Source organism: Acinetobacter sp. LipI_15, assembly GCF_058242865.1.
Window position 1 is genome coordinate 115,343 of sequence record NZ_JBZAYN010000001.1, and the last position, 115,343, is coordinate 230,685.

Below are 115,343 nucleotides of genomic sequence, written 5' to 3' on the forward strand. Positions count from 1 at the left end.
ATCATTTTGTGGTTTTCACGGCCAATACCTGATTTTTTATAGCCACCAAATGCTGCATGGGCTGGGTAAATGTGGTAGCAGTTAGTCCAAACACGGCCCGCCTGAATCGCACGGCCTGCACGATAAGAAGTATGCGCTGAACGTGACCAAACACCTGCACCTAGACCATAAATGGTGTCATTGGCAATTTTAATGGCATCATCAAAGTCTTTAAAGGTTGCTACTGAAAGCACAGGGCCGAAGATTTCTTCTTGGAAAATCTTCATGTCATTGGTGCCTTTGAAAATGGTTGGTTCAATATAGAAACCTGTACCGACTTCATTACGTGGATCACCACCAGTAATGAGCTGTGCGCCTTCATTTTTACCTGTAGCGATACAGCCTAAAATTTTGTCTTGCTGCTCTTGTGATGCCTGCGCACCAATCATGGTATCGGTATCGAGTGGATGACCCGTCTTAATACGTTTCACACGCTCTACTGCCATTTCCAAGAATCGATCTGCAATGCTTTCTTGTACTAATGCGCGTGATGGACATGTACAAATTTCACCTTGGTTAAGCGCAAACATGGCAAAACCTTCGAGTGTTTTATCTAAGAATTCATCGTCTTTGTCCATGATGTCTTCAAAGAAAATGTTCGGTGATTTACCACCGAGTTCCAATGTCACAGGAATGATATTTTCAGTGGCATATTGCATAATCATTTGTCCCACAGCGGTTGAACCGGTGAAAGCAATTTTGGCAATACGTGGATTAGTCGCCAATGGACGACCAACTTCTACACCATAACCATTGACGATGTTGAGTACGCCTGGTGGTAGAATATCTTGAATTAATTCAGCTAAAACTAAAATACTCACCGGTGTTTGTTCTGCAGGTTTCAATACAATACAGTTACCTGCAGCAAGAGCCGGTGCAAGTTTCCATGCAGCCATCAAGATAGGGAAGTTCCATGGAATGATTTGCCCAACCACACCCAACGGCTCGTGAAAATGGTAAGCAATGGTATTTTCATCAATTTCAGAAATACCACCTTCTTGTGCACGGATACAGCCTGCAAAATAACGGAAATGATCAATACACAGTGGAATATCTGCAGCTAGAGTTTCACGGATCGGTTTACCGTTGTCCCATGTTTCTGCCACTGCCAGAAGCTCAAGATTCTCTTCTAAACGATCAGCGATTTTTAACAAAATATTGGAACGCGTGGTTGGTGAAGATGCATTCCACTGCGCTTTTGCTTTGTGCGCAGCATCGAGAGCCAATTCAATGTCTTCAGCTGATGAACGTGGCACTTTGGTAAAGACTTTACCATCTACAGGGGAGATATTTTCAAAGTATTCGCCTTTGACAGGTGCGACCCATTCGCCACCAATCAGGTTTTCATACTGAGCTTTAAACTGAACTTTTGAACCGGGTTGATTAGGATCGACATAACGCATATGAATTTTCCTTTGCTTGTTTATTATGATCTGGTCTTGCTGCTTTACCTTAGCTGTCTACAGCTTTGGTATAAGGTACTTTTGTACATTATTTGATTAGCATAGCTTGTATAAGGTTGGAAAAAGGTTGGAGACAAGAAGGTTTACAATATTTTTTTCAGCCCTTAAAACAAAAGCCGTTAAAATGGATTTTCAGTCATGAATTGTTGTGAGAATAATGAATGATGATGCAGCAGGATTTATTAGAAAAACGACAGAATATTGAACGGTTAAGGCAGCGAACCAGTCTGTCTAAGCAGCAAAATTCGCAGCTCAATGAGAGTATTGCGAGCTCTTGGCAACGCTCTGCACAGGCGGAAATTCCTGAGCATCGTGTTGCTGCGCCTTTACTTCCAATTCCTTCAAATTCGCAACCAACGGCCTTACAGCATGCCTTACAGCATTGCGCTGATGAGTTGAAACATATTGCCCAGCAGTCTTCGATGGTGCTTGCAGTGGGTGATGTGGGCAGTACTATTATTTGGAGTGCTTCAAGCCGGCAAATGCAAAGTGCTGCGGAAAGTGTGCATTTTATTGCGGGTGGGCAATGGCGAGAAGAATTGGTCGGCACAAATGCGCTGGCATTGACACTTAAAACACAGCAATCGAGCTGCGTATTTTCCAATGAGCACTACATGCCTTCGGTACATGATTGGGTTTGTTATGCTGCCCCAATTATTGATCCGCATACCCGACAAATTTTGGGGGTCATTGACTTATCAACAGTGTGGAAAAACCATAATAGTCTGGGTTTATTGGCCGCAGAACGTTGTGCTTCGATTATTCAATCAGCGTTATTAGAGTTTCAAAAGCAGCATTTATATATACGAGCATTTTCAGTGCCGCAAGTGCTCTTTAATGGCAAGGTGATGGTACTGACGCCGCGTCAGATTGAAATACTCACGATTTTAGCGTTGTGCCCGCAAGGCATGACTTTGGATACATTGCATCAAGCTTTATATGGCGAACGCAAAGTCAGTATCGGTACTTTAAAGGCTGAAATGTCGCAGTTGCGCGATATTTTGGGTGGTATGTTAGGTTCACGACCATATCGCTTATTGGCGCAAGTGGAAGCTGATTTTTTGCAAGCTGAACAGGCACTCGATGCTGGTTATCTCGATTCGGCCTTAAAACTGTGTTCAGGGATCTTCTTGGCGAAAACTGAAAGCCCATTTTTATGTGCATGGCGAGATTGTTTGGAATCACGTCTGAGTCAGGCGATTTTTAATGCCAAAGAAACCGATGTGCTGTTAAAACATGTGGCACGTTTCCCTGAGGCGATTGATGCTGTTGAGCGTTTAATTGAGTTGATGCCTGGCAATCATCCTATTCATCAAACTTTATTAAAATTTAAACAGCACCCATAGCTTATTCATTTGTGAAACATCCGTTATTTAAGCGTTGATTGGTCTATAAACCTTTACTGTTCAGCCATTGGAATAAATTGTGATAAACCTGTTCGCGTGCTGATTTCTCAGAAAGGACTAAGTCATGTAAACCATTTTGGATACTTTGAATAGTTACATCGCCCTGAATTTTTTTGGCATATTTTTGGATATCTTTTACCCCTAAAATCACATCACTGCTTTGAGCCGATTTACCCCATTTTTTGGGATTTTTAGTTTGATGTGAATGCATCACTAATACCGGTACATCAATCGTCACACCTTGATGAATTTCCTTTTGAGCTTCATAAATACTGCGGACAAAACTGATATATACCATTGGGTAGCGAGTTTTTTTCCAGTCTAAATTAAAGTCCCACTCACCTTTTAAATCTTGATGTAGGCTCGCCGTATACCATTTATTCAGCTCACTTGGGAATTTTAAATTTGGAAAAGTCTTTGCCAATTTACTGAGCTGTGGAATCCCCAGCGCACGCTTAATCGGATTCATATTAAAGTCATAAAATGGGCTGTTACACCACAAGGCTTTAATTAGAGGATGATTGGGATGATGGGCCGCATATAAGGTCGTGGTGAGGCCACCTGTGGAATGACCGCAGAGCAGTAAAGCATCGTGCCCTTCAGCGGAGATAATCTCAAGGGCCTGGTCAATTTCAGCATCGTATTCGGAGAGGTTGTGCACATTATAATATTTTTGATGCGGGCGGATGGAGCGACCATATTTTCTTAAATCTAGTGCGTAAAAGTCGAAGCCATGCTGATTAAATTGTTCGGCCATTTCGGTTTGGAAAAAATAATCAATAAAGCCGTGAATATACAGAACTGCTTTAGATGCCGCTTGTGCGGCTTTTTTACGAACTAAAGTGGCAACAACAGCACCTTCGTAATCATCGGGAAAATGAAGTGTGGTTTGTTCATAGCCCGCGCCTAAAATATCGGATTGATAGTGCACTGCTGAATATGTCATTTTTATATTGATCCATGTTCTTGAATTTATACTTTATCCTTGATGAGACATGGCATTTTGTCAAATTAAATAATGAAGGTGGGGGAATTCAAAAAGAGAAAAAGAACAACCTGAGCATGAAAGTGACCAGTCCTTGGTCAGCCTTTCCTGAATGAATGTGAAATGGAGACTCAGTTGAGCCTGCAAAAGCTGAGATTTTGCAGGTACTCAGGTTGCTAGCATGAAGCAAGAAATATAGAACTTAAACAGCTGCTTTGAAGTCAACAACAGATGCACTTGGTTTTAATGCTGCTTTAAAGATATCGACCACTTGAGCATGAGTCGCTTTACGTGGGTTGGTCAGCATGCAGGCATCTTTTTGTGCATTTTCAGACATTACGCTTAAGTCTTGTTCTTTCACACCGAGTTCAGACAGACTTGATGGAATACCAATGGATGCTGAAAGTTCACGAATTGCTGCAATTGCTGCATAGGCTGCTTCAGTCACAGTAAGACCATCAGTTGGAACACCCATCAACTGTGCAATACGTGCATAACGATCAGGGCAAGCGATCAAGTTGAATTCACAAACGTGCGGTAATAGTACGGCATTACACACACCATGAGGTAGGTTGTAGAAGCCACCCAGTTGGTGTGCCATTGCGTGAACATAACCAAGAGACGCATTGTTAAATGCCATCCCTGCAAGATACTGTGCATAGCTCATCGCATCACGTGCTTCTAGGTTTTCACCATTGGCTACCGCAGGACTTAACCATTCGCTAATCATTGAAATAGCTTTTTCTGCGCACGCATCGGTAATTGGGTTTGCAGCAGTTGATACATAAGCTTCAACGGCATGCGTTAAGGCATCCATACCAGTTGCAGCAGTTAATGCCGCAGGTTTAGCAATCATGAGTTTTGGATCATCAATTGCGATGAGTGGTGTGCAACGCCAATCGACAATGGCCATTTTTACATGGGTGTCAGTATTGGTAATGATACAGAAACGGGTCATTTCTGATGCCGTACCTGCGGTGGTATTAATCGCAATGAGTGGAGTCATTGGGACTGTACTTTTATCGATGCCTTCATAGTCACGTATATGACCACCACCTGCAGTGACTAAGCCAATGCCTTTGGCACAGTCATGAGAAGAGCCACCACCGAGAGAGACAATAAAATCACAGCCATTGTCATTGTAGGCATCTACACCGCTATGTACGTTGGTGTCAGTTGGGTTGGGTTCTGCGCCTGGGAATATATGACTTTCTACGCCAGCTTCAGTTAAATATGCGGCAATGGTGTCTGCCACACCAAATTTGTATAGACCGGCATCGGTCACGATAAGCGCTTTCTTTGCGCCAAGATTTTGCGCCTTTGCACCAATTTCTTTAGCACAGCCGGGGCCAAAAAGTGAAACACAAGGGATGTAAAAACCGTTTGTTTGATCTGCAATATTTTTAAAAGCCATGGTGCGATTCCTTCTACCATCATTTTGAGTTGTTATGGGTGATACTCACCTGAAATGAGTATTGCGAGGGATGTTTTAAATTCACACCTACCAAAGACCTACCAAAATTAAGGCTTTGTTTTGAATTTATTTAATTGATTGAAATTTAATCATTAATTATTTTTGTTATTTTCTAAGATTCGCTAAAAGTCGTATACATTTAAGCCAAAATAGGCGTTGCGATGATTGGATGCATGATCGAGTTATCAGATTATAAAATCTAACTAAAACTACTATCAATTTACTAAATGCCCCAAAGCGCTCGAATCAGGATAGGCTATAACAAATAACGAGATAGTCACTTTTGTGCATTTCGCTTTTTGCAGTGCGAAACAAAAGATTAATTAAACGAGTTAAATAATGTCCAGTGAAAATTTGAAAACGAAACGACCTTTATATATTCCTTATGCCGGAAATACACTTTTAGAACTCCCACTTTTAAATAAAGGTTCTGCGTTTAATGAAGATGAACGTAAGAGCTTTAATTTGCACGGTTTAATTCCACACGTCACAGAAAGCATTGAAGAACAAAGTCAGCGTTCTTATCAACAATATTGTGCATTTAATAGTGATATCAATAAGCATATCTACCTGCGCAATATTCAAGACACCAATGAAACATTGTTCTATCACTTAATTGAAAATCACCTCAGTGAGATGATGCCGATCATCTATACACCAACAGTGGGTGAGGCTTGTCAGCGCTTCTCGGACATTTACCGTCGTCATCGTGGGATTTTTATTTCATATCCTGACCGTGATCATATCGATCAAATTATTCATAACGTGAATAAAAAGAATGTGAAAGTGATCGTGATTACGGACGGTGAACGTATTCTTGGTCTTGGTGACCAAGGCATTGGGGGGATGGGGATTCCGATTGGTAAGTTGTCGCTGTACACTGCGTGTGGTGGGATCAGTCCAGCCTATACTTTGCCGATTACTTTAGATGTCGGAACCAATAACCAACAGCTGTTGAATGACCCGATTTATATGGGATGGAGTCAGCCTCGTATCAGCGGTGAAGAATATTATCAATTTGTCGATGACGTGATTAAAGCCATTCAACAACGTTGGCCAAAAGCGCTGATTCAATTTGAAGACTTTGCACAAAAAAATGCGATGCCTTTACTGGAAAAATATCGCGATAAAATTTGCTGCTTCAATGATGATATTCAAGGAACAGCAGCGGTGTCTGTCGGAAGTTTAATTGCGGCATCACGTGCAGCAGGCAAGCAGCTCAAAGATCAAATCGTCACATTCTTAGGGGCAGGTTCAGCAGGTTGCGGGATTGCAGAACAGATCATCAAGCAAATGGTGGCGGAAGGTTTAACCGATGCTCAAGCGCGTGCGCGGGTGTTTATGGTCGATCGCTTTGGTTTAATTACTGAAAATCAGCCGAATCTTTTAGATTTCCAACGCAAACTTGCGCAATCTACAGACAATGTTGCACATTGGGCTGATGCCGAATCTATGATTTCACTGTTGGATGTGGTGAAAAATGCCAAACCTACGGTACTGATTGGTGTTTCGGGACAACCAGGGCTGTTTAGCCAAGAGGTCATTGAAACGATGGCTGCGAATTGTGAACAGCCTATTGTGTTGCCACTGTCTAATCCGACATCGCGTGTCGAAGCGGTGCCTGCAGATATTATTGAGTGGACCAAAGGTAAGGCTCTGATTGCGACTGGTAGCCCATTTGCACCAGTGAATTATCATGGCAAGATTCATCAGATTTCACAGTGTAATAACTCCTATATTTTCCCGGGGATTGGTCTCGGTGTGATTGCATCTGGGGCGAAACGTGTGACGGAAAATATGCTGATGGCATCTAGTACGGCGTTGGCAGACTGTTCACCAAAATTGGCAGATCCAAATGCCGATTTATTGCCAAGTTTGGATTATTTACAGGATATTTCGAAGAAAATCGCATTGAAAGTGGCATTAGCTGCGATTGCTGATGGTGTTGCGCCAAATGTCAGCATTGAAGTACTAGAACAGGCGATTGAAGAGAATTTCTGGAAACCTGAATATCGTGATTATGTCCGTGTGACTTATTAATTTGATCTAAAGATGCTGATTGAACAGAATTGATTTTGCATCTAATCGAAAAATACCCTAATCCAGATTAGGGTATTTTTTTATGTATAGAGGCATATTTTTTTAAGAAATACGAAAAATTATCGAGCGGGGCGCTTTAAATCTTTAAATTTTGCGTTTATCCAATTGGTTGGAAATGTGATCTCCACAGGCTTGAACCAGCATCACGATCGCGACCAAGACCACTATCACTGCCAGCATGATTTGCATATCAAAGCGTTGATAACCGTAACGGTAAGCAATATCCCCCAAACCACCTGCACCGATCGCCCCTGCAATGGCAGAAGAATTAATCATGGTCACCAAGGTCACAGTAAAGCCCGCTACGATGCCAGGAAGCGCTTCAGGGAGCAGCACATGCCAAATGATTTGTTTGCGATTACAGCCGATGGCTTGAGCGGCCTCAATCAGACCTTGATCGACTTCACGTAAACTCACTTCTGCAATGCGTGCAAAAAAAGGCGTGGCCGCAAGGGTTAAAGGCACGACGGCAGCCCAAACGCCATAACTGGTGCCCACAATAAAGCGCGTGAGCGGAATGAGCGCCACCATTAAAATAAGAAAAGGCACCGAACGGGTAATATTGACCAACCAACCTAGGGTGTGGTTTAGGCTTTTTGAAGGATAAATCCCGTGTTCAGCACTACACACCAATACGACTGCTAAAGGCAGGCCGATCAGAAAGGCCACAAAAGCTGAAACGCCGACCATCAGTAAAGTATCAATGGTTCCACTAATCAGTAAATCAATGAGTTGATCGTGCATAGCCAAGTACCTCAATCTGTGTGATATGGTGTTTAAGTTGTTCAGATAAGGCGTTGATCTCTAAATGGCTGTGGTCCACAGCAACAATCAACGAGCCAATTAAATGCCCTTGAATACTATCGATATGACTTTGATACAGATGTACTGGCGCCTGAAATTGATCAAAAATAAACTTTAAGTCAGGCGACTGTTGTAGTGTCGATTCATAGCGTAATTTTAAAATGATTTGATCATTTGAATCTGACGGTTGTGGCTGAATGTCGCTTGGTAAATCAAGTTGTTCAAGGTTGAGTAACTCTTGTGTGATCTGCTGCTGAGGCGTAGAAAACACTTTCCAAACCTGTCCTGCTTCTACAATTTCGCCTTGATCGATCACCACAACCTGATCGCAAATCTCGCGAATGACCTGCATTTCATGGGTAATCAACACAATGGTGATACCGAGCTTTTGATTAATTTCTTTAAGCAAAGACAGCACAACAGAAGTACTTTCTGGATCGAGTGCAGAAGTCGCTTCATCACAGAGTAAAATTTCTGGATGATGAACTAACGCTCGTGCAATCCCGACGCGCTGTTTCTGCCCACCTGAAAGTTGAGAAGGGTAGTGCGCCGCTTTATTTTCAAGACCTACTAACTTCAGCACTTCATTCACTCGCTGAGAAATATCGGCTTGACTGAAATTGGCGATTTTAAGGGGCAGTGCAATATTGTCATACACGGTTTTGGCAGACATCAAATTAAAATGCTGAAAAATCATGCCAATACGCTGACGTAGGGCTATCAACTCTGCGTGATTTAAGCTTGATAATTCCTGTTGATGGATGTGAATACTGCCCTCACTGATTTGTTCTAAGCCATTCAGCGTTCGAATCAGCGAAGATTTACCCGCGCCGCTTTTTCCAATAATGCCGAATATTTTGCCTTGTGGAATATTCAGATTGATATCTTTTAAGGCATGAACCTGCTGTCCTTGCACATCATAAAATTTATTTAAATTTTTGATTTGGATATGCGGGACGGCAAACTCAACCGATGAACCGAAACTCACCATGAGTGACTCCTTATTTCCAACCAGGGAACCACAGTTTTGCACCAAAATCTGCGTCCAATGCTTGTTTAACTTTAGGTGAGTTTTGATAAATATCGACAAATTTACGCAGTTTATCATCATGATCTACATAGTCATCACGTACGGCAAATAAGATGGCAAAACGCTTGTCAGTATTGGAGTCAAACAGTAAGGCATTTTCAGGATCGGCAGTTTTTGCTAGACGTAAATAATGTGGATAGCCAAAAGCCAGATCGACATCATCAATCGCACGTGCCGTTTGAGGGCCTTCCACCTCAATAAATTGAAGCTGTTTAGGATTCGCTGCAATGTCATTTAAAGTCGATAAAAAGTTATCTGGTTGTTTCAGTTCAATGAGCTTGGCTTGCTGTAGCAGTTGTAAGGCACGGCCCTGATTGACCGGATCATTCGGAATCACCACTTTGGCTTTATGGGGTAAATCAGCAAAGTTTTTATACTTTTTTGAATACAGTCCGACATGGGTTGCAGCACCGACATCAAAGGCTTTGATTTTAAAATCCGTTTCTTTTTTGGCATTGTCTAGAAACGGCTGATGTTGGAAAAAGTTTGCGTCAATATCGCCGTGGTTTAGGGTGATATTCGGGGTATTCCAGTCTGAAAATTCCACCAATTTGACGTTCAGTCCTTGCTGCTTGGCTTCATCTGCGGCGACTTGTAAGGGTTTAGCAAAAGATGGGCTAATCCCAATCACCAATTCACTTTGATGACTTTTCTTTTGTTGATTCCAAATGACTAAGCCAATCACCAAGATGGCTACGATCACACCAATCAGTGTGAATTTAGATTTTGCTGTTTGTGCCATGGCACACCTCTATATTTCGAAATAATTAAATTTTTTGTCTAAAATATTGTTTTTTAATTGCAGCTTATGCTGTCTCAACGTTTTTAAGTGCTGCCTGAGATGATGTGTCGGAAGTGCGACATCGGTAGCGATGAGCGGGATGTGTCGTCGCTAAATGGTCACCTTGTTGAAACAGTTTTTGCCTTAAACTGCCAGTGTCATACGCAGTTTTATAGCGACCACGTTGCTGTAATTCAGGAATGACCAAACGGATAAAATCTTGATGTGACTCAGGTGCAACGGTGCGAGTCAGATTAAATCCATCGATGCCAGTTTCATCCAAATAATCAATCAACTGTTCTGCAACGTTGGCGCCACTTCCGACAAAGAGCGGATATCGCCCACCTAGAACGTGCTGAGCACGCAAATCTTGGCGAGTAATTTTTTGCTCTTTAAATTTTTGATTGACCGATGCGATGCTATTGGTCTGCTGATACGGAATGGCTTCATCTTCTGCAAAGTTGGCGAGGTTCATCCCAATCGAGCTGGAAAAGTGTGCCAGTCCCGCTTCAGGGTTGGCATAGCGAATGTATTCAGCCAATTTCTCTTGGGCGAGCTCATCGGTCTCTGCAGTCACTACCGTAATGCCTACAAAGAGTTTGATGGCTTGTGGGTCACGACCTTGCGCTGCGGTTTGGCTGCGAATTTTTTGTACCTGATTTTTAACTTTTTCTGCGCTGTCTGCACCGATAAACATGCCTTCTGCATGTTGCGTAGCAAAAGCTAAACCACGTGGTGAAGCACCGGCCTGATACAACACAGGGGTGCGCTGAATCGATGGAGAAACTTGAAATACCCCTTGGCTTTGATAGAACTTCCCTTGGTGTTGAATGGCATGTACTTTTTTGGGGTCGCTAAAGGTGCGATGAGCTTTATCTTTTTGAACTGCATCATTTTCCCAAGAACCTTCCCAAAACTTATAGCAAAGCTGCAAAAACTCTTCAGCTTGTTCATAGCGTAGGTCATGATCTTTCAAGCCTTTTTGCCCAATGAGGCGTTCTGCACTGTCTAGATATCCAGTCACGATATTCCAACCGATTCGACCTTGGGTCAGGTGGTCTAGGCTGGCAAATCGACGTGCAAATTGATAAGGCGTTTCATAGCTCAAATTGACTGTTACACCAAAACCTAAGTTTTCAGTGACCGCAGCCATTGCAGAAATTAGGGTGCTGGGGTCATGGCTCGGCAGTTGGATCGATTCTTTAAGTGTGAGATCGATGTTACCTTCATAAACATCATAGACCCCTGTGATATCCGCAATAAATAGCCCGTCAAACAGCCCTTGCTCCAAGGTTTTGGCAAGATCCGTCCAATAGCTCAGTTCATTAAAGCGGTGCGATTCATCACGTGGATGAGTCCATAAGCCATGATTGATATGCCCGACACAGTTCATATCGAAGGCATTCAGTAAAATTTTCTTGGCTGGATGTGATTGGGTCTCTGCCGTTGTAATTTGGCTCATTACAAGGTCCCTCGACGTGGGGGCAATACGCCATTCAGGAGGTAATTGGCAATAAAGAAATATTTCCATCGCCCTGCATCATGCAAGGTATGAACACGTGCATTACGCCAAAAACGATCTAGACCATCTTCACGCTGACTGCCACGGCTGCCTGCAAGCTCAATCAATTTTGATGCAGCTTTAAGTGCAGTTTCGGTACTATGCGCACGTACTTTCGCAACATCTAATGAGGCTTTTGCAATGTTTTCGGCATTGGGCTGTGGGCGAGCAGCATCGATGGCACGAGCGGCTTGTTTCAGCAAGACCTCACTGGCGCGAACATCTGCGGCAATACGACCGAGTTCGTATTTGGTTAAAGGATCTTCGCTAGCAAGATCAAGACCGGAATCAATCCATGGTCGAGCTTGGTGTACGCGGCGCAAACTTTCTTCAAAGGCTGCACGGGCAATCCCGACTTCAATCGCAGCATGCATAATTTGCGCAAATGGCCCAACCAATGTGGGTTCCGTAAATGCACGATCAAAGGGAATGACATCTGTGGCAGGAACCGCAACTTGATGAAATTTTACAGAACCGCTGCCCGTGGTGCGTTGTCCAAACCCTGTCCAATCATCGATCAGCTCTAGACCTGCACTTTCACGTGCAATAAAGGCTAAATATTCACGACCATCGGGGTCTTTGACCAATGTAGGAATCCGATGTGCAAATAAACTGCCGGTGCAATAAAACTTTTCACCATTCACTACAAAACCATCGTCATGAGGGCGAATCGACGTTTGTTTTTGAGCAGCGGTTTTGGTTTTAAACTCGGCTAAGGCATTGCCAAAACGAGCGCCAGCAAGCACTTCGGCATAAAGCTTTTGCTTTTGTTCAGTTGTGCCGGTGTTTCGTAATACTTCCAATGCATAAAAATGGTTTTGTGGAATTTGCCCAATTGAGCCATCTACACCACTCATAAGCGCAATCACTTGCGCCACGGTATAACTTGAAACTTCGGCACCGCCAAATGCCTTGGGAACCGTGATTGCCCAGAGACCAGATTGACTATAGGCCTCGATTTCATCAAACGGCAGTATGCGTTCGGCATCACGTTGCACGGCATTTTTTCTAAATTGTTCGGCTAATTGTTTTGCAATTTCAAGTGCTTCTGCATCGGACTGAATAATATGCGCAGGTGTTGTTGATATGGCCTGTAGCGAATTAATATTTGGAAATGAGGTCATCAGAATTCTCCTTAAATCCACGCATGGCGTGCAGGTAATTTATGATTTAAGTAATAGTCGCCTAAGGTATGCAGCTTCCATCGCACAGGATCATGTAAGGTGTGTACTCGGGCATTGCGCCAGTGTTGATCAAGGTTATGGGCACTCAAACTTGCACGGCTGCCGCCTAATTCAAGGAGTTTTTCAGAGATCTGTAAGGCTGCATCATTGGCATAGATTTTGGCTTCAGCGACACGAATCGAAGCTAGAGCAGCTTGTTGTTCGCTCACCTGATCAAGCTGATCTAATTCATCGAGGTAATCTGCGGCTTCATCTAAAAGTAGAATCGCAGCATCCAATAAAACGGCAGATTTACCCACTTCCTGTAGGGTGTAAGGCTCAAAACTGGCTTTCTCGACTTGTGCATCTACAATTGGACGGGCTTTTTGTACCGCAGAAAGGGTGTCTGCAAAGGCAGCTTCCGCAATCCCCACATCGATCGCGACTTGCATCAATTGCGAAAAGGCACCGCGATACGTTGGCCCTGCAGAAAGCTTACGTTCATCAAAAATTAATAGGGGATCTACTGCCACATGATTCAGTTTGACAGTGCCACTAGACGTTGTGCGTTGGCCAAAACCATTCCAGTTATCAATCACTTCTACGCCTGTAGCGTGTCGATCAATGATGGTCAGGACAACATGACCTTCAGGGTGAACGGCTTTAATCGCCAACCAATCTGCAAAATTACTGCCGGTCGAATAGAACTTTTCACCATCGACCACATACGTTCCATTTTCAATGCGCAGCGTTGTATTTAAGGTTTTGGTGTCTTTGGTATTGCGCTCTGGGCCACCATTGGCTAAACGTTTTCCCTGTAAAATTTCATTAAAAATAAAGGCTTTTTGTTCATCCGTTCCCATGAGGTCAATCATATACAGCAAGGCAATTTGGTTTTGTGGAATTTGGCCCACGCTAGAATCTGCTTTATTGATAATGCGAAAAACCTGCGCCAGTGTCTTGTTGGACACGTAGGCACCGCCAAATTTTTTGGGAATACGAATGCCGCCTAAACCTTTCTGACTAAACAAGTCGATTTCTGCAAAAGGCAGTAGGCGGTTCTGATCACGTTCATTTCGACCTTCCAAAGCAAAATCTGCAACGTGATACGCTGCATGAATTGCTTCTAAGTCATTTTCAATAACATGAATATTTTCAGAGATTAAATGAGACATAATGACACCTTTAATAGATATCAAAACGCTACTCGTAAATGCGTGATTCTTTAAATGATGGATTATTCTTAACTTAGCAGAATGTCTTTTTAGCATTTAATCTGCATAAAAATTATGCAAATTTGATAAAATAAGTGTTTGATTTAAAACAATAGATGTAGAAATAACAACAAATGAATTTATTAGAAAATAAGGTATTAGCAACTTTGCAGATATTCAACCTTAAAAATAATATATCTAAGACAGTGGGTTAGATACTTCTATTTGAATGAAGTATAGCTTTGTTCAAGGCCTCATTTAACATTGTAGATTCGTCTGAATCGCTCCAAATTATCTCACTTTCTTTGTAGAAGACAAAAGCTTAGTAATATTACGATAGCTATAAAGAAAGTAGTGATAGGCTTCATCTAGCTATTGGCTCTAGAGCTTGATGTTTTAACATACATTAAATGGGATGAGTGGAAACCTCAGTCTGAATATCGTTGCCAATGCAGTTAAGAAATTGCTTCGAACAGGAATAAAGGATGAGATTCTAAATTACCAGTTCAATATTTCTTAAATTAATCAGATTCATGCATGTGTAATGGTTTGAAATCAATTGAACGAACGAGGCTGTTTTCACCCCTCAATGATGACTTAAATCTAAGTTGTTTAGGAGGGCTTAATTTTTTGAATCTTTGAATAAGCATGTCGATCAAAACACAATACTTGAAAAGGAGTATACTTCTACTACTAAAGTACAATCACAGTGTGTGATTGTACTCAATCTTCAAACTTCGTTACATAGGCAACTATTTGGTATCAATAGCCCAAATTATTTCCTTATCTGTAAGTATTTAAAACTGAATGCTAGCCATAACTTCAAGAATTGAATGAGTAGAATGTAATTAGATTTATACGATTTCAAATGCGTTTTGTTGGGCACCATGTATTTATAGCATACGATTTAAAAGACTTTACTTTATTCTAATTTTTTGACTATTTAACCAAGCCTATATTACCCAGAGGCAAGGTATGAACACAGAACAAACCTCTCCGCAAGAGCGTGTAGGGGCTAAAGTCTACCGATATTTTTTTATCGTACTGACTGCTCTGATCGCACTATATTTAATCATCCAAGGTTCTAAATTATTGAGTCTCGGTGGTTCAAGCTATTATCTCATTGCTGGTGTTGCGTATATCGTCATCGCTGTTTTATATGCAATGAAAAAAGCCGCTGGCTTTTGGTTGTCTATCATCACATTTATTGCAACTGTGATCTGGGCAATTGCTGAAGTGCAAGGTTTTGACTTTTGGCAATATATTCCACGTTTAGTGACCCCAACTGTTTTATTTGTTTTAAGCCTATGGGCAAGTCGTAGTCTGCCTGCACTGAGCCTCACAAAAGTTAAAATAGCCAATCAAGTTGGATTCGTTGGTTTAGCTGCCTGTGTGGTTGCGCTGATTGCCGCATTCTTCCCACATGGCAAAATTTTAAATCCAGTTGATCTCGTACAAGATCCAAGTTTAGCAAAACCAAATGCTGAAAACCCAGACAACTGGGAGTATTTTGGTCGTAATGGTAACGGTACACGTTTCGCTCCATATACTGACATTACCCCTGAAAATGTCAAAGATTTGAAAGTTGCTTGGACCTACCATACGGGTCGTGATTTGAAAGCAGGTGTAGACGAAAATACACCCATTCAAATTGGTAGCACACTGTATTCATGTACACCGACCAATATTATCACTGCCATTGATGGTGATAGTGGTAAAGCACTTTGGAAATATGATCCTAAAGCAAAAACTGCGGAACATATTACCTGTCGTGGTGTAGGCTACTACGATGCAACTAAAGATAAATCACTTACACCTGCCGATTTAGCATCTAACGGCATCAAAGCATGTCCACAACGTATTTTAACCTCTACTGTTGATGGTCGTTTAATTGCCTTGAATGCGAAAACAGGTGCTTTATGCCCTGAGTTTGGTATCAATGGTCAAGTCGATGTTTTACATGACATGGGGCCAACTGAACAAAGTAAACGCTACCACCCAACATCAACTCCTCTCATTGCAGGTCATGTTGCAATTTTAGGTGGCTGGGTCCGTGATATTGTGCACGGCGAGCCTTCTGGTGTCGTACGTGCCTATGATGTTCGTACAGGTAAATTGGCTTGGGCGTGGGATATTGGTAATCCTGAACTTGTTGGTGAGCCTAAAGATGGTAAAGGTTATACCCTTGAAACGCCAAACATGTGGACCATTCCAACCTATGACAAAGACTTAAATCTTGTTTATTTACCTACTGGTAATGGTCCTCCAGATTATTGGGGTGGTGACCGTAGTGGTGCTAAAGAGAAATTTGGTTCGGCTGTCGTTGCTGTCAATGCAACGACTGGTAAAACAGTGTGGTCGTATCAAATTGTGCATCATGACGTATGGGATTATGACTTACCGTCACAACCTGTGCTTTACACCATGACCAATGATCAAGGTGAAAAAGTTCCTGCATTGATTCAAACCACTAAAATGGGACAAATCTTTGTCTTAGACCGTCGTACGGGTAAACCTGTGTCTAAAGTGGTTGAAAAAGCCGTTCCAACCTCTGGTGCTGCTGAAGGTGAAAAACTTTCTCCAACTCAACCATATTCTGTCGATATGCCACAAATTGGGAATGACACTTTACGTGAAAAAGACATGTGGGGGATCTCTACCTTTGACCAATTAAACTGTCGTATTGATTATAAAGATTCTGTGTATCAAGGTCTTTATACCCCGCCGGGTGAAAAACCATATATAGAATGGCCAAGTCTTTTAGGTGGTATGAACTGGGGTGGTATTTCTATCGATGAATCAACAGGTTTGATGTTCGTCAACGATATGCGTATGCCACTTCGTATGTCTCTTGTACGTAAAGAAGACATGGGCAAGTACAAAATCTCAACGGATGAAGTTCCAGGATTCATGGGGACTGTACGTCCACAATTTGCAGGTCCATATGCAGGTGTAAAAATCGACATCATGCAGTCTGCATTGGGTGTACCATGTAACCGCCCTCCGTTCGGAACCATGACAGCGATTGATTTGAAATCTAAAAAAGTCGTTTGGGAAGTGCCAATGGGGACTGCTGAACAACTTGGACCTTTAGGTATTAAATCTCATATGCCAATGCCTCTTGGTATGCCTACTTTAGGTGGTCCAACGTCAACTGCTTCTGGTCTAGTATTCTTTGCAGGTACTCAAGATTACTACTTACGTGCTTTAGACTCTAAAACCGGTAAAGAAGTGTGGAAAGCTGAACTTCCTGTGGCTGCTGTTGCAGCACCATTGATTTATAAGTCACCAAAAACTGGAAAACAATATGTGGTTATTTCTGCAGGTGGTGCAAGCCACTCTAAAGATGTAGGTGATTACATCATTGCCTATGCTTTGCCTGATCAAAAATAATTGACATACAATTTACTAAAAAACCAAAGCTTAGGCTTTGGTTTTTTTTGAAAAAATAATGATCAATATCTAAAATTTTAATAAGTAATTAACTACACTAATCATAGTTTTTCACAAATTCTAAAACGTAGATCGCATTCAACTTTTAAAGTCCCTTTTTATGCTTAATTCGTCACCTTAATTATAGGGAGTAAGAGAGTCATGTAATTTATTTGATACACGGTGTTTCATCACATATTATCAAATCAAGGGATGTTATTTTGTCTCGTATATTTAAAGAATAATCCTAATTTTCGAGTAGCTAGTAGTAGGAGGTTTTCAAAAAATGAATAAAATTAGTCATAAAAAAAGCCCCCATCTTTCGATGAGGGCTTTTTGAATTTGGAGCGGGAAAGGAGACTCGAACTCCCGACCCCAACCTTGGCAAGGTTATGCTCTACCAACTGAGCTATTCCCGCGGAGTCTATCCTGTTTTTTTACTAAAAAACTGAATCGAAAAAAATTTGGAGCGGGAAAGGAGACTCGAACTCCCGACCCCAACCTTGGCAAGGTTATGCTCTACCAACTGAGCTATTCCCGCGGAGTCTATCCAATTTTTTAAATAAAAAACCGAATGAAAAAATTTTGAGCGGGAAAGGAGACTCGAACTCCCGACCCCAACCTTGGCAAGGTTATGCTCTACCAACTGAGCTATTCCCGCATAGCCACGTATAATACATTAAGGATTTTTCAGGTCAATAACTTTATGAAAATCTGTGCATCGTTTGCATAAAATAAAAACAATTTGTTTGAAATTCGGAAGATTTTTGTAGGTCAAAGGCTTCCATTTTGATGAAATCATGCAATTCAGATGGTTTCAGCAAGTTTGCGACACAAGAACTTCAACAAATACAGGCTATACTAAGACCAGTTGAACCTTTTTTTGAATTTGGGAGAGCCGTTTTGAGTTTAGAACAGCAATTAATTGAGCGTCTACAGACATTAGCGCCTACACATCTTGAAGTGGTGAATGAGTCCGCAGGTCATGGAGGTTATTTCCCAGGTAAAGAGTCGCATTTTAAAGCAGTGATCGTGAGTGAGGCATTTGCAGGTTTGCGTTTGGTGCAACGTCATCAAAAAGTCTATGCCGCAGCCGGTGATTTACTTAGTCCGGGGCAAATTCATGCCTTGGCCATTCATGCGTTTTTACCCGAAGAATGGAAAGGTCAAGACACCACTAGCCCTGAATGTGCGCATGCACCTAAGTCATCTTAAGGTGAGCCATGGAAACGCAATTAATCATTAAAATCATTCATATGTGTGGTGTGGCTTTAGGCTGTGCTGCCATTTTCATTCGTGCTTTTACGTTGTTTAAAGGGACGCAGGGCAATTTACCCAATCCGGCAGGGCGGAAGTTTTTTGTTGCTTTGCAACATGGCTCAATGACATTAATTGCCGTGACTGGAATTATCTTATTGTTTATGAAGAACTTTGATGTGCAGCCATGGTTCTATGCCAAAGTTGTGCTGTTTTTGGTGCTGCTGTCTTCTTTATCTAAAGCGTATAAAAAAGATGACAGTATTTTATTGGTTCAGCGCCGTGCGGGCTTATTTATTGCAGCTATTGCACTTATTTTCATCATTACATTGGTTATAATCAAACCAGTTTTTGGATAAATGGCTTATCCACATGGCCGATTTCAAGGCTTGAGTAGAAAAACAAAGATTAGAGGGTTTTGAATGCGTACGCGTGTGGTATTTAACCAAAAAGGTGGTGTGGGGAAATCGAGTATTACGGTCAATTTAGCGGCGATAAGCGCGCACCAAGGTTTAAAAACTTTGGTGATTGACCTCGACCCTCAAGCCAATTCAAGTCAATATTTGTTGGGGGATGATGCGACGTATTCGGCAGATAAGCCTGCACTTGAACCCAATATTGAAAATTATTTTGAAGAAGTCTTGGGGACACAACAAAGTAAAGGTTTGTTGGGAAATGCCATCGGTTCGATTTTGAAAGGTCGTGCCAAAGGTTTGGAAAGCTATGTGCATGCATCACCTTATCCACGCTTAGATGTGATTCCTGCCAGTCCAAATTTAGGCGCGTTGGCACATGCCTTAGAATCTAAGCATAAAATTTACAAACTGCGTGATGCTTTGCAGCAGATGAGCGGTCAATATGATCGAGTATTTATTGATACACCGCCGGCCTTTAACTTTTTTACTTTATCTGCGCTGATTGCGGCAGATCGCGTGCTGATTCCATTTGACTGTGACGTGTTTTCAAAACGTGCCTTACAGACCCTGATCGAAAATGTGTTAGAAACGCAGGATGATCATAATGATCATTTGGAAATTGAAGGCATTGTGGTCAATCAATTTCAGGCACAGGCGAAGTTGCCGCGCGAAGTTGTACAACAACTCAAAGATGAAGGTCTGCCTGTATTGGACAGCATGTTACCGCCTTCGGTGCTGATGAAAGAATCTCATCATAAAAATCAACCTTTAATCCATTTGGTTGCAGATCATAAATTGACGCAAGCCTATCAATCATTGTTCAATGAAATTGAGCAAAAGTAGTATCGAGAAAAGTATGAATGCACTTAAATGTGGTCTAGTTGCTTTCACTGCTGTTGTATTGGGTGCATGTGCAAGTACGCCTAAACCAAGCTATGTTTCACCTACACAGTATCAGTCTTTGAGTTGCCAACAATTGCAAAGCGAATACAACCGAATCCACGACTATATTCAAAATGGTGTAGAAACGCCGAAGCGCACAGGCGTTGGTGTCGGTGTTGGCCTTGGTGGTGGCTGGGGCAGCCGTGGAGGTTGGGGCATTGGTCCGAGTATTTCGGTCAATATGGGACAATCTTCAAATACCAAACGTACCGAACTTTCACGCGTTCTAGGTGAGCAAGAAGCGATTGTACAGGCAGCAAAATTTAAAGGTTGTCCGATTATCGTTCGCGCAAATTCGGCTACTGCAGCAAAATCATAAGCGGATCATGAGCAGAGGCTTAGGCCTGTGCTATGAGAAAAGTGTAATAAAATTTGTCAGTAGGCGAGGCGTCTACTGGCATTTTTTTTGAGCCAAATAAACTGCACTATTTAGAGCCAATAAAATATTTAAATATATGAAAAAATTAAATTAAATATTATTTGTGGATTTCAATACCTCCTTCTGGTCTTGAACATTCAGCGTGAGTGCATTGACTTGTACAAGGATAAAACTGACCTAGCGCGTACTTGTTTTTTTAAATTCATTTCGGCTAAGGTGTGCGCTTTGAAACATTGTCTGGGTATTTATGATTGAGAGTTGGCTTTTTGTATTGGCAATGATTGCGGTGATGATGACGCCGGGACCTAGCAATGCACTAATGGCAAGCTCTGCACATCAACAAGGCATTGCAAAGACGTGCATGCTGATTCCTGCAGAATTATTGGGCTATTTCTATGCCATTAATTTGTGGGCGTTGATTATTCATTTAAGCGCTCCAGTGTGGCCGAATTTAATTCACTTGCTACATTTTCTCAGTATTGCCTATGTTTTATGGTTGGCTTTTCATTTGTGGAAATCGACGCATTTACATCAGTACAATCAAAAACATCCTTCAATTCAACCACGTGAATTATTCATTTCCTCATTAAAAAATCCGAAAGCCTTGCTTTTTGCTGCAGGTATTTTCCCGATAGAAACTTGGGCAAGCCCATTAAATTTTATTTTGGTTTTTGCTGTATTTAGTGTGGTTTTGCTGCCTGTTGCGTTGTTTTGGATGTCATTTGGACGGACAATTTTGGCGGGTAAGACTCAAAAAATTAAGGCCGATCTTCTGTATAAAGGATCGGCCCTGATGCTGATTTTATGTATGTTTCCCGTGGTTTTGCGCTTTTTTGCTTAAAGGCGTTCACCATATCGGTTTATTTCTTTAATTTTGCTCGAATAAAACCAATCACACCCGGTAAAACACTAATAATAATGATGCCAAAGATCAGATGGGTGAAGTTATCTTTCACGATGGGCATATTGCCAAATAAATAGCCTAAAGTGATAAATGAGCCGACCCAACAAATCGCACCAATCATGTTAAAAGTCAGGAAGTACTTGTAGTTCATGCTGCCTGCACCTGCCACAAAAGGTGCGAAGGTTCGTGCAAAAGGAATAAAGCGGGCAAAAATAATGGTTTTACCACCGTGTTTTTCAAAGAATTTTTGCGTATTGACCAAATGTTGGCGGTTAATGAAGCGTGATTCAATTTCAAAGACACGTGGGCCAATATATTTACCAATATGGTAATTCAGCGTGTCGCCCAAGATCGCAGCGATAAACAGCAAAATCACCAAAACCCATGGATCCATGGCACCTGTTGACGCAGCGAGCGCGCCTGCTGCAAACAGAAGACTGTCACCCGGTAAAAAGGGCATGACCACTAAACCGGTTTCAACAAAAATAATCAGGAACAGAATTGCATAAATCCATACGCCATAATTGGTAATGAACTCGAGTAAATGGTCATCAACATGTAGTATAAAATCAATCAGTTCCATGGGGCTTATATGCGTAAAATAGTGGTCTGATGCTATCAGTCTGGGGCAGCAAAGTCAGTATTAAAACGTAATTAATTATCAGTAAAATCGTTCTATATATGGAATGATGAGTATTATAAAAGCATATTTAAAGAGAATAAGAAACGACCTAATCTAAGCACATCTTTTGAACAGTATTAAAAATAGGTTTCAGTATGTTTAATCCAAATCTAGTGGTGAAAAATCTGAGTCAACAGCCGCAAATCAATGCGGTAATCAGTCTCGTTGCACGTATTTTGATGGCTTATATTTTTATTGTGGCAGGTTGGGGCAAAATTACCGCTTACACTGCAACCGCAGGTTATATGGAGTCAATGGGTGTACCGGCAGGGCTACTTCCGATCACCATTTTAGTCGAGTTGGGTGGTGGCTTAGCTTTATTGTTTGGTTTTCAAGCGCGTTTTGCGGCACTGGGTCTAACCGTATTTAGTTTAATCACTGCATTTTTATTCCATGGTGGTGCAGAAGATGGCATTAACTTTATGAAAAATTTGGCGATGTCAGGCGGCTTATTATTTCTCATGTTACATGGTGCAGGTAAATTCAGTTTTGATCATTGGATCGAAAAATCAAAATAAAGCGGTCATGAGTCCGAGCATCCATCAAAGCGGCGTTCTGCCGCTTTTTTCATGTCTATCGCTGATTTAAAGTAAATCAATAAAGCCCTGAAATGTGTTGTAAAAAACATCGTTTGGCTTGTGGTTTTTGCCCCTGTCCGAATAGTGTGCGAAAGTCCAAGAAAAATGTTAGAATACGGCGCTTATATTCGTTGCCTGCATAGTTGTTTGCCATGACTACCAATACCCAAATTACTGAAGACCGTATCCTGATTTTGGATTTCGGTTCTCAATATAGTCAGCTTATTGCACGTCGTGTACGTGAAGCTGGTGTTTATTCAGAAATGTACGCATTTGATATGTCTGAAGAAGACATTCGTGCATTTAACCCAAACGGGATCATTCTTTCAGGTGGTCCAGAAAGTGTTCATGAAGAAGGTAGTCCGCGCGCACCACAAGTTGTATTTGAACTTGGTGTACCTGTTTTAGGTATTTGCTATGGTCTACAAACCATGTCAGAACAACTTGGCGGTAAAGTTGAGCCAGGTACTGTGCATGAATTTGGTTATGCAGAAGTTGATATTAAAGTCCGTGATGCTTTAATTGGTGATCTTGAAGATACCAAAGACCAATTAAAAGTGTGGATGAGTCATGGCGATAAAGTGACTCAAATTCCTGAAGGTTTCCAAATCACTGCAAGCACACCAAGCTGCCCAGTGGCGATGGTTTCTGATGAAAAACGTCGTTTCTACGGTATCCAATTCCACCCAGAAGTGACACACACTGCGAAAGGTGCTGAGTTATTGTCTAACTTCGTACATGGTGTATGTGGTTGCCGTAACTTGTGGAACTCAGAAAACATTATCGATCTTCGCGTAGAACAACTGCGTGAGCAAATTGGTGATCAAAAAGTTCTATTGGGTCTTTCAGGTGGCGTAGATTCATCTGTTGTAGCTGCACTTTTACACCGTGCGATTGGCGACCAATTGACTTGTGTATTCGTAGATAACGGTTTACTTCGTTTGAACGAAGGCGAGCAAGTGATGGACATGTTTGCGAAAAACATGGGTATCCGCGTGATTCGTGCCGATGCTGAAAATCGCTTTTTAACAGCACTTGCTGGTGAAGTTGATCCAGAGAAAAAACGTAAAATCATTGGTCGTGAATTCATTGAAGTGTTTGCTGAAGAAGCACGTAAGCTTGACGGTGTGAACTTCCTTGCTCAAGGTACCATTTACCCAGACGTAATTGAATCTGCGGCAAGCAAACAAGGTAAAGCACACGTGATTAAATCACACCACAACGTGGGTGGTTTACCAGAAGATTTAGCATTCGAATTGGTTGAGCCAATTCGTGATTTGTTCAAAGACGAAGTACGCCGTTTAGGTACAACTCTTGGTCTTCCATTTGAAATGCTTTACCGTCATCCATTCCCAGGCCCAGGTCTAGGTGTACGTATTCTTGGTGAAGTGAAAAAAGAATATGCAGATATCCTTCGTCTAGCAGATGACATCTTCATGCAAGAACTTCGCGCAAGCGGCTGGTATGACAAAACTGCACAAGCATTTGCTGTATTCCAACCTGTGAAATCTGTGGGTGTCGTAGGTGATGGCCGTCGTTATGCATGGGTGATCGCGCTTCGTGCTGTAGAAACTGTGGACTTTATGACTGCACGTTTTGCACACCTTCCTTATGATCTTGTAGACAAGATTTCTACACGTATTATGAACGAAATTGCAGAAGTTTCTCGTGTTGTTTATGACGTATCGTCTAAACCACCTGCTACGATTGAGTGGGAGTAATTTAGGGATTTCAAGAAACAACGTTTCTTGCCTAAATTACGGCAAAGGCTATGCCTGCGCCAGACTGGGGTTTCACGAAGCACTGCTTCGTGCCAGTTTTACGCCATGAACAAGATTTAAAGCACTGCTTTAAATTTTGTGCAAGATGCCTGTGGCAGTATCTCATTTAAGATATATCCAATAAAAAAAGGACGCTTCAGCGTCCTTTTTTTATATCTCAACATTCTATTTATAAACAATTGACCAACTACTATCGCTTTCATTATTCGGTTCAGCTTTAGGCTTCGCTTTATGGGTAAAGCTTTGCCAAGACTTCGTCGATTTACGTTCGGGTTTCATGCTTGAATCATAGCGCTCTACACGGTTACGGCCATTTTCTTTTGCCTGATACAGCGCAATATCCGCTTGCTTAATCAGTTCAGTTAAATTTTGCTTATGTGATTTAAGCTGTGAAACACCAATGGAAACGGTAAATTGGATCGGGTGATTTGCGACATTCAGCAATGATTGATTTTGAAGCGTTAGACGAATACGTTCTGCGATTAACATTGCATCCTGTATTTGCGTTTCCGACAGCAGCACAATAAATTCTTCGCCACCAAAGCGAGCCAAGACATCTTTTTGGCGCATTTCTTTGCGGGTGGTTTCAGCGATACATTGCAGTACCTGATCACCAACATCATGCCCGTAATTATCATTAATATGTTTAAAATGATCGACATCAAACATCAATAAGCAAGTACTTGCAGGCGTTGGCCATTCATGGATGCGATGCTCAGCCAACTGAACAAACTGCCGACGGTTGTATAACTGGGTGAGCTCATCTGTATGCGCTAAATTTTTCAGTGTATGCATATTCCAGTCGTCAAGTAGGGTACGTAAAAAATGACGACGTGCATTGAGTGTATTGTTCCAACTCATATGCAGGCTGATCATCCAAACAGGAATAGACACCACCACAAAAATCAGAGCTTCTTGCCATGATAAAAGCTGACTCACCGCAAAATACACCAATAGCGAAATGAGGCCCGAACAATACAAGGCTGGCTTAAATTGTGTTTGTACGCAGACATTGGCAATCAAGATAAAGATCGCTGCACCATAGATATAGGACGAGACCATTGGGCTATCTGAAGCCAATAATAAGCCAATCCAAATCGCGGTGCTACAGACCGTCCCAATCGGTAAGATCATGTCGAGCACACGAATATCTTTTTTGTATTTAAACAGATAGAAGCTGACCAATAGGGCAGCAATAATCATGGCCACTCGAGAAAGACCTGACCAAAAGAACATGTCAGGGATAATAAAAATGTCAGCAAAGAAATAAAGAAGAAATGTAATCTGCGCCATGTAATTCACTTGACGTAAATAAGGTAACTGATGGCCATACTGATGTTGTAGAAAATAGTTTCTAAACTGCGTAGGAATACGTGCAAAAGGATCTGCAATGGCTTGTTCAATCTCGGCACGATTGGCAAGATCACACTCAGAAAGTTTCAAAGTATGATTATGATTTTTACGAACTTCCTGAGCAGACGAATTAGTCCGAGAACTCATTCGTACATCAACAGACATGTCCCTTCTCCATAAATGGCTTAGGAAAATTATGAATAAAAAATATACAAAAATATCTACCTGAAACTAGGGATTTTTCGAATGAATGATAAGAAATCGTCTGATGAATGTTACAAAATATATTATTAAATTGCTGTTTTATAAGTTGAAATTTGATTGCGTCCTGCAGATTTTGCTTGGTAAAGTGCCTGATCGGCCATGCGAATGACACTTTGTAAATCTCGGTTTTTTTGACCAAATTCGGCAACACCAATTGAAACGGTAAATTTAAGTTTTTGTAGTGTATCAAGTTCTAAATAATCATCGGCTATTGCCCGTCGCAGACGTTCGGCAATATCTTGAGCCTGACGCAGGTGTGTCTGCGGTAAAAGGATAATAAATTCTTCACCACCGAAGCGGGCAATGATGTCTTGGCTACGTAAAGTATGTCGGCACGTTTCGGCAATTTGTTGTAAAACATGATCACCAATATAGTTCCCAAACTGATCATTAATATTTTTAAATTTGTCGACATCAAAAATCAGTAATGAAAGTGGCTGTAACGGTTTGGACTGATGATGAATATGATAATTGGCAAGTTGAATAAATTGACGGCGATTGTTTAAGCCGGTCAGCACGTCGGTATGCGCCACAATATTGAGCGCTTCACGGTTCAACTGATCGAGTTTACTGTGTAAAAATACAATTCTAGATTTTTGCGTTGAATTCCAACTGATATACAAATTAAATAACAACACGGGCGAATAGATCAAGATAAACAGTTGCAGTTGATGGATATTGCCAGAAATGGCGAAATATACCCCAATCAGTAAAATTAGACTGATACATAGAGAAATGAACACAGCAGCCTTAAAGCGGATTTGCACACATAAATTGGCTAACACAATAAAAACCAAGGATGCATATAAATAGATCGGCACATCGGGGCTATTGGATAAATTGAGTAGGCTAAACCACAGCGCAGAAGCGCCAACGATCGATAGGGGAAGCATCAAGTCAAAGAGTAAAATGCTCTTGCTATATGTATAAATGCCCCATGTGATGCCCATCATCAGTAAGGTATAGGCCGTTTTTAAGCCTATCGCGAGCAAGCCCACATCGGGCAACATAAACCAATCCGCTATGGCATAAGAGAGATAGGCCAATTGTGCAACGATGTTGACTTGGAAAAAGAATTTAAAAAGTTGACGACGATGGTAGTGGAAAAATTCTTGACGAAATTGAGCAGGAACGCGAACAACGGTTCCTTTCAAGGCTTTTTGGATCAGTGCACGTGATTCTTTCTTATACTCATTGATCATGCAAGATTACCGACGGATGAGCATGGTTTGTATGTAATTTTATGTAACTCAAATAATCTATATCATTTTTGTTTAAAATTAAACACGTTATTTCAATGATTTGTGAATTATTTGGTATTGTTTGGTCAAAAGTGAGTGTTAACTTATGTTACTTAAATTTACATTTCACGTGATTTGAACAAGTAATTTCGCATTGGATATTGTCTAAATAAGCATCAATAACTGTTATGCTGTATGTCATATTAGGCAACAAAAAAACGATTGTCCTATCTCTGTGATTCAGCGTATTAATGACAGCTGAAGAAGATTGAGTTAATGCAGATATAATGGAAAAAAATGCATAGCTCTAGCCGGTAGTCCTTGCATCGGCTTAGCCAAATTTAGGGTAAGAATATGACCAATACTAATTACACAGAAATATCTCATTCCGACGATTGTGAAAAATACGTCAATCAGTTCATTCAAGAATTTCCACTGCGCCGTGCTGAAATTGGTCAAGGCACAGTGATTAAACGTGCTTTACCAAGTCGTCATAAACGGATGATTGGTGCATGGTGTTTCCTTGATCATGCCGGTCCAGTGCATTTTCCGCAAGGTGATGGCTTAGATGTCGGTCCACATCCACATATTGGTTTGCAAACGTTTACCTGGATGATTGATGGCACCATGATGCATACCGACAGTTTGGGCACACATCAGTTAATTCAGCCCAAACAAGTCAATCTCATGACGGCAGGTTATGGTATTTCGCATACTGAGGTTGCTCCAGAGTCTGAAACACAAATGCATGCTGCGCAGCTTTGGATTGCATTGCCAGATGACAAAATCAATATGGCGCCCCAGTTTGACCATTACCCAGAGTTGCCTGTGGTGACACAAGACGGGATTGAATTGACGGTATTGGTGGGTGAATTTTTACAGACTAAATCGCCGGTAAAAGTACATAGTGAATTATTAGGTGTCGATCTGCGTAGTTCGGAAAGTCAAAGTACCGTCTTGCCGCTCAATCCAAAATTTGAATATGGCTTTATGGCCCTCGAAGGGACTGCCAGTGTCAATGGTCACGAGCTCAATGAAGACAATATGGTGGTACTTGAGCCGGGCTTAACCCAAGTCAAAATTGATCTGCACGCAGGTGGCCGTGTTTTATTATTAGGGGGTGAACCTTTTGAATCACCGATTCTGCTGTGGTGGAATTTTGTGGGGCGCACACAAGAAGAATTGAATATTGCCCGTGAGCAGTGGATTAATCAGGACGAACGCTTTGGCTCTATTCCTGACTATGATGGTCCACGACTAGAAGCACCGGCTTTCCCTGATAAAATGCGTCCATCACGTTAACTTAAAAATAAAAATGAACAGCCGTACCTGTGGTAAAAATGGTGCGGCATAACCATGAGGGAGTCATTATGGGTATCGTCGCAACGGCAACAGTAAACACCTTAGAAGCACCGTGGTCAGGTGAAGTTCAGAGTGGAAAACATCAACTTATTACCGATAAGCCCGAATCATTTGGTGGCGGGGATTTAGGTTTAGCACCGTATGATTTACTGTGTGCCTCCTTAATTTCATGCACCATGATTACTTTGCGCATGTATGCAGCACATAAACAAATTCAATTGGGTGAGTTTCGTGTTGAGGCAGACTTTTGTGCGAACCGTGAAGGAGCTGAATGGGTTGAGCGACGCCTGCATTTTCAAACGCCCTTGGATGCAGAATTAGAGCAAAAAATCTTGTCCATTTGTGAAAAAACCCCTGTGACAAAAACTTTATTGCGCAGTATAGACATTAAAACCACTCTAGTTTAATTTAAATGCAGGTCGCTGCTGTACTGTACAAAATTTAGTTTTGATATAGCCCTAAGCAGTGATCTGACACTTTTTATGATTTAAGTACTTCAAAATAGTAATGGCTTGCCAGAAATAAGAAAATTTTAGACTTCATATAGGAGATGAACCCATGCGGGTGCTACATCATCTAGAAAAATCTCGTTCATTTCGTATTTTATGGGCAATGCAGGAATTAGGACTGGATTATCAGGTTCAGTTTTATCTGCGCCAGCCAAATTTGTCTGCTCCTCCTGAGCTTAAAGCCATCCATCCTTTAGGGAAGTCGCCCATATTGCAGGATGATGGACTGGTCTTGGTAGAATCTGCAGCGATCTTGGAGTATTTACAAGAGAAGTATGATCGGCATGATTTTTTTGCAGCCAAGGCGGAACATTCAAAACAACAATATCGCTTTTGGATGCATTATGCCGAAGGTTCTCTAATGCCGTTGTTGGTGATGCAGTTGGTCATGAGCAATGTGCCACGCCATGTACCTTGGGTCATCAAACCCGTAGCTAATCGCATTTGTGATGGGGTCAAAAAAGGTTTTGTACGACCTCGCTTAAAAGAACATATCGAGTTTTTAGAAAACCATTTAGCGGAAAATGAATATTTTGCGGGACCGTTTAGCTTTGCGGATATTCAGATGACGTTTCCATTAGAAGCCGTCATGACCAGAACTCAAGGGCGATATCCACAAATTCAGGCTTTCTTACAACGGATGCAACAGCGTCCTGCATATCGCCGTGCCAAACAACAAGAACAACAGTTGGAAGCACAGCAAGACCGGCAGCATGATTCCGCTTAGCTCACATGATACAAGCGTTCTTTAGGGAAGACGACTTTAAACAGCGAACCACGGTTTTCTTTGGACTCAATTTCAAGGTGTGCCTGATGTTGCATCAAAACGTGTTTCACGATGGCAAGACCTAAACCTGTTCCTCCCGTTTGGCGACTACGTGCGCTGTCCACACGGTAAAACCGTTCCGTTAAACGGGGTAAGTGTTTCGGGTCAATCCCGATACCCGTATCTTCAACGGTAAAATAACCATGCGTACCATCATCATGCCATCCAATGGTCACAGTACCGCCTTTGGGGGTGTATTTAATTGCATTGGTGATGAGGTTACTAAAGGCACTCGCCAATTCCATATCTGATCCGATTAGGTCACAGTGACTATCAATCTCGAGATTCAGTGTATGTCCATAATCCACATTGTAAGCATGTGCATCGTCATATAGTTGGTTCATTAGGCTGGGCATTTCAATGATTTGATTTTTAGCAACTTTTTTATCATTTTCCAGACGAGATAATAATAACAAGTCATTAACCAAAGCATTCATACGGCGGGTTTGAGACTGCATTTGATCGAATGCGCGTTTCCAGCGTGGATTTAAATCTTCCTGATCGGTAAAGGTTTCGATATAACCACTTAAAACCGTGAGCGGTGTGCGTAACTCATGTGAAATATTATCGACAAAGTCTTTACGCATTTGCTCAAGGTTATGCATGCGCGTGACGTCATAAGCCACCAATAAACGACTTTCGCGACCAAAACGGGTTAATTTCACTTGCACATAATGGTCTTCAAGTACCGATGATTTCATTTTCAAACCATCGGGGGCTAAATCGATATTGGTAAAGTATTCGATAAAACTAGGCTGTCTTAAAATGCTTAAAATATTGCGCCCTTGATCGAGCTGTTGAATCCCCAAAAGCTTTTCTGCGGCAGGGTTCCACCATTCGATTTGATGTAATTCATCAATCAATACCACAGCTTCAGCAAGCGCCACCAAGGAAGATTGAGCGCGGTCAATTAGGCCGACCATTTCAGCTTGTACGATGCGTTCTTGGCGCTGGGCACGGTATACATTAAAGAGTAAAGCCCCCCAAATACCGTCTAAATTTGGCGGGACATCATAAGGACGGTTTGAAATCCATTCGTTGACCAAGTACAGCGAACGCATTTGCAATGCAAAAAACACTGCAAAGGCAATTAAGATGCAGATCCATAAGTACCCGGTACCAAAGCCGATGAGTGCAGCAATGAGTAGGAAAAATGCCAGCAGTCTCAAATCCTGCTTGGCAAAAGTCCATAAACTGCTGTAACGGAATTTTTTATGTTCACTGGCAAGTTCAGGGACGGGATACGGTTCATACATATAAAATTAAAGACCTAAAATGACTAACCCATCACAGCATCGGCACGGGTAGAGAAACGGTAACCTGTACCACGAACAGTTTGGACATAACGATCGGCTTGGAAAGGTTCAAGAACTTTACGCAAACGACGAATATGAACGTCAATGGTACGGTCCTCAATATACACGTTTCCACCCCAAACCTGATCTAATAATTGAGCACGAGTGTAGGCACGTTCAGGATGAGTCATGAAAAAGGCCAGTAGGCGATATTCAGTCGGTCCCATATCTAAAATGGTGTTGCCAAAGCTGACACGTTGGCTGACTGGATCGAGGATTAAGCCATTGGCATCAATGGTTTTTTCACCACCCAAGGCATTTGAGCGACGTAGCACCGCTTTAATGCGTGACACCAACTCACGGGTGGAAAAGGGTTTGGTCATGTAGTCATCTGCGCCTGCGTCTAGACCTTGGACTTTATGGTCTTCTTCGCCGCGCGCAGTGAGCATGATGACTGGAATTTCTGACAAATTTTCATCGCGTTTTAAACGACGACATAGGTCTACACCACTCACGCCACCAGGCATCATCCAATCCAACAAAATCAGTGCAGGACGCTGATCCACAATCATTTGGTGCGCTTGTTTGGCATCTTCAGCTTGCTGACATTGAAAACCAGCCATATCCAGTGAAGTATGGATCATTTCCCGAATCGGGAGTTCGTCGTCGACGATTAAAATATAGTCATCTTTCACAGCGCAATACCCTATTTTATGTAAACGGTAGACCGTTTTATATTTATGACAGGCTTATTACAAAGATTAATTATGACAGTATCATTGCAAAAATGATCTTTCATTGGGGTTTAGAAAGAAATTGTGACAATTTAAATCCTGAAATATTCAACAACATGGGCTTTGCATCATGTTGTTGTCACAAAAAAATCATTCAAAAAAATTGTAAAGATCAGTGTTGACCTCAGAATTTATTTACTGGGTTTTTCAGAAAAAGCATCCAACAAGGCCAAAAAGACCACGCTACATGACGATAAAACTTCGTCAATCGGTTGTTTATAACCACTCATGACCCAGCGAATCGCAATTTGGGTGACATAACCATTGAGACCGGTTGCAACCATCGAAATTTCACGTTCTGAACGATCAATATTCGGCATCATCAGCATGACAAAGGCATGAATCATACGGTCAAAGCGCATCATGGTTTCATGAATCGTGGCTTGGTTATGTAGCTCTTGTACCAACATAGCATCGATGTAAATGATGCGCGCCATACGGGGATTATTTTTTAAAGTTAACAGTAGGGCGGTTAAACCTGCTTCAATCATTTTTTTAGAATCGGTGGATGCTTGCATGATGGCTTGCATCACATTTTGTTGCAGTTCATCGATTAATTTTAAAAAGATGGTCTGGAACAGTTGCTCACTTTTCTTAAATGATTCGTAAAAATAGCGTTCGGTCAGCTTGGCTTCCAAACAAATATCTTTCACGGTCACGGAAAAAAAGCCATGTGTACCATAGGCTTCTATACCGGCTTCAATCAGTTTTTCACGTCGCGCTTGCTTACGTTCACTGAGAGAAAGCCCTTTAAATTGACGTTCCTTCACATTTTTTGCCTGTTGTTGTTCTGTGTGATTTGTTGCATCTGTCATGAAAATATACGCTGAACTAAAGCAGAATTTTGTCTTATTTTAGCAATAATTTCAGTTTAAACCTATGTTTAAGCATTGGCGATTTCAACAGCTTAGCACGTCCCAAGATGACATTGACAATATGTATTGTCAAAACTATATTAAGTCGACGAACTGCACACATTGGCAAATGAGATCACGCTGTGATAAAGCCAAGCGGCAGCATAAAGGAATAAGGAATCACAATGAAAAACTTCAAAAATAAAGTGGCTGCCATTACAGGTGCAGGTTCAGGTATTGGTCAGCAATTGGCTGTGCTTTTGGCTAAACAAGGCTGCCATCTGTCTTTAAGCGATGTGAATGAACAGGGGCTTGCGGCAACCGTTGAATTGGTTAAAGCCAGCAATGTACGTGTAACGACGCAAAAACTCGATGTGTCAGACCTTGCAGCAATGAAAGCATGGGCAGCACAGACTGTTAAAGATCATGGTTCGGTGAATATGATTTTTAACAATGCGGGTGTGGCATTGGGTACGACCGTTGAAGGGGCAAGCTATGAAGAACTGGAGTGGATTGTCAATATTAACTTTTGGGGCGTGGTTTATGGCACCAAAGAATTTTTACCGTATATCAAGCAAAGTGGTGAAGGTCATATCATCAATATTTCCAGCTTGTTTGGCTTAACAGCACAGCCAACACAGTCGGCATATAATGCCACTAAATTTGCAGTACGTGGCTTTACCGAATCTTTACGCCAAGAATTGGATATTGAAAACTGTGGCGTGAGTGCGCTATGTGTACATCCGGGCGGGATTCGTACCAATATTGCCAATGCCGCAAAAATGAATGACAGCTTGAAAAGTTTAGGCATGAACCCACAAAAATCGGCACAGTCGTTTAATAAATTCTTGCGTTGCCCACCTGAAGAAGCGGCTCGTCAAATCATTGCAGCAGTACAAAAAGATAAGCGCCGTTTATTGATTGGTAATGATGCAAAAGCGATTGATTTAATTCAACGTTTGCTACCGACGGGTTATCAAAAATTAACTGCCATGGCGACTAAATTTGGTCAATAAGCGGTAATTAAAATCAATTGAAAAGAGCCCACTTCAGTGGGTTTTTTTATGGCTAAAGGAAAACACAAGGTGTATTTTTTATTTCATAAAATGAGATATAAAAATGGAGATATCTGATGATTTGAAATAAGCAACTGTTGAATAACCAACAGTTTTTTGGCGTCAAAACCAACAGAATCTATCGGGTTTGAATAATAAAACTTTAAAAAATAAATACTTAAAATGTTGGCACAGTTGTTGCCATATTAGAGTGAACAAAACTCACCACTGTATGGAACATTTATGAGTACTTTTACGCATCGATATCTTTCTGCTTTTCGTGTCCTGCAACAGGCATGTTGTTGTGCTATGACACTCGCGATGATGCGCGCTTAAATTCTAAAAGCTGTCTTCGAGTTTCGGTCGTGCATAAGTTGAATAAAACCTACGACCACTCAGATTAATTTTTAAAAACCCACGCAGTACATTCACTTCATGCACCTTGCATGGGGTTGGGGGATTTTGCGCTTTGGGAAAAATGTTAGTGAAACCAAATCATGAAAAAAACCACATTAACCGTTGCGGTCGGACTGATTTTATCCGCAACCAGTCCGCTGAGTTTTGCATCGGATGAAGCACTTCAGCAAGAACTGAGCAGCTTAAAACAACAAATTGAGAGTTTGCAAAAACGCTTAAATGCAGTGGAATCTGGGACGACCAAAAGTAAAGTCGTAGAAACGGCCGCGTTGACGACAGAAGATACGAGCAACGCCGCTGATGTTGAAGGTGAAACGCAGGTTTCAGAAGTGACCGCAGCAACATCCGAAGATATCGACGGCTTACGTGCAGATATTGAAAACTATAAGTACGATCAGTCACGTCAATATGAACGTCAAACCACCAAATCGACTCGTGATACAACCCTGTATGGCACAGTTCAACTACGTGCCAGTGCGCTCGATGAAACGGGTGTGTTGGGTGCAACCAAATCAACATTTGATATTGGGACTGCGCTGATTGGTGTGCGTGGGAATTTATTCCGTGATTATAACGAAGGCAAAAACCTCGATTATCAATTGTCCTTTGGTTATGGCAAACGCAATGATGGCACCAATAACAGTAACTTTAACTTACTAGATGCCTTTGTTCGCTATAACGCTTTTGCCACCAATGCGGGCCCTGAAACTGCCAAACTCAACTTTACGCTCGGTCAGCAGTTATTGCCCTTTGGTCTAGATGTGCAGTCTCCTGAAGATTTGCGTCCGACCATTAATACCGCTGCAGCTTCGACCTTTCTAGGACTGTTTAACCGTCAAAATGGATTTATCGTCCGTGGAGATGCCAAACCTTTTGTCGACTTTGCATCGAACTACCGTGCGCCGCTATTTGAGTATGCCTTAGGGTTGACCAATGGGAACGCCAGTAATAAGGCAGATGACAACAATGGCAAAGATTACATCGGTCGTTTGGCTTTTACCTTGCCAGTGGACTACGCCAGCATTTTCCGTGAGTTGAAGTTTAGTGCCTCTTATATCAAAGGCGAATCGAAAATTTCAGCCGGCGGAATCACTGATAATGCTGCAAAACGCGATCGTTTGGGTTTCGATATTTATTATAACCACGCCCCATTTGGCGTGACCTATGAATATCTGCAAGGCAAGACCGATTATGTCGACACTGTAGCCCAAGACATCAAAGAAGCCAAAGCGGAAGGGCATACTTTTACCGCTTTTTACACCTTGGGCGATCAGTTCTACAACAGTATTAAATCCAATGCCAAATTTGATGATTTCTGGCCAAAGTCAGTCCAAGGCTATTACCGTTTTGACCGCTATAACCCGAATAGAAACAACGCAAGCTATCTCGATACCGCGAGCGGTCGTATTGGTGAATATGACATTCACTCTTTGGGCTTAAACCTATTTTTTGCGCAAACCACAAAATTCCAATTACAGCTGAATCACTACCTGTTTGATGTCGAAACGGCAAATCAAAAAGACACTAATGAGCTGCAAGCTCAGGTTCAGTACACCTTTTAATTCAAATATTTAAACCATTAAAGAACATTTAAAATGAAAATTATCTCTAAAAAAATCGCAGCCACATTCTTGGCACTTTCAGCACTTGGTCTAAGCGTTCAATTGCATGCTGCCAATCCCAAAGAAATTCGTATTTCAGTATCAGCTGCGGGTGAGGGGGGTAAACCCAAAGTGGGCGGTAGTTTTGTAGCTACAGCACATTTACGAGGTGTGCTCGAACAAGAATTTAAAAAAGATGGCATTAAGGTGAATTGGCTGTTCTTCCCCGGGGCTGGACCTGCAACCAACGAAGCTTTAGCCAATGGCAAAGTGGACTTTGCATTGCATGGCGATTTGCCCTCATTGGTTGGACGTTCAACGGGATTAAAAACCAAAGTCTTGTTTTCAACAGGGCGTTTTGGTCCTACCTATGTGGTGGTGCCTGCCGGATCAAATGCTAAATCCTTTGCAGATCTAAAAGGCAAAAAATTCTCCGTCTTTAAAGGCACCAATGGTCAGATCGTCTTTAACCGTGTATTAGCAAAATACAATTTAACTGAGCGCGATTTACGAGTGATTTCGCAAGATGCCTATTCGGCACGTACGGCCTTAGCGACAGGTGATATTGATGCCACGATTACTTCACCATTTAGTTTGCAAGCGCGTGGAGTGGCGAAAACTTTAGTTGAAATTAAAGATCCCAAAGTTGCACCGATTGCGCACTTTTGGGTGACAGAAAGTTTTGAAAAACAATATCCAGAGGTGGTGCAACGTGTCGTGACGACACTGATTAAACAAGCGCAGTGGAGTTCTCAAGAAGCTAATCGTAGTGCGCAATATAAACTTTGGGCACAAAGTGGCATTCCGTTGGTGGATTATCAAAAAACATGGGATGGTTGGAATTTAAAAGACCGCACTACACCGCTACTAGACGAGTTTCATCGTTCACAAATTGATAGTGCTTTAAAAATTGCCAAAGACGCACGCTTAATCCGTCGTGATGTGGATACCAAAACGTGGTATGAACCGAAGTATCTAAATAATGCCTTGAAAGAGCTGAAGTTAGAGGGTTACTGGCGCCAATTTAATGCTCAAGGTCAACCGAAGTAAGTCGCAGCCATGAGTCGTCCGATTGAAAGCAATGTAATTGCCAGTCCATTAACCACCAAATTTATGAGCAGTTTTGTGCTGCTCACGATTTTGGCTGGACTGGGTGTGGGTGTCGCACGGGTATTAATTTCCTTGTATGCCGTGCATTTAGAAGCCACCGAATTGCAATTGGGGCTAATTTCTGCAGCGCAAAATTTTGGCATTTTGATCATGGCATTGCCGATTGGTGTGTTGGTACAGCGCTTTGGGTCTTTGAAAATATTCTGCATCGGCAGTGTGTTGGGCGCCGTGGTGTATAGCTTAACGCCACTCAAAGCCGGTGCATGGTATCTCTTTGCAGTCACAGCCTTAGTAAGTTTTGTCTTACCCATGCGCTTTGTTTCGATCAATACCGTTTTTTTGAGCAACTTAAAACGTTTAGGTCCAGCCCGTGCGGGTTGGTTTCGCGGTTCGCACATGATGGGATATTTCCTGATTGCGCCTGCATTGAGCGTGTTGTTGATCGAGCATTTCGGCTATGGCGGAAGTTTTTATGTGGTGTCTTTGCTTTTTTTAGGCACCTTGCTGTTGGCTCCGTGGTGCTTTCAACGTAGCACTCCACAAGCGACGAATTGCCCGCATTTTCAATGGCGGGATATTGTGGCGCCTTTGGCACTCATCAAAACCCATGCCTCATTACGGATTGTTTGCATATTGGAATTTTTGAGCAGCGTGGCAAATAACTACTTTGGCTTTTTCATTGTGGTGATTGCTATCCAAAGTTTTGCACTTTCAGAGCCAATGGCGGTGATGCTGCTGACCGTACAAGGCATCGTCTTTGTGGGATCGCTATTTAGCATGGGCGGTTTGGCTGAGCTGATGGGTTATCAAAAGTTTTATTTGATTGGCCTAAGCCTGATGGCAACGGCATTACTGATTTTAGCCTTAACCAAAATCACGCTGTTGATGTGGCCTGCTTCGGTCATGTTTGGACTTGGACTCGGTATGTTGCATATCGCCAATTTTATGTCTTTCGCCCGAGTGGGTGAGCAAACCGCGATGGCTAAGATTTCTCCAATTTTAGCCCTCGTCGGACCTTCGGGTGGACTGTGGGGTGGCTTGATAGGCGCCGTATTTGGTGCACAGGTTGGACTACAAAATTTATTTTTACCGATCGGGCTGGTGTTTATTGGTCTGATTATTTTGATCAGCAAAGATCAGGAATTTATTCAATTTTTAAAACCTGATGTCTCAGAACAGAGCGTAAAAGGACAAGAATTATGAGCCTTACGGATGTATCTGCACATTCGGTTCCCTTGCAAAGTGACCGAAGTGCGTTGGATTTTTTTAAGACCTATTTAAAACTAACTTTGCAAGTGGCGTGTGGACTCCTGATGCCAGTTTTGTTGTTCGGTCTATGGTATGTGGCAACACTGAAACAGTGGTTGCCGGAGCAGATTTTACCTGCACCGAGTCTGGTGTGGCAAAGCACAGTCGAATTATGGCAAAGCGGTGAATTGAGTTTTCATTTTGCTATCAGTGCCAAACGGATTTTATGGAGCGTCTTGCTTGGTGCCAGTGTCGGGATTTTGCTTGGTACTGTGTTGGGACTGGCAAAGCGTAGTCGGGACTTTATCTTTCCGACAGTGAATCTTGTTGCGCAATTTCCGATAGTTGGCTGGATTCCATTACTGATGATTTTTTTAGGCATCGATGAAGCTTTGAAGATTGCCGCTATTTCATTGGCTGTCTTACCGCCGCTGTTGATTGCAACCTATAAGGGCATCACGCATGTGCCGAATAGTTTGATGGAAGTGGCAGAGGTTTACCAATACAGCAATTGGCAGAAACTCAAAGAAGTGATTTTCCCAGCTGCACTACCCAGTGTGATCAGTGGTTTACGTCAAGGCATTATGCAGGCATGGTTGGCATTGGTTTTTGTCGAGTTATTAGCAAGTAGTGAAGGAATTGGTTATCTCATGGTGTGGGGACGTCAGCTAATGCAGATGGACTTGATCTTCATGGCGATCATTCTGATTGGTATTACGGGCTATGTCTTAGATACCTTGCTGGCTTGGTTAGAAAAAACGGCACGCTTTCACGCAACCCGAGTAGGAGGGAACTCATGAGCATTCTTTCATTACACGGGGCAGCGCGCCAAGTCTTAGTTAAAGCCGCAAAAGCACTCGTTCTACCTGTGACATTTATCGCACTGTGGGCTTTGGCTTCACAGCAAAACTGGGTCGATCCGAAGTTGATTCCTAGTCCATGGCTCGTGCTGCAAAAAGCAGTGACCGTGCTCCAACAACCGAGCTTTTTGACAGGTTTTGGCGAAAGTTTGGCACGTAATTTTATTGGCTATGGCCTAGGTGCGATAGCAGGTGTGTTGTTTGGGATCTTGATCGCGAGTTCACGCCTTTCGAATTGGTTATTTGCACCGAGCTTTCATGTATTGCGTCAAATTTCGCTGTTTGCATGGTTGCCACTAATTTCGACCTTTTTAGGTGAGGGACATGGCGCCAAAGTGCTGTTTATTACCTTATCGGTGTTTTATCCCGTGGCGCTACACACCTTTGAAGGTGTGAGCAGTATTTCGCATAAATATCGTGAAGTGGCCGAAGTCTACCAATTTCCCAAGACATACGCGTTTCGTAAATTGATATTACCCGGCGCTTCGGCTCAGATTTTTGTCGGTTTACAACTTGGGCTGATTTTCGCATGGCTTGCCACTATTGGCTCTGAATTTTTATTGGCGAACTATGGCAATGGTCTGGGCAATATCGTGATTCAAGGGCGTCAGGCTTTTGATGTCGAACTGATTATTTTTGGCATGTTGCTGATTGGTGCTGTAGGCGTGTTGCTCAATACGGTACTGACTTGGGTTGAACGTAAAGTTTTAGCTTGGCAGCAGGTTGGATAGGAGAACATAACAATGAAAAAAATGACAATCCATAACATTCCTCAACTCTGGCGCAATATGTTCCTTGCAGCATTGGTCGGTGGCACAGCCTTGGTTGGTTGCAGCACGCAGCGAGTGGATGAACCTCAGCAAGTGGCTTTAAAAGAACTACGCTATCAAAGCTATCCGGGACTGGTGTCCTTACCTGAATTGGCACAAGACTTGGGCTATTTAGGCGACGTTAAACTCAGTTATGTCGGCACGGTACAAGGTGGGCCACAAGATTTACTTACCTTGGTGGCCGGTGATGTTGATTTTGCTGGCGCCTTTAATGGTGCTGTGGTGAAGGTCATCGCTGCGGGTCTAGATGTGGTCCCAGTCGTCGCATCTTATGGCAGTGATGCTGAACAAAACGTGGGTTTCTATGTGCTAGAAAATAGTCCTATACGTGGCCCACGAGACTTTATTAGCAAGAAAGTCGCAGTGAATGCCTACGGGGCACATTATGACTTTGTGGTGAAAGACTATTTGGCTCGTCATGGCTTAACTGACGATGAAATCCGACAAGTTGAGCTGATTATGTTGCCACCAGTGAGCTCAGAACAAGCTCTACGGAATGGTCAAATTGATATTGCGGTGTTCTCAGGCATTTTGGAAAAACGGGCCTTAAAACATGGTGGTGTACGTAGCATCTTTAAAGATATTGATTTATACGGGCCCTTTACCGCAGGCAGTTTTTCGATGCGTGGAGAGTTTATTCAAGCGCATCCTGAGTTGGCTCGTACTTTTGTCAGTGGCGTGGCCAAAGCTCAGGAATGGCTACACAACACGCCGAAAGAGCAAATCATTGCCCGTATGGAAAGCATTATTGAAAAACGTCAACGCAATGAAAATACAGCACTTATTCCATATTACACAGGCACAGGTGTCCACGAAGTCGGTGGCGTGCAAAAAGATCAAGACTTTGCCCCATGGGTGAGTGCCTTAGAAAAAGAACACAAATTAAAACCGAATCAAATTGAGGTCAGTCGCATCTATAGCAATGAATTTAATCCCTATGCGAAAGACCAAAAATCAAAAGGAATATAACAATGACCAGTGCATTACATTTAGATCACGTACGTAAGGTATTTCCTGCACAAAACCATGTCGGCAGTAAAAACTATAAGCCTGAATTTGTTGCTGTAGAAAATGTCACTTTGGATATTCAACCGGGTGAATTTGTTTCAATCGTAGGGCCAAGTGGCTGCGGAAAATCTACATTATTAGACTTAATTGCAGGTTTAACCAAACCGTCGGCCGGGCAGATTTTACTGAGTGGCAAGCAGATTACTCAACCGGGTTTAGACCGTGGCATTGTGTTTCAGCAATATGCGCTCTATCCATGGTTAACCGCACTGGAAAATATCGAATTTGGCCTAGAAGCCAAAGGCGTAGCAAAAAAAGAACGCCGTGAAAAAGCCGAATACTATTTGCAGCTTGTAGGCTTAAGTGGCTTTGAAAAGCATTATCCAAATGAGCTTTCAGGTGGGATGAAGCAGCGGGTTGCGATTGCCCGAAGTTTGGCTTATGAACCAGAAATTTTATTGATGGATGAGCCCTTTGCTGCCTTGGATGCGCAAACCCGAGAAACCTTACAGGCCGAGTTGATCAATATCTGGAAAAGCTCGAAAAAAACCATCGTTTTTATTACTCACAGTATTGATGAAGCGATTTATCTGAGTCAGCGCGTGGCGATTATGACCTCAAGACCGGGGCGAATTAAGGACGTGATTGAAATTCCTCAAAGCCTGCGCAGCTCCAGTGAAGATGTCCGTTCATTGCCTGAATATGGCCGAATTCGCCATAAAATTTGGTCATTGCTCAGTGAAGAAGTGATTAAAGCGCAAGCCCTCGAAAAACATAAACAGCTTGCACATAACTAAAATATTCAGAGGATTCATTTATGTCATCGACTAAACAAGCCATCAGTTATACGCAATCGTATAACGACATTAAACCCAGACTACAATTCACTTGGTTAAACACGGTCTTTAAACGCACCATTGCCATTGTGGCTTTTTTCTTGCTGTGGGAGATTCTGCCGCGGAGTGGTGTGGTCAATCCGGCTTTCTTACCGCCGTTATCTTTAGTATTGGAAACCACATGGCAGCTATATCAAAGCGGTCAATTAGGCATCCATTTCTTGGCCAGTATAAAGCGTTCCATTATTGGGTTCATTTTGGCCCTAGCGATCGCCATTCCTTTGGGTCTCATCATCGGTTGGTACAAGCTCGTGGCTGAAACCTTAAATCCATTGTTAGAACTGTTTCGAAATACCACAGCACTAGCATTAATGCCGCTGTTTATCTTATTTTTAGGCATTGGTGAAACCTCAAAAATCAGTCTGTTGGTCTACGCGTGCACATGGCCGATTTTATTGAACACTATTACAGGCGTACAAACGGTCGATCCTTTACTGATTAAATCGGCACGAACCATGGACCTAAAACCCTATCAATTGTTCCGAAAAGTGATTCTGCCTGCGTCGGTTCCGACGATTTTTGTCGGTATCCGTCTGGCAGGGGCAATTTCTATTTTGGCCTTAGTGGCAGTAGAAATGTTTGGTGCCAAAGCTGGTCTGGGATATCTGATTATTTATTCGCAATTTAGCTTTGAAATTCCACAAATGTTTGTAGGCATATTAGTCATTACCCTCGTAGGCTTATCCTTTAACTATTTCTTGATTGGACTAGAAAAATACTTTACAGCGTGGAAACGAAACCCGGTGGAATAATCTAGAAAAAATGGAAAAATAAATAAAAACCTCGGGATATACCGAGGTTTTTTATTACTGATTTTTTATATTTAAAATAATGCAATGAATAAAGAATAATGTAGATGAATATTTATGTATCAGTTTTTGGGATTATTATTTTAATGTGGAATAAATAAAAATATGACTTATTTATAATAAGCCATATTTAATTAGGCGAGTGCGAATCACGTTCCTTGTCACTCCAAGCAAACGAGCCGTATGCACTTGATTGTATTGACAGTGCTGATACGCACTTCGGATAAATTTTTCTTCAATCAGATCATTAATATTGTCATGCTTAAGTTGATTTGCGGCTTGAAAAATTTGTAAAAAGGTCTGCTCAAGTAACTGTCCAGCATCTTGAATATCTTTGATGTTGGCTACAGCAGAGGTGGCATTTTGTAAGTTAAACGGTTCTGCACGCGAAAACGACGATGCACTTTGAATACTCGAAAAACTAATATCTTCTGGTTCAATCACACCTTTTTCACTGACTAAAATCGCATGTTGAATGGTATTTTCTAATTCGCGAATATTTCCCGGCCAGCTATGTAAATGGAGTTTCTTGAGCGCCAATGGGCTGAGGCGTAATGGTGTGTCATGTGGGTTGGTTTGATAGACCTGAATGAAGTGTTTAACCAAAGGCAAAATGTCACCACGACGCTCTGAGAGACGTGGAATGCGTAGCAACGCCACATGTAAGCGGTAGAATAAATCTTCCCTGAAACGCCCGTCCTGTACGGCATGCTCTAAATCGACATTGGTTGCGGCTATGATTCGGACATTAATTGGAATGGATTTGAGTGAGCCGACTCGAACGATCTCTCTTTCTTGTAAAACACGGAGTAATTTGACTTGCATAGGCAAGGACAGATCACCAATTTCATCTAAAAATAAGGTGCCATTATGGGCTGCTTCAAACCAACCGACACGGCTATTAATTGCCCCTGTAAAGGCTCCTTTTTCATGTCCAAATAATTCGCTTTCGACTAATGATTCGGTAAAGGCACCACAGTTCACTGCGATAAATGGACCTCTGGCACGATGGCTCAATTGGTGGATTTGGCGTGCAACCAATTCTTTACCTGTGCCTGTATCACCAATGATGAGTGCATTGGTCTCACTTGGTGCAATTTGTTCAATTCGAGACAACAACGCTTGCGATAACGGGTCTGCAAAGACCGTCGCTGTTGCCCGTTTATGTTTCAGTGCAGAGGGCACTGCAGGGTGGGTCAAAATAGACATATCGTTTCTTATAGTTGTTGAAAATGCAGATCATGATGAAAGATTTAAAAATAAAAGATAAATAATAATTCGATATTTAAATATCAGTTTCACCGATAAATTCATGCGTGGATTATTTATCTGATTTTAAGATAAATAAAATCGGGATAACTAAAGGATAAATCAAGATATAGCAAGTGATTGAACTGTTTTATAGTAAAGCTCTCTAAATAACAAAAGGCATAATTAAAATGGCGATTACTTCAGTAAATGTGCGAAACCAATTCAAAGGCGTGATTAATGAAATCGTAGAGGGTCCTGTGGTTTCAGAAATTGATGTGGAAACCAAAGCGGGCTTTTTTACGTCCGTAATCACGACGCGTTCGGTGAAGGATTTAGATTTAAAAGTAGGTTCAGAGGTGGTGGTGTTAATTAAATCGACGGAAGTGTCACTGGCTAAACTCTAAGGTTTAGTCCAGCAAAGTTTGTCAGCACAAATAGAGAATAATGATATGAGCGTAGAACAAGCTGGTTCGGTTTCTATTCAGCAGCTAACGAAACATTATCCCACACAAAAGCAAGAAGACTTAACCGTACTTGAGGACATTAACCTGAATATTCAGCCGGGTGAGTTCATCAGTATAGTGGGGAGTAGTGGCTGCGGAAAATCCACACTATTACGGTTATTGGTTGGTCTAGAGCGTCAGTTTCAGGGCCAGATTTTGGTTGATGGTCAGCCTATACAGGGCACGAGTTTGGAACGCGGCATCGTGTTTCAAGATCATCGTCTGTTTCCATGGTTGACGGTACGGGAAAATGTACGGATTGCATTGCATAAAAGTCAGTTTAGCCGTGCAGAAGAAGATGTATTGATTGATGAGCATCTGGAGTTGGTCAAATTAACCCAATTTAAAGATGCTTATCCTTCGCAGTTGTCTGGTGGGATGAATCAACGTGTGGCGATTGCCCGGAGTTTGGTGAATCGACCACAGATTTTACTGCTCGATGAACCCTTTGGCGCACTTGATGCATTGACGCGTCAAAATTTACAGGATGAATTACAGCGAATCTGGCAAAGTGAAAAAATCACCATGATCATTGTCACCCATGATGTCGAAGAGGCTGTCTTTTTGGGCGATCGAGTGGTGGTCATGCAGCCGCATCCGGGACGAATTAAACGTATTGTAGATATTCATTTAGCCCATCCGCGTAAACGCGAAGATGTCCGTCTGACCAATATTAAAAATGACATTTTGACTGACTTTAGTGATCCAGTAAAAGATCAGTTGCTTGAACCTTTATCTCACCGATTTGCCGATTATAAATTTGCATGGTAAGTCTGAATTGACCATCACCTAAACTTTTAAAAGCCCTGAATTCAGGGCTTTTTTAGGCTTATCAAATATAGGTCAGTATGATCATCGCTTAAGTTGGATCAATATCAGTCCATAAAAATGCCCCAGTTGGGGCATTTGTTTTTCAGTTTTATTAAACGTTGGTTTATGAGGCTTGGGAGGTATGTCTTTTTTCTAAAACATATTGGTTTTCAGGTCGTTTTAAACCTAAGTTTTCTCGTAAGGTCTTGCCTTCATAAGCCGTTCGGAATAGACCGCGACGTTGCAGTTCAGGAACGATGAGATCGACAAAATCATTTAACCCCGCAGGTGTTGTTGGCGGTAGGACATTAAAACCATCGGCAGCGTCATTCTCAAACCATTCCTGCAGTTGGTCTACGACTTGTTCAGGCGTGCCGATCAAGGTCCAATGTCCACGGGCTGAAGCGATATATTGATAGAGCTGACGAATACTAAAATTGTGCTTACGGGCAATATCAATCATCATCTGCTGACGACTGGAGAAATTAATGTCTGCATCTTCTATTTTCGGGAAAGGGGCATCTAGATCAAATTTGGCCAGATTAATGCCACCTGCCAAAGCAGACAATAAACTTAAACCCACTTCTGGGTGAATTAAGCTATTTAAAAAGTCATATTTTTCTTGGGCTTCTTGCGCTGTCTTGGCAACAAAGATCGAGACACCCGGCATAATTTTCAGGTCATCCGCATGGCGGCCATATTTCACTAAACGGTTTTTGACATCACGATAAAAGGCTTGCGCATCTGCTAAATTCTGTTGTGCAGTAAAGATCACTTCGGCATATTTACCGGCCAGTTCACGACCATCTTCAGATTGTCCTGCTTGAACAATCACCGGATAGCCTTGCGGTGGCCGAGAGACGTTGAGTGCACCCAGTACTTGATAATATTGACCTTGATGATTGGGCTGATGTTGTTTGCGGGCATCAAAAAATTGCCCGGTTTCTTTGTTGTAATGGAAGGTATCATCCTCCCATGAGTCCCAAAGTTTTTGAGTCACCTCAATAAATTCATCGGCACGTTCATAACGCTCTTTGGGTTCAGGGTGCTGCTGAATGTTAAAGTTTTTTGCGGCATCGGCAGAAGCTGTCGTTACTACATTCCACGCAGCACGACCTTTAGAAATATGATCTAAAGAAGCGAATTTTCGCGCCAAAATGTAGGGGTCTTCATAAGTCGTGGACGCTGTGGCAATAAAGCCAATATTTTGCGTCACTGCCGAAAGGGCAGCAAATAATGTGACAGGTTCAAAGCCGACGCCTTTATCGCCCAAACCTTTCTCACCTTCGACAGCAGAACTCCAACGGACAGACAGACCATCAGCAAGAAAGTAGGCATCGAATAGACCACGTTCGGCGGTTTTTGCCAGTTCAATTGCATAATCAATATTGAGATGATCTTGTGGGCGAGATTCAGGGTGGCGCCAACCCGCGACATGCTGTGAGGTGGTTGGAATAAAAGCCCCAAGCTTTATTTGACGTTTAGACATAAAAAATTTCTCATCCCAATTATTCTTAAAAGATAAAAGGGATAAGAACAAAATCTATGCCAAACCGTAATTGTTTGAAAATATGCAATTTTTAATTTTAATTGGTTCTAGTTGTAGATAAATCAACAGGATATAAAGCCATGTGTTGAAATATAAACAGCAGTTTAACGGCAAACTTTATGCATGAGTCCGCACAAGATTTTTCATATTGAAATGCAAAGCTGTGGATTGGCATTGAACGCTATTAGCGAACCTTATAGCAATACTTTGATGGCTTTTCGTCTCCATACCAGTTGGTAATACAGCCCTTGTAAAATACATAAGCTGACAAAAGCCAAAGCATAGGCATACCAAATGCCTTTTAAGCCCCACCATTCACTAAATAGGTAGGCACACGGCACTTCAATGCAAATAATCGCCATAATATTAATAATCATCGGCACGGTCACCGTTCCACTAGCCCGCATAATGGAAGCAAAAATCGCACTGGCACCAAAAAATAAAATCGACCAAAGCACAATGAACAGCAATTCTTGACCGAGAACCACAACTTCAGGATCTGTAATAAACAGCGCCATTAAATGTTTAGAGAATAAATAGCCCAATGCGACCAAGATACCAGTAATAATGAAATTCATCCCGATGGCCGTACGTTTCACGCGATTAATTAATTCAGATTGACCCGAACCGATGGCTTGCGCGGCAAAAATAGAAGCTGCAATCGCGATAGACAAGGCAGGGAATTGGATATAATTCAAAACCTGATTGACCGCGCCATATGCAGCAGTGGCATCAGCACCATGGCGGTTAACTAAACCGACAATCACGAGACCGGCCACAGAGGTCGTGACCATCTGTATACCCGTAGGAATGCCTAGTTTTAAGATAATTTTGCTGAGATCATGTTGATGGCGAATATGACGAATCAACTCGAAGTCGAGTTTGAGCGGGTGATCTTTCTTTTTTAAGTAGAAATATAAAAATACCAAGGCAATTAAAAAGCCGATATGACTGGCAATGGCAGGGGCAATAATACCTAAACTTGGAAATCCAAATTTTCCGGCAATCAGCACGGGTGTAATGATCAGCCCTGAACCAATGGTCATACCTGACGCAATCAGCGGTGTTGTACTGTCACCGACCCCACGCAAAATCGAGGTGTAAATAATATAAATAAAGAGTAGTGGGCTACCGGCAAGCATCCATTGCACATAAGGCAAAGATAAATGCATCACGTCAGGGGCTGTGCCTAAGGCCAATAAAATGGGCTTGGCAAATATAACCCCTAAAAAGGCAATGATGCTGCCACCAATCAAGGTCATAAACAGGGTGGAACCCACCACAGTACGAACTTTTTCAAGATTCTGCGCGCCCCAAGCTTGCCCCACCAACACGGTTGCACCTGCCGAGAGTCCAATCACAAAAGCCATTAAACAGAACAAGATCGGGAAAAATACCGCAACCGCTGCAATGGCATGCACCCCAAGCATCTGACCGACAAAAACGGTGTTAATGGTCCCAGATAAATTTTGCAAAATATTGGTGGCGATCAAAGGCACCAGAAAAACTAAAAACGTTTTCCATAAATTTTGCTGAGTAACGAGGGACTGTTGTTTTGACATGCTCAGGTCCTAGACACGGCTTTTTATGATTTTAAGTTACTGATAACACTATCATGTTGGCATTCAAAAAAGCCTTAGTTTTTGAGTAACCAAGGCTTCATTATTTCTACATGTCTGTTTTAAAAAAACGTTTGGGCAGATACTGCTTTAAACTGTGGAGAGAATCTCTGCAGCTCGATCTAAGGTGGCATCTTGTTTGGCAAAACAGAAACGTAATAATCGTAAATTTTCAGGCGGTTTTTGATAGAACACTGAGACAGGAATCGCCACGATTTTATGTTGTTCTGCCAACAACTGACACATTTCCACATCGCTTAAATTTGGGCGTATGGCACTGTAATCAAGGTTTTGGAAATAGGTACCTGCCGATGGAATCAACTCAAATCTAGAGTGGCTTAAGCCGGCATTGAAACGGTCACGTTTGGCTTGGTAAAAATCGGCCAATTCAGCAATGTGCTCAGGATGTTCTGCCATAAAGTTAGCCAGTGCCATTTGTACGGGCGTAACACCGCAGAAATTGGCAAATTGATAGATTTGGCGAAACACTTGCATCAAGGCTGGCGCTGCAATGCAATAACCGGTTTTCCAACCTGTGACGTGAAAGGTTTTACCAAATGAGCCCACGACAAAACTGCGTTCACGCAGCTCAGGAAATGACAAAGCAGATAGATGCTGACGACCATCAAAAATTAAATGCTCATAGACCTCATCCGACAGCACTATAATATTTTTATCTTGAATCAGTTCGATCAAGTTGAGCCAGTCCTCACGATCCCAAATAGCACCTGTTGGATTATGCGGTGTATTGACAATAATCATCCGGGTTTTATCGTTAATCGCAGCGGCAACACGATTCCAATCCACAGTAAAATGTGGCGTCTCTAAGGCAATGTGAATGGGATGAGCCCCAACCAATTTTACACTGGGCGCATAACTATCATAGCTCGGATCAAAAATAATCACTTCATCATCCGCATGAACCACGGCTTGAATGGCACTAAAAATACCAATGGTTGCACCCGGGGTAATGGTCACTTCGGTGTGAGGGTCAATATTTAATTGGTCTCGATGGGCAAACAGTTGGACCAATTGCTCACGTAAATGCATCAGTCCATCGCCGGGTGCATATTGGTTAAAACCCTGTTGCGTCGCATCACTTAGCGCATTTAACAGTGCTGGAGGTGCAGGAAAATCAGGAAAACCTTGAGATAAGTTCAGTGCATTTAGACGCTGCGCCATTGCGCTCATGACGCTAAAAATAGTCACACCTTGTGCAGGCAGTTTGGATTCAATTGTGATCATGGAGCTTAAAAATTTTTAATAGGTTGCATTTTGAGTGTAGCAGCATCTCAGCGACTGCGAAAAGTTAGATCCGTAGAATTGATCCTGCATTGATGATCCTATTCACTTGAATACTAAAGTGTTGCAAAAGCCAAAAAGAAGAATTCAACAAATTATTTGCAAAATGGGGTAGACGAAAAAACAATCATTTCCTAAAATGCCGTCATTAAAAAATTAAATACATAATAACAATGCTTAAAAATATTCACGCCATGGTGGAAAACTTTGGCTTTAGCGTACAGAAACGTGCGCTACACATTCATTTCTCAAATGAACACCTAAATTCTGAAGTTTTTATTCAACGGATTGAAGGTCAACACTGTATCAATCAAGGCTTTCGTGCGGAAATTATTTGTCTCTCGACCAATGCTCATCTTGCTTTAAAGCAGTTTATAGGCGGCCGAGTGGCTGTCGATCAAGTGACAGATTTGGGACAACTCAGTCGCCTGACTGGTGTGATTACTGGGGCTAGCCAAGGTCAAAGTGATGGTGCACTGACCGTTTATAAACTGGTGATTGAGGATGCGACAGCACTCTGGCATAAGCGTCGTAATAGCCGTGTCTTTATGAACAAATCGGTACGGGAGATGACCGAGATTATTTTTAGTGAATGGCAGCAAAAAAGCGCATTATTTGCCGCGAGCTTGAGCCTCAACATGGATGGATTGACTCGAAACTATGATGTTCGGCCATTTACTATGCAAGCCAATGAGAGTGACTACGAATTTCTGACTCGACTGTGGCGTAGTGAAGGGATCAATTGGTTAATTGATGAAGCAGAGTTATTTGTTGCATTTTCGGCTGCACCGATGCAAGCACAGCAACTGCGTTTAATTGATACGAATCAGGCTTATAGTGCTTTAGAGCGGAAAAAAATTCGCTTTCATCGGAGTCATGCCACGGAACGTTTAGACACGATCACCAGTTTTGTGGCAGAACGTTTTTTACAATCGACCACGATTCAAACGCAGCGTTGGCAAGCTCAATATTTGGCACAAGACCAAAGTAATCCGCTCTTAAGCGCCCATGCACAGAGTGAGCAACAGCACAATGAAACCTTAAGTTTAGAGCAGGCTTGGACCGTAAGTTCGGCTTGGACAACTGACCTTAAAGGTGCAGATCAGGCGACCACTTCAAATACACAGCAATTGGATCAGTTGAATCGGCAACTCAATCAATATCAGGAATTACAAGCCAAATATTTTACCGCCAGCAGTAGCGTAAGGGATGCACAAGTTGGGTATTGGTTTGAATTAGAAAATCATCCTGAAATCGATCAACATCAAACGACAGATCGTGAATTTCTCATACTGGGGAAAGCATTTTATAACCAGAACAATTTACCCAAAGATATTTTGGTTCAATTAGAAAAGTTACTTGCGGCGAGCCGTTGGCTATCTTTAGGGGATGAACGGCAGGCCAATGACCTATATGTGGTCCGTCGGCAAATTTCTGTGGTGCCTGAATATGATCCTTTATTACACCGGCCACCTGCGTTTCCACAGCGGGCTAAAGTGGTCGGTCCAGAAGGTGAAAGTATTTATGTCGATGCTTGGGGGCGTATCAAAGTTCGGTTTACGTTCACCCGCAGCGATGACCACAGTCATGATGGTGGAGCAGGGAGTAATGATAATGACAGTGACTCGGCTTGGGTCGATGTACTGACTCCATGGGCGGGAGAAGGTTATGGCGCACGTTTCCATCCTCGTATTGGCGAGATTGTGGTGATCGACTTTTTTGAGGGCGATGTGGATCGTCCCTTTGTAGTAGGACGAATACATGAAGCTGAACGCTCTCAAACCATGTTTGACCTCAAAGGTCAGCTTCCTGAAACCAAAAAACTCAGTGGTATCCGCTCGCAAGAAGTTGCGGGAGCAGGCTTTAACCAACTGCGCTTTGATGACACGACGGGGCAGATCAGTACCCAATTACAAAGTAGTCATGCGGCGACACAGCTGAATTTAGGTAATCTCAGCCATCCTAAAGAACAAGACAGTAGCCATGGCCGTGGTGAGGGGTTTGAGCTGCGAACGGATGCTTGGGGAGCAATGCGTGCAGGTAAAGGTTTACTCATTAGTACCTATGCACAGGATAAAGCAGTTGCCGATCATCTTGCTGCTGCTGAAGCTCAGTCTCTTTTAAATCAAGGGCATCAGAGCATGAATATGCTGAGCGGTTTAGCCGTAAAGCAGCAGACCGATGCATTAAATGTGATTAATCGTTTGCCGAAGTTAATAAACTCTTTAGAAATCAAAAGTACTGCCGAAGCTGTTAAAGCGACTTTAAATTTGTTCAAGGAAGATTTAAGTCGAGACCCATTGGCAGCGTTAAAAAACTGCAAAAGTTTTGTCAAAGAAATGGGCTCAATCGCACATGATGTCAAAAGTACAGTAAAAGAATTTAAAGCATTCTTTAATGATGCCGAAGATGCCTTTGATAACTTAAAGTCTGTCATAGATCATATTGAAGAAAATGGTAAAGATGTGATTCAGGGGAGAGTCGCAAGTCTGAAAAGCAACCTAAAAGAGGATCCATTAAAAGCATTAAAAGATGTGGGTAAATTGATCGAAGACATCAAATTTAACCCTGATGATTTATTGAATAATGGTGGTTTTGGTTTGCCACCAGCGATGACACCCATAAAAGCATTAGAAAAAGTACAAGGCTTTATAGAAGGCTATGCGCAAGGTTTAGAAAAATCCAATACAGCGGCAAAACAAGAACAAGGCAAATTATTCCGCCAAGCGTTGATGTTGCTTGCATCACCTAATGGTATTGCACTCACCACACCGGAAGATATTGTTTTACAAGCCTCGCAGGATATTGCAGAAAGTGCACAAGGTTCGATTAATTTCAGTGCTCAAAAGAATATTGTCGGGCATGCACAAGACAAAATCAGTTTGTTTGCGGCTCAAAAGGGCCTGAGTGCTTATGCCGCAAAAGGGAAAGTTGAATTACAAGCCCAAGATGATGCTATTGAAGCAATTGCACGAAAGGTGATTAAGCTCATTTCAACGGAAGATAAAATTGAAATTACAAGTCCTAAAGAAATCGTGCTGACCGCAGGGGGCTCGCAACTGAAAATTAATGGCAGCGGAATATTTACCACGACAGGCGGCAAGTTTGAGAGTAAGGCGGGGCAGCATAGTTTTGAGGGGGGAGCGACTGTAAATGCGCAATTACCTAAGCTGCCTGAAAGTGGGTTGTATAGTATGAGATTTGACTTAAGTCAAATATTCGATACTAATATATTAAAAAATATGAAATATAAACTCATTAACCATTCTAAAAAAATTGAAGCTGAGTACCAGTTTGAGCAACAAAGTAGTGCACGTATTTATAGTGATGCTATTGAAAATGTAGAACTGGCATTAGTACCAGGTGCTTATATAACTCTATATCAAAAAAATGCAGCAATGGATGCAGAGTCTTTAGATGAAGAAATTCAAGGTTGCGGATGTGATGACGAAATGCATCTTTGTGATGAAATTAATTTAGAAATATAGAAGGTATTATCTTGAATAAATATATTTTAATTGGATTGTTTTTGATAAATTTCTTTTCTATCAATAATATAATATACGCCAAAGGGCCTGATTTTGAAATAGTTTCAAAATGCACAGACGAATATGAATCAAGTTGCAATATTTACAGAGTAGTTGATGGGGACAATAAATTATTGCTAGAAGATGTTAAGTCTCCAATTATCACAAAGATTAATAGTGATATATTTAGGGTTAGAGTTTCGTGTGGATCTCCATGCCAAGTAAACTTTTTTTATGGAGAAACTAGTGAAGATTCTACTAATGAATTTATTGCTTTTAATGAAAATAATCATTGTTTGATAGAAAGTGATAGTGTTAAGAAGAAAATATATGCAAGGATAATTTTCACTGGTAGGAAAAAAATTATTGCTGATTTAAATGATAAGGAATACTTGGGGTTAAATCAAAGATTTGATTATTATAATTATTTTAAAAAGAAAAGTAAATTTTTAGAAAATGGTAATTTAATATTGTTGGCAGATGATTATTCAAGTTTATTAATTAAAAAAACAATAATAAAACCATGCGGAGAAAATAATGAAGTATTCAGATGAATTTATAGCATTTGTTGCAACAATCTCTGGAGAAGCAGGTGTTTGTAGCATTACTTCAAAAAAAGCAGTTGCACATTGTATTATGAATCGATTAGGGTTTGGTGAGTGGGTAGGTCATCCAAGCATTATACAATATTTATATGATGATTTTGATGCTTTAACTGAACAAACGGCTGCTGTAAAAAAGGTTAAAGCTGAAATGAATTCTAATAAGGTTTCAAAGGATACTCAAGATATTATAGATGCTGTGTACCCTATTTACATGAGGGAAGAAGAAGATTTCACAAATGGAGTGGTATTATATTATAGCCCAAAAGCTCAAAAATTTTTGAATAATAAGGACCCAAAAAATTATAAATATCCACCAAATTTTGTCAACGAATTAACAGAAGAAGTGAAAATAAATGGTACTGAAAATGATGATATGTGCTGGATAAGGTATAAAGGAACTTCACGATTTTTTATTAAATTCATCGATCAATCTGCTAAAAAATTAATGGGATCAAGAGTCAATGTAAGTTATAAGAAGACAAAATATATTCCAACAATGAGTAATTTGTTAATAGATGAAGAGGGCTTTATTAGATCTATTTTAGTAAAGGGTGGATGGGGAGCAAGATTTTCTGTTGATGGCTCATCTGTGAAAGATGAAAATAATAAAGAATTAATGTTGATTGCTGATGGAAAAAACCATCATGTCATAATTGTAGTAGATAATGGAATGGGTGGTATAAAAACACGAACAGATAAACATAACCAGGAGCTACCACAAAATAATAAAGACGGAAGAGGAAATATTGAAAATAGTAATAATCAAGAAAATAATTCTAATAAATTGGATGTAAAATTTGATCTTAGAGTTTTAGATAGTGATGGAAAACCGATTTCAAGAATTTCTTATTTTTTAAAATATAAGGGAAAAGAGAAAAAACACTCAACTGAAAATGATGGTGTTGAAAAAGGTATTCAGGCAGAAAGTGGAGAAAAAATCGCAGTTTTAGTTAGTGGAAGAGATTCCAAACAAGAAGTTGGAATTTTCACTGTATTAAATGATAAAAAAATATATGATATACAAATTAAGTTACATAAATTTGAAATAATTTTTAGGCATAAAAAAAGTGGAAAATCTATAAAAAATTTAAATTTAGTACAATGGTACAGAGGTAAAGAATACCCTAAAAAAACTAATGATGAAGGTAAGATAATTGTAAATGCTATGCCAGGTTTTGATTTAAATTATAAATTAAGAAATGGTCAAAATTTATTAACAATAAAAGTCGATAAAAATAAAACTATTAGATTCATAGATGTTGACTCTCAGGTGTTGGAACAAGCAAGTAAAGATTTAGATTTGATGAATGCTGAAAAAAAATCATCAAAAACCAAAAATACTAGCCAAGAGCAACAAACTCGAGATGAAACTCCCAAAAGAGATCAAACACAAGCAACAAGTCAAGATGGACACCCAAAAACTACAGTTAATGACAATAATGAAGAAGCAGAGTTCAGTGTTCTTACATATGATAAAAAAACTGATCAGCTATTTAGTGGTGGTAATTATTTAATAGAATATAGAGGTAACAAAAGAAATCATTCAAGTGGTACTCATGGATTAGGAAAAAAAATACATAAAGCTAATGTTGGTCAGAATATAAAAGTTATCACACTTGAATCTGAAAAGGAGATAGTCCATTTTAATGATGTAATCAGAAATGGAATGAAAGATATAGATTTAAAAATAGATAAACCTTCAATACCATTGGCAGTACAAGGAGTTAATGTTGGGTTTAATGGTGTAGCTGAACAGTGGAGGAAAGATATTGTTAGTCAAAAAACAAAAAATGTACTAGCGTATCTTGCGAAGGAAGCGGGAATGAAAGAAATTCTGATCACAAGTACTATAAGAACTCCAGAATCACAAGCAAGAGCAATGTACAACACAACTATTAGTTACAGTGCACCTGGTGAGGCAGTAAAAAGAGTACGTGATGATTGTAAGAAAAAAGGCTTATCTAAAGATGCTACCATAAAAAAAATGGTTGAAAAAATTATTGAGTTTCAAGGTAAAGGACTAAGAGTTTCGCTGCATTGTGTATCGCAAACTCAGTATGAAAAGATGAATGTAGTAGACATTGGATTAAATAGTAATGGATTTGGTTCGAATACAAACTTAAGTAATTTAGGGCAAAAATTTAAAAATGTCTGTATTAAAGCTAAGTCTGAAGGAAAAATTTCTGGATTTATTCCGGGTGATGCAAAAGGTGAGGGCGCTATGCATATTGAGATTATGCAATGAATTTTTATCATATAATAATAGCTTGTAGTTTGTTAGTAGGATGTAATTCATCGGATCGCGAACAAAATATTGATTTAAATGCAGTTAGTAATAAAAATGAGAAAATATATGAAAGAGTTGATTTTTATTATGCGTTTAAACAATGCAATGTCAAACGGAATTGCAGAATTCTTAAGCCTAGTGTGCTAGATGAAAGTTATTTTCTAAATGCTTACAAACCAAATAACGATGAGTTTTTTATCAAAAAAAATGGTGAAAATTACGAAATTTTTTACAAAATTTTTATGATAGAAAATATTGAGATGGGATGGGCCAAGTTAACTCGGTTAAACAATAATGAAAATCTGATTTTTAATGTCGATAAAATATTTCAATCCTATGGAAAGATGAACCCAATAGGAGGAGGTGATTCTTTTAAAGATGTTGAATCATCTAAATCAAAAGAAAGTATTTATTACCTTAATGAATATTATGATGAATATTCATTTAAGCAACCGCAAAAAATTATTTTGGAAAAACAAAAAGACAATACTTACTTATTGGATTGTAATTCTTATATGAGTGATTTAGATCCAAAAAACAATTTTTCCGGAATTTTTTATAGAGTGTGTTCTGAGGGAGAGAAAATTTATTTTAAAATAATTTGATTTTCTAAGAATAAAAAGCCGACTCTCGTCGGCTTTATTTATTTAACCTTCCAAAACTTCTTCCAGCAACTCTTCACTCGGTGCAAAGTAATACGCTCCGTCCATTGGCGTAACAAAGTGAAGTAAGCGGTCGTGAATACCGTCACCGCTCGTACCGAACATGCGAACCAGCATGCTGTCGATAATGCTGAGGTCATGGGTATAAGCAATAAAAAACAAACCTTGGTCACCGCGGCCATCGCCATAAGGCAATGAATGACGCAAAATTGCTAGTTCTTCACCTTCGCCATTTTCAACAACGGTACGTGATACATGTGAGTTTTCAGGTTGTTCGTCTTCATCCAACTCAATTGACTCAAGTTTGGTGCGCCCAATGACATGTTCCTGAGCATCTACCTTTAACTTTTTCCATTTATCTAAGTTGTGTGCATATCGCTGCGCAAAGACAAAAGAACCATCAGCAAAAATGCCTGCTTCTTCAGAAAGTAAAGCTGTTTCAGCGCGGTCATCTGGAAATTGAGGGTTTTCAGTACCATCAATAAAGCCAGTTAAGTCACGGCCATCGAAATTACGGAAGCAAACACGCTCATCTAAAACCTCCACTTTATCTTGAATGCCATCAAAGAAAGCTTGGCTTAAAGCAAAGCAAATATCTGTACGCTGTGCTGCAATGTGAATCAGTACATCTGCTGGGGCTACAGGCATGTTAAATGAACCTTGAATTGGATCAAGTTGTTTAAAGCCTGCTGGAGATTGAATATAAAGTTGTGCCCAAAGTTCAGGTCCAAAAGCTACAGCTGTTTTAATCTGTGCATTAGGATGTTGGGTAATTAGACGATCACGAGTGCTAAATAAGTCTTCAAGTTGTTCTTTTAATTCGCTAATCGTTAAATCTTTTAAACGTAAAACAATAAAACGAGCATGATCTGAGGGTAATGGCAAAATTACAGATTGAGCAGACATTCATGGCTCCTAAAAATTATAATTTCTGAGTGGCTGTGTATATTGTGCCTTAAGCAGCGCTGAGAGTGTAGCCTTCATTTGGCCTTTTAGCGTGCATTATTGTCATGAAAATAGAGTAAATGTCATATAATACAGACCCATTTCAAACTTGAGCTAATGATGTCCTATCAAATCTGGATTGCATACATGTTGGCATGTTGGGTAATTAGTGTTTCCCCAGGTGCAGGTGCAATTGCGTCTATGTCGAGTGGTTTGAATTATGGGTTTAAGCATGGGTATTGGAATGCAATCGGCCTGCAATTGGCACTTTTGGTTCAGATCGCCATTGTTGCAGCTGGGGCAGGGGTCTTATTTGCGACGACACCATGGGCTTTTCTGATCGTGAAATGGTTTGGTGTGGGCTATTTATTGTATTTGGCTTATTTACAGTGGACAGCGCCAACACAGTCAATTGAAATCCAACAAAATTTACCAAATAAATCACGTTCAAAATTAATTTTACATGGCTTTTTGGTCAATATGAGCAATCCTAAAGCGATTGTATTTTTGTTGGCAGTTTTGCCGCAGTTTTTAGATTTATCCAAACCCCAATGGATTCAATATGTCATCATGGCGGCAACAATGATTAGCATCGATTTGATTGTCATGGCGGGGTATACCGGTCTCGCTGCAAAAGTGCTGCGGTTGTTAAAATCATCCAAACAACAAAAATATTTGAATCGTACCTTTGCAGTTCTATTTGCTTGTGCGGCGAGTTTATTGAGCTTAGTTCATCAATAAATCCAGTGAGATGATTCTGAGCATCGTATTTGACGTGCAAAAAAAGCCATGCAACTGCATGGCTTTTTTTTGATATGTCGCGAATTGAGCAATGAACGTTGCTACTCAAGCGACTTTCTTAAATTTTTGTAGAATAAAAATCAGGGCAAAGAGCAGCGCCATAGTTAATACAATGGTCAGTCCTGTAGAGGTGTTTAAACCAGCACTTGACCATAAACCTACAGTTACACCGACTTGGGCAATGATGAAAGACCACAGCACCATTTGCTTCGGTGAATTCGCCAATAAACGAGCGGTTAATGCAGGAATCACTAACAATGCACCCATCAGCAATGAGCCGACAGCACGTAAAGCCAATACGGTAAATAATGCCAGTAATAACATAAAAATCAGACGTTGCCATTTAGCGCTGACACCTTCACTGACCGCAATATCGGGGTCAATGGCAATCTGAATCTGTGATTGCCAACTTTTATGAAGCACGGTCAGTGCCACAATGATCACCACTGCAAAGACAGGCAAATCTGACCAAGAAATGGTGAGCAAGTCGCCAAATAAATAGCTGAGTAATTCAGGTCTTAAGCTTGGCAAATGTTGTATGAAGAGTAAGCCTGAGCACAGGAGTGTTGCAGAACATAGCGCAAGCAAAGCGTCATTGGGTAAGCGAGGGTCGTGTAACACCCATAAGATTGCAACCAATAAGAGCGCAATCAATGTAACGCCTGTCCAAAGCGGTAGACTCATTGCACCGGCAATGGCGACACCGAGTAAAGTGCCATGTGCCATGGTGTCCGCAAAAAATGACATGCGACGCCATAGCATTAAACAGCCGAGGGGTGCAGTCAGGAACACCAGCAAAGTGCCCATGATCCATGCTGGCAAAAGGAGTTGTAGCCATTCCATCATGGATTATGCTTCCGGTTCAGGGTGAATATGGGGACGAGAGTCATGCTGGCAAGGCGTTGCACTATCGCCATGCGCACAGTGATCATGATGGTGTTGATAGAACACACGGTTTGTCCCAAAGATCGCTTGATATTCAGGATGTTGCTGGACATTTTTAGGCAAGCCACTGCAGCAGATATGCTTATTGAGGCAAACCACACGATGTGTTCCTTGCATGACCCATTGTAAATCATGAGAAACCATCAAAACTGCACAGCCATATTTTTCTGGCAAGCTACGCACGTAGTCATACAGTTCCGCTTCAGACTGGATATCCAGACCTTGCATAGGTTCATCCAGAACCAATACATTCGGTTGACGTAATAAAGCCCGTGCAATCAATACACGTTGACGTTCGCCGCCCGATAGTTGCTGAACTTTAGATTGTTGTAACTTGGCAATGCCTGTATCACGAATAATTTCTTGCTTAATGCTGGCATCACATTTTTCTAGTGCCAATAAATCACACACACGTAGCGGTAAGCTGTGTGATGGATTAAATTTTTGTGGCACATATGAAAATTTTAATTTTTGTGTGCTGATCACTTTGCCAGATACAGGTTTTACAATACCCAGTAACACTTTGATGAGCGTGGATTTTCCTGCACCGTTAGGACCAATCAAGGTGACAATTTCTTTTTCGTGTAAGGCGAAATCTACATTTTTTAAAATGTCACGTTCATCGATTCGGACATGAACATGCTCTAAAGCCACAATGGGCTTCACATTTAGTGTTTGCTGCGGCACTGCTGACAGATCCCTGAAATTTCAATAATACTGTGATGTGCAGTAAAACCATCGGATGCAGACAATTCATCGAGTTGCGCCATCAAGCCTTGAGCAGATGCTTCTTTGACTATTTTACAGTCTGTGCAAATCAGAAATGCTGCTTGATGTCCTTCGCGCGGATGGCAACATGGGATGTACGCATTAATCGAAGTCAGACGGTGAATCAAACCTTTTTCAAGCAGAAAATCCAACGTACGGTACACCGTCGGCGGCGCTGCAGGTCGGTCAGACTCACTTTTAATTTTAGCCAAAAGGTCATAAGCGCCCATTGGTCCTGTTGCATTTAAGATCAGTTCTAATACTTCTTTACGCAAGGGCGTAAGTCGAGCACCCGTCGCACTACAGAGACTCTCAGCTTCAGCAAGGCGCTGTTCGACATTATGATGATCGTGTACACCATGCAAAGCATTATGATGTTCGTGTGAACATGCGCTCATAGCCAACCTCGAGTACGAAACTGTATAAAGAAAAAGACTTTAAATCTTAACATGAAGCGTAAGGACTTACGAACAGACGTAGGTTTTTTTACGATTTTGTTATATTATAACACTATTCATTTTATGGTGCTCTCTCCCCATGTCCCGTGTAATTCTTTTTTGTAGTTTGGCTTTATTCAGTGTGATGAGCTGGGCGCAAGGTCTCGTTGTTTCTACACAACCGATTTATCTAATCGCAAAGGATGTACTCAAGGGCGTAGAGCAGCCAAAACTACTGCTTGACCATCAATCTGGACATGATGTGAGCTTGACGCCTGCACACCGTAAAACCGTGCAAGATGCCAATCTCGTTTTATGGCTAGGCCAAGCGCATGAAGCGCCATTGGCAAAAATGTTGGGTGAAAGTGGTAAAAGTATCGCTATTTTAGACTCAGGCATTATCAGTGCGTTGCCTTTGCGGGATGTTCGTGGCAATGCATTAAAAGGCACAATCGATACCCATGTCTGGCTTGAACCAAACAATGCGGTTCGAATCGGCTTTTTTATTGCTGCTTTACGTTCACAACAGTTTCCAGAACATCGTGAAAAATATTGGGCCAATGCACGTGCATTTGCGCAGAAACTCTTGGTTACTGCGCAAAAAACCGATGTGTCGAGCCGTGCTCAACCTTACTGGTCTTACCACGATGCCTATCAATATCTTGAGCGCTCACTGAATTTGAAATTTACCGGTGCGTTGACAGATGATCCACATGTCGCGCCGACATTGGCACAAATCAAATACTTGAAAGACCATCGTGCTCAGCCAAAAGTATGCTTACTTGCAGAAGCACATGCCAGTCAAAATCAGTATCAAAAGCTCGGTGGCATCGTCTTTCAACCGGTTGACGAAACGATGAGTGGGGCAGGGGATTTTGTAACAGCATGGAAGATGTTGGCTGATGAAACACTGAAATGCACACTAAATGCACGAAAGTAAAGTAAAAAATAAACAACTATTGATTAGTTTGAAAGCAGTTTGCCAATTTAAAAAAACACGACTAAGGTCGGGAAAAGATTGCAAGTTAAGGGGTGTAACTCTATAATGCCTGCGATTAAAAATAATCATCAGTTAAACTTGTCAAGCAGAATTGCTGTGAGTGAACAAAAATGAGTCGAACTAGTCGCATGATTGATCGACGATTAGCGAAAGCTTTAGTCATCTTACAAGCAGTAATGATTCCTGTTTCAGCCCTGATTGGTTGGGTCCTTAAAGACACAATCACAGCATATAGTGCAGCTTTGGGTGCGTTGGTATGTTGGCTAGCAAGTAGCTACTTTTCATGGCAGTCGTTTCGTGCGGCTGGTGCCCGTGCCTCTAAACAGGTGCTGTCAAACATGTATCGTGGCTTAATGGGCAAGTTTGCAATCGTGATTGTTGGATTCATTTTGATTTTGATCAATGTCAAACCGTTGTCAGCGGTGGCATTGTTTTGTGGTTTTATGCTCGTACAAAGTATGTCGTGGGTCGCTCCTTTTTGGGCAACACGCTTAAAAAAACGAGTATAAACACAACAAAAAATTGAAAAGTTTTTTGGAGAGTAACGAGATATCAGGCAGCACGCGATATTCGTTTTCTCTATTAGTTTTGACATTGACCAGGTGTGATTTATGGCTGCTGAAGAACATGCCCTTACTTCGACCGAGTACATTCAGCATCACTTGACTAACTTGACCTATGGCAAAATGCCAGATGGTACTTGGAAGTTAGCTGAGACTGCTAAAGAAGCTCAAGAGATGGGGTTCACTGCTATTCACTTGGATTCAATGGGTTGGTCTATTGGCCTTGGTATAGTTTTCTGTTTGTTGTTCTGGGTTGTAGCGAAAGCTGCAAACTCTGGTGTTCCGACCAAGTTCCAGTCTGCAATCGAAATGATTATCGAGTTCGTTGACTCAAGTGTCCGTGACACTTTCCATGGCAAATCGCGCTTAATCGCGCCGTTAGCGTTGACCATCTTCGTGTGGATTTTCCTCATGAACTTGATGGACTTGATCCCTGTTGACTGGATTCCTTATACAGCTCAATTGATCGGTGCTAACGTGTTTGGTATGGATCCTCACCACGTTTACTTCAAAATCGTTCCATCTACTGATCCTAACATTACCCTTGGTATGGCATTGTCAGTGTTTGCGTTAACTATTTTCTATAGTATCCGTGAGAAAGGTCTTGTCGGATTCGGTGCAGAATTTGCACTTAACCCATTTAACCCAAGTAACCCAGTTTTAAAAGCATTACTTATTCCGGTAAACATTATTCTTGAATTAGTAACTTTTATTGCACGTCCAATCTCATTGGCTCTACGACTGTTCGGTAACATGTATGCGGGTGAGTTGATCTTCATCTTGATCGCATTACTACCGTTCTGGATCCAGTGGGCGTTGTCTGTGCCTTGGGCGATCTTCCATATTCTTGTTATTACGTTACAAGCATTCATTTTCATGATGTTGACTATCGTATATATGAGTATGGCTAGCGAAAAGCATTAATGGTATTGCTCAACTGTCAAAGGGTGGTTGGGCACACAATTTTTTAACTTAATTTGGTATAAACCTAACCTCTGAGGAATTATCATGGAACTCACTTTAGGTCTAGTTGCAATTGCATCTGCTATCTTGATCGCTTTTGGTGCTTTAGGTACTGCGATTGGTTTTGGTCTTCTAGGCGGCCGTTTCTTAGAAGCTGTTGCTCGTCAACCAGAATTGGCTCCACAACTTCAAACTCGTATGTTCTTAATCGCGGGTCTTCTTGATGCTGTGCCTATGATCGGTGTTGGTATTGGCTTGTTCTTCATCTTCGCTAATCCATTTGTAGGTTAATCAGCTTAATTCCTAAATTAAACTATTGAGGAATAGCAATGAATATCAACCTCACATTGATTGGCCAAGCGATTGCTTTTGCGATTTTTGTCGCATTCTGCATGAAATTTGTTTGGCCACCACTAATCAATGCGATTAGTGAGCGTCAGCGTAAAATCGCTGATGGCTTAAACGCTGCTGAAAAAGCGAAAGCTGACCTTGCGGATGCGCAAGCACAAGTGAAAGCTGAATTAGATGCGGCTAAAGCACAAGCGGCTCAATTGATCGAACAAGCGAACCGTCGTGGTGCGCAATTGGTAGAAGAAGCGCGTACTCAAGCTGCGGCTGAAGGTGAGCGTATTCGTCAACAAGCTAAAGAAGCTGTTGATACTGAAATCAATGCTGCTCGCGAAGAATTACGTCAACAAGTTGCTGCTCTTGCAGTTACTGGCGCAGAAAAAATTCTGAACCAGCAAGTTGACGCAGAAGCTCACAATGCCATGCTGACTCAGCTGGCTGCTAAACTTTAAGAGAGGCGGATTATGGCTGAACTCTTGACGTTGGCACGCCCATACGCTAAAGCAGCATTTGCTTACGCTTCTGAGCAAAATGCAACTGACGCTTGGTCAAATGCATTGAACTTGCTCAGTGCTGCGGTGCAAGACGAAGCATTTTCAGCTTATCTAAATCGCCCTGAGCTTACTCCTGCTGAGCAGGTAAGTGTTTTCGCAAAAGTTTTAGGTGAAGACCAGACTGCAGCAGTGTCAAACTTTTTGACATTGCTTGCCGATAATGACCGTCTGGCACTTCTTCCTGAAATTTCAGAAGAATACGAACAGCTCAAATCACAGAATAACAATACTGTGGATGTAGTGATTGAATCTGCATTCCCATTGACTTCTGTACAAGAACAATTACTTGCGCATGCATTAGAGAAAAAATTCGAAGCTGCCGTAAATGTTTCTGTAGAAGTTAACCCAGCGTTAATCGCGGGTGTAGTTATTCGTGCAGGCGACCAAGTGATAGATGATTCTGCGCTTAACAAGCTTGAAAAAATGCGGACTCGTCTTCTTGCTTAACAGCTCGAAGACTGAACTTTAAAAAGATTGAGGTATAGCGCAATGCAACAACTGAATCCATCCGAGATCAGTGCGCTCATTAAACAGCGTATCGGCGATCTGGACACCAGCGCGACCGCTAAGAACGAAGGGACCATTGTTATGGTTTCCGACGGTATTGTGCGCATTCACGGCCTTGCTGATGCAATGTACGGTGAAATGATCGAATTCGACGGCGGCTTATTTGGTATGGCACTGAACCTAGAACAGGATTCAGTGGGTGCCGTTGTCTTAGGTAACTACTTAAGCCTTCAAGAAGGTCAAAAAGCTCGTTGCACAGGTCGTGTATTAGAAGTTCCGGTTGGTCCAGAACTTTTAGGCCGTGTAGTAGATGCTCTTGGTAACCCAATTGATGGTAAAGGCCCTATTGACGCAAAACTTACTGATGCTGTTGAAAAAGTAGCACCAGGCGTAATTTGGCGTCAATCAGTGGATCAACCTGTACAAACTGGTTATAAATCAGTAGATACAATGATCCCTGTTGGTCGTGGTCAACGTGAGTTGATCATCGGTGACCGTCAAACTGGTAAAACAGCTATGGCGATCGATGCGATCATCGCTCAGAAAAATTCTGGCATTAAATGTGTATACGTAGCAATTGGTCAAAAACAATCGACTATCGCTAACGTTGTGCGCAAGCTAGAAGAAACTGGCGCTATGGCGTACACAACTGTTGTAGCAGCTGCTGCAGCTGATCCTGCAGCGATGCAGTATCTTGCTCCGTATGCTGGTTGTACAATGGGTGAGTACTTCCGTGACCGCGGTGAAGACGCGCTTATCATTTATGATGACTTGTCTAAACAAGCTGTTGCTTACCGTCAAATTTCATTGCTTCTACGTCGTCCACCAGGTCGTGAAGCATATCCTGGTGACGTATTCTATCTACACTCACGTTTACTTGAACGTGCTTCACGTGTATCTGCTGACTACGTTGAGAAATTCACTAACGGTGAAGTTAAAGGCCAAACTGGTTCATTAACTGCATTACCGATTATTGAAACTCAAGCCGGTGACGTATCTGCATTCGTACCTACTAACGTAATTTCGATTACTGACGGTCAGATCTTCTTAGAAACATCATTATTCAACGCAGGTATTCGTCCTGCTGTGAACGCGGGTATCTCTGTATCACGTGTTGGTGGTTCTGCTCAAACTAAGATCATCAAAAAATTGTCAGGTGGTATCCGTACCGCTCTTGCGCAATACCGTGAATTAGCTGCGTTTGCTCAGTTCGCTTCTGACCTTGACGAAGCAACTCGTAAACAGCTTGAACATGGTCAACGTGTAACTGAGCTTATGAAGCAAAAACAATATGCTCCATACTCAATTGCTGACCAAGCTGTTTCAATTTATGCATCTAACGAAGGCTACATGGCTGACGTAGAAGTGAAGAAAATCGTTGCATTTGATGCTGCGTTGATCTCTTACTTCCGTTCAGAAAATGCTGCGTTAATGCAAAAAATTGACGAGACTGGTGCTTACGATAAAGAAATCGAAGCAGCAATCAAAGCAGGTATTGAAAGCTTTAAAGCGACTCAAACTTACTAAGATTCAACTGTGTTGAATCTGGTTTTGGTTTGGTTCACGGATCAACCTTCGGAAGCTCGAAAGGGCTTTCGAATACTAGGTTAAGCGTATGGCAAATTTAAAAGAAATTCGCGCCAAAGTAGCTAGTATCAAAAGCACGCAGAAAATTACTCGCGCGATGCAGATGGTAGCAGCTTCTAAGATGCGTCGTGCGCAAGAGCGCATGGCTCAAGGCCGTCCGTATGCCGAAAATATGCACCGTGTAATTGCTCATTTGGTACAAGCGAACCCTGAATACAAACACCGTTATATGGTTGAACGTCCTGTAAAGCGCGTTGGCTATATCATTGTTTCTTCAGATCGTGGCCTTGCTGGTGGTTTGAACATTAACTTGTTCAAAAAAGTGGTAAAACACGTACAACAGCAACAAGAGCAGTCAATTGAAGTTCAATTTGCTTTAATTGGTCAAAAAGCGGTTTCGTTTTTTAAAAACTACGGCGGTAAAGTTCTTGGTGCAACTACAAACGTAGGTGATGCTCCGAGTCTTGAACAGTTAACTGGTTCTGTACAGGTGATGTTAGACGCGTTTGATAAAGGCGAGTTAGATCGTATTTATCTAGTGTCAAACGGCTTTGTCAACGCCATGACTCAAAACCAAAAAATCGAACAGCTTGTTCCTTTAGCAGCTGCTGAGGAAAGCGAAGGTCTAAACCGTCAATACGGTTGGGACTATATCTATGAACCAGAAGCTGAAGAGCTTTTAAATGGTTTATTGGTTCGTTACATTGAGTCTATGGTTTATCAAGGTGTGATTGAAAACATCGCATGTGAACAGTCTGCTCGTATGGTTGCAATGAAAGCTGCAACTGATAACGCGGGTGAATTGATCAAGAGCCTACAACTTATTTATAACAAGCTGCGTCAAGCCGCGATTACTCAGGAAATCTCTGAGATCGTTGGTGGTGCCGCTGCCGTTTAACATTATTAGTTTGAATTGAGGAGACAGCAATGAGTAGCGGTCGTATCATTCAGATCATCGGCGCGGTTATCGACGTCGAGTTTGAACGTAACAGCGTTCCTAAGATCTATGACGCTCTCCATGTTGATGGTACTGAAACTACATTAGAAGTTCAGCAGCAACTTGGTGATGGCGTAGTTCGTACTATTGCAATGGGTTCTACTGAAGGCCTTAAGCGTGGTCTTACTGTAACTAACACTGGCGCGCCTATCTCTGTACCTGTAGGTACTGCATGTTTAGGTCGTATCATGGACGTTCTTGGTCGCCCTATCGACGAAGCTGGTCCTGTTGGTACTGAAGCTCGTTTACCAATTCACCGTCAAGCGCCTTCTTATGCAGAGCAAGCGGCTTCTACTGACCTTTTAGAAACTGGTATTAAAGTCATTGACTTACTTTGCCCGTTCGCTAAAGGTGGTAAAGTTGGTCTGTTCGGTGGTGCCGGTGTTGGTAAAACTGTAAACATGATGGAGTTGATCAACAACATCGCAAAAGCTCACTCAGGTTTATCTGTGTTTGCTGGTGTTGGTGAACGTACTCGTGAAGGTAACGACTTCTATCACGAAATGAAAGACTCTAACGTTCTAGACAAAGTAGCAATGGTCTACGGTCAGATGAATGAGCCACCAGGTAACCGTTTACGCGTAGCGTTGACTGGTTTGACTATGGCTGAGTACTTCCGTGACGAAAAAGACGAAAACGGTAAAGGCCGTGACGTTCTATTGTTCGTCGACAACATCTATCGTTATACACTAGCGGGTACTGAAGTATCAGCACTTCTAGGTCGTATGCCATCTGCAGTAGGTTACCAACCGACTCTTGCAGAAGAGATGGGTGTTCTTCAAGAACGTATTACGTCTACTAAGTCTGGTTCTATTACGTCAATTCAAGCGGTATACGTACCTGCCGATGACTTAACAGATCCATCGCCTGCGACTACCTTCGCTCACTTGGACGCGACTGTTGTATTGAGCCGTGACATCGCATCTTCTGGTATTTACCCAGCGATCGATCCACTTGACTCTACTTCACGTCAGTTAGATCCACTTGTAGTGGGTACTGAGCATTACGAAATCGCTCGTTCAGTTCAAAACGTTCTTCAACGTTACAAAGAATTGAAAGACATTATCGCAATTCTTGGTATGGACGAATTGGCAGAAGAAGACAAACTTACTGTATACCGTGCACGTAAGATCCAACGTTTCTTCTCTCAACCGTTCCACGTAGCTGAAGTGTTTACTGGTGCTCCTGGTAAACTTGTACCGCTTAAAGAAACAATTCGTGGCTTTAAAGGTCTTCTAGCTGGTGAATACGACCACATTCCAGAACAAGCGTTCTACATGGTTGGTGGTATTGACGAAGTTATTGCTAAAGCTGAGAAACTTTAATTAGTTACCTAATTTAGGAGATTCTCATGTCAACGATGCAATGTGACGTTGTAAGTGTTAAAGAGTCTTTGTACTCTGGCACTGTAACTATGCTAATTGCTAAAGGTGCTGGTGGTGAGTTGGGTATTATGCCTGGCCATGCGCCACTAGTAACTTTGCTCAAGCCGGGCGCAATCCGCGTTCTGCTTGAAAATGGTACAGAAGAATTAATCTATGTATCAGGTGGTGTACTTGAAGTTCAACCGCACGTTGTTACTGTACTTGCAGATACTGCAGTACGTGCTGACAACCTTGATGAAGCAGCAATTATTGAAGCTCGTAAACAAGCTGAACAATTGTTAGCAAATCAAAAGAGCGACTTGGACTCAGCTGCTGCTTTGGCTGCTCTTGCAGAAACTGCTGCTCAGTTGGAAACCATCCGCAAAATCAAAAACCGCGCTCAATAAGACGCAGTTTGAGATTGAAAGAGCCACCCGAAAGGGTGGTTTTTTTATGCCTGAATAATAAATAAATTTGACTATATTTTGATTAATTTTTAATTTTCATATGCTTAAAATATGTCAATGGAATTAATGATGTCTAATAAAATCTTTTTTACATTAGTATTATCTTTGGGATTTGTCGGGTGTGCGTCCGTAACTAAAGCAGATCAAAATGCTTCAACAGCAGTAAAACAACTTAATGCCCCACAAGAAGGTAATGCAGGAATTTATGTATATCGTTCAGCTTCTGTGAAAGGCGCTGCCTTAAAGAAAGATGTATGGGTGGATGGGGAATGTTTAGGTGAAACCTCTCGTGGAGTATTTTTTTATAAAGAAGTAATGGGTAATCAAAAACATACAATATCGACTGAATCAGAATTTTCACCTAACCATTTGGATATTGAAACTGAAGCAGGTAAACAATATTTTGTTCAGCAATTTATTAAAATGGGCGCATTTGTAGGTGGGGCAAATTTAAAACTGGTTGATGAGCAAACAGGCAAAAAAGCCGTTAGCGAATATGCATTTGCACAAGGTGGTAATTGCAGCAAAGCCACTATCGCATTGAAATAAAGGTTTATATGTAGATAAAAAACTACTCGAAAGGGTAGTTTTTATCCCTAAATTAGTTGAAATTGATCAATCTAAAGTTGAATATATTTTATTCAATACAATCTTTATGGTGATTAAATTCAATTAGCTAGCATTGCACCATGAACCTTATCGCCTATGAGCCGCATTTTTGGGAACTTTATCAAGACTTTGATCAATATTACTTGAGCATAGCGGTTGATCTAAGTTCTGTCGTGTCATGTTGGGATGTTGAACTCACCCATGAAGAAGTTCAACAATATGAACACCGTGGACGCGTAAGTATTCAAGAGTTGGCTAAATCGATGGTTGCTGCTGCTTATAAAGGTGATTTTGCTTCATTAGAAAGTCGTTTAGTGAAACCATATGAACGTCAGGCCATGCAATCGGCTTTTAAAAAATGGCAAGATAGCCAAAAAGCAGGTTAATGCTCGTTATTCATGCATGGGTAAAATTGAAAACTCGCCGTGACTGATAATTTTAATTTTAAAAATTTGATCAAAGCCTTCATCCTGTGATGGAACTTGAAGCTTGCGATAAGTAGCACGCACGCCAACTTCTGGAATATGGGCTTTGCCTTCACGAAAACTGTTGCGCTTTAAGGTACTGTCCAAATCTGTTTCAAAATAATAAGCAATAACTTCAAACCCTGCATCTACTGCGCGTTTTATATAGCGAGCACGAGCTTCCCGATCTGGGTTGGTATTATCAATCACCATTTTTGTTTTGGATGCCAAACCTGCTTCAAAGATCATATTTTCCCGATGTCGGGTTTTCAACATATCCAAATTAATACGTAAATGGCTATGATATAAATTCAACATGTAAAAGGTGGATTTGCCAGAGGCTTGAACGCCTGTAAAAATAATCAGCTGCATGGTGTCTGCAATGAAAGCATGGAATGAATAGTAGAGTATTAAATCAGCAACCCAGTTTTGCTACAATCTCTGCAAAATAAATAAGAACAATTTGCAAAGGTCTGTATGCTCAAATTTTTTACCAGTTTATCGCTGTGTCTTTGTTGTGGTTTGCTCCTTGCATGCCAAAGCCAATACGTCACGACACCCAATCTTCCCACTGAAGCTGCACTTGTCGCTGAATCGGTTGATAATGGCATCAGCACGGAGCTTGTGATCCCATATTTGACTGCCTTTCGAAATCTGCGGCAAGCCTATAATCACTGTGTTGCGTTTACCGCGAACAATCGCTACGTCTATACCGATAATCGTTTAGAAGAGCATTTGGAGCAGGGGACATTGATGGCACGGACTGAACATGGGGCGTATTTGCATAAAATGTTGGTCGAAAGTTTAGATCCACAGACGACACGTATTACCTTATTTTTGCCGAAGCAATATACCTTTGCCCAAGCACGCTTTAAACAAGATGTTCAGCGCGCACTTGGACAAGATAAAAACTGTAATACCTTTGAATTTGCTCAATCCAACTAATTGAACTTTAAGACACTTGTGAGTTTTCTTGCTCTGGGTGCTCTACACGTTGACCGCCTTCATAACTGGCAAATCGAGCCTGATCACGTTTGAAAACCGGAGCTGGTGTTGGCCAAGGCCAATCTCCAAAATGGGTTTCACGATAGCGTTTAAAAGCTGCATCGAGTTCTTTAGTGGTATTGAGCACAAATGGACCGCGCATCGCCACGGGTTCATTAATCGGTTCACCTTCTAACCACAGAATCCGTGCTTCTAATCCGCCTGCTTTGAGATGGACGTCGGCATCTGATTGAAGTTCTACCAAATGCTTCATCTGAATGGTTTGACCTTCTATTTCTAATGTATTGCCTTGATAAAAATAAGCAAAACGGTTGGAGCTACTTGTTGTTGCGGGAATCACCAACTCTGCACCTGCTTGCATGGTGATTAAATAAATATTGACCTTATTTTCTGCGGCAGCCGCCCATGAGTGTGGCGGTCGGGAAATGGCATCGGTGGATTTGAACTGCCCCGAAATCACGCGGATATCCGATTTTTTTCCTTCATTATCACTTTCAAAGACATGAGGAATTTCTTCACGCCAAAACATTTTATAGTCGGCATCATGGGTTTTCTGTTCAGCCGATGAATTAAACCAAATTTGGAAAAGTTCAAAAGGATTGGCTTTATCTTCATGCAGTAGGGGGAACATTTCACAGTGTTCGACCCCATTGCCTGTGGACAGCCATTGCACATCGCCAGCAGCATAGCGTCCGCCATTGCCTAATGAGTCAAAGTGATCGACATAGCCTTGTTCGACCAAGGTAATGGTTTCAAAGCCGGTATGTGGATGTTCTGGAAAACCTGGAACCACATCGCCATAGTACATATTGAATTCATCTTTTTCTGCGGCAGTTTTTGGCCCCATGTCTGCATTTGCAGCAGGAAAATGATCAACATGATGAGCAGTAAATAAGAAAGGATCTTTTAAATCTAAACGAAAGGTAATGGGTGTAATGTTATAAATCACAGCGTTTGACATAACTGTTCCATCATTGGCTTTATTATTAAGCATTAATCTAAAAGGAAAAACAGTCGTGTTCTATAGCGGAACTGTAAGAAAAAAAAGCGTTAGCTCAAGGTCTAACGCTTTTTTGATTTAAAACAGGTGGAATGCAATGGAAATGCTAGATTTCGCTATTTATTCAGTTTCAGTGGGTGCAGTAGATGAGCTTTTGCCTGCCTGATCTTGGATCAACATACCTGCCAATTTCAGCATTTCCGCTTGGATACTGCCCATTTGATTTTGGATTTTCTGAAAATCAACTTTGCTTAAATCGACTTGTCCATTGAGAAAAGGTGAGGCCAATACTTGCTGATTTGCTGCCTGTAGATTGTTGCGAATATCATTAATTTCAGTGCTTTTTAGATTTAAATCATTCAAAGCTTGATTGAAACCTTTGAGCTGCTGTTGCAGCTGGGTTGCCGCTTTTTGCAATTGGAGATGATCTTGGTTGCTGACTGCGGCTTCTAAATCGACCTGCGTTTGTTTGAGTTGTTCAACATAATTGCCGGCTTTAAGTTGCATATCCGCAACATCGCGAACGATATAAAACATATTGCCGCTTTTTAATTGGCTTTGATCTGTCGCCTGACTTTGTGTCGCAGATTGATCTTCGTTTGTTGATGTTGTTGCAGGGCGATCATTTTCTGCTGCGATTTCTTGTTCCTGTTGCGGTGCTGTGGCAGGTTCACAGCCAATCAGCACCAAAACACCACTAAAAATGGCAAAAGGGAGAAGGGCATTCTGCACAAGCTTTTTCATTCAATCATCACTATGTGTTAAGTCTATGCTTTGAATATAGGGGCAGAATGTGGATTAAAAATAGATTGTTGCAAAGCAATAACAAAATAATCGCTTGAACAAAAAAAAGAGGGCATTTGCCCTCTTTTGATGTTTTGGTGGGTTTAACCCGCAATGATTTTGATAATGGCGTGGCTGACAGCATTCATTAAAATGTAGTCGCCATTCACTTTAATCCATTGTTGGTTTTTGCCTGGTTTAGACAATTTTTTGTATTTGGTATGGTCTACTTTGTAGCTATGACCACGGTATTCAGAAGGTACTTTTTGTCCAGAACGCCAATCATGTGAAGGATTTACGGCTTTTTTCTTGTTCTGGCTTTGGTTTTTTACTGGTGTGTTTTGTTTAGTGTGCTGTTGAGCTTTCGTATTTTGATTATGCGCAGGTGCATGTTGTTGGCTATTTTGCGGTGCAGCCATTGCTGGAGCAGCAACAAGTGCTGTCGAAATAGATAAAACGATAGCTTTCATTAATGTATTCATAAGTTCACCTGTTTACTGCTGGATGTGATTTGATAAGACTCATCATAATGAGTATTTACAGGGAAACTTTGAACAATGTATATGTGAAATGTTAAAATAATGGATAAACTATGTAAATTATCATTATGTGATAATTGATAACTATTATTGTGATAATTTAAAATGATCAATCTCAGTTAAAATCAAAATAATCTTAACTGAGAGATTGAGATATTGGCGAATTATTTGGCTAATTCAGCATTAATGGCATCGACAATACGTGCATCATCTGCCTTGATGTCAGGTGCAAATCGAGCCACAACTTCACCTTGTTTATTCACGAGGAATTTTTCAAAGTTCCAGAGCACTTCAGGCTTTGGATTTGGTGTTAAACCGTATTCAACTAAATCATCCCACCATGGGCCTTCACCAATGCGTTCAGGAATGGCTTGGGTTAAGGTTTGATAAAGTGGGTGTTTATCCGCGCCTGCAACAGAAATTTTTGCAAAAAGTGGGAAATCGACCTTGTAGTTGATCGAGCAAAATTCTTGAATTTCCGCTTCAGAACCAGGTTCTTGTTCTAAAAAGTTATTGGCAGGAAAACCTAAGACTTCAAAACCTTGTGATTTCTTTTCTGTATAGAGTTTTTCTAGGCCTTCATATTGCGGTGTTAGCCCACATTTAGAGGCCACATTGACCAATAATAAAACCTTGCCTTGGTATTGATTGAGTGTGGTGTCATCACCTTGGATAGTTTTTACCGGGATATCGTAAACTGAAGCTGACATATTCGTTCCTAATTGAAGTTGTGCCTTTCATCCTTGTTTTAAAGGGAAATCTGGTGAACAGCAAGCTTTTATCGATAGGCTTTTCGCATAATTTTTGTAGTAGTTTGCAGAATTCGAGCTGATGCTTGCTTGAGTGCTTGGCATTTAACTAGTGGCACGGTGTTGGTTTGGGGTTTTTCCTGTATAGCGTTTAAAAAACTCAATAAAGCTTGAGCTGTGTTGATAGCCCAATTCATAGCTGAGAGCTTTAATAGACTGACCAGCACGGAGTTGTTGAATGGCATAAATAATTTTTGCACGGTTTCGCCATTCAGAAAGGCTCATTTGCAGTTCGTTCTGACTCAGCCGCAGTAACTGACGCCCACTCAAACCAACATTGGATAAGCATCGTTGTAGGCTCAAACTAAAATGATCTACATCTGCAAGCTGCGCCAAGATCGGCTTTAACACCGCATCATGGCTTTGCGGTAAATAATGTTGATGTTTGGGTGCAGTTTTTAACTGGTCGAATAAGACCTGTAGTAGGTGTCGATAGGGTGGTGTGGTATGTTGCTCTGTAGGAAAGGCCAAAATTTCTTGCACCAACAAACGAAAGAAAGGCTGGATGCTAAATACTTCCGTCTGCTTGGGGAAATTTATGCAGAGATCAGGTGCCAGTCGGATTGCCACATAATGAATAGGTTGCTCATCAATCGCGACTGAGCAATGTTCTGTATGTGGGGGAATCCACACCCCATAACTGGCAGGTGAGAGATGGTGTTGCCCTTGTATCTCATATTCGAAAATACCATCGAGACAAAAATTAAAATCACCCCAAAGACAACTGTGCGGATAGACCGTATCTAATGTGGTGTAGTGCGCTTCAAAAAGCTCGATTTGTTGTTCAATCGGTGCTGATGTCATATATGCCTAGGTGTCGATGTCTGAACTACAATATAAATGTCTGAAATCATGTATTTCAATTAAAACAGACATCACTCAAAATACCTAGACCAATCTTTGCACGATATATTGAGGAGTCAGACATGTTGCTTCAAGCGCGTTGGGCGAAATTTGCAATTTGTTTGCCTCTGATCGCAGTATTTATATGGTCGTTAAATATTACCGTCACCCGCTATGTAACTGATTATATTTCACCAGTCAGTATCAGTTTTTATCGATGGTTTATTGCATTTTTGATCCTAACCCCATTTATGCTCAAAACCGTTTGGCAGCAAAGACAGCTGATCAAGCAGCATTGGCAGCAATTGGCTGTGCTGAGTGCTTTTGGCATGGTGTTATATCAAGGCTTGGGCTATACCGCTGCGCATTATACGACGGCGACCAATATGGGCATCATCAATGCCTTTATCCCTGTTTTTACGATTGCCGTTGCATTTTTCATACTGAAAGATGTGCCTAATCGCTATGCCATCTTGGGCTGTGCGATTTCATTTACGGGGCTATTGTTTGTCATTGCGCAAGGAGATTTCAGTCAATTACTGAATATGGGCGGACATTTCGGCGATATCCTCATGATCTTCGCAGTGTTTTTCTATGCCTTTTATGGGGTGTTTTTAAAAAAATGGCAATTGAAACTTCCGCTACTGTTGAGCTTATATGTACAAATTTTCTTTGCCGTTTTATATCACTTGCCATTCGTGTTGTATTTAGGCATTGATGCGATTAATCCTGCGAATGCGCCAAGTGTATTTTATGCGGCAATTTTTCCATCATTGATTGCACCGTTGGTATGGATGTTGGCTGTGCAACATCTCGGGCCGAATCGCACCAGTATTTTTATGAATTTGATGCCGGTATTTACCGCGATTATTGCCTATTTCTGGTTGGCTGAGCAGTGGATGTTTTATCATACCGTCGGCACAGTGATGGCGATTACCGGGGTGATCTTGGCGCAGCGTAAGTAAATCTAGTAAAAAGTTGAAAATTTATGAGAAGTATTGATTAAAAAATAAGCAAACAAACTTATTTTTTTATAGAGCAAATCTTTTGAAAATGGATTTTTGAGTGTAAAACTGAATTAAAAAAACAAATTCTCGTCTTAAAAATCAATCAAAAATAGATACATATTTTGACTAAGTAGTTATAAAATCAGAAATAAAGTACTTATCAGTAGTTTTATTTATATAAAAAATATATTTGTTAAATTTAAAAAAATATTACATAATACTTTCATTGTAAATGATGAAGTAATTCTTAATAATTACTTGATATTTATCCAGAGATTGCAAGACCCTCTGGATGTGATTTTATACACATCCTTTTTTATGCTCAGTCATCCCTATATGGCTGAGCTTTTTTTTCCTATATTTCCCCGAAAGGCAGGTGTAGACAGGCATCCGAGCTTATGCGCGGATGATTTCACCTGTTTCAGCATCAATAATTTTGCTTGGTTCTTGGCTTAGGCCGAGATCACCATTTAAGTAATTTAGTTCATTGGCAAAATACTGATTGGCTTCTTGTAAAGAACGTGCAGGGGTTAATCCTGCAGGATTGGCACTGGTAGACACAATAAAGCCATTAAAAGCTTGGCATAAAGCCACACATAAAGAGTGGGTAGTCACACGGACTGCGACTTTTGGATGATTGCCTTTAATCCATGTTGGAATATGGTCGCCAGCCGGTAATAACCATGTGGTTGCACGTTCATTGGGTTTACGGTTGGTCCATGTCGCAATGACTTGCTGACGCATATCTTCTGTTAAGCCTTGAAGCAGGTGTTCAACTTGAGCGACATTGGCAGCCAATAAAATCACGCCTTTTTCAATGGGACGTTGTTTTAGGCGCAAAATTTCGAGAAAGGCTTGCTCATTGTAGGGATCACAGCCCAATCCCCAAACAGCCTCTGTAGGATATGCGAGAACCTGACCTTTTTTAAGACAGGAAGCTGCTTCTGCAACAGAGGTGGTAATCATTTCTATAGACCTTAACTGATTCGACAAAGGACTATTGTGAACCTAATTTACCCATTCGACAACGTAGGTAGTGTCCGGCTTGTTGTGTGGCATAGCCCATTAACTCTAATTCCATCAGTTGACTGGTTAATGTCGCGGTATCAATTTTGAGTTGAATGGACAATTGATCAAGGCTTTGGCCGACCCAATCAAGCTGCTGATACAATGCAACTAAATGGTCCGGTATGGGTTCGGGGGGAGGTGTGTCCGGTTTTGCTGTTTCGGGTGTCGCTATTTCGGTGGTTGTTAAGGTTTCGGCAGCTTGTGATTGCCACTGTGTTGCCAATGCCAAGTCTTCAATGACCTGTTGTGGATGATCAATCAAAATTGCACCTTCGCGTATGAGTTGATGGCAACCTTGATGTGACTCACTATAAATATGGCCTGGAATGGCAAAAATAGATTTGCCTTGTTCGGCAGCGCGTTGAGCCGTGATCAGTGAACCACTTTTTAATGCCGCTTCCGCCACGATGACACCAAGACTGAGCCCACTGACGATACGATTTCGATGTGGAAAATGGTGTTGCAATGGGGGAGTGTGTGGAAGAAACTCACTGATTACGGTTCCCCCATGTTGGATGATTTCTTGTCTTAAACGCTGATGTGCGGTCGGATAAGTTTGATCTAAACCTGTGCCCATCACGGCAATGGTTCTGTGGTGTTGTATGGCAGCGCGATGTGCCGCTTCATCAATTCCTTGTGCTAAACCGCTATTGATATAGAACCCTTGCTCACTTAGATAATAAGCAAAATCATAAGCAATTTGCCGACCTTGGGGACTAGGTTTGCGGCTACCAACAATCGCAATTTGGGGTTGCATCAAGGCTTGGGCATTACCTTGCCCAAATAGAATGGGCGGCTTGTCGCTATAAGGTAAAAGCTGTTGAGGATAGTTCAGGTCTTCAGGAATCAGTACAAAGTCACTGTATTGTTGAATATCCTTGAGACATTTTTCAAAGCTAAGCTGTCCACTTGGACTATGAAATTCTTCAAAGCGCTGTAAATGATTTTTATGCAGTCCTAATTTTTGCCATGTGGTGATTTGATCAGGCTTAAGGGCGTGGTGTAGGGCAGGATAGTGCTGCTGAATTTTATAGAAACTACGAAGTGAGTGTTGCACCAAAAACCACAGGCGAATGTAATCTAAATGCAAGTCAGTCAATGAGTTGAGCATAATGAGACCTTTGAATCTGTCTTCTTTTTATGGTTTAAAATGATCAGTGATATCGTTGTTGGATAATAAAAAATGAGGCTGAAATACAGCCTCATTTTTATGGATTTGGTCTTAGTCATCCATCAGTGGTGGCTGAATCGTTGCACCTACTTTGATTGGTAATTCGCTTTCAAGTACATAAGCATAGCTTAGGTTATCAAACGTTTTGAATACCATAATGTTACCAATACGTTGTCCTGGAAGTTGAACACGTTCTTTGGTTTTTGGATCAGTCACGATTTCACCTTTTTGGTTCACGCTAAAGACTTGACCAGATTGAACGCCTTGCAAGCTACCACGGTCGATCGTCACAACACTGTGAACCGCTGCAGTACCAATCGAGCCCATAACACGAACTACACTACCGCCAGCAGTGACATTTTCTGCATTGGTTGGATAGAACAGTGTTGGCAGCATTGGGTCATATTCAGGAAGAACACGATCGCCACGACGAACTTCAGCATTATAAGTATCGGTTAGTTCTAAAGTGGTAATGTCATTTTCACCACGAACGGCAACACCTGAAGCGACTTGAGTCAGTTCTAAACCTGCGTTGTATTTTTTGCCGTTTGCATCGGTAAAGATGTACGGTTCGCCTTCACGGTAAACAGCATAACGTTGACCGACTTGCATACCTTGGCCGCGTGCATAAACTGTTTGGCCTTTGGCAGCTAATACACGTTGATCAACTGTACCTAAAATGTAAGGTGTGCCTTCCACAGAATCAGCTGCAACAATCATGCTGCGCTCAAGCCATTGCTTAATATATTCCAATGGGATAACCGGAATCGCACTGTTGAGGGATTCAACACGAACTTGTGGTTGAAGTTTAGTGCCACCTGTATAGCGACGAATGATACCTTCACAACCATCACCTTCATCTTTACCGATGATTGGGCGGCCATTGTAGGTACACATGAGTAGGCGGTCACCTGGGAAAATCCAGTGCGGATTTTTCACGTGTTTATTACTCGCCCAGATTTCAGGCCAGCGCACAGGATTTTTTAAGAAGCGCTTGGAAATATCCCACAACGTATCGCCTTTTTTCACCACATAAACTTGAGGCGCACCTGCCTTCAATGACGGTGGATTGACGTTACGAGCAGGGGCAGCTTCTGCAACACTGACCATTCCCATCCCCACACTTACACAGACTGTAAGTGCCAATAATTGTTTTTTAAACCCCAAGGCACTAAAAGTTGGCATGCCCTTCAAAACCTTTTTCATTATCATAATTCCTAAAATTATGTATGTAACTGCGTTATAATAACGATATTACACACAATTTTTTGATGAAGCATTCCTTCATTTTGTTTTTTGATCAATGGCATAAGTGAGGACGTCGTATGGCCTTATTACCTATTTTAAGTTTCCCCGATCCCCGTCTTCGTACCATTGCAAAACCAGTCGAAGAAGTTACTGATGAAATTCGTCAGTTAGCAGCCGACATGTTTGAAACTATGTATGAAGCACCGGGAATTGGCCTGGCAGCAACACAGGTAGATCACCATATTCAGCTGATAGTCATGGATTTATCTGAAGAAAAAGATCAACCCATGGTGTTTATTAACCCCAAAATTACGCCATTGACACAAGAGACGCAGCCCTATGAAGAAGGCTGTTTATCAGTGCCTCAAATATACGATAAAGTTGAGCGCCCGTCACGTGTAAAAATTCAGGCAATTAACCTTGAAGGTCAATCATTTGAAGTGGAAGCGGACGGACTTCTCGCAGTTTGTATCCAACATGAAATGGATCACTTAAATGGTAAGTTATTCGTCGACTATCTATCGCCTTTGAAACGTCAACGTGCACGTGACAAAGTGGAAAAGTTGGTTCGCCAACGTCAAAAAGATAAAGTCGCAGTTAAACGTTAATTGATCGCGGTTAAAAAATACCTGAGACAAGCCCAATTTCGATTGGGCTTTGTTATACTTGCGTCAGACAAATGTTAGGGTTTGCCTGTATTGTTTCGTAGTGGAGTGCTGCTGTCCTTTGCAGCCGTTTTTTTGCAGATTGCTGTTTTTTTACAGCCATTGTTGCCCAAGCAATATCAAGTTGCTCCGGTCTGCGAAACCATTACGCGTGCACTTTTACTTCCCAATGTTCATGCTGAACATACCGCACATTCACACCATTCATCTTCCGCTCATGTAGAGCAAGTTCAAGTCGATCATACTGCCCATGAACATGATACCAGTCATCAATGTCAGTATTGTACGGTCTATGGCAATTTGGTTTTGCCCCCTGAACTTGATGTGAAAGAAGTGCTTGATCGAATTCAAGTTCGTTTAATTGCTTTTCAAAAAGCTTTCAAGCATGTCTGGTTTGTTCTTCAACAACTCTTTTTACTTCCGCAAGGTCGAGCCCCGCCACTCGCTGCATAAATCCGACGTTTTTTAAACTTGGGTCTTTGAGGACTCAGGTACGCCTTTATTTATGTATTTTGTGAGATAAACATGGCTCAGCCTAAATTTTTTCTACAGCCTCTTGCGGCTGCAATTTGTGTTGCCTGCTATTCAACTACAGTGATGGCTGACGAGATGTCCGTAGAGATGACGGAAACCAATGCTGTACAGACTTTGGCACCGATTGTGGTGACATCACATCAAGGGAATGATGCCAATGGCCTGATTGTTCGTGCCAACCCCAAACAGCCGATTCAACCGATACCTGCCAGTGATGGGGCCGATTATTTAAAAAGCATTGTGGGGTTTAGTGCCATTAAAAATGGGGGAACCAATGCAGATCCAACCTTCCGTGGCATGTTTGGTTCACGCATTAAAATTTTGACCGATGGCACAGAAAATCTCGGGGCGTGTCCAAGTCGTATGGATGCACCAACGTCTTATATTTCCCCTGAAAGTTATGACCGAATTTCAGTGATTAAAGGCCCTCAAACGGTTCAATATGCCAATACAGGTTCTGCTGCAACAGTCTTGTTTGAACGAAAACCTGAACAATTCGATGCTGATAAAAACTACCGTGGTCAAGCCAGTGTGATGATCGGTTCTTATGGTCGTTTAGATCACAATGTCGAAGCGGCAGTCGGTGATGAGAAAAAATATGTCCGTTTGAATGCCAGTCGTTCTGTTGCGGATAGCTACCAAGACGGAGATGGTAATACAGTACCTTCAGATTGGGAGCGTTGGAACGCAGATTTAGCTTTAGGTTGGACACCTGATGAAGATACCTGGATCGAACTGACTGGCGGTAAGGCCGATGGTGAAGCAGTGTATGCTGGCCGTGGTATGGATGGTTCTCAGTTTGCTCGTAAAAGTTTAGGGCTGCGTGTAGAGAAAAAAAATGTCACTGATGTGATTAAAAAGATCGAAGCGCAAGTGAACTATAGCTACAACGACCATGTGATGGATAACTTTAGCTTACGTACACCACCAATGATGGAAATGGAGCATCACGGCATGATGATGCAAATGCCAAATCCAATGGCAATGCAGGTGACGCGTCGTACTTTAAATGCACGTATGGCCGTGACACATGAGTGGGATAAGTTCCAGTTTATTACAGGTTTAGATACGCAAAACAATAAACATGCGGGCAGTATGACTGCGTTGATGATGCCATCGATGAATAAGCCACTCACTGAAGATATGCAATTTAATTCTTATGGCGGTTTTGGTGAATTAAGCTATCAGCTTAGTGAAAACAACAAATTGGTTTCAGGTGTACGTGTTGATCAGGTCAAAGTAAAAGATGAACGTGCAGCTTCTGCGAATAGTGGTTTTAATACTGAATTGAAAGAAACCTTACCAAGTGCCTTTATTCGATTTGAAAACCATCATCCTGAGCATGATGATGGTAAAACGTATATTGGTTTAGGTTATGTTGAACGTATGCCAGATTATTGGGAGCTATTCAGCCCTAAACATGGTAATGCAGGTTCGACCAATACATTTAACGGTGTTAATCCTGAAAAAACTTTGCAGTTGGATATGGGCTATCAACATACGCATGGAGCATTTAGTTCATGGGCATCAGCTTATGCAGGCTTAATTAATGATTACATTTTGATGAGTTACCATGATCATCCAAATACAGGTATGCATGATCATGGTTCGACATTTAGTGCAGGCGCTAAAAATGTAGATGCAACCATTGCAGGCGCTGAAGCGGGTGTCGGGTATCAATTTAGTGATGCCATTCAGGCGGATGTCAGTGCAATGTATGCTTGGGGTAAAAACACAACGGATAGTAAACCGTTACCACAAATTTCGCCTTTAGAAGCACGTGTAAATGTACGCTATATCCAAGATAAATATACTCTAGGCGCATTTTGGCGAGTAGTTGATGGTCAAAACCGCATCAGTAAAGATCAGGGTAATATTGTCGGCTATGATGTGAAAAAGAGTGGCGGTTTCGGAACCTTGTCATTAAATGGAACATATCATATTGATGAGGGTGTAGATGTATCTGTCGGTGTGGATAATCTCCTGAATAAAACCTATACCGAACATCTGAATAAACTGGGTGATGCGGGGACAGGTTTAGCGACCGATCAACAGTTTAATAATATTGGTCGCAATTATTGGGCACGTATTTCGATGAAATTCTAAATCTTGATATTTGTCATCCAAAAAGCAGAGCGATCGCTCTGCTTTTTTTTATTGGTGCATACTCGCCAGTTGTTTGGCCTTACTTTGATACAGTGCTAAACCGAGTTTTTGAATCGCACGGCCTTTTTGCTGTAATTTTTGATTTAAACTTGGGAGATGCTTAGCACCTGAATACAGGACAAGATTTCTAGCCAATAAATAATAAGCAAACCATGCGGCAGACTGGGGTTTGAGCCCTAATTTATGCATGCGTTTTTTGCCAATAAAAAATTGTGTCAGCTCCAGATGTTGTCGATAAGCCAGTTTTTGCTGAAGTGGTCGAAGGTATTTGTACTGTCGTTCAAAAGGTTCTTTAGAGAGACTGGCGCCGAGAGCCATACTGCTTGCATCAGATTGAGGATGTACAAATTGCATCCAATACAACAGTTTCCAACCATCAGATTCTTTTTCAATTAACCATTTGTCATCAATACCCATCAACCAACCCACATAACGCCAAAAATGCAAAAAGCTTTCAGTTTCTTGTTTTGATGGAAAAATTCCTAAAGCGCGAATGCCCAAAAGTACCACACTGCTAAAGGCAAGATTGGTCATCGCCAAGTCAAATTGGTTCATCGGCACCCCCCCACGTTGCAAAATCCCAGTCTTTACCTTTTTGGAGTTGATGCCGTACCAAAGCGTGAATAAAACGCACATAAACTGTGTTTTATTGATAATTGGCTTGGTGATGAGTGTGCCAGTATTGCTGTGGCTACTGCTGAAAGGTGGATTCGTTGATGTGCTATTAATGGCGACATTATTTGGTATCGTCATTCCATTTATTCAGTGGTTGTATAGAAAGCCTGAAGAAGTGCACGGTGTTATGCCAGTTTTAATGTTTATCTTATGGGTGCCTATGGCGTATTGCATGCTTTCTGTACACTAAAAACTCTTTTTTAAGTAAAAAATACTGATTTAGTAGAATAAATAAACAAACGTAATGAAAAATTAAAAATAAATGGAAAAAGGTGTTGCGTTGGATCAGAAATGCTGTAGAATGCACATCCATCGGTGGTGATGAAGATTAAAACTTCTGATAAAACAATGACTTGGTTGAATTGATTAAGTTGAGTTTTAGAAAGAAAGTTTAAAAATAATTTGAATTACTGGTTGACTCTTTAGAAATAAAGAGTAATATAGCCGACCTAGCTTGCTGGTGACGAACCAGCAAGAAGATCATTAAGAGATTATGAAGAACAACTTGTGTGGATTTTTACTAGTTGATTGGTCGAAATTATTTTCATTGATTGATGGTAGAAATTACTCGAAGTTTATTTGAGCAAATTTTTGTCAGTAATTGATGAGCCAAGATTGGTACACTATATGTACTATTGATTTTAAACTGAAGAGTTTGATCATGGCTCAGATTGAACGCTGGCGGCAGGCTTAACACATGCAAGTCGAGCGGGAATAGGTAGCTTGCTACCGATTTCTAGCGGCGGACGGGTGAGTAATGCTTAGGAATCTGCCTATTAGTGGGGGACAACATTTCGAAAGGGATGCTAATACCGCATACGTCCTACGGGAGAAAGCAGGGGATCTTCGGACCTTGCGCTAATAGATGAGCCTAAGTCGGATTAGCTAGTTGGTGGGGTAAAGGCCTACCAAGGCGACGATCTGTAGCGGGTCTGAGAGGATGATCCGCCACACTGGGACTGAGACACGGCCCAGACTCCTACGGGAGGCAGCAGTGGGGAATATTGGACAATGGGGGGAACCCTGATCCAGCCATGCCGCGTGTGTGAAGAAGGCCTTTTGGTTGTAAAGCACTTTAAGCGAGGAGGAGGCTACTTTGGTTAATACCTAGAGATAGTGGACGTTACTCGCAGAATAAGCACCGGCTAACTCTGTGCCAGCAGCCGCGGTAATACAGAGGGTGCGAGCGTTAATCGGATTTACTGGGCGTAAAGCGTGCGTAGGCGGCTTTTTAAGTCGGATGTGAAATCCCCGAGCTTAACTTGGGAATTGCATTCGATACTGGGAAGCTAGAGTATGGGAGAGGATGGTAGAATTCCAGGTGTAGCGGTGAAATGCGTAGAGATCTGGAGGAATACCGATGGCGAAGGCAGCCATCTGGCCTAATACTGACGCTGAGGCACGAAAGCATGGGGAGCAAACAGGATTAGATACCCTGGTAGTCCATGCCGTAAACGATGTCTACTAGCCGTTGGGGCCTTTGAGGCTTTAGTGGCGCAGCTAACGCGATAAGTAGACCGCCTGGGGAGTACGGTCGCAAGACTAAAACTCAAATGAATTGACGGGGGCCCGCACAAGCGGTGGAGCATGTGGTTTAATTCGATGCAACGCGAAGAACCTTACCTGGTCTTGACATAGTAAGAACTTTCCAGAGATGGATTGGTGCCTTCGGGAACTTACATACAGGTGCTGCATGGCTGTCGTCAGCTCGTGTCGTGAGATGTTGGGTTAAGTCCCGCAACGAGCGCAACCCTTTTCCTTATTTGCCATCGGGTTAAGCCGGGAACTTTAAGGATACTGCCAGTGACAAACTGGAGGAAGGCGGGGACGACGTCAAGTCATCATGGCCCTTACGACCAGGGCTACACACGTGCTACAATGGTCGGTACAAAGGGTTGCTACTCCGCGAGGAGATGCTAATCTCAAAAAGCCGATCGTAGTCCGGATTGGAGTCTGCAACTCGACTCCATGAAGTCGGAATCGCTAGTAATCGCGGATCAGAATGCCGCGGTGAATACGTTCCCGGGCCTTGTACACACCGCCCGTCACACCATGGGAGTTTGTTGCACCAGAAGTAGGTAGTCTAACCGTAAGGAGGACGCTTACCACGGTGTGGCCGATGACTGGGGTGAAGTCGTAACAAGGTAGCCGTAGGGGAACCTGCGGCTGGATCACCTCCTTAACGAAAGATTGACGATTGGTAAGAATCCACAACAAGTTGTTCTTCATGACGATGTATCTGAGGGTCTGTAGCTCAGTTGGTTAGAGCACACGCTTGATAAGCGTGGGGTCACAAGTTCAAGTCTTGTCAGACCCACCACTACTGACGAAGTATTTGAATAAAATACGGAAGCAAACAGAGAATCAGAAACATTGACTTATTGATAAGCTGGGGACTTAGCTTAGTTGGTAGAGCGCCTGCTTTGCACGCAGGAGGTCAGGAGTTCGACTCTCCTAGTCTCCACCAAATTTCAAGATTATAAAAGCAACGCTTTTACTTGAAATTTAAGCAAGAAGCTACGCTTCGCGCAGTATGTGATCATGCAGTGTTGAAGTTGTTTAGTCCTTAAGCGATCAAGTGTTTAGGTTATAGAGCTTAGCAACAAAGTGGCGTATGATTCGCTTCATTGTTATTAAGCTCTGTGATTTATCACAGTTTCCTGACCTGACGAAGGCTGGAAAAATCATTAACAGAATATATTTGAGTTGAAATAATTTGTTCATACTCGTTTGATTTAACCTAACAAGCAATTGTGAAAGTTGAATGAAATGAGTTACTAGCGAAATTAACTGAATCAAGCGTTTTGGTATATGAATCTAATTGAAGCTGTACAGTGATTAAGTTCACGAGACTCTAACTGTGGCAATTAAGTTTGCGACGCGAAATACAACTTGTATGTATTAGCGACTGTTTGGGGTTGTATAGTCAAGTAATTAAGTGCATGTGGTGGATGCCTTGGCAGTCAGAGGCGATGAAAGACGTAATAGCCTGCGATAAGCTCCGGGGAGGCGGCAAATATCCTGTGATCCGGAGATTTCTGAATGGGGAAACCCACCCGCTATAAGGCGGGTATCATAAACTGAATACATAGGTTTATGAGGCGAACGAGGGGAAGTGAAACATCTCAGTACCCTTAGGAAAAGAAATCAATTGAGATTCCCTCAGTAGCGGCGAGCGAACGGGGAAAAGCCCATTAAGTTATCTAAGCTTTAGTGGAACGCTCTGGGAAGTGCGACCATAGTAGGTGATAGTCCTGTACGCGAAAGGGCTTAGATAATGATGTCGAGTAGGGCGAGGCACGTGAAACCTTGTCTGAATATGGGGGGACCATCCTCCAAGGCTAAATACTCCTGACTGACCGATAGTGAACCAGTACCGTGAGGGAAAGGCGAAAAGAACCCCTGTGAGGGGAGTGAAATAGATCCTGAAACCGCATGCATACAAGCAGTGGGAGCCAACTTGTTTGGTGACTGCGTACCTTTTGTATAATGGGTCAGCGACTTACATTCAGTAGCAAGGTTAACCGATTAGGGGAGCCGTAGAGAAATCGAGTCTTAATAGGGCGTTTAGTTGCTGGGTGTAGACCCGAAACCGGGTGATCTATCCATGAGCAGGTTGAAGGTTGGGTAACACTAACTGGAGGACCGAACCCACTGTCGTTGAAAAGCCAGGGGATGACTTGTGGATAGGGGTGAAAGGCTAATCAAACTCGGTGATAGCTGGTTCTCCCCGAAAGCTATTTAGGTAGCGCCTCGGACGAATACCATTGGGGGTAGAGCACTGTTTCGGCTAGGGGGTCATCCCGACTTACCAAACCGATGCAAACTCCGAATACCAATGAGTACTATCCGGGAGACAGACTGCGGGTGCTAACGTCCGTAGTCAAGAGGAAAACAATCCAGACCGCCAGCTAAGGCCCCAAAATTATAGTTAAGTGGGAAACGATGTGGGAAGGCATAGACAGCTAGGAGGTTGGCTTAGAAGCAGCCACCCTTTAAAGAAAGCGTAATAGCTCACTAGTCGAGTCGGCCTGCGCGGAAGATGTAACGGGGCTAAAACTATATGCCGAAGCTGCGGATTTACACATTAGTGTAAGTGGTAGGGGAGCGTTCTGTAAGCCGATGAAGGTGGATTGAGAAGTCTGCTGGAGGTATCAGAAGTGCGAATGCTGACGTGAGTAACGACAAAACGGGTGAAAAACCCGTTCGCTGAAAGACCAAGGGTTCCAGTCCAACGTTAATCGGGGCTGGGTGAGTCGACCCCTAAGGCGAGGCCGAGAGGCGTAGTCGATGGGAAATTGGTTAATATTCCAATACTTCAGTGTAATGCGATGAGAGGACGGAGAAGGTTAAGTCAGCCTGGCGTTGGTTGTCCAGGTGAAAGGAAGTAGGCATGTATCTTAGGCAAATCCGGGGTACTCTATGCTGAGATCTGACAGCAAGCTGTACTTGTACAGTGAAGTGGCTGATACCATACTTCCAGGAAAAGTCTCTAAGCTTCAGTTACACTGGAATCGTACCCGAAACCGACACAGGTGGTCAGGTCGAGTAGACCAAAGCGCTTGAGAGAACTCTGCTGAAGGAACTAGGCAAAATGGTACCGTAACTTCGGGAGAAGGTACGCTGCTTTTGGTGATGGAACTTGCTTCCTGAGCTGAGAGCAGCCACAGAAACCAGGCCCCTGCAACTGTTTATTAAAAACATAGCACTCTGCAAACACGAAAGTGGACGTATAGGGTGTGATGCCTGCCCGGTGCTGGAAGGTTAATTGATGGGGTTAGCGTAAGCGAAGCTCTTGATCGAAGCCCCAGTAAACGGCGGCCGTAACTATAACGGTCCTAAGGTAGCGAAATTCCTTGTCGGGTAAGTTCCGACCTGCACGAATGGCATAATGATGGGGGCGCTGTCTCCAGCAGAGGCTCAGTGAAATCGAAATCGCCGTGAAGATGCGGTGTACCCGCGGCTAGACGGAAAGACCCCGTGAACCTTTACTGCAGCTTGACATTGAACTTTGATCTTACTTGTGTAGGATAGGTGGGAGGCTTTGAAACCGAGACGCTAGTTTCGGTGGAGCCAATCTTGAAATACCACCCTGGTAATATTGAGGTTCTAACTCTGCTCCATGATCTGGAGCGAGGACCATGTCTGGTGGGTAGTTTGACTGGGGCGGTCTCCTCCTAAAGAGTAACGGAGGAGTACGAAGGTGCGCTCAGCGTGGTCGGAAATCACGCGTAGAGTATAAAGGCAAAAGCGCGCTTAACTGCGAGACCCACAAGTCGAGCAGGTACGAAAGTAGGTCTTAGTGATCCGGTGGTTCTGTATGGAAGGGCCATCGCTCAACGGATAAAAGGTACTCTGGGGATAACAGGCTGATACCGCCCAAGAGTTCATATCGACGGCGGTGTTTGGCACCTCGATGTCGGCTCATCTCATCCTGGGGCTGAAGCAGGTCCCAAGGGTATGGCTGTTCGCCATTTAAAGAGGTACGCGAGCTGGGTTTAGAACGTCGTGAGACAGTTCGGTCCCTATCTACCGTGGGCGCTGGAAATTTGAGAGGATCTGCTCCTAGTACGAGAGGACCAGAGTGGACGAACCTCTGGTGTACCGGTTGTGACGCCAGTCGCATCGCCGGGTAGCTATGTTCGGAAGGGATAACCGCTGAAAGCATCTAAGCGGGAAGCCTACCTCAAGATAAGATTTCCCTTGGACTTTATGTCCACTAAAGAGCCGTTGAAGACTACGACGTTGATAGGTTGGATGTGGAAGTGCGGTGACGCATGAAGCTGACCAATACTAATTGCTCGTGAGGCTTGACTATACAACACCCAAACAGTTGTTGTATAAAAGCTCAATTGATTCGATATTAAGCAAAATAACTTGATTTAGTTAACGCTTAAGAACAAAATACTGCAACTCAGATATGATCTGTTAATAACTCATTTGGTAGAAAACTTAGCACGAAGAGCACTGCTCTGAGATTAGACTAAGCAAGTATCCATAACAGTTGTGCTGGCGACAATAGCAAGAGTGAACCACCTGATCCCTTCCCGAACTCAGAAGTGAAACCTCTTAGCGCTGATGGTAGTGTGGGGTTACCCATGTGAGAGTAAGTCATCGCCAGCTCATTATTCGAAACACCCCCTGACTAGTGCAGGGGGTGTTTTTTTATGTGTGGCGAAAAGGGGCGAAGGAAGAAAACAAAGAATTCTTCATTCATTTTTATGTGATTTTTAAATTAAAGGCTGAAAGGCGTATACTATCCGTGTCATTGATGGAAAGCTCATGTCTAATTTAGCCTCAATTTCTCCTTATATTGAATATGGCACACGACCATTTCTTGCCATTTTATTTTCTTTATTTTTAGCAGGCTTCGCAATCTTTTCATCGTTGTATTGTGTACAACCGATGATGCCCATTTTTGCGGATTTCTTTCATGTCAGTCCGACACATAGCAGTTTTCCTTTATCTTTTTCTACTATTGCTTTAGCGATAGGGCTACTTTTCACCGGTTTGATTTCAGATCGATTTGGACGCAAGCCTGTGATGGTCACCGCTTTATTTTTGGCGGCGTCACTTTTAATAATCAGTTCTATATTTCCACTTTGGGAAGTATTTCTACTGAATCGCGTGCTGATTGGTTTAAGTGTTAGTGGTGTAGCTGCTGTTGCAATGACTTATATAGGTGAAGAAATTGCGCAAAAAGATATAGGCTTTGCAATGGGCCTATATATATCGGGTACCGCAATTGGAGGAATGGGCGGCCGTCTCATTGCAGGGGTATTGATTGACTATATTAGTTGGCAAAATGCCATGATGATTATCGGCATCATTAACCTATGTATAGCCACAGCATTCTTTTTATTACTTCCAGCATCTCAACATTTTCAAGCTTATCCCATTCGTTTCAACCGATTTTATGAATCTTTCGTTAAAAATTTAGTAGATCCTAAGCTGAGAATCTTATTCCTTCAAGGTTTTATCCTCATGGGATGTTTTGTCTCTATATTTAATTATATGAGCTACCACCTATTAGAAGAACCTTATCAACTTTCTCAAACTTGGATTGGGCTAATTTCCATAGCTTATTTGGCAGGAATATATAGTTCACCTCGGGCTGCAAGTTGGGGGAAACGCTTTGGGCGTGAAAAAGTTTTACCTGCAATGCTGATCATGATGTTGTTGGGGCTGTTGATTATACTCATTCCGGCATTTGGGTCAGTCATTTTGGGGCTGATTGTATTCACTTTCGCTTTTTTTGCAGCGCATTCCACTGCGAGTAGTTGGGTTTCGGTTCAATCCTTGCAGTACCGTGCCGTAGGTTCATCGCTGTATTTATTTTGCTACTATTTAGGTTCTAGTATCTTGGGTAGTAGTAGTGGTTTGGTTTGGGAAATGTCTGGTTGGATGGGGTTGACGAGCTTTATTGCTGTTATTTTGATGATCGGTTTATTTTTAGCAATAAAATTGAATAAATTAAAATAGAAATATGTGAATAAGCTATTATTTAATATTCGTTTTACATCTATTTTTTTATATAAATAACACTATAAAAATGGCGGAATTTACTATTTTTATGATTATAAAACTTTAGTCTAATATTTTTTTAAAAGGTGCCTCATAATAATGAAACGCATCACAATATAATAAATAAAATATTTTTGGTTATCATTTTTAAAATTTAATATATTTTTAAATAATTGATATTAATGGTTTATTTGTTTTTTTTGAATATTTTTGCACTTGTTTTTATATAGAATTATATATAGATCAATAAGCCTCTTTCATAAATCAAAAAACGAACAGTCTCTTGCTGATTATTTGTACCGAAGAATTTTAAATATTCATGCATAATCTGCAGATGAAATATATCGATTCAAAGAAGCTTTCTGAAACACAGTTTAAGCGATACACCGGCATATCATGGTCAACCTTTGATTTAATGGTTGAACAACTGAAAATGCATATTCCTGCTAAAGGTAGACCAACTAAATTGAGCATAGAAGATCAAATCCTTCTGTGCTTAAGTTATTGGCGCGAATACCGAATCTTGTTCCATGTTGCAACAAGTTATGGTGTGTCAGAGCCAACTGCTTCAAGAATTGTCCGTCATGTAGAGGACTGCCTGATCAAGTCCAATTTATTTAATTTACCGAAGCATTTGCCTGAGGGCGAAGGCATCGACTGGAACGTGGTGATTGTTGATGCCACAGAAATTCCAATACAAAGACCTAAAAAAACAGAAGAAAAGCTATAGTGGCAAAAAGAAGGCACATACTTTCAAAGTCCAGGCCATCATTCATTATAGAACTCAGCAAATTCTGAGTTTATGCACTGATCGTGGTGCTGTACATGATTTCGAACTCTTCAAACGAAACTTACATCAGATTCCGGCAGGTGCCTTTATCCTTGCAGATAAAGGCTATCAAGGGATTTATGCAATATATCCAAATAGCTTGTTGCCATTAAAAGCAAAAAAGCGCTGTAAATTAGATCCTGAACTAAAAATCTATAATCAAGAAATCAACAAAAGAAGAATTGGGGTTGAGCATGTATTTGGTAGTTTAAAAACTTTCAAAATCCTTGCCGAGCGATATCGTAATCGAGGAAAAAGACTGGGCTTAAGATTCAATTTAATTGCGGGAATCTATAATTTAGAGCTGAGCAAAAAATGAATTATGAAAGAAGTCTAATATTGGTATTAAAATTAAGGCGATTATGAAAAATATAACTATTTTAATGATGGCTTTGGTTTTTATCTTAATCTCAGCTTGTACAAGTACCACGAATTTAGGGACAGCAGGCGCAGAGCGAAAACAGTTTTTTATCGTTCCTCAAAAGTTATTAACTAAACAGGCGGATAGATCGTATCAACAATTTATTCATCAGTCTAAAGACAAACAACTATTGATCATTGATCCGAAATTGGATCAGGTTTTAAATAAACTCAAAAAAAATGCGGAGTTTTACCGTCAAGGTTCGAGTCAATGGGATTGGCAAGTCAGTGGGAATCTCAATAAAGATTTAAATGCACATGGTTTTCCAAGTGGGAAAATTGTCATTAACACGGGTTTGTATTGGAGTTTAAAGCTGACTGAAGATGAATTGGCATTTGTGATGGCGCATGAAATGGCACATGCATTGCGTGATCATCATCGTGAAAAGATTTCTTTGCTGTTTGCAAGTCAGGTGGCGATGATTTCTTCAACTGCGGGTATCGGTGCGCTTGCAACGGCTGCCAGTAGTGTGACTGGGCAAGCTGTTTTTCTGCCTAAAGTTTCAAAATTTGAACTAGAAGCAGATGTCCTTACACTTGATCTGATGTCGAAAGCGGGCTTTGATCCAAATGCAGCATTGAGTTTTTGGCAAAAATATCAGCAGGAAACGACACGCCGTCAAATGCTTGATATAAAACCATTGATGACTCAAGACAGTATAGATAAGCGTAAGATTTATATTGAAAAATATTTACCTGAAATGCACATCCAATTTCAACAGGCACAGGCTTTAATGTTGAATAAAAATGCGATAACTCATGGCACATTCTAGATTGATTTAAACTAAAGCAAAGTTACAAATGATTTATTTAAATCTAGTTTTATAGTCGTGCTACAGCACGATTACATCTGATGTCTATATAAAACAATTCAATGATTCTGTAGCTATTGTATAAATTATAATCAAGCATGATGAATGGAATTCATGGTAAAATGATCGGCTTTCATCTTCTTTGATCTTTTTTCAGATCATTCCATCTGCCAGCCGAGAATTGCTAGCCATGTCTACTGCTTATACTATGCAGACTGCGCCAAAAGCGTTGTTTGATTACGACAAATATTGGGCGTCTTGTTTTGACCCTGCGCCATTTTTGCCGATGTCACGCGAAGAAATGGATCAACTCGGTTGGGACAGCTGCGACTTTATTTTGGTTTGCGGTGATGCGTATATCGATCATCCATCATTTTGTTCAGGCATTATCGGCCGTACCCTTGAAGCGCAAGGCTTCCGTGTCGGGATTATTGCTCAGCCAGACTGGACCAATGTAGAAGCGTTCCGTGTATTGGGTAAACCGAATATCGCTTGGGGCGTGACTGCCGGCAACATGGATTCAATGATCAACCGTTATACGGCAGACCGTAAAATCCGTTCGGATGATGCATATTCTCCGGATAATCAACCGAATAAACGTCCAGACCGCGCAGCAACGGTATATTGCCAGCGTGTGCGTGAAGCTTATCCAGATGTGCCTGTATTATTGGGCGGTATTGAAGCCTCGCTGCGCCGTATTGCACATTATGATTATTGGTCAGACAAAGTCCGCCGTTCAGTATTGATGGACTCGAAAGCCGATCTATTGATGTATGGTAACGGTGAACGTTCAATCACGGAAATCATGCATCGTTTGGCGCGTGGCGAAAAAATTCACGAAATTACCGATGTTCGTGGTACAGCATTTATTGTGAATAAAAATAACCGGGCTTCAAAAGCGAAGTTTGTTGAAATTGCATCGAATGATGTCGATGCGATTGGCCGTGTCGATCCGATCATTAACCCGTACGTGATGACTGAAGACCTTGAAGGCTGTGAAATCGAGAAAGGCAAAGACAGCGTTACGCAATATCAGGGCTTCCAAAAAGAGGCGGTAGCAAATCCGATTGTTCGTGAAGGCGATAATTTAGACGCCGACACGCAAATCGTGCAGCTGCAACCTGCATCAAAAGCCATTAAGCATAAATTGCCGCCGCGTGAATTGGCGGTGATTCGTTTGCCTGCCTATGAAGATGTGGCGAATGATCCTGTGCTGTATGCACATGCCAACCGTATTTTGCATTTGGAAACCAATCCGGGCAATGCGCGCGCGATGGTGCAAAAGCATGGTGAACGTGATGTTTGGCTGAATGCGCCACCGATTCCCTTGACTACAGAAGAAATGGATTATGTGTTTGACTTGCCGTATGCACGTCTGCCACATCCTGCGTATGGTGAAGCGCGTTTCCCTGCCTTTGACATGATTAAGTTCTCCGTGAACATCATGCGCGGCTGTTTTGGCGGCTGTACCTTCTGCTCAATTACAGAGCATGAAGGGCGTATTATTCAAAACCGTTCTGAAGAATCGATTTTGCGCGAAGTTGAAAAAATTCGTGATACCGCACCGGGCTTTACCGGAATTATCTCGGATTTAGGCGGCCCAACAGCCAATATGTACCGTTTAGCATGTAAAGATCCTGAGATTGAAAAGAACTGCCGTAAGCCGTCGTGTGTATTCCCTGGTGTGTGTCAAAACTTGCACACAGATCATGCGCCTTTAACCCAGTTATACCGTAAAGCGCGTTCATTGCCGGGGATTAAAAAGATTCTGATCGGTTCTGGTTTACGCTATGACCTTGCGGTGTTAAACCCAGAATATGTCAAAGAATTGGTGACACATCACGTCGGCGGTTACTTGAAGATTGCGCCTGAACATACCGAAAAAGGTCCATTATCGAAGATGATGAAACCGGGGATCGGGACCTATGACCGTTTCAAACAAATGTTTGATCGTTTCAGTAAGGAAGCAGGGAAAGAGCAGTATCTCATTCCTTACTTTATTGCAGCGCATCCGGGTACGACGGACTATGACATGATGAACTTGGCGATTTGGCTGAAGAAGAATGGTTTCCGTGCCGATCAGGTGCAAACCTTCTATCCATCACCAATGGCGACTGCAACGACCATGTATTACACCGGTAAAAACCCGCTGGCTAAAGTGGCGCGTTATACTGAAAATGTCGATATCGTGAAAGGTGAAAAACGCCGCCGTTTGCATAAAGCCTTCTTACGTTACCATGATCCAAACAACTGGCCGTTGCTACGTGAAGCGCTTAAAGAAATGGGGCGTCAGGATCTGATAGGGAACTCAAAACAGCATTTGATTCCGACGTATCAGCCTGCGGGTAGTGCTGAGGGCCAATACCAATCTGCACGTAAAAAGAACTCAAGCATTGCGGGTGATTCACAAAAACGTACAGGCGAACAAGGTAATCGGACGAAGGCTGCTCAATCGCGTCCTTCAAATACCAAGAAGCGTCCTGAGCGCGGTCAAATCTTGACGCAGCATACTGGTCTGCCGCCGCGTGAAACGGGTGATGCGAAAAAACCTTTTGGCGGTCCGAAACCCAAAGGAAAATCGAAGCCTAAATCACGCGCTTAAAATGATTAAATAAAAAAAGACACTTCGGTGTCTTTTTTTATGGGTGTTATGCTTGGCAGCATAAGACAGTTTGCATTTTTATATGCTGTTACAAGCTCAATGCCATATGTGTGTCGGTTATCTCAATGAAATACGAGCAAAATTTGACAGCTTATCGGAATTGTCTGACAGTGAGAGGAAATGCACTTGCTGTCATTTTAGCGAATGATCTAAAGTATCTGTATATAGCAATGGATGCTATTACTCTGAACGAAGTGGCATGTGATGTTTAACGCTTTAAGTTTGCAACTTTTTGTCAGTTTAAATACGTATTGTGTGAAAGTTAGAGTTATTTTTTTTAATAGGAAATTAAAAAAATAATACTGGTTGTATACTTCGTCTTCATAAGAAGTATGTCAAAAACCAAAAATATAAGAAATATAAAGGATTATGAGATGACTATATACATAGTAATAGGGAGTATTTTACTCTTCTGTGTGCTCATAATGGCTTGGAAAAGTTTAGAAGGTGATTCTAAGCAACAAGATAGTGCATTGAAACAACGTGCTATTTTCAACATTAATGAGCAATTAACCTACACGCGTTTAAAAGAAATTTTGCCTAAGCATACGATCCTCGCGCATGTGTCTTTTGATGCACTGTTGACCACGAAATATTATCGTACGCGGAATAAGTATCGAAATATGGTGGCGGACTTTGTTGTCCTCGATGAACAGCATCAGATTTTGGCGATCGTCGCTTTAGATGATCCAATGGTACTCAAACGGATGCAGCAGTCGCAATATCAAGATGCTTTGCTCGCTTTGGCAGGCTATCGTGTCATTCGTTATGATGATGTGCCTGAGTACGTTCAATTACGCGAAGATTTCTTAAATGAGCAGCGTGTACAAGCGCCATTTGTACCGGTTAATGATTTGAAAAAATATCATTTATATTCAGATTTGGAACGTAAAAAGATCAAAATTATTGGATCTTAGGGATTCAAAGAGCAAAGCCTTTTGCAAAAAAAAGCGTGTCTTTAGACATGCTTTTTTTTAATGGTTATTTAGGCTTAATGATTATTCAGGCTTAACGGCTACGACGGTTAATTCTACCAGTACACGCGGGTCGTATAATTTGGCTTCAACACAAGTTCTGGGTAATGCTTCAATGTCTGACACCCACGCATCCCATACCTCATTGAATGCGGCATAATCCTGTTCAATATCTTTCAGATAAATGGTCACTGACATAATCTGGCTTTTATCTGTACCGGCATCTGCAAGAAATTGATCAATGATCTCAAATGTTTGCTGTGTTTGTCCTTTGATGTCTAAATCAAGGTCTGTTGCCAATTGACCTGCCAAATGGATCAATTGACCGGAAATAGCGATTTCGGAGAAGCGTTTTGAAACATGCAGGCGTTGGATGGTCATGCGGAATATCCTGAAAGCAAAAAGGTCACTTAATCTTGAGTTTTAGGCATTGTAGCTGCAACTAAGGCCGTCAATAAACAGCCGACAGCAAGGTAAATTGCCACATAATGCCATGAACCATCACCCCAAATCACCAAAGCTGCTGCAATCATTGGGGTAAAGCCACCACCGATAATACTGGCCACTTGATAGCCGACACCTGCGCCACTGTAGCGATAGGCGGTACCAAACAAGGAGGTAAAAATCGGTTGGTGTACACTCACCACCATATCATGGGCAATATTGGCAAGGAAAATTGCACCGACAATAATCAGCCAAGTATTTTGTGCATCAAGGGCCATGAAGAAGGGAAAAGCTGAAAGCGCACCAATTAAGCCACCCAGCACGCACATTTTACGATGATCAAATCGATCTGCTAGCCACGCAAAGAGCGGAATGCTGAAGCAGCTAATGGCACCAACCATTAAGGTGATATTGAGGAAGAACTGTTTGTCCATGCCCAATTGAGCGGTGGAATAATTCAGTGCAAAGTTCGTCACCAAATACATGGTGAGTAACTCGGTCAAGCGCAGCGCAATAATGTAGAAAAAGGCTTTGGGGTGTTGGCTAATCGCTTGCAGAATCGGTAATTTTTGTGGCGTTTGTTGAGCTTTGACCACATGGTCGACAAATTCTTGAGATTCGTCTTGATCACGTCGGATCCACATTGCGATAGCCAGCAAGACAATACTGGCAATAAAGGGAATTCGCCACGCCCAATCGGCAAAAGCATCTTCACCCAAAGTGGCAATAATCAAAGACACAGCGCCTGTTGCCAGAACGAGTCCGACGCCATAGCCAATTTGTACACCACTACTGTAAAAGGCTTTTTTGCCTTTCGGGGCATTTTCTACAGCCATCAGGGCAGCGCCGCCCCATTCACCACCAACCGCAAAACCCTGTATTGCTCGAAGTGTCACGAGCAGGATCGGGGCCCACCAACCGATGGCCGCAAAATTGGGTAATAAACCGATACCGACAGTCGAAATGCCCATCAGGATGACGGTGAGCACCAACATTTTTTTCCGACCCAGTTTGTCACCAAAATGTCCAAACACAATGCCGCCTAAGGGGCGGAACAGGAAGCCGACGCCAAATGTGGCTAAAGCAGCAAGCGTGCCCATATTGTTGCCAATACTGGGGAAAAACTGATCTTTGAAAATGAGTGCGGCAACAATGCCATAAAGTAAAAAATCGTACCAATCGACTACGGCACCAATGAAGCTACTTAATGCGGCTTTACGCGCACGTTGTTCTTGATTTTGTGAAATATTTTGAGGATTTGGAGCAGATTTTGCAGAAGGCATACAGCGGGGTATTCCATGATTGACAACAGAGTTGCCCTGTAATATTCGGATTTGATCGTCACGCCAATCACAGGACAGCATGCTGAAAGTAAAGGTGATTTTCAGCATCTCAGCGCATACACGGATAATGTAGTGCGCTGATAGAGTACTCTAATTTTAGGCTTTGTGAATAGCAAATTGCTTTAAATTTGCTCTTCTGCCTAAATATTAAGCAAATACGATCTTCATGAAGTTTTAGAGCAGCGAAAGTTGTGCTTCTTGGTTTTGCGCACTTAATTGATAGACCCCTACGCCAATCAGACGAAATTGATCGTCCTCAGAAATATGCATTTCATGCAGTAATTGCTGCAATACCTGCGCAAGGTCTTCACGATGATTCAGTGACGTTTTAAAACTTTTACTGTGCTGTAGCACTTGGAAATTCTTCAGTTTTAATTTGGCCGATACACCGCGCGCGCTTAACTGCTTTTTTTCTAAACTAGACCAAACTTGGTCAATCAGTTTGGGCCAATAGGGCTGACATTGGTTCAGGGTGAGATCATCATCAAAAGTGGTTTCTTTGGAAATCTGCTGACGCTCGCGGCTAGATTGGACCGGTCGTTCATCAATCCCTTGTGCATACAGATAAAGTTGTCGTCCATATTTACCGAAATGATGAATCAGAAAGGCTTCTTCAATTTGTTGTAAATCACCTAATGTATTGAGTTGCATGGCTTTTAATTTTTCTTGAGTCACTTTTCCCACACCAGGAATTTTTTTCAGTGCCAAGTCATGGATGAAATGCAGAACTTGTGAAGGTTTGATAATACAAATGCCATTGGGTTTGTTCCAATCAGAAGCGACTTTAGCCAAAAATTTATTGGGCGCGACACCTGCGGAGGCAGTTAAACCAGTGCTTTGTAAAATCTCTGCCTGAATTCGCATAGCGACTTCGGTGGCGCTCGGAATGTGTTGTAAATTTTCTGTGACGTCCAAATAAGCTTCGTCTAAAGATAGCGGCTCAATCAGAGACGTATAGCGTTGAAAAATGGCATGAATTTGTGCCGAAACGGCACGATATTTTTCAAAATTAGGTTCAATCACCACGACCTGTGGGCAGAGTTTACGGGCCTGTGCCATCGACATTGCAGAGCGTAAACCAAACTCACGTGCAGGATAGGACGCGGCACAGATGACTGCACGAGGGTGATGTGAAGACACAACAACAGGAAGCTGCTTGAGTTCTGGACGTTCCCGCAGCTCTACAGATGCAAAAAATGCATCCATGTCGATATGTATGATTTTCCTCATGCCTAGTTAGATCAGTGCCTAAAAATTGAATTTCAGTATCGCACAGTCAATCCAACGCTTTCCTCAATTTTTTAACTCGAACGACACAGGTTGACTGAGTAAAACCACCTTGGTGTTTTGAGCTGCTGCCGACTGTATCAATAGATTTAAGCTTTGAGGGGTGTCATCGGCAAAGCGGGGTAAAAATTCGAGCTCTGGATTCAGTAGTTTGAAAAAATTATCCCAATGAATTGGAATCACGGTGCTGGGTTGAAGGGTCGCTAAGGTTTCTTTGAAATATTGCTGTTGAAACGCCGTCGTTTGCTTGGAAAGCTGAGCGATGCCTAAAAATAAAGTATCTACTTCTAGTTTTTGCAACTGTTTGGGCACAGCACCTGTACTGGCTTTGACTAAACTGTAATGCGGCCCATATTGGATGAGATAATCATATGATCCACCTTCTTTAAACTGACTAAAATGTGCAGGGAGTTGCAGTGGCTGCGAAATTTCTTCCCCCAAATCATCATTCACGGCCGTTGGCGGAGTATGTTGCGAGGGGATGGCAGTAATGGTGAATTTACCGATTTGCATCGGCTGCCATGCTTGAACTTCGTGTAATTGTGATTCAGCGATTGGCATTGCCCGTGCAATATTTAAGGTGCTTTTAGAGCCGACAATCATGGCCTTGGGGAGCTGGTGGGCCAACATTGGAATATCGAGCGCATGATCATAATGTGAATGAGTCACGAAAATAGCACGAGTGCGTTTTAAGTCGTATTGGTCGATATAGCTGTGTAATAAAGGCTGATCACTTTGGATTTGAGTGAATATGGTCTGACTGAGCGATGGCCGACTAAAGAAGCCATCGATGAGGATTTGCTCTTGGCCATCGTCAAACAGTAAAGTCGAAACACCAAAGAATTTTACGTGATAGGGCGCCGCTGAGTGAGTATCTGTAGTGCTTTTTGCGGGATGTTGATAATGCCACGTTTTAAACACTGCCAAGGTCCCTGAAGGTTGGATCAAGTAAACCAATATCCCGATGGCGAGGATTATAAAGACTGAAAATATAATAAGAAAAATTTTTAAAATACGCATCCTGCGACTCAGTTTTCATGGATTATTTTGTTCGATGTTGTCCTGAGTCGGTGAATAAATCAACGGGGTTTGATCGGGGAAACGCCGTTTTTGTCTAAAAACTCAGTCCATGCCTTGGCATCACCTGAAAATACATTTAAATCGACGGTGGTCGAGATGCCTTGAATTTTTCCTTGATTAGTATGTTGCCAAATCAGCCATTTCGGATTGTTTTTTAGATCGGGTGGGCCTTTATATTCGCGGACCCACAGCGGCGTCTGTTTAAACTCGCCAGCTAAGACAATATTATAAAAAGACTTCGAGGTATAAAAAATCGGTTGTTTGCCATAATGGCGGTGCAAGCGATCATGCATATAGCTGATTTCTTTGAGTAACTGCTCTTTGCTGTAGGTGTTAATGCAGTTGGTGTCATATTCCAAATCAATCACGGGAGGAAGGGCATCGGCTTTTTTTGGCACGGAAGCAATAAAATTTTCCGCCTGAATCTTGCCATCACGGCACAGACGGTAAAAATGATAGGCCCCAACTAAAAAGCCGTTTTCCCGTGCTTGTAACCAGTTGTCTTGAAATTTTCGATCTTTAAAATCGCCACCTTCTGTGGCTTTGAGATAAACGAATTGGTATTTTTTAGGTGAAATTTTTGACCATTGAATATCTTTTTGATGATGAGAAACATCAAAACCTTTGACGGGATATTCTTCTGCAGATGCAGGGCGATGCGGCATCACGGCTAAATAACCTAATCCAGCCACCACCATGACGCCGCTGATAGCGCTGAGTGCAATAATCGGGCTGTATTTTTTGAGTGAACTTTTAGAGGTACGTGATTTGGCTTTTTTAGGCATGAAAATGTATCCAAGTATCCCTTTTATCATAACCTTTTAAGGGTTGATCTGTCATAGATTTGCCCGATGACATAGGTTTAGACGTCCACATGTTTAGGAATCTGCCAAAAAATCGCTGCGGTAATCAGGTTAATGCAGCCGAGTAAAATCAAGGTGCTATGGAATGCCGTTTCGATTTGTGTAGGACCATAATAGGCCGTAAACACGTTGACTAAAGTCCCTGCCAAAGCCACACCAATACTCATGGATACCATCATAATCATCGACAAGAAACTGTTGCCACTGCTGGCATCTTGTTGGGGTAAATCTTTGAGGGTTAAGGTATTCATCGAAACGAATTGCAGCGAATTTAAAATACCAAAAATAAAAAAGTGTAAGGCACGTAACCAAGTGGGGGTTTCAGCCGTAGAGAGTGCAAAACTGCAAATACAGGCGCCGACCAAGAAAGTATTTACCAATAACACTTTACGATAGCCAAAACGTTGAATAATTTGACGAATAATCGGTTTTGATGCCAATGAACCGAGTACAGTCGGTATCATCAATAACCCTGTGATAAAGGGCTCAAAGCCAAAAGCCACTTGTAGCATTAAGGGAATCAAAAATGGCATGGCATTGCCGCCAAGGCGGGCAAAGAAGTTGCCGATAATGCCAATGGCATAGATCCGATTTTGAAATAATTTACTGCGAAACAGCGCATTGGCATGGGTATGTGCATGAAAGGCATAGATCAAACTAGCGATGATCCCCGCAGCGACCAAAAGCAGGCTCCACCATAGCGGCAGATGCGGGCTGGCAAAGTTTTCAATGCCTAACGATAACCCCACCATGGCGACGACCAATAAGAAAAAACCCATAAAGTCGAAGCGTTGTACGCTCGGTTCGGTCACATTGGGCATGGCTTTAAAGGTAATGAGTACCCCTAGCAGTCCCATTGGAATGTTAATTAAAAAGATCCAATGCCATGTTGCAACTTCCACCATCCAACCGCCAAGGGTAGGGCCTATTAAGGGGCCCATCAAACCGGCAAGGCTCATTAGACTCATGGCCGATAAAAACTGTGTCCGAGGAATCACTTTGAGCATTGCCAAACGCCCAACAGGTAGCAGTAATGCGCCACCTATGCCTTGAATTACCCGATAAACCAGCAGCTCATTCAGGCTATTGGCCATACCGCAGCCTAGTGATGCTAACGTAAAAATAATAATGGCTGTGAAATACGTATTTCGTACGCCAAAACGATCGGCCAACCAACCACTTAAGGGAATACACGCTGCGACAGACAAGACATAGGCCACGACCACACTATGCATTTGAAGTGGGTCTTCACCTAGACTTCTCGCCATAGCAGGGATTGCGGTATTGACGATGGTCGTATCCAGGCCTTGCATAAAAAAGCCAATAGAGACCAATAGCACTAGAAGTCTAAATTCGGGTTGTAAAGCCTGATGCGTTGGCGTGCTATTCATATGTCAATAAAGCTGAGATTTTTAAACAGTTTAAATGAATATTGCCATTTGGATGTAGTAAAAGCTTTGCATAATTGAGCCAAAAAATTGCAAGAAAAATGCAATGAAAGTTTCATCTCTATGCAACCTAATGTTTATAAATTGGTCATATTTTAATAAAAGACGAATGAAAACATGAAACTACAAGTTTCGGCACTGATGTGGTTAAACAAGGCGATGTGGGACCTGAAGGTCTGATTTTTATTGCGGCCAAAGATTCGCCCAATGCCCAACCTTTGTTGGTGGTTGGAAATGAAGTGAACGGTAGCACTGCGGTTTATCAGATTAAATTGAAATAATTTAATTTTAAATTGTTGTTTTATCTAAATTTTTTATTTTAGTGGCGAGAAAAACACGGCACAAAATTGTATGAACGCCAGATAAACTGTCATAATGCGCTCAAGTCCTTCATTTATTGGAGGGCTTTTTCTTTATGGCAAAGGTGTTTTGTTTTCATGACAATCGAAATTCTGATGGTCATAGGCTTCTGTCTCGCGGCCTATTCTATTGTCGGTAATGATGTGCCACAGACATTGGGAACCTTTATTTCATCCAATGCGCATCGCCCTTGGTGGCTGTTGTGGATCTATGTCAGCAGTATTCTAGCCATTGTATTGGTTTATGGTTGGTACAGTTCTGGCGTGGGGGATGCATCTTATGGTCGTTTGGAAACGATTCCATTTCCCGCAGAAGGGGTCACGTGGCTCTATATTGTGCCACCGATCTTACTGATCATTTTGACTCGCTACGGAATCCCGGTCAGCACCACATTCTTAGTGTTAACGATTTTCTCTCCGAGTAGTCTTGGGTCGATGTTAACCAAGTCGATGATGGGTTATGCGGTAGCTTTTGTTGTTGCGATTATTGTTTATCGATTTGTGATTAAAGGCATCTCGGTTTATTTCAGTAAAACACGTGATGAAACACCCTCGAATATTTGGGTGGGACTACAGTGGGTTTCGACGGCATTTTTATGGAGTCAGTGGCTGATTCAGGATTTGGCCAATATTTTTGTCTACGTCCCTCGTCAGGTGCCGCTGGAGTTCCTGATTTTTGCAATTGTGGTGTTTATCGTACTGCTTGGGATCATTTTGTACCAACGTGGCGGGGCGATTCAGGGCATTATCGACACCAAAACGGGTGTGGCTGATATCCGCTCGGCAACCATTATCGACTTTATGTATGCCTTGATTTTATTGGTGTTCAAAGAGTGGAGTAATATTCCTATGAGTACCACTTGGGTGTTCTTGGGTTTACTCGCAGGACGTGAATTTGCCATGTCCATGCATTTACATGAAGTGAATAAATATCGAACTTCACGAAATGTCAGCAAAGATGCGATGAAATTGATGCTTGGTTTATTGATGAGTATTTTCTTAGCGACAACCTTGCCATGGTTCTATCGTGTGGTGTCGGGTTAAGTCGGCACGATCTCTATTTGAAGTAGGATATCGAGTAATAAAAAAGGGGAATAATTTATTCCCCTTTTTGACATCTAAAATACAGTTAGACCACGAAATTTTTTGGGCAATCTAAATTTTTTAGTGCACTAAAGATCTGCTTCGAAGAATTACATACGATCAGTTTGGCACGATGCTGCGGCGGCAAGAAACCTTCAGCGACCGCATGGTCTAATTGTGCAATTAGTGCATCATAGAAGCCATTGACGTTATAAAGCATCATCGGTTTTTGGTGTTGATTCAACTGTCCCCAAGTGGCGATTTCTAAAATTTCTTCGAATGTGCCGAGACCACCGGGCAGGGCAACAAAGGCACTGGCACGTTCTGCCATCATGGCTTTACGCTCATGCATACTGCGCACGACGTGTAATTCAGTCAAATGATTATGTGCAATTTCATAATCCAACATAAACTCAGGAATCACACCAACGGCTTCGCCGCCATGTTCGACCACAGCGTCAGCGACTTGACCCATCAGGCCAATACTGGCTCCACCATAGACCAGACCAAAACCATGTTCAGCCAAGCCTTGCGCTAATGCGATGGCTTTTTCTTGATAAATTGGATTGTTACCAGAGCGGGAGCCGCAATACAGTGCGATTAAAGGTTGTGTTGTAGCAGGAGAAGGATTACCACGTTTTTCTGTCATTTTTAATCCGCTATTCATTACGTTTTAATTTTACCTTAGCATGTTATTTTTTATGACACTACATTGGCAGCTAAATATGACAATTTAATGTCATCACTGGGTTTAAATTCTTCCTTACTGAGATTGTACTTTGGTAAAAAAGGGTGAATTTTTACCTTAACTTGCTATACTTAAAACTTCATTTCAAGCTAAAGAACCGTCATGGGTAGTGGTTGTTGTCACTCAGCACACATCAAAATATTAGAAAGAACGCCATTAAAAGCGTTTGCGCATGTCCAATGCATATCATCTTCAAATCAGCATGATCCACGTGTGAATAACATTCAGGAGATACAACCATGATCTTTGAATGGATGTCCGATCCTTCTGCATGGGTGGGTTTATTGACACTGGTGGTGCTTGAGATTGTTTTAGGTATCGATAACCTGGTTTTTATTGCGATTCTTGCGGAAAAATTACCGCCAGAACAGCGTAATACCGCACGGATTGTCGGCTTATTGCTTGCACTGTGTATGCGATTGGTCTTACTGGCCTCAATTGCATGGGTGGTGACTCTAACCAATCCACTGTTCCATATTTTCGACCATCCATTCTCCGGTCGAGACCTAATCTTACTGTTTGGTGGGGTGTTCTTGCTATTTAAAGGCACCATGGAACTGCGTGAACGTCTTGAAAATAAGCCGATGCTCAAGGAAGAAAATCCTGTGCATGCGACGTTTTGGATGGTGATTGTGCAGATTGTGGTGCTCGATGCTGTGTTCTCGCTCGACAGCGTGATTACTGCTGTCGGGATGGTGAAACACCTGTCAGTCATGATGATTGCGGTCATTATTGCTGTCGGCATCATGCTGTGGGCATCTAAGCCTCTGATGAACTTCGTGAACCGTCATCCAACGGTAGTGATTCTGTGCCTGTGTTTCTTGATGATGATCGGTTTCTCGCTCTTAGTCGAAGGCTTTGGTTTCCATATTCCAAAAGGCTACTTATATGCAGCCATTGGTTTCTCCGTACTGATTGAGTTTTTGAACCAAACCATGCGTCATAATCAGGAAAAAATGGTGACAACCACAGACTTACGTTATCGCACAGCCTCAGCTGTGATGCGTATGCTCGGTGGGAAAAATGTTGCAGACAATCAAAATGAAAATGAAGATGTGCTTGCAACACGTGCTTTTGCTGATGAAGTCTTTGATGAAGACAACGGGGTTTACCACAGTGTCATGGTACAAGGGGTACTGGGTTTATCTGAGCGTCCAGTAAAGTCCGTGATGACACCTCGTCCTGAACTGGAATGGATTGATTTAGATGAAGAACCTGAGGCGATTCGTGCTCAATTACTCAGTACCACGCATTCACGTTTAATTGTGGCACATGGTGAGCTTGACAATATTGCGGGTGCGGTACTGACTCATAAAGTCATGAATGACTATATTGAAACGGGCGTACTCGATTTCGAAAAACATCTCCGTGAGCCAGTGGTGGTGCATGAAAATGCTCAAGTTTTGATGGTGATGGAACAGCTACGTCAAGCGCCGTTGCAAATGGCCTTGGTGTTAAACGAATACGGTTCAATTGAAGGGATTGCAACACCGATCGATGTCTTAGAAGCGATTGCAGGTGAGTTCCCCGATGAAGATGAACCAGAGACGGCAGCAGAAAGCCTCGATGATGGTTCATTGTTACTCGATGGCTCAACGGACATTCGTCATGTGTCTTTATTGTTGGGTCGTGATTTGGTGGATGATGCTGAACAGTATTCAACTCTGTCCGGATATATCTTATTCCATTTGGGTCGTTTACCAGCCAATGGTGAAAAATTCAAAGCGGATGAACACATCTTTGAGGTGGTCACGATGGATGGTCATAAGATTGAAAAAGTGCATGTCATTCCCATGCCAACTGAAGATTAAGTTGCGTATCGGGGGGTAATCTATATAGATCACTGATGTTACGCACGTAAAAGTAATTACGCATTTTTAAAATGATTTTTAAGTCTATTCGACGGAGTCTTACATCTAGGGTTTAAATAAAGGGATTAGCCTTCGGCTGGAGGTACTTTTGGTTCGGCAAAAGTACCCAAAACCATTGTCATCCGCAAAACTCGTTCACTACCGTCAAATTATTCAAAGCATTGCAAAAACATTTTTGATTAGAAGTAGTCCTGTCTCAAACACTTGCGGATGACCTTACCGTGTATCATTCTTTTATTTGAATCGATACGGATCTACTGATGAAAATTGTGTGGAAAGATCCGTTAAAATAGCCTGCATTGTCAGGCTATTTTTTATGGAAACAAACATGTCACAAGTCCAATGTCCATGTGGCAAAGGTGAGTATGCCAACTGTTGTCAGCCCTTACATGCGGGCCGTGAAAATGCACAGACTGCAGAGCAGTTGATGCGTTCACGTTATAGTGCTTTTGCACAGCATGAGATTGATTATATTGTACAAACAACTGCAATTGGACAGCAGCAAGCCTTGGATGTGAGTACCATTGCAGCGTGGAGTCAGGTCAATCAATGGTTAAAACTTGAGGTGGTACAGGCTCAAGAAAAGCTCGATAAAAATCATGCTCAAGTTGAATTTAAAGCGCATTATCACGATGGGCAGCAAGCGCAAATACATCATGAAATTTCACACTTTGTGAAGTTCGAGCAGCGCTGGTATTTCCTGGATCCGACCACAGAGATGCAAATCACCATGAAGCAGCCGTGTATTTGTGGTTCTGGACGAAAATTTAAACAATGTTGTGCGCAATTTTTATAACATTTGAGTAGATTTAGCTTAGAATAGCGCGCATCTCAACCCTCAGTGGAAGAAGGGCGATGTTACTTACCGTTATTTATATTATCGCAATCACGGCAGAAGCAATGACAGGTGCATTGTCTGCGGGTCGGCGGAGTATGGACTGGTTTGGGGTAACATTAATTGCCTGTGTCACGGCACTGGGGGGCGGTTCGGTTCGTGATGTGCTACTTGGGCACTATCCGCTGACGTGGGTTAAGCATCCCGAATATCTCATGCTGACCTGCTTTGCTGCATTTGTCACCATCCTGATTGCAAAGTGGATGCGTCATCTTCGTAATATCTTCTTGGTTCTCGATGCCTTGGGTCTCATTGGTTTTACCATTATTGGCTGTCAAATCGCTTTAGAAATGGGACATGGTTTTGTGGTTTCTGCGGTAGCAGGGGTACTAACTGGTGTCTCTGGCGGTATTTTACGAGACATTCTATGTAACGATGTTCCTCTAGTGTTCCGTCGTGAACTTTATGCCAGTATTTCTTTTGTGTCCGTGATTTGTTATTGGCTCTGCATTGAGATTGGCTTATCGCTAGAATTGACCGTCATTGCGACGCTCATTTTCGGTTTCACCTTACGTCTGATCGCCATTTACTTTGGCTTAGAAATGCCTAAATTTATTTATAAAGATGATGATGATCAGTCAGTATCTTCAAAAGATTTGTCGTAGCCGCGTTGCTATAACATCACATTAAAATGCTAAAAAGACGGATCAATGGTCGGTCTTTTGCATGGATCTATACTAAAAAACGCAAAATCATACATCCTGTTGGGAAAGCAGTGTTCATCCTTCCACCAGTTCAGAGATCTTGTTATGGACTTAGTCTCACGTATACAACGCTTACCCATCGGTAAGTTTCACTACACTTTACTTTGGGTTATTGGCCTTGGCTGGATGTTTGACGCCATGGATACGGGGCTCATTTCCTTTATCTTAGCGAAAATGGCTGAAGATTGGGCCATGACGCCAAATGATAAAAGTTGGGTGGTCTCGATTGGTTTTGTTGGGATGGCGATTGGCGCGGTGTTTTCTGGAGGACTGGCAGATCGCTTCGGCCGAAAAACAGTGTTTGCATGGACATTGGTGATTTATAGCTTAGCCACCGCTGCATGTGCGTTTGCACCTAATCTAACTTGGTTGTTGGTATTTCGTTTTATTGTCGGCTTAGGTTTAGGGGGGCAACTCCCTGTCGCGGTGACTTTGGTCAGTGAATATATTCCGGCGCAAGTGCGTGGCCGTTTTATTGTCTTACTAGAAAGTTTTTGGGGACTAGGCTGGTTGGTTGCTGCATTGGTCTCACGCTTTATTATTCCTGATTTTGGTTGGCATGCAGCGTTCTTGATTGGCGGTATTCCTGCATTATATGCAATCGTGATTTGGAAAATGGTGCCCGAATCGGTGCCTTATTTAATCAACCGTGGACGTTTTGATGAAGCACACGCATTGGTGAAAAAGATTGAAGCCAAATGTGGTGTGCAAGTTGTTGAAATTTTTGAGGTCAAACCGGTTGCAGAAAAGCACAACATCAGTTTTTCACAGCTTTGGTCAGGCATTTTTGCACGTCGTACTTTAATGCTTTGGCTCATTTGGTTCGGTATCGTCTTTTCTTACTATGGCATTTTTACGTGGTTACCAAGTTTATTGGTCAAAGAGGGCTACACCATTGTTCAATCCTTTGAATATGTCTTGGTCATGATTTTGGCACAATTGCCAGGTTATATTGCAGCGGCATGGTTGGTCGAAAAATTGGGTCGTAAAGCTACTTTGGCTGGCTTCATTGGGATGTGTGCCATTTCGGCATATTTCTTCGGACAGTCTGGCAGTGTGACAGAGATTGTGATTTGGGGCTGTTTAATGTCTTTCTTTAATCTCGGTGCTTGGGGCGTACTTTATACCTATACACCAGAACAATATCCGGCCAATATTCGTGCCTTTGGTTCGGGCTGGGCGGGTGCCATTGGTCGGATCGGGGGCATTGCAGCACCTTTTGCCGTGACACATATGATGGATATGGATCATGGTTTTAGCTATGTCTTTATGATGTTTACTGCAGTCTTAATTGCAGTTGCCGTGGTGATTTTGGTTTTAGGTGAGGAAACCAAGGGCAAAACTTTAGAATCCATCGGTCTATAAAGACTGTTGAATTTTTAGTTGATCATGGTGAATAAAATGGATATTTTTACGCCATAAGACACAATTTGTCGCAGAGTGTTAGATCATCCCCTTGTATAGGGGACACCTGCGACATAGCATAAGAACCCAATAAAGAACGAACAATTTAGGATTACAGGTTGTTATGACAAGCCTTGCGCATCATGCGACAGAAAACCGTTCCGTAGCAGAATTTACCGAACAAGCATATCTCAACTACGCCATGTACGTGATTATGGATCGTGCATTGCCACATATCAGTGATGGTTTAAAACCCGTTCAGCGTCGTATTGTCTATGCGATGAGCGAACTCGGGTTAAAGCCAACGGGTAAGCCAAAAAAATCTGCACGTACGGTTGGTGATGTACTGGGTAAATACCATCCTCACGGTGACTCAGCTTGTTATGAAGCCATGGTCCTCATGGCGCAGCCGTTTAGTTATCGCTATCCATTTATTGAAGGTCAGGGAAACTGGGGCTCACCAGATGATCCGAAATCCTTCGCAGCAATGCGATATACCGAAGCAAAACTGTCTGCTTATAGTGATTTATTATTGTCTGAGTTAGGACAAGGGACCTGTGATTGGCAGGATAACTTTGATGGTTCGATGAAAGAGCCAGTGAATTTACCGGCACGTGTTCCAAATATTTTACTCAACGGCACAACGGGTATTGCAGTGGGTATGGCAACCGATATTCCACCGCACAACTTACGTGAAGTGGTGAAGGGTACCATCGCCTTAATTCGCAATCCTAATTTAACCGATGAAAAAGTCGCAGAATATATTCCCGCACCTGATTTGCCGACACGTGCGGAAATTATTACCTCTCCAGAAGAATTACTCAAAATACAAACCACGGGTCGCGGTAGTTATCGAACTCGTGCGGTGTACAGCATTGAGAAAAATGAAATCGTGATTACGGAGCTGCCGTATCAGGTTTCAGGTTCAAAAGTGATCACGCAGATTGCAGATCAAATGCAGGCGAAGAAGTTGCCATTGGTCACGGATTTACGTGATGAGTCAGATCATAAAAACCCAACACGTTTAGTGATTGTCCTGCGCTCGAATCGTATTGATGCTGAATCGGTGATGAGTCATCTATTTGCAACCACTGACTTAGAGTCGAGCTATCGTGTCAATATGAACATGATTGGCGCTGACGGTCGTCCGCAAGTGAAATCGATCCGCCGTATTTTGTTGGAATGGATTGAAATCCGTAAAAATACCGTGACACGTCGTTTGACTTATCATCTGAATAAAATTGAAAAACGGTTACATATACTTGCAGGCTTGATCATTGCTTATCTGAATATTGATGAAGTAATTCGTATTATTCGTGAAGAAGATCAGCCTAAACCGGTGTTAATGACGCATTTTAATATCGATGAAATTCAAGCCGAAGCCATTTTAGAACTCAAGTTACGTCATTTGGCAAAACTTGAAGAAATGGAAATGCGCCGTGAACAAGAAGAACTGGAAGCCAAAGCTGCCATTATTCGTGAACAATTGGCGAATCCTGAATCATTAAAAGCCTTGATCATTAATGAACTGAAAGAAGATGCGAAGAAATTTGGTGATGACCGCCGTTCTCCAATTGTGAAACGTGCAGAAGCCCATGCGATTAATGAACAAGATATGCTTCCTGCAGATCCTGTGACTGTGGTGTTGTCTGAAGCAGGTTGGATTCGCTCGGCGAAAGGTCATGAAGTCGACGCTGAGAACTTAAATTTCCGTGCAGGTGACCAATATCTCAGCCATGCACAAGGTAAATCAAATCAACGTGTTTATGTCTTAGATGATGCCGGTCGTAGCTATGCTTTGGGCATCAATACTTTACCATCCGCGCGTGGTTTAGGTGAGCCTCTGAGTTCTAAACTTGCACCTGCAAGTGGTGTTGGCTTTAAACAAGTATTTATTGCTGAAGATGAAACAGAAGTCTTGGCCATGAGTAGTAAAGGCTATGGCTTTAAAACCCAAGCGAAAAATCTAGATACCAATGCCAAAGCGGGTAAAGCCTTCCTTAGCTTGTCCGAAGGGGCGGCAGTTATGAATTTAACGGCGATTGAGAATGCAACACATCTTGCACTCCTCAGTTCTGCGGGGCGTTTGCTGTTGGTTGAACTTGATGAATTACCAGTCCTAAATAAGGGTAAAGGTAATAAATTGATACAACTTGAGGCAAAAGATCAAATTGTATCCATGACAACTTTGAATTTAGATGAAATAATTCAAGTGCTTGCAGGTAATCAACAATTAAAGCTTAAAGCCGACGATCTGCAAAAATATGTGGGCAAACGTGCATCGAAAGGCGTGTTGTTACCACGTGGATATCAAAAAGCAAATAAACTGTTCATTCAAAGATAATACTAGCATCCATGGAACGAAATACGTTATATATGCTGTTATTCGTGAAATGGATGCAATATTAAGCACAAACAAGTTAAATAATGACCGCTTAATATTGAAAAAAAACAGTTGGATTATTAAGGATTACGACAGGAGAATTGGGCGTTATGGAAAAGATTTGGTTCGCTGAATACCAAAAGACAGGGATTCCAGAAACTGTAGAATTACCCGCAGAAAATACCTCATTGGTCGATATTTTTGAGCGTAATTTCCAGAAGTTTGGCTCAAGAGATGCCTTTATCTTTATGGATAAAGTCTTAACTTTTAAAGAACTTGATGAAGCTAGTCGTAAATTTGCAACTTATTTGCAAAGTTTAGGTTTGGCCAAAGGTTCACGCGTTGCAGTCATGATGCCGAACGTTCTTCAATATCCTGTTGTCGCATTGGGTGTATTCCGTGCTGGCCTGGTATTGGTCAACGTGAATCCACTGTATACCTCTCGTGAACTTGAGCATCAATTGAATGACTCTGGAACAGAAGCTCTTGTTATTATTGAAAACTTTGCATCTGTTTACCAAGCGATTATTGGTAAAACCCCAGTAAAACACGTGATCGTGGCATCTGTGGGTGACATGCTTGGTACGCTGAAAGGTACATTGGTTAACTTTGTATTACGTTCAGTACGTAAACAAATTCCAGCTTGGAACATTCCAGGTCATATTCGCTTTAATGCAGCAATGTCTAAAGTGAGTGCAAACAATTACAAACGTCCAAACTTAACTTTAAGTGATACTGCTGTACTTCAGTATACCGGTGGTACAACTGGCGTATCTAAAGGCGCAGAATTGACACATCGTAACCTTGTGTCAAACATGTTGCAGTGTGATGGTATTTTCCAAAGTAAATTTGGTCAGCAAGATGGTCAGCCAGATGATCGTATCTTCTGTGCATTACCGCTGTATCACATCTTTGCATTTATGGTGTGTGCACTTTACGGCATGTACAAAGGTCAGGCGAACGTATTGATTCCTAACCCGCGTGACCTACCTGCGGTAATGAAAGAATTACGTAAATACCAACCTTCATTCTTCCCAGCAGTGAACACTTTGTTTAATGCTTTGGTGAACAATGAAGAGTTCAAGCAACTTGACCACAGCAAGCTAAAAATGGCGATGGGTGGTGGTATGGCAGTACTTCCTTCGACTGCAGAAGCGTGGAAGAAAGTTACCGGTACCAATATCATCGAAGGTTATGGTTTATCAGAAACTTCACCTGTTGCAACCGCAAACCCTCCAGCGTCTATGGAATTCAGCGGTACAATTGGTATTCCATTGCCACTGACTGAAGTTGCTATTTTAGATGATGATGGCAATGAAGTTGCTCAAGGTGAGCAAGGTGAAATTTCGATTCGTGGTCCTCAAGTCATGAAAGGCTATTGGAACCGTCCAGATGAAACTGCCAAAGTAATGACGGCGGACGGTTTCTTCCGTACAGGTGACATTGGTGTCATGGATCCACGCGGTTATGTGAAGATTGTAGACCGTAAAAAAGACATGATTTTGGTATCGGGTTTCAACGTTTATCCTTCTGAAATTGAAGAAGTTGTTGCAAAACATCCAAAAGTACTAGAAGTTGCTGCGATTGGTGTTCCTGATGAAAAATCAGGTGAAGTACCTAAATTATTCGTTGTGAAAAAAGATCCATCTTTAACAACTGAAGAAGTTTTGGCATTCGCAAAAGAAAACTTAACTGGCTATAAACGCCCACGTTATGTTGAATTTATGGATGAATTACCAAAATCGAACGTCGGTAAAATTCTACGTAAAGATTTGCGTAAAACAGCATAATACGATGCATAAAAAAGCGCCTTCGGGCGCTTTTTTTATCGCTTTAAATTTAGCTTATTAAAGCTTACCTTTATTCATCGACCAGCGATCAAAGTAGCGACGTCCTACACCAAAAACACCTAAGAAAATAAACATCGCGCCGAACTGACGACTAAAGCCAGATTGGTTATAGCTGCCATAGGTTAAAATATTGTCGACTAAACAATATAGTGCAATGACAATGACCCAATGCCAAAGGGGAAGTTGCTTGATGGAAACTGCATAGAATGCAATCCACATGATGACAAAGCTGAAAACAGTCGACCAGACATTTAAGTTGGCGCAGATCACAGCTAGTAAAAATGCAGTCACAGGAATGACGATTTTTAAGACACGATCGACGCGAAGCTGATGGCGTTTTTGCTCTTCAAGAACTTCAAATAATTGATCTCGATCAGAAGTGCTCATAGAGGATCCTTTCATCTGCCGATTATAAAAACACTATATTTAACAAAAATTATTCACGAAATGCCATGGTATTATAGCAGCCATAAAATCTTCCTGAGAAAAAACACATGCACAGCATCAGTGGGATCATCTATCTCATTTTGGCCGCTTGTTTATTGCCATATGTATTTACATTTATTGCGAAGCGAGCTGCAGGTTTTAAGTCGAGTGATAATCAAAATCCACGTGAAGTTTTAGCGCGCT

Annotated in this window: 102 protein-coding genes, 5 tRNA genes, 3 rRNA genes and 1 pseudogene (2 of these 111 running past the window's edge); 67 read left to right on the forward strand and 44 right to left on the reverse strand. The window is 41.9% G+C overall.

Annotation, left to right across the window (positions count from 1 at the left end; translation table 11 throughout):
- Window positions 1-1,442 carry the 5' portion of an acetaldehyde dehydrogenase ExaC gene (gene exaC, locus AC4CU0_RS00505; protein ID WP_067765576.1) on the reverse strand. The gene continues 70 nt to the left of window position 1, outside the view, so the window shows 1,442 of its 1,512 coding nt (coding positions 1-1,442); its start codon is at window positions 1,440-1,442; its stop codon lies beyond the left edge, outside the window.
- A 221-nt stretch (window positions 1,443-1,663) separates the two neighbouring features.
- On the opposite strand from exaC, the gene AC4CU0_RS00510 reads away from it, so the two are divergent.
- A complete protein-coding gene (locus AC4CU0_RS00510; RefSeq protein ID WP_067765573.1) occupies window positions 1,664-2,848 on the forward strand; it encodes a helix-turn-helix domain-containing protein in 1,185 nt (394 codons plus the stop codon).
- A 43-nt stretch (window positions 2,849-2,891) separates the two neighbouring features.
- On the opposite strand, the gene AC4CU0_RS00515 is transcribed toward AC4CU0_RS00510, so the two are convergent.
- Complete coding sequence (locus AC4CU0_RS00515; protein WP_490743567.1) at window positions 2,892-3,854, reverse strand: alpha/beta hydrolase; 963 nt, start codon at window positions 3,852-3,854, stop codon at window positions 2,892-2,894.
- A 241-nt stretch (window positions 3,855-4,095) separates the two neighbouring features.
- The gene (gene mdh / locus AC4CU0_RS00520; RefSeq protein WP_490743568.1) at window positions 4,096-5,307 is read right to left on the reverse strand and encodes an iron-dependent methanol dehydrogenase; all 1,212 of its coding nucleotides are present in this window, start codon (window positions 5,305-5,307) and stop codon (window positions 4,096-4,098) included.
- A 399-nt stretch (window positions 5,308-5,706) separates the two neighbouring features.
- On the opposite strand from mdh, the gene AC4CU0_RS00525 reads away from it, so the two are divergent.
- Window positions 5,707-7,407 (forward strand): NAD-dependent malic enzyme, encoded by a 1,701-nt coding sequence (locus AC4CU0_RS00525; RefSeq protein ID WP_490743569.1) that lies wholly within the window; start codon window positions 5,707-5,709, stop codon window positions 7,405-7,407.
- Between the two features lie 144 nt (window positions 7,408-7,551).
- On the opposite strand, the gene AC4CU0_RS00530 is transcribed toward AC4CU0_RS00525, so the two are convergent.
- From AC4CU0_RS00530 to AC4CU0_RS00555, 6 genes are all read right to left on the reverse strand, one after another.
- Window positions 7,552-8,211, reverse strand: a complete 660-nt coding sequence (locus tag AC4CU0_RS00530) for a methionine ABC transporter permease (protein WP_078191524.1) — start codon at window positions 8,209-8,211, stop codon at window positions 7,552-7,554.
- Window positions 8,192-9,262 (reverse strand): methionine ABC transporter ATP-binding protein, encoded by a 1,071-nt coding sequence (locus AC4CU0_RS00535; RefSeq protein ID WP_490743570.1) that lies wholly within the window; start codon window positions 9,260-9,262, stop codon window positions 8,192-8,194. Before AC4CU0_RS00535 ends, AC4CU0_RS00530 begins: the two co-directional genes overlap by 20 nt.
- Window positions 9,263-9,272: 10 nt before the next feature.
- The gene (locus AC4CU0_RS00540; RefSeq protein WP_078194065.1) at window positions 9,273-10,103 is read right to left on the reverse strand and encodes a MetQ/NlpA family ABC transporter substrate-binding protein; all 831 of its coding nucleotides are present in this window, start codon (window positions 10,101-10,103) and stop codon (window positions 9,273-9,275) included.
- Window positions 10,104-10,167: 64 nt separating this feature from the next.
- Entirely contained in the window at window positions 10,168-11,604 is a 1,437-nt protein-coding gene (locus AC4CU0_RS00545; RefSeq protein WP_490743571.1) for an LLM class flavin-dependent oxidoreductase, read from the reverse strand.
- Window positions 11,604-12,827, reverse strand: a complete 1,224-nt coding sequence (locus AC4CU0_RS00550; protein WP_168378845.1) for an SfnB family sulfur acquisition oxidoreductase — start codon at window positions 12,825-12,827, stop codon at window positions 11,604-11,606. Before AC4CU0_RS00550 ends, AC4CU0_RS00545 begins: the two co-directional genes overlap by 1 nt.
- 11 nt (window positions 12,828-12,838) lie before the next feature.
- A complete protein-coding gene (locus tag AC4CU0_RS00555) occupies window positions 12,839-14,041 on the reverse strand; it encodes an SfnB family sulfur acquisition oxidoreductase (protein WP_490743572.1) in 1,203 nt (400 codons plus the stop codon).
- Between the two features lie 1,014 nt (window positions 14,042-15,055).
- Between AC4CU0_RS00555 and AC4CU0_RS00560 the strand changes: the two genes are divergently transcribed.
- Window positions 15,056-17,473 carry a membrane-bound PQQ-dependent dehydrogenase, glucose/quinate/shikimate family gene (locus AC4CU0_RS00560; protein ID WP_168378843.1) on the forward strand — a complete coding sequence of 806 codons (2,418 nt, stop codon included), beginning with the start codon at window positions 15,056-15,058 and terminating at the stop codon, window positions 17,471-17,473.
- 382 nt (window positions 17,474-17,855) lie between these two features.
- On the opposite strand, the gene AC4CU0_RS00565 is transcribed toward AC4CU0_RS00560, so the two are convergent.
- From AC4CU0_RS00565 to AC4CU0_RS00575, 3 genes are all read right to left on the reverse strand, one after another.
- Window positions 17,856-17,931 (reverse strand) — tRNA-Gly (locus AC4CU0_RS00565).
- 46 nt (window positions 17,932-17,977) lie between these two features.
- Window positions 17,978-18,053: transfer RNA gene (locus AC4CU0_RS00570), tRNA-Gly, on the reverse strand.
- A gap of 47 nt (window positions 18,054-18,100) precedes the next feature.
- Window positions 18,101-18,173 (reverse strand) — tRNA-Gly (locus AC4CU0_RS00575).
- Window positions 18,174-18,415: 242 nt separating this feature from the next.
- On the opposite strand from AC4CU0_RS00575, the gene AC4CU0_RS00580 reads away from it, so the two are divergent.
- The 5 genes from AC4CU0_RS00580 (at window position 18,416) to AC4CU0_RS00600 (ending at window position 21,347) form a co-directional block, all read left to right on the forward strand.
- Window positions 18,416-18,727, forward strand: a complete 312-nt coding sequence (locus AC4CU0_RS00580) for a BolA family protein (RefSeq protein WP_078191519.1) — start codon at window positions 18,416-18,418, stop codon at window positions 18,725-18,727.
- A gap of 8 nt (window positions 18,728-18,735) precedes the next feature.
- Complete coding sequence (locus AC4CU0_RS00585) at window positions 18,736-19,128, forward strand: SirB2 family protein (protein WP_168378832.1); 393 nt, start codon at window positions 18,736-18,738, stop codon at window positions 19,126-19,128.
- 63 nt (window positions 19,129-19,191) lie between these two features.
- Window positions 19,192-20,028 carry a ParA family protein gene (locus tag AC4CU0_RS00590; protein WP_313043768.1) on the forward strand — a complete coding sequence of 279 codons (837 nt, stop codon included), beginning with the start codon at window positions 19,192-19,194 and terminating at the stop codon, window positions 20,026-20,028.
- Window positions 20,029-20,041: 13 nt separating this feature from the next.
- Window positions 20,042-20,446 carry a hypothetical protein gene (locus tag AC4CU0_RS00595; protein ID WP_078191516.1) on the forward strand — a complete coding sequence of 135 codons (405 nt, stop codon included), beginning with the start codon at window positions 20,042-20,044 and terminating at the stop codon, window positions 20,444-20,446.
- Between the two features lie 307 nt (window positions 20,447-20,753).
- A complete protein-coding gene (locus tag AC4CU0_RS00600) occupies window positions 20,754-21,347 on the forward strand; it encodes a LysE family translocator (RefSeq protein WP_168378830.1) in 594 nt (197 codons plus the stop codon).
- Window positions 21,348-21,366: 19 nt separating this feature from the next.
- Here the strand turns inward: AC4CU0_RS00600 and AC4CU0_RS00605 are convergent, their stop codons facing one another.
- A complete protein-coding gene (locus tag AC4CU0_RS00605) occupies window positions 21,367-21,993 on the reverse strand; it encodes a DedA family protein (protein ID WP_490743573.1) in 627 nt (208 codons plus the stop codon).
- A gap of 194 nt (window positions 21,994-22,187) precedes the next feature.
- Here AC4CU0_RS00605 and AC4CU0_RS00610 point away from each other — a divergent pair, with 194 nt between their 5' ends.
- Together AC4CU0_RS00610 and guaA are read left to right on the forward strand one after the other, a co-directional pair.
- A complete protein-coding gene (locus tag AC4CU0_RS00610) occupies window positions 22,188-22,610 on the forward strand; it encodes a DoxX family protein (protein WP_078191513.1) in 423 nt (140 codons plus the stop codon).
- A 212-nt stretch (window positions 22,611-22,822) separates the two neighbouring features.
- Window positions 22,823-24,391, forward strand: coding sequence for a glutamine-hydrolyzing GMP synthase (gene guaA / locus AC4CU0_RS00615; RefSeq protein ID WP_078194056.1), 1,569 nt, complete (start codon window positions 22,823-22,825; stop codon window positions 24,389-24,391).
- Window positions 24,392-24,616: 225 nt separating this feature from the next.
- Here the strand turns inward: guaA and AC4CU0_RS00620 are convergent, their stop codons facing one another.
- Together AC4CU0_RS00620 and AC4CU0_RS00625 are read right to left on the reverse strand one after the other, a co-directional pair.
- The gene (locus AC4CU0_RS00620) at window positions 24,617-25,951 is read right to left on the reverse strand and encodes a GGDEF domain-containing protein (protein WP_490743595.1); all 1,335 of its coding nucleotides are present in this window, start codon (window positions 25,949-25,951) and stop codon (window positions 24,617-24,619) included.
- A 143-nt stretch (window positions 25,952-26,094) separates the two neighbouring features.
- Entirely contained in the window at window positions 26,095-27,270 is a 1,176-nt protein-coding gene (locus tag AC4CU0_RS00625) for a GGDEF domain-containing protein (protein WP_490743574.1), read from the reverse strand.
- Between the two features lie 393 nt (window positions 27,271-27,663).
- On the opposite strand from AC4CU0_RS00625, the gene AC4CU0_RS00630 reads away from it, so the two are divergent.
- From AC4CU0_RS00630 to AC4CU0_RS00640, 3 genes are all read left to right on the forward strand, one after another.
- A complete protein-coding gene (locus tag AC4CU0_RS00630) occupies window positions 27,664-28,611 on the forward strand; it encodes a pirin family protein (protein WP_180039790.1) in 948 nt (315 codons plus the stop codon).
- A 68-nt stretch (window positions 28,612-28,679) separates the two neighbouring features.
- A complete protein-coding gene (locus tag AC4CU0_RS00635; RefSeq protein WP_490743575.1) occupies window positions 28,680-29,078 on the forward strand; it encodes an OsmC family protein in 399 nt (132 codons plus the stop codon).
- Window positions 29,079-29,229: 151 nt separating this feature from the next.
- Window positions 29,230-29,907, forward strand: coding sequence for a glutathione S-transferase family protein (locus tag AC4CU0_RS00640; RefSeq protein ID WP_180079001.1), 678 nt, complete (start codon window positions 29,230-29,232; stop codon window positions 29,905-29,907).
- On the opposite strand, the gene phoR is transcribed toward AC4CU0_RS00640, so the two are convergent.
- The 3 genes from phoR to AC4CU0_RS00655 form a co-directional block, all read right to left on the reverse strand.
- Window positions 29,904-31,262 carry a phosphate regulon sensor histidine kinase PhoR gene (phoR, locus tag AC4CU0_RS00645; RefSeq protein WP_180107659.1) on the reverse strand — a complete coding sequence of 453 codons (1,359 nt, stop codon included), beginning with the start codon at window positions 31,260-31,262 and terminating at the stop codon, window positions 29,904-29,906. The genes AC4CU0_RS00640 and phoR overlap by 4 nt on opposite strands.
- Window positions 31,263-31,285: 23 nt before the next feature.
- Window positions 31,286-31,996, reverse strand: coding sequence for a phosphate regulon transcriptional regulator PhoB (gene phoB / locus AC4CU0_RS00650; protein ID WP_078194048.1), 711 nt, complete (start codon window positions 31,994-31,996; stop codon window positions 31,286-31,288).
- A gap of 230 nt (window positions 31,997-32,226) precedes the next feature.
- Entirely contained in the window at window positions 32,227-32,910 is a 684-nt protein-coding gene (locus AC4CU0_RS00655) for a TetR/AcrR family transcriptional regulator (protein ID WP_078191503.1), read from the reverse strand.
- A 224-nt stretch (window positions 32,911-33,134) separates the two neighbouring features.
- Here AC4CU0_RS00655 and AC4CU0_RS00660 point away from each other — a divergent pair, with 224 nt between their 5' ends.
- The 9 genes from AC4CU0_RS00660 to AC4CU0_RS00700 all read left to right on the forward strand — a co-directional run bounded on the left by AC4CU0_RS00660 (window position 33,135) and on the right by AC4CU0_RS00700 (window position 42,726).
- Window positions 33,135-33,965 carry an SDR family NAD(P)-dependent oxidoreductase gene (locus AC4CU0_RS00660; protein ID WP_180010800.1) on the forward strand — a complete coding sequence of 277 codons (831 nt, stop codon included), beginning with the start codon at window positions 33,135-33,137 and terminating at the stop codon, window positions 33,963-33,965.
- A gap of 536 nt (window positions 33,966-34,501) precedes the next feature.
- A complete protein-coding gene (locus tag AC4CU0_RS00665; RefSeq protein WP_490743576.1) occupies window positions 34,502-35,983 on the forward strand; it encodes a porin family protein in 1,482 nt (493 codons plus the stop codon).
- A gap of 33 nt (window positions 35,984-36,016) precedes the next feature.
- Entirely contained in the window at window positions 36,017-37,072 is a 1,056-nt protein-coding gene (locus tag AC4CU0_RS00670; RefSeq protein WP_180049473.1) for an ABC transporter substrate-binding protein, read from the forward strand.
- A gap of 9 nt (window positions 37,073-37,081) precedes the next feature.
- Window positions 37,082-38,335, forward strand: a complete 1,254-nt coding sequence (locus AC4CU0_RS00675; RefSeq protein WP_180172267.1) for an MFS transporter — start codon at window positions 37,082-37,084, stop codon at window positions 38,333-38,335.
- Window positions 38,332-39,180: an ABC transporter permease gene (locus AC4CU0_RS00680; RefSeq protein WP_180010791.1), complete on the forward strand. Its 849-nt coding sequence runs from the start codon at window positions 38,332-38,334 to the stop codon at window positions 39,178-39,180. The genes AC4CU0_RS00675 and AC4CU0_RS00680 overlap by 4 nt, the downstream gene beginning before the upstream one ends.
- A complete protein-coding gene (locus AC4CU0_RS00685) occupies window positions 39,177-39,971 on the forward strand; it encodes an ABC transporter permease (RefSeq protein ID WP_490743577.1) in 795 nt (264 codons plus the stop codon). The genes AC4CU0_RS00680 and AC4CU0_RS00685 overlap by 4 nt, the downstream gene beginning before the upstream one ends.
- Window positions 39,972-39,983: 12 nt before the next feature.
- Entirely contained in the window at window positions 39,984-41,039 is a 1,056-nt protein-coding gene (locus AC4CU0_RS00690; RefSeq protein ID WP_490743578.1) for an ABC transporter substrate-binding protein, read from the forward strand.
- Between the two features lie 2 nt (window positions 41,040-41,041).
- Window positions 41,042-41,875, forward strand: a complete 834-nt coding sequence (locus tag AC4CU0_RS00695; RefSeq protein ID WP_180007966.1) for an ABC transporter ATP-binding protein — start codon at window positions 41,042-41,044, stop codon at window positions 41,873-41,875.
- Window positions 41,876-41,895: 20 nt separating this feature from the next.
- Entirely contained in the window at window positions 41,896-42,726 is an 831-nt protein-coding gene (locus AC4CU0_RS00700; RefSeq protein ID WP_490743579.1) for an ABC transporter permease, read from the forward strand.
- A 171-nt stretch (window positions 42,727-42,897) separates the two neighbouring features.
- Here the strand turns inward: AC4CU0_RS00700 and AC4CU0_RS00705 are convergent, their stop codons facing one another.
- Complete coding sequence (locus AC4CU0_RS00705) at window positions 42,898-43,992, reverse strand: sigma-54 interaction domain-containing protein (RefSeq protein ID WP_490743580.1); 1,095 nt, start codon at window positions 43,990-43,992, stop codon at window positions 42,898-42,900.
- Between the two features lie 230 nt (window positions 43,993-44,222).
- Here AC4CU0_RS00705 and AC4CU0_RS00710 point away from each other — a divergent pair, with 230 nt between their 5' ends.
- Complete coding sequence (locus AC4CU0_RS00710) at window positions 44,223-44,438, forward strand: TOBE domain-containing protein (RefSeq protein WP_067765474.1); 216 nt, start codon at window positions 44,223-44,225, stop codon at window positions 44,436-44,438.
- Between the two features lie 45 nt (window positions 44,439-44,483).
- A complete protein-coding gene (locus tag AC4CU0_RS00715; RefSeq protein WP_078191493.1) occupies window positions 44,484-45,308 on the forward strand; it encodes an ABC transporter ATP-binding protein in 825 nt (274 codons plus the stop codon).
- A 163-nt stretch (window positions 45,309-45,471) separates the two neighbouring features.
- Here the strand turns inward: AC4CU0_RS00715 and AC4CU0_RS00720 are convergent, their stop codons facing one another.
- The 3 genes from AC4CU0_RS00720 to AC4CU0_RS00730 form a co-directional block, all read right to left on the reverse strand.
- The gene (locus tag AC4CU0_RS00720; RefSeq protein WP_180010779.1) at window positions 45,472-46,836 is read right to left on the reverse strand and encodes an LLM class flavin-dependent oxidoreductase; all 1,365 of its coding nucleotides are present in this window, start codon (window positions 46,834-46,836) and stop codon (window positions 45,472-45,474) included.
- 254 nt (window positions 46,837-47,090) lie between these two features.
- A complete protein-coding gene (locus AC4CU0_RS00725) occupies window positions 47,091-48,458 on the reverse strand; it encodes an MATE family efflux transporter (RefSeq protein WP_490743581.1) in 1,368 nt (455 codons plus the stop codon).
- 147 nt (window positions 48,459-48,605) lie between these two features.
- Window positions 48,606-49,760, reverse strand: a complete 1,155-nt coding sequence (locus tag AC4CU0_RS00730) for a methionine aminotransferase (RefSeq protein WP_180059671.1) — start codon at window positions 49,758-49,760, stop codon at window positions 48,606-48,608.
- Between the two features lie 230 nt (window positions 49,761-49,990).
- On the opposite strand from AC4CU0_RS00730, the gene AC4CU0_RS00735 reads away from it, so the two are divergent.
- From AC4CU0_RS00735 to AC4CU0_RS00750, 4 genes are read left to right on the forward strand one after another with little or no spacing between them, the layout of a single operon-like run.
- Window positions 49,991-53,305: a type VI secretion system Vgr family protein gene (locus AC4CU0_RS00735; RefSeq protein WP_490743582.1), complete on the forward strand. Its 3,315-nt coding sequence runs from the start codon at window positions 49,991-49,993 to the stop codon at window positions 53,303-53,305.
- 11 nt (window positions 53,306-53,316) lie between these two features.
- Window positions 53,317-53,898, forward strand: a complete 582-nt coding sequence (locus AC4CU0_RS00740) for a hypothetical protein (RefSeq protein ID WP_180003511.1) — start codon at window positions 53,317-53,319, stop codon at window positions 53,896-53,898.
- Window positions 53,882-56,194: a hypothetical protein gene (locus AC4CU0_RS00745; RefSeq protein ID WP_490743583.1), complete on the forward strand. Its 2,313-nt coding sequence runs from the start codon at window positions 53,882-53,884 to the stop codon at window positions 56,192-56,194. The genes AC4CU0_RS00740 and AC4CU0_RS00745 overlap by 17 nt, the downstream gene beginning before the upstream one ends.
- Entirely contained in the window at window positions 56,191-56,841 is a 651-nt protein-coding gene (locus tag AC4CU0_RS00750; RefSeq protein WP_180005344.1) for a hypothetical protein, read from the forward strand. The genes AC4CU0_RS00745 and AC4CU0_RS00750 overlap by 4 nt, the downstream gene beginning before the upstream one ends.
- 42 nt (window positions 56,842-56,883) lie before the next feature.
- Here AC4CU0_RS00750 and AC4CU0_RS00755 read toward each other — a convergent pair whose 3' ends face one another.
- Complete coding sequence (locus tag AC4CU0_RS00755; protein WP_490743584.1) at window positions 56,884-57,804, reverse strand: Dyp-type peroxidase; 921 nt, start codon at window positions 57,802-57,804, stop codon at window positions 56,884-56,886.
- A gap of 159 nt (window positions 57,805-57,963) precedes the next feature.
- Between AC4CU0_RS00755 and AC4CU0_RS00760 the strand changes: the two genes are divergently transcribed.
- Complete coding sequence (locus tag AC4CU0_RS00760; RefSeq protein WP_180118115.1) at window positions 57,964-58,584, forward strand: LysE family transporter; 621 nt, start codon at window positions 57,964-57,966, stop codon at window positions 58,582-58,584.
- A gap of 105 nt (window positions 58,585-58,689) precedes the next feature.
- Here the strand turns inward: AC4CU0_RS00760 and znuB are convergent, their stop codons facing one another.
- The 3 genes from znuB to AC4CU0_RS00775 are packed head-to-tail and all read right to left on the reverse strand — an operon-like array spanning window position 58,690 to window position 60,755.
- On the reverse strand, window positions 58,690-59,490 hold the full coding sequence (gene znuB, locus AC4CU0_RS00765; protein ID WP_180063293.1) for a zinc ABC transporter permease subunit ZnuB: 801 nt from the start codon (window positions 59,488-59,490) through the stop codon (window positions 58,690-58,692).
- A gap of 3 nt (window positions 59,491-59,493) precedes the next feature.
- Complete coding sequence (znuC, locus tag AC4CU0_RS00770; protein ID WP_490743596.1) at window positions 59,494-60,285, reverse strand: zinc ABC transporter ATP-binding protein ZnuC; 792 nt, start codon at window positions 60,283-60,285, stop codon at window positions 59,494-59,496.
- Window positions 60,258-60,755 (reverse strand): transcriptional repressor, encoded by a 498-nt coding sequence (locus tag AC4CU0_RS00775; RefSeq protein ID WP_078191481.1) that lies wholly within the window; start codon window positions 60,753-60,755, stop codon window positions 60,258-60,260. The genes znuC and AC4CU0_RS00775 overlap by 28 nt, the downstream gene beginning before the upstream one ends.
- Before the next feature lie 139 nt (window positions 60,756-60,894).
- Between AC4CU0_RS00775 and AC4CU0_RS00780 the strand changes: the two genes are divergently transcribed.
- From AC4CU0_RS00780 to AC4CU0_RS00835, 12 genes are all read left to right on the forward strand, one after another.
- Complete coding sequence (locus AC4CU0_RS00780) at window positions 60,895-61,734, forward strand: metal ABC transporter solute-binding protein, Zn/Mn family (RefSeq protein ID WP_490743585.1); 840 nt, start codon at window positions 60,895-60,897, stop codon at window positions 61,732-61,734.
- A gap of 170 nt (window positions 61,735-61,904) precedes the next feature.
- Entirely contained in the window at window positions 61,905-62,303 is a 399-nt protein-coding gene (locus AC4CU0_RS00785; protein WP_078194025.1) for an ATP synthase subunit I, read from the forward strand.
- A gap of 102 nt (window positions 62,304-62,405) precedes the next feature.
- Entirely contained in the window at window positions 62,406-63,281 is an 876-nt protein-coding gene (atpB, locus tag AC4CU0_RS00790) for a F0F1 ATP synthase subunit A (protein ID WP_078191478.1), read from the forward strand.
- 84 nt (window positions 63,282-63,365) lie between these two features.
- A complete protein-coding gene (atpE, locus tag AC4CU0_RS00795) occupies window positions 63,366-63,611 on the forward strand; it encodes a F0F1 ATP synthase subunit C (protein WP_000424060.1) in 246 nt (81 codons plus the stop codon).
- A 38-nt stretch (window positions 63,612-63,649) separates the two neighbouring features.
- The gene (locus AC4CU0_RS00800) at window positions 63,650-64,120 is read left to right on the forward strand and encodes a F0F1 ATP synthase subunit B (protein WP_078191477.1); all 471 of its coding nucleotides are present in this window, start codon (window positions 63,650-63,652) and stop codon (window positions 64,118-64,120) included.
- A 12-nt stretch (window positions 64,121-64,132) separates the two neighbouring features.
- On the forward strand, window positions 64,133-64,669 hold the full coding sequence (locus tag AC4CU0_RS00805) for a F0F1 ATP synthase subunit delta (protein WP_078191476.1): 537 nt from the start codon (window positions 64,133-64,135) through the stop codon (window positions 64,667-64,669).
- Window positions 64,670-64,711: 42 nt separating this feature from the next.
- Window positions 64,712-66,256 (forward strand): F0F1 ATP synthase subunit alpha, encoded by a 1,545-nt coding sequence (atpA, locus tag AC4CU0_RS00810; RefSeq protein WP_078191475.1) that lies wholly within the window; start codon window positions 64,712-64,714, stop codon window positions 66,254-66,256.
- Between the two features lie 88 nt (window positions 66,257-66,344).
- Window positions 66,345-67,214: a F0F1 ATP synthase subunit gamma gene (atpG, locus tag AC4CU0_RS00815; RefSeq protein ID WP_078191474.1), complete on the forward strand. Its 870-nt coding sequence runs from the start codon at window positions 66,345-66,347 to the stop codon at window positions 67,212-67,214.
- Between the two features lie 29 nt (window positions 67,215-67,243).
- Window positions 67,244-68,638 (forward strand): F0F1 ATP synthase subunit beta, encoded by a 1,395-nt coding sequence (gene atpD / locus AC4CU0_RS00820; protein ID WP_078191473.1) that lies wholly within the window; start codon window positions 67,244-67,246, stop codon window positions 68,636-68,638.
- 26 nt (window positions 68,639-68,664) lie between these two features.
- Window positions 68,665-69,084, forward strand: coding sequence for a F0F1 ATP synthase subunit epsilon (locus tag AC4CU0_RS00825; RefSeq protein WP_078191472.1), 420 nt, complete (start codon window positions 68,665-68,667; stop codon window positions 69,082-69,084).
- A gap of 129 nt (window positions 69,085-69,213) precedes the next feature.
- Window positions 69,214-69,693: a DUF2846 domain-containing protein gene (locus AC4CU0_RS00830; RefSeq protein ID WP_490743586.1), complete on the forward strand. Its 480-nt coding sequence runs from the start codon at window positions 69,214-69,216 to the stop codon at window positions 69,691-69,693.
- A gap of 140 nt (window positions 69,694-69,833) precedes the next feature.
- Window positions 69,834-70,139 (forward strand): hypothetical protein, encoded by a 306-nt coding sequence (locus tag AC4CU0_RS00835; RefSeq protein ID WP_168378803.1) that lies wholly within the window; start codon window positions 69,834-69,836, stop codon window positions 70,137-70,139.
- A gap of 6 nt (window positions 70,140-70,145) precedes the next feature.
- On the opposite strand, the gene AC4CU0_RS00840 is transcribed toward AC4CU0_RS00835, so the two are convergent.
- Window positions 70,146-70,589 (reverse strand): AAA family ATPase, encoded by a 444-nt coding sequence (locus AC4CU0_RS00840; RefSeq protein WP_490743587.1) that lies wholly within the window; start codon window positions 70,587-70,589, stop codon window positions 70,146-70,148.
- A gap of 105 nt (window positions 70,590-70,694) precedes the next feature.
- Here AC4CU0_RS00840 and AC4CU0_RS00845 point away from each other — a divergent pair, with 105 nt between their 5' ends.
- Window positions 70,695-71,162 carry a hypothetical protein gene (locus AC4CU0_RS00845; RefSeq protein WP_180160198.1) on the forward strand — a complete coding sequence of 156 codons (468 nt, stop codon included), beginning with the start codon at window positions 70,695-70,697 and terminating at the stop codon, window positions 71,160-71,162.
- 7 nt (window positions 71,163-71,169) lie between these two features.
- On the opposite strand, the gene AC4CU0_RS00850 is transcribed toward AC4CU0_RS00845, so the two are convergent.
- The 5 genes from AC4CU0_RS00850 to AC4CU0_RS00870 form a co-directional block, all read right to left on the reverse strand.
- Entirely contained in the window at window positions 71,170-72,183 is a 1,014-nt protein-coding gene (locus AC4CU0_RS00850) for a pirin family protein (RefSeq protein WP_490743588.1), read from the reverse strand.
- Between the two features lie 159 nt (window positions 72,184-72,342).
- Complete coding sequence (locus AC4CU0_RS00855) at window positions 72,343-72,966, reverse strand: PM1805 family lipoprotein (protein ID WP_490743589.1); 624 nt, start codon at window positions 72,964-72,966, stop codon at window positions 72,343-72,345.
- A 143-nt stretch (window positions 72,967-73,109) separates the two neighbouring features.
- Window positions 73,110-73,487, reverse strand: a complete 378-nt coding sequence (locus AC4CU0_RS00860; protein WP_078191466.1) for an RcnB family protein — start codon at window positions 73,485-73,487, stop codon at window positions 73,110-73,112.
- A 221-nt stretch (window positions 73,488-73,708) separates the two neighbouring features.
- On the reverse strand, window positions 73,709-74,254 hold the full coding sequence (locus AC4CU0_RS00865; protein WP_111885877.1) for a glutathione peroxidase: 546 nt from the start codon (window positions 74,252-74,254) through the stop codon (window positions 73,709-73,711).
- A 144-nt stretch (window positions 74,255-74,398) separates the two neighbouring features.
- Window positions 74,399-75,157 (reverse strand): AraC family transcriptional regulator, encoded by a 759-nt coding sequence (locus tag AC4CU0_RS00870; protein WP_180022165.1) that lies wholly within the window; start codon window positions 75,155-75,157, stop codon window positions 74,399-74,401.
- A gap of 122 nt (window positions 75,158-75,279) precedes the next feature.
- On the opposite strand from AC4CU0_RS00870, the gene AC4CU0_RS00875 reads away from it, so the two are divergent.
- Window positions 75,280-76,161, forward strand: a complete 882-nt coding sequence (locus tag AC4CU0_RS00875) for a DMT family transporter (RefSeq protein WP_180022164.1) — start codon at window positions 75,280-75,282, stop codon at window positions 76,159-76,161.
- Between the two features lie 438 nt (window positions 76,162-76,599).
- On the opposite strand, the gene tsaC is transcribed toward AC4CU0_RS00875, so the two are convergent.
- The 3 genes from tsaC to AC4CU0_RS00890 all read right to left on the reverse strand — a co-directional run bounded on the left by tsaC (window position 76,600) and on the right by AC4CU0_RS00890 (window position 79,648).
- Window positions 76,600-77,169 (reverse strand): L-threonylcarbamoyladenylate synthase type 1 TsaC, encoded by a 570-nt coding sequence (gene tsaC / locus AC4CU0_RS00880; protein ID WP_111885874.1) that lies wholly within the window; start codon window positions 77,167-77,169, stop codon window positions 76,600-76,602.
- Between the two features lie 31 nt (window positions 77,170-77,200).
- On the reverse strand, window positions 77,201-78,382 hold the full coding sequence (gene dprA, locus AC4CU0_RS00885; protein WP_490743590.1) for a DNA-processing protein DprA: 1,182 nt from the start codon (window positions 78,380-78,382) through the stop codon (window positions 77,201-77,203).
- A 111-nt stretch (window positions 78,383-78,493) separates the two neighbouring features.
- Window positions 78,494-79,648, reverse strand: coding sequence for a LysM peptidoglycan-binding domain-containing protein (locus tag AC4CU0_RS00890; RefSeq protein ID WP_490743591.1), 1,155 nt, complete (start codon window positions 79,646-79,648; stop codon window positions 78,494-78,496).
- Between the two features lie 119 nt (window positions 79,649-79,767).
- Between AC4CU0_RS00890 and def the strand changes: the two genes are divergently transcribed.
- The 3 genes from def (at window position 79,768) to AC4CU0_RS00905 (ending at window position 82,995) form a co-directional block, all read left to right on the forward strand.
- Window positions 79,768-80,298, forward strand: a complete 531-nt coding sequence (gene def / locus AC4CU0_RS00895) for a peptide deformylase (RefSeq protein WP_078191459.1) — start codon at window positions 79,768-79,770, stop codon at window positions 80,296-80,298.
- A 90-nt stretch (window positions 80,299-80,388) separates the two neighbouring features.
- Window positions 80,389-80,808, forward strand: coding sequence for a DUF2946 domain-containing protein (locus tag AC4CU0_RS00900; RefSeq protein ID WP_490743592.1), 420 nt, complete (start codon window positions 80,389-80,391; stop codon window positions 80,806-80,808).
- Between the two features lie 72 nt (window positions 80,809-80,880).
- Entirely contained in the window at window positions 80,881-82,995 is a 2,115-nt protein-coding gene (locus AC4CU0_RS00905; protein WP_490743593.1) for a TonB-dependent copper receptor, read from the forward strand.
- Between the two features lie 48 nt (window positions 82,996-83,043).
- Here the strand turns inward: AC4CU0_RS00905 and AC4CU0_RS00910 are convergent.
- A pseudogene (locus AC4CU0_RS00910) lies at window positions 83,044-83,701 on the reverse strand (oxygenase MpaB family protein); the annotation flags it as partial.
- A 21-nt stretch (window positions 83,702-83,722) separates the two neighbouring features.
- Here AC4CU0_RS00910 and AC4CU0_RS00915 point away from each other — a divergent pair.
- From AC4CU0_RS00915 to AC4CU0_RS00970, 12 genes are all read left to right on the forward strand, one after another.
- Window positions 83,723-83,920, forward strand: coding sequence for a hypothetical protein (locus AC4CU0_RS00915; protein ID WP_180135226.1), 198 nt, complete (start codon window positions 83,723-83,725; stop codon window positions 83,918-83,920).
- 453 nt (window positions 83,921-84,373) lie between these two features.
- A 16S ribosomal RNA gene (locus AC4CU0_RS00920) occupies window positions 84,374-85,912 on the forward strand.
- Window positions 85,913-85,973: 61 nt separating this feature from the next.
- A tRNA-Ile gene (locus AC4CU0_RS00925) sits at window positions 85,974-86,050 on the forward strand.
- 71 nt (window positions 86,051-86,121) lie between these two features.
- A tRNA-Ala gene (locus AC4CU0_RS00930) sits at window positions 86,122-86,197 on the forward strand.
- A 457-nt stretch (window positions 86,198-86,654) separates the two neighbouring features.
- Window positions 86,655-89,548: ribosomal RNA gene (locus AC4CU0_RS00935) — 23S ribosomal RNA — on the forward strand.
- 190 nt (window positions 89,549-89,738) lie between these two features.
- A 5S ribosomal RNA gene (gene rrf, locus AC4CU0_RS00940) occupies window positions 89,739-89,853 on the forward strand.
- Together the 16S, 23S and 5S rRNA genes with 2 tRNA genes alongside form the textbook arrangement of a ribosomal RNA operon.
- A gap of 159 nt (window positions 89,854-90,012) precedes the next feature.
- Window positions 90,013-91,212 (forward strand): MFS transporter, encoded by a 1,200-nt coding sequence (locus AC4CU0_RS00945; RefSeq protein WP_490742252.1) that lies wholly within the window; start codon window positions 90,013-90,015, stop codon window positions 91,210-91,212.
- Between the two features lie 376 nt (window positions 91,213-91,588).
- Window positions 91,589-91,984: a transposase family protein gene (locus tag AC4CU0_RS00950; protein ID WP_490742253.1), complete on the forward strand. Its 396-nt coding sequence runs from the start codon at window positions 91,589-91,591 to the stop codon at window positions 91,982-91,984.
- Window positions 91,932-92,402 (forward strand): transposase family protein, encoded by a 471-nt coding sequence (locus AC4CU0_RS00955; protein WP_490742254.1) that lies wholly within the window; start codon window positions 91,932-91,934, stop codon window positions 92,400-92,402. The genes AC4CU0_RS00950 and AC4CU0_RS00955 overlap by 53 nt, the downstream gene beginning before the upstream one ends.
- A 43-nt stretch (window positions 92,403-92,445) precedes the next feature.
- Window positions 92,446-93,276 (forward strand): M48 family metallopeptidase, encoded by an 831-nt coding sequence (locus tag AC4CU0_RS00960; protein ID WP_490742255.1) that lies wholly within the window; start codon window positions 92,446-92,448, stop codon window positions 93,274-93,276.
- 229 nt (window positions 93,277-93,505) lie between these two features.
- Complete coding sequence (locus AC4CU0_RS00965; protein ID WP_490742256.1) at window positions 93,506-95,917, forward strand: YgiQ family radical SAM protein; 2,412 nt, start codon at window positions 93,506-93,508, stop codon at window positions 95,915-95,917.
- Between the two features lie 434 nt (window positions 95,918-96,351).
- Window positions 96,352-96,894, forward strand: a complete 543-nt coding sequence (locus AC4CU0_RS00970; RefSeq protein WP_078189487.1) for a DUF2726 domain-containing protein — start codon at window positions 96,352-96,354, stop codon at window positions 96,892-96,894.
- An 81-nt stretch (window positions 96,895-96,975) separates the two neighbouring features.
- Here the strand turns inward: AC4CU0_RS00970 and AC4CU0_RS00975 are convergent, their stop codons facing one another.
- From AC4CU0_RS00975 to mdtD, 6 genes are all read right to left on the reverse strand, one after another.
- Complete coding sequence (locus AC4CU0_RS00975) at window positions 96,976-97,332, reverse strand: RidA family protein (RefSeq protein ID WP_180005213.1); 357 nt, start codon at window positions 97,330-97,332, stop codon at window positions 96,976-96,978.
- Window positions 97,333-97,361: 29 nt separating this feature from the next.
- Window positions 97,362-98,678: a shikimate transporter gene (shiA, locus tag AC4CU0_RS00980; protein ID WP_180077231.1), complete on the reverse strand. Its 1,317-nt coding sequence runs from the start codon at window positions 98,676-98,678 to the stop codon at window positions 97,362-97,364.
- Between the two features lie 234 nt (window positions 98,679-98,912).
- Entirely contained in the window at window positions 98,913-99,968 is a 1,056-nt protein-coding gene (gene dinB / locus AC4CU0_RS00985) for a DNA polymerase IV (RefSeq protein ID WP_490742257.1), read from the reverse strand.
- A 63-nt stretch (window positions 99,969-100,031) separates the two neighbouring features.
- Window positions 100,032-101,045, reverse strand: a complete 1,014-nt coding sequence (locus AC4CU0_RS00990; RefSeq protein WP_490742258.1) for an MBL fold metallo-hydrolase — start codon at window positions 101,043-101,045, stop codon at window positions 100,032-100,034.
- A gap of 59 nt (window positions 101,046-101,104) precedes the next feature.
- A complete protein-coding gene (locus AC4CU0_RS00995) occupies window positions 101,105-101,890 on the reverse strand; it encodes a glycoside hydrolase family 25 protein (RefSeq protein ID WP_490742259.1) in 786 nt (261 codons plus the stop codon).
- A 77-nt stretch (window positions 101,891-101,967) separates the two neighbouring features.
- Window positions 101,968-103,359 carry a multidrug transporter subunit MdtD gene (mdtD, locus tag AC4CU0_RS01000; protein WP_180129642.1) on the reverse strand — a complete coding sequence of 464 codons (1,392 nt, stop codon included), beginning with the start codon at window positions 103,357-103,359 and terminating at the stop codon, window positions 101,968-101,970.
- A 200-nt stretch (window positions 103,360-103,559) separates the two neighbouring features.
- Here mdtD and AC4CU0_RS01005 point away from each other — a divergent pair, with 200 nt between their 5' ends.
- Both AC4CU0_RS01005 and AC4CU0_RS01010 read left to right on the forward strand, forming a co-directional pair.
- Window positions 103,560-103,697: a hypothetical protein gene (locus AC4CU0_RS01005; RefSeq protein WP_180008096.1), complete on the forward strand. Its 138-nt coding sequence runs from the start codon at window positions 103,560-103,562 to the stop codon at window positions 103,695-103,697.
- Window positions 103,698-103,853: 156 nt separating this feature from the next.
- Window positions 103,854-104,819: a hypothetical protein gene (locus AC4CU0_RS01010; protein WP_078189479.1), complete on the forward strand. Its 966-nt coding sequence runs from the start codon at window positions 103,854-103,856 to the stop codon at window positions 104,817-104,819.
- An 85-nt stretch (window positions 104,820-104,904) separates the two neighbouring features.
- On the opposite strand, the gene AC4CU0_RS01015 is transcribed toward AC4CU0_RS01010, so the two are convergent.
- Window positions 104,905-105,525 carry an LOG family protein gene (locus AC4CU0_RS01015; RefSeq protein ID WP_078189478.1) on the reverse strand — a complete coding sequence of 207 codons (621 nt, stop codon included), beginning with the start codon at window positions 105,523-105,525 and terminating at the stop codon, window positions 104,905-104,907.
- A 320-nt stretch (window positions 105,526-105,845) separates the two neighbouring features.
- Between AC4CU0_RS01015 and AC4CU0_RS01020 the strand changes: the two genes are divergently transcribed.
- The 6 genes from AC4CU0_RS01020 to AC4CU0_RS01045 all read left to right on the forward strand — a co-directional run bounded on the left by AC4CU0_RS01020 (window position 105,846) and on the right by AC4CU0_RS01045 (window position 114,653).
- The gene (locus AC4CU0_RS01020) at window positions 105,846-107,417 is read left to right on the forward strand and encodes a TerC family protein (RefSeq protein ID WP_180105626.1); all 1,572 of its coding nucleotides are present in this window, start codon (window positions 105,846-105,848) and stop codon (window positions 107,415-107,417) included.
- A 388-nt stretch (window positions 107,418-107,805) separates the two neighbouring features.
- Complete coding sequence (locus AC4CU0_RS01025) at window positions 107,806-108,273, forward strand: YchJ family protein (protein WP_490742260.1); 468 nt, start codon at window positions 107,806-107,808, stop codon at window positions 108,271-108,273.
- A 59-nt stretch (window positions 108,274-108,332) separates the two neighbouring features.
- Window positions 108,333-108,977 (forward strand): trimeric intracellular cation channel family protein, encoded by a 645-nt coding sequence (locus tag AC4CU0_RS01030; RefSeq protein ID WP_078189475.1) that lies wholly within the window; start codon window positions 108,333-108,335, stop codon window positions 108,975-108,977.
- A 144-nt stretch (window positions 108,978-109,121) separates the two neighbouring features.
- Window positions 109,122-110,441: a niacin transporter NiaP gene (niaP, locus tag AC4CU0_RS01035; protein ID WP_180005205.1), complete on the forward strand. Its 1,320-nt coding sequence runs from the start codon at window positions 109,122-109,124 to the stop codon at window positions 110,439-110,441.
- Between the two features lie 163 nt (window positions 110,442-110,604).
- Complete coding sequence (gene parC, locus AC4CU0_RS01040; protein ID WP_168378242.1) at window positions 110,605-112,824, forward strand: DNA topoisomerase IV subunit A; 2,220 nt, start codon at window positions 110,605-110,607, stop codon at window positions 112,822-112,824.
- Window positions 112,825-112,973: 149 nt separating this feature from the next.
- Window positions 112,974-114,653 (forward strand): long-chain-fatty-acid--CoA ligase, encoded by a 1,680-nt coding sequence (locus AC4CU0_RS01045; protein WP_180008091.1) that lies wholly within the window; start codon window positions 112,974-112,976, stop codon window positions 114,651-114,653.
- Between the two features lie 57 nt (window positions 114,654-114,710).
- Here AC4CU0_RS01045 and AC4CU0_RS01050 read toward each other — a convergent pair whose 3' ends face one another.
- Complete coding sequence (locus tag AC4CU0_RS01050; RefSeq protein ID WP_180088837.1) at window positions 114,711-115,100, reverse strand: hypothetical protein; 390 nt, start codon at window positions 115,098-115,100, stop codon at window positions 114,711-114,713.
- Between the two features lie 107 nt (window positions 115,101-115,207).
- Between AC4CU0_RS01050 and AC4CU0_RS01055 the strand changes: the two genes are divergently transcribed.
- Window positions 115,208-115,343: the start of an MAPEG family protein gene (locus AC4CU0_RS01055; protein WP_078189470.1), read on the forward strand. It continues 263 nt past the right edge of the window; only the first 136 of its 399 coding nucleotides appear in the window; the start codon lies at window positions 115,208-115,210; the stop codon falls past the right edge of the window.

Coding starts and splice junctions, on each gene's coding strand:
- tsaC (WP_111885874.1), bottom strand. CDS start 77,169: ATGATTACCACCTCTGTTGCAGAAGCAGCTTCCTGTCTTAAAAAAGGT.
- AC4CU0_RS00595 (WP_078191516.1), top strand. CDS start 20,042: ATGAATGCACTTAAATGTGGTCTAGTTGCTTTCACTGCTGTTGTATTG.
- AC4CU0_RS00700 (WP_490743579.1), top strand. CDS start 41,896: ATGTCATCGACTAAACAAGCCATCAGTTATACGCAATCGTATAACGAC.
- dinB (WP_490742257.1), bottom strand. CDS start 99,968: ATGAGGAAAATCATACATATCGACATGGATGCATTTTTTGCATCTGTA.
- AC4CU0_RS00780 (WP_490743585.1), top strand. CDS start 60,895: ATGTCCCGTGTAATTCTTTTTTGTAGTTTGGCTTTATTCAGTGTGATG.
- AC4CU0_RS00530 (WP_078191524.1), bottom strand. CDS start 8,211: ATGCACGATCAACTCATTGATTTACTGATTAGTGGAACCATTGATACT.
- AC4CU0_RS00560 (WP_168378843.1), top strand. CDS start 15,056: ATGAACACAGAACAAACCTCTCCGCAAGAGCGTGTAGGGGCTAAAGTC.
- AC4CU0_RS00510 (WP_067765573.1), top strand. CDS start 1,664: ATGATGATGCAGCAGGATTTATTAGAAAAACGACAGAATATTGAACGG.
- AC4CU0_RS00695 (WP_180007966.1), top strand. CDS start 41,042: ATGACCAGTGCATTACATTTAGATCACGTACGTAAGGTATTTCCTGCA.
- atpE (WP_000424060.1), top strand. CDS start 63,366: ATGGAACTCACTTTAGGTCTAGTTGCAATTGCATCTGCTATCTTGATC.
- AC4CU0_RS00950 (WP_490742253.1), top strand. CDS start 91,589: ATGAAATATATCGATTCAAAGAAGCTTTCTGAAACACAGTTTAAGCGA.
- AC4CU0_RS00640 (WP_180079001.1), top strand. CDS start 29,230: ATGCGGGTGCTACATCATCTAGAAAAATCTCGTTCATTTCGTATTTTA.
- atpG (WP_078191474.1), top strand. CDS start 66,345: ATGGCAAATTTAAAAGAAATTCGCGCCAAAGTAGCTAGTATCAAAAGC.
- AC4CU0_RS00840 (WP_490743587.1), bottom strand. CDS start 70,589: ATGCAGCTGATTATTTTTACAGGCGTTCAAGCCTCTGGCAAATCCACC.
- AC4CU0_RS00540 (WP_078194065.1), bottom strand. CDS start 10,103: ATGGCACAAACAGCAAAATCTAAATTCACACTGATTGGTGTGATCGTA.
- AC4CU0_RS00990 (WP_490742258.1), bottom strand. CDS start 101,045: ATGCGTATTTTAAAAATTTTTCTTATTATATTTTCAGTCTTTATAATC.
- AC4CU0_RS00750 (WP_180005344.1), top strand. CDS start 56,191: ATGAATTTTTATCATATAATAATAGCTTGTAGTTTGTTAGTAGGATGT.
- AC4CU0_RS00715 (WP_078191493.1), top strand. CDS start 44,484: ATGAGCGTAGAACAAGCTGGTTCGGTTTCTATTCAGCAGCTAACGAAA.
- AC4CU0_RS00630 (WP_180039790.1), top strand. CDS start 27,664: ATGACCAATACTAATTACACAGAAATATCTCATTCCGACGATTGTGAA.
- AC4CU0_RS01025 (WP_490742260.1), top strand. CDS start 107,806: ATGTCACAAGTCCAATGTCCATGTGGCAAAGGTGAGTATGCCAACTGT.
- AC4CU0_RS00675 (WP_180172267.1), top strand. CDS start 37,082: ATGAGTCGTCCGATTGAAAGCAATGTAATTGCCAGTCCATTAACCACC.
- AC4CU0_RS00610 (WP_078191513.1), top strand. CDS start 22,188: ATGTTTAATCCAAATCTAGTGGTGAAAAATCTGAGTCAACAGCCGCAA.
- AC4CU0_RS00915 (WP_180135226.1), top strand. CDS start 83,723: ATGAGTGTGCCAGTATTGCTGTGGCTACTGCTGAAAGGTGGATTCGTT.
- AC4CU0_RS01050 (WP_180088837.1), bottom strand. CDS start 115,100: ATGAGCACTTCTGATCGAGATCAATTATTTGAAGTTCTTGAAGAGCAA.
- atpD (WP_078191473.1), top strand. CDS start 67,244: ATGAGTAGCGGTCGTATCATTCAGATCATCGGCGCGGTTATCGACGTC.
- AC4CU0_RS00590 (WP_313043768.1), top strand. CDS start 19,192: ATGCGTACGCGTGTGGTATTTAACCAAAAAGGTGGTGTGGGGAAATCG.
- AC4CU0_RS00665 (WP_490743576.1), top strand. CDS start 34,502: ATGAAAAAAACCACATTAACCGTTGCGGTCGGACTGATTTTATCCGCA.
- dprA (WP_490743590.1), bottom strand. CDS start 78,382: ATGCTCAACTCATTGACTGACTTGCATTTAGATTACATTCGCCTGTGG.
- AC4CU0_RS00690 (WP_490743578.1), top strand. CDS start 39,984: ATGAAAAAAATGACAATCCATAACATTCCTCAACTCTGGCGCAATATG.
- phoR (WP_180107659.1), bottom strand. CDS start 31,262: ATGTATGAACCGTATCCCGTCCCTGAACTTGCCAGTGAACATAAAAAA.
- AC4CU0_RS00975 (WP_180005213.1), bottom strand. CDS start 97,332: ATGACCATCCAACGCCTGCATGTTTCAAAACGCTTCTCCGAAATCGCT.
- AC4CU0_RS01020 (WP_180105626.1), top strand. CDS start 105,846: ATGATCTTTGAATGGATGTCCGATCCTTCTGCATGGGTGGGTTTATTG.
- AC4CU0_RS00735 (WP_490743582.1), top strand. CDS start 49,991: ATGCTTAAAAATATTCACGCCATGGTGGAAAACTTTGGCTTTAGCGTA.
- AC4CU0_RS00660 (WP_180010800.1), top strand. CDS start 33,135: ATGAAAAACTTCAAAAATAAAGTGGCTGCCATTACAGGTGCAGGTTCA.
- atpA (WP_078191475.1), top strand. CDS start 64,712: ATGCAACAACTGAATCCATCCGAGATCAGTGCGCTCATTAAACAGCGT.
- AC4CU0_RS00720 (WP_180010779.1), bottom strand. CDS start 46,836: ATGTCTAAACGTCAAATAAAGCTTGGGGCTTTTATTCCAACCACCTCA.
- AC4CU0_RS00870 (WP_180022165.1), bottom strand. CDS start 75,157: ATGACATCAGCACCGATTGAACAACAAATCGAGCTTTTTGAAGCGCAC.
- AC4CU0_RS00755 (WP_490743584.1), bottom strand. CDS start 57,804: ATGTCTGCTCAATCTGTAATTTTGCCATTACCCTCAGATCATGCTCGT.
- AC4CU0_RS00955 (WP_490742254.1), top strand. CDS start 91,932: ATGCCACAGAAATTCCAATACAAAGACCTAAAAAAACAGAAGAAAAGC.
- AC4CU0_RS00830 (WP_490743586.1), top strand. CDS start 69,214: ATGTCTAATAAAATCTTTTTTACATTAGTATTATCTTTGGGATTTGTC.
- AC4CU0_RS00995 (WP_490742259.1), bottom strand. CDS start 101,890: ATGCCTAAAAAAGCCAAATCACGTACCTCTAAAAGTTCACTCAAAAAA.
- AC4CU0_RS00605 (WP_490743573.1), bottom strand. CDS start 21,993: ATGGAACTGATTGATTTTATACTACATGTTGATGACCATTTACTCGAG.
- AC4CU0_RS00525 (WP_490743569.1), top strand. CDS start 5,707: ATGTCCAGTGAAAATTTGAAAACGAAACGACCTTTATATATTCCTTAT.
- AC4CU0_RS00805 (WP_078191476.1), top strand. CDS start 64,133: ATGGCTGAACTCTTGACGTTGGCACGCCCATACGCTAAAGCAGCATTT.
- AC4CU0_RS00855 (WP_490743589.1), bottom strand. CDS start 72,966: ATGAAAAAGCTTGTGCAGAATGCCCTTCTCCCTTTTGCCATTTTTAGT.
- AC4CU0_RS00860 (WP_078191466.1), bottom strand. CDS start 73,487: ATGAATACATTAATGAAAGCTATCGTTTTATCTATTTCGACAGCACTT.
- niaP (WP_180005205.1), top strand. CDS start 109,122: ATGGACTTAGTCTCACGTATACAACGCTTACCCATCGGTAAGTTTCAC.
- AC4CU0_RS00835 (WP_168378803.1), top strand. CDS start 69,834: ATGAACCTTATCGCCTATGAGCCGCATTTTTGGGAACTTTATCAAGAC.
- AC4CU0_RS01045 (WP_180008091.1), top strand. CDS start 112,974: ATGGAAAAGATTTGGTTCGCTGAATACCAAAAGACAGGGATTCCAGAA.
- AC4CU0_RS00800 (WP_078191477.1), top strand. CDS start 63,650: ATGAATATCAACCTCACATTGATTGGCCAAGCGATTGCTTTTGCGATT.
- AC4CU0_RS00620 (WP_490743595.1), bottom strand. CDS start 25,951: ATGAGTTCTCGGACTAATTCGTCTGCTCAGGAAGTTCGTAAAAATCAT.
- AC4CU0_RS00635 (WP_490743575.1), top strand. CDS start 28,680: ATGGGTATCGTCGCAACGGCAACAGTAAACACCTTAGAAGCACCGTGG.
- AC4CU0_RS00745 (WP_490743583.1), top strand. CDS start 53,882: ATGAAGTATTCAGATGAATTTATAGCATTTGTTGCAACAATCTCTGGA.
- AC4CU0_RS00890 (WP_490743591.1), bottom strand. CDS start 79,648: ATGAAAAAGGTTTTGAAGGGCATGCCAACTTTTAGTGCCTTGGGGTTT.
- AC4CU0_RS00785 (WP_078194025.1), top strand. CDS start 61,905: ATGAGTCGAACTAGTCGCATGATTGATCGACGATTAGCGAAAGCTTTA.
- AC4CU0_RS00685 (WP_490743577.1), top strand. CDS start 39,177: ATGAGCATTCTTTCATTACACGGGGCAGCGCGCCAAGTCTTAGTTAAA.
- AC4CU0_RS00970 (WP_078189487.1), top strand. CDS start 96,352: ATGACTATATACATAGTAATAGGGAGTATTTTACTCTTCTGTGTGCTC.
- AC4CU0_RS00760 (WP_180118115.1), top strand. CDS start 57,964: ATGTCCTATCAAATCTGGATTGCATACATGTTGGCATGTTGGGTAATT.
- AC4CU0_RS00960 (WP_490742255.1), top strand. CDS start 92,446: ATGAAAAATATAACTATTTTAATGATGGCTTTGGTTTTTATCTTAATC.
- mdh (WP_490743568.1), bottom strand. CDS start 5,307: ATGGCTTTTAAAAATATTGCAGATCAAACAAACGGTTTTTACATCCCT.
- AC4CU0_RS00845 (WP_180160198.1), top strand. CDS start 70,695: ATGCTCAAATTTTTTACCAGTTTATCGCTGTGTCTTTGTTGTGGTTTG.
- AC4CU0_RS00545 (WP_490743571.1), bottom strand. CDS start 11,604: ATGAGCCAAATTACAACGGCAGAGACCCAATCACATCCAGCCAAGAAA.
- AC4CU0_RS01030 (WP_078189475.1), top strand. CDS start 108,333: ATGTTACTTACCGTTATTTATATTATCGCAATCACGGCAGAAGCAATG.
- AC4CU0_RS00945 (WP_490742252.1), top strand. CDS start 90,013: ATGTCTAATTTAGCCTCAATTTCTCCTTATATTGAATATGGCACACGA.
- znuB (WP_180063293.1), bottom strand. CDS start 59,490: ATGATGGAATGGCTACAACTCCTTTTGCCAGCATGGATCATGGGCACT.
- AC4CU0_RS01010 (WP_078189479.1), top strand. CDS start 103,854: ATGACAATCGAAATTCTGATGGTCATAGGCTTCTGTCTCGCGGCCTAT.
- AC4CU0_RS00905 (WP_490743593.1), top strand. CDS start 80,881: ATGGCTCAGCCTAAATTTTTTCTACAGCCTCTTGCGGCTGCAATTTGT.
- guaA (WP_078194056.1), top strand. CDS start 22,823: ATGACTACCAATACCCAAATTACTGAAGACCGTATCCTGATTTTGGAT.
- AC4CU0_RS00965 (WP_490742256.1), top strand. CDS start 93,506: ATGTCTACTGCTTATACTATGCAGACTGCGCCAAAAGCGTTGTTTGAT.
- AC4CU0_RS00550 (WP_168378845.1), bottom strand. CDS start 12,827: ATGACCTCATTTCCAAATATTAATTCGCTACAGGCCATATCAACAACA.
- AC4CU0_RS00775 (WP_078191481.1), bottom strand. CDS start 60,755: ATGAGCGCATGTTCACACGAACATCATAATGCTTTGCATGGTGTACAC.
- AC4CU0_RS00865 (WP_111885877.1), bottom strand. CDS start 74,254: ATGTCAGCTTCAGTTTACGATATCCCGGTAAAAACTATCCAAGGTGAT.
- AC4CU0_RS00710 (WP_067765474.1), top strand. CDS start 44,223: ATGGCGATTACTTCAGTAAATGTGCGAAACCAATTCAAAGGCGTGATT.
- AC4CU0_RS00730 (WP_180059671.1), bottom strand. CDS start 49,760: ATGATCACAATTGAATCCAAACTGCCTGCACAAGGTGTGACTATTTTT.
- AC4CU0_RS00585 (WP_168378832.1), top strand. CDS start 18,736: ATGGAAACGCAATTAATCATTAAAATCATTCATATGTGTGGTGTGGCT.
- AC4CU0_RS00725 (WP_490743581.1), bottom strand. CDS start 48,458: ATGTCAAAACAACAGTCCCTCGTTACTCAGCAAAATTTATGGAAAACG.
- AC4CU0_RS00655 (WP_078191503.1), bottom strand. CDS start 32,910: ATGACAGATGCAACAAATCACACAGAACAACAACAGGCAAAAAATGTG.
- AC4CU0_RS00535 (WP_490743570.1), bottom strand. CDS start 9,262: ATGGTGAGTTTCGGTTCATCGGTTGAGTTTGCCGTCCCGCATATCCAA.
- AC4CU0_RS00825 (WP_078191472.1), top strand. CDS start 68,665: ATGTCAACGATGCAATGTGACGTTGTAAGTGTTAAAGAGTCTTTGTAC.
- parC (WP_168378242.1), top strand. CDS start 110,605: ATGACAAGCCTTGCGCATCATGCGACAGAAAACCGTTCCGTAGCAGAA.
- AC4CU0_RS00850 (WP_490743588.1), bottom strand. CDS start 72,183: ATGTCAAACGCTGTGATTTATAACATTACACCCATTACCTTTCGTTTA.
- AC4CU0_RS00705 (WP_490743580.1), bottom strand. CDS start 43,992: ATGTCTATTTTGACCCACCCTGCAGTGCCCTCTGCACTGAAACATAAA.
- AC4CU0_RS00600 (WP_168378830.1), top strand. CDS start 20,754: ATGATTGAGAGTTGGCTTTTTGTATTGGCAATGATTGCGGTGATGATG.
- AC4CU0_RS01015 (WP_078189478.1), bottom strand. CDS start 105,525: ATGAATAGCGGATTAAAAATGACAGAAAAACGTGGTAATCCTTCTCCT.
- AC4CU0_RS00680 (WP_180010791.1), top strand. CDS start 38,332: ATGAGCCTTACGGATGTATCTGCACATTCGGTTCCCTTGCAAAGTGAC.
- shiA (WP_180077231.1), bottom strand. CDS start 98,678: ATGCCTTCTGCAAAATCTGCTCCAAATCCTCAAAATATTTCACAAAAT.
- AC4CU0_RS00670 (WP_180049473.1), top strand. CDS start 36,017: ATGAAAATTATCTCTAAAAAAATCGCAGCCACATTCTTGGCACTTTCA.
- def (WP_078191459.1), top strand. CDS start 79,768: ATGGCCTTATTACCTATTTTAAGTTTCCCCGATCCCCGTCTTCGTACC.
- AC4CU0_RS00555 (WP_490743572.1), bottom strand. CDS start 14,041: ATGTCTCATTTAATCTCTGAAAATATTCATGTTATTGAAAATGACTTA.
- AC4CU0_RS00515 (WP_490743567.1), bottom strand. CDS start 3,854: ATGACATATTCAGCAGTGCACTATCAATCCGATATTTTAGGCGCGGGC.
- AC4CU0_RS00875 (WP_180022164.1), top strand. CDS start 75,280: ATGTTGCTTCAAGCGCGTTGGGCGAAATTTGCAATTTGTTTGCCTCTG.
- atpB (WP_078191478.1), top strand. CDS start 62,406: ATGGCTGCTGAAGAACATGCCCTTACTTCGACCGAGTACATTCAGCAT.
- mdtD (WP_180129642.1), bottom strand. CDS start 103,359: ATGAATAGCACGCCAACGCATCAGGCTTTACAACCCGAATTTAGACTT.
- AC4CU0_RS00625 (WP_490743574.1), bottom strand. CDS start 27,270: ATGATCAATGAGTATAAGAAAGAATCACGTGCACTGATCCAAAAAGCC.